Consider the following 112,022-nt stretch of genomic DNA (forward strand, 5'->3'; position numbering starts at 1 on the left):
CGACTCGCTCGCACCCCGGGTCGACGACGAAGGGCAGCGCGCCTACCGGGCCACCGTCACCGAGGTGGAACGGCTGGAGGCACTGCTCGACGGGCTGCTCGCGCTCGGCATGGCGGAGAGCACCGCCACCCGGCTGGCCGCGGGCGGGGCGGCGGGGGAACCGGCCGAGGTGCGGTCCGCGATCGCCGACCGCGTCGACGCCTGGACCGCGGCGGCCGAGCGCGCGGGCGTGACGCTGGTGGCCGAGGACGGACCGCCGCTGCTGGTGCGCTGCCCCGAGCCGGATCTGGCCCAGGTCCTGGATGTGTTGCTGGACAACGCCATCAGCTACGCGGGCGACGGCGCGACCGTCACCGTCGAGTCCACAGCGGACGGATCGATCGTCGTGCGTGACGACGGCCCCGGACTGTCCGATGAGGACCGTGCCCGGGCCACCGAGCGGTTCTGGCGAGCCGGTGGCGACGGCGCGGGCCGGGGCACCGGGCTCGGGCTGGCCATCGCCGACCGGCTGGTGGCCGGCCACGGCGGGCGGCTGGAACTTCACGCCGTCCGGCCACACGGGCTGGCCGTGCATGTCACGCTGCCGGGAGGTGAGCCGTCGTGACACCGTCCCGGCGCGCCGTGCTGCTGGCCGCGGCGGGCTGCCTGCTCACCGCCTGCGGCGGCACCGGCTACGACGGTCCCGTCCGGAGGCTGGCGATCGCCTCCGGCGAGCGCGGCGGGTTCTACCTCGCCTTCGCCGAGCAGCTCGCCGCCGTGCTGAACCGGGTGGAGCCGAACCTGCGGGCCGTCGCCGTGCCGACCCAGGCCAGCGTCGACAACCTGCGCCTGCTCGGCACCGGCGAGGCCGACCTGGCGCTGACGCTCGCCGACTCCGCCGAGTCCGCGACGCGGGGCGAGCCGCCGTTCGCCCAGCCCGCCGGGCTGCGGGCACTGGGGCGGGTGTACGAGAACTACCTCCAGCTCGTCGTCCGGGCCGACGGCCCGGTCCGCGACCTCGCCGGGCTGGCCGGCCGCACCGTGTCGCTGGGCGCGGCCGGTTCGGGCAGCGCGGTGTTCGGCACCCGCATGCTGGCCGCCGCCGGACTGTCGGTGCGGGCCGAGTACCTGACGCTGTCCGCGGCCGTGGACGGCCTGCGGGAGCGGCGGATCGACGCCTTCCTGTGGTCCGGTGGCGTGCCGACCCCTGCCGTCGCCGAGCTGGCGGCGGGCACGGCCGTCCGCCTGGTGCCGCTCGACGGGGTACTGCCCGCGCTGCGAGCCGCGTACGGGCCGGTCTACGAGCAGGTGCGGGTGCCAGCCGGCGCCTACCTCGGTGTCGGCGACCTGCCCACCGTCGGCACGCCGAACCTGCTGGTCAGCGCACCGTCGCTGCCCGACGACGTGGCAGGCGCGATCACCAGGGTGCTGGCCGGGCACGCCACCGAGCTGGTGCCCGAGCAGGCGGTCGGGGCGCAGTTCCTCGACGTGCGCACGCTCATCGGCACCGGCAGGGTGCCGCTGCATCCGGGCGCCGCGGCCGCCTACCGGGAGCTGCACGGATAGGGTTTGCGGCGTGTTCCGTGTGCTGTTCTACCGGCCGGAGATCCCCGGCAACACCGGCAACGCCATCCGGCTGGCCGCCAACACCGGCTGCGAGCTGCACCTGGCCGGGCCGCTCGGGTTCACGCTGAGCGAGCCGCACCTGCGCCGGGCCGGGCTGGACTACCACGACCTCGCCGTCGTCCGCGTGCACGACGACCTCGCCGCCGCCTGGAAGGCACTGCTGCCCGCGAAGGTGTACGCCTTCACCAGCCACGGCACCCGCTCCTACACCGACGTCGCCTACTCCCCCGGCGACGTGCTGCTGTTCGGGCAGGAGTCGGTCGGCCTGCCCGCCGAGGTACTCGGCTCCGCGGAGGTGACCGACCGGGTGCGGCTGCCGATGCGCTCGTCGTCGCGTTCGCTGAACCTGGCCAACACCGCCGCGGTCGCGGTCTACGAGGCGTGGCGGCAGAACGGCTTCGCCTGATGGACTTCGAGCGGTACCGCGCCGAACTGCGACGTCAGGGCCCCGGCAAAGTCCGGTCGCGGGCAGACGAGGTGGCTGGTCTCGAGCGTGGAACTCGCGTGCTTCGAGCCGGACGCTAGGGCAGACGCTGGCCGAGCACGAGGGACGCGGCGGCGGCCAGGAAGAGCACCAGCGTGCCCAGCAGCACCCACGGGCGGCTGGCGTCGGCCTGCTTGGTCTCGTAGCCGATCTGCTCGCCGAGGTCGGCGTAGACCTTGCGCAGCTCGTCGGCGGACGCGGCCTTGTAGAAGTCCCCGCCGGCGATGCGGGCGATCTCCTCCATCGCCTCGTCGTCGGCGGGCACCTCCTGCGCCTCGCCCTCGATGTCGACGACACCGTGCTGCGTGCCGAACGAGATCGTCGAGATCGGCACCTGCTTCTGCTTGGCCGCCTGCGCCGCCGTGTACGCGCCCCGCGGGTCGAACGGGTCCTGCGTCGGCACGGTCTGCTTGCCGTCGGTCATCAGCACGATCCGCGCGGGCGGCGGACCCTCCGCGCCACCGACGACCGCGGAGAAGCCCTCGATCGACTGCAGCGCCGCGAAGATGCCCTCCCCGGTTGCGGTGGACTGGGCCAGCTTCAGGTTGTCGATGGCCCGCACGACGCCGGTGCGCTCGGTGGTCGGCGGCACCAGCACGGTCGCCGTGCCCGCGAACGAGATCAGGCCCAGGTTCACCCCGGGGGTGAGCCCCTCGGCGAACGACTTGGCCGCGCCCTGAGCCGCGGTGATCCGGTTGGGCTGGATGTCGACGGCCTCCATGGACAGCGACACGTCGATCACCAGCATCACCGTGGCCCGGTTGCGCGGCACCTTCTGCTCCGCGGTCGGGCCGGCCAGCGCAACGGTCAGCAGCAGCAGCGACACCACCAGCAGCGCGGCGGGCACGTGCCGCTGCCAGCCCTGCCCCTTCGGCGCGACCTTCTCCAGCAGCTCCAGGTTGGTGAACCGCATCGTGCGCCGCTGCCGCAACCGCTGCGCGATCACGTACCCGGCGATCACCGCGGCGACCGCCAGCAGCAGCAGGAACCACCACGGCGCGGTGAAGCCGCTCATGCTCACGTCGTTCCCCCCGACCAGCCGCGCTTGCGCGACACCACGAACCGCACGGTGTCGGCGATCCAGTCCGAATCGGTGCGCAGCACCAGATGCCCGGCGCCCGCCCGGCGCAGCCCCAGCGCCACCTGCTCCCGGTGCTGCAGCGCCGCCGCACCGAACTCCTTGCGCAGCAACGGCGACGCGTGCACCTCACGCTGCCTGCCGCTCTCCGGGTCCGCCAGCACGACCGTGCCCACCTCGGGCAGGTCGACGTCACGCGGATCCAGCACCTCCACGCCGAGCAGGTCGTGCCGCGCGGACAGCGCCTTCAGCGGCCGCTGCCAGGACATGTCGCCGAGGAAGTCGGACACCACCACGGCCAGCCCCCGCCGACGCGGCGGGCGGCGCAGCTTCTCCACCAGCGACGCCAGGTCCCCGCGGGTGCCCTCGGTCGCCCTCGGCATGGTCGCCACCCTGCGGATCAGCCCGCGCGCGTGCGCGCTGCCGCCCCGCGCGGGTATCCGGACCGTCTCCGCGCCGTTGGTGATGATCGCGCCCAGCCGGTTGCCGCCACCCCCGGTCAGGTGCGCGACGGCCGCGACCGCGCACACCACCAGGTCCCGCTTCTCACACAGCGCGGTGCCGAAGTCCAGGCTGGCCGACAGGTCGGCGACCACCCAGGTCTCCAGCTCGCGGTCGGCGACCGTCTCCCGGATGTGCGCGGTGGTCGTGCGGGCGGTGACCGCCCAGTCCATCCGGCGCACGTCGTCACCGGGCTGGTACGGGCGGGCCTCCCCCGGTTCCGAGCCGGGCCCCGGCACCAGGCCGAGGTGGTTGCCCTGCAGCAGCCCGTCGAGGCGGCGCTTGACGTCGAGTTCCAGCGTGCGCAACCCGGCCTCCAGCCGGTCTCCCCGCAGCACCGGCGGGGCCCACGACGGCCGGTCCGCGGAGTCGTCCTTGGCGGCGAACATGACCCTCGGCCGTTACCTGCCCGGCGCGCCCGCGGGCACCGGGGGCTGCCCGCCCTGCGGCCGCGCCGACACCTGCGGCAGCGGCACGGTCTGCAGCACCCTGGTGATGATGTGGTCGAGCGGCACCCCGTCGGCCAGCGCGTCGTAGGACAGCACCAGGCGGTGCCGCAGCACGTCCGGCACGACGTCGACGACGTCCTGCGGCAGCACGTAGTCACGGCCACGCACCAGCGCCAGTGCCCGCGCGGCGGCGATGATGCCGAGGCTGGCCCGCGGGGACGCCCCGTAGGACACCCAGCCCGCCACGTCGGCCAGGCCGTGCTCGTTGGGGGTACGGGTGGTCAGCACCAGGCGGACGACGTAGTCGACCAGCGCGTGGTGCACGAAGACCTGCGAGGCGACGTTCTGCAGCCGGACCAGCTCGTCCGGGCTGAGCACCTCGTGCGGCTCCGGCGGCGTGACGCCCATCCGGTAGACGATCTCCCGCTCCTCCTCCGCCGAGGGGTACTCGACGACGATCTTGAACAGGAAGCGGTCACGCTGCGCCTCGGGCAGCGGGTAGACACCCTCGTTCTCGATCGGGTTCTGCGTCGCCAGCACCAGGAACGGGTCGGGCATCGGGAACGTCTTGCCGCCGATCGACACGTGCCGCTCGGCCATGACCTCCAGCATCGCCGACTGGACCTTGGCCGGCGCGCGGTTGATCTCGTCGGCGAGGACGAAGTTGGCCACCACCGGACCGAGCTCGACGTCGAACCGCTCGGAGCCCTGGCGGTAGATCCGGGTGCCGAGGATGTCCGCGGGGACGAGGTCGGGGGTGAACTGGACGCGGGAGAACGAGCCGCCGACGACCTTGGCGAACGTCTCCACCGCGAGGGTCTTGGCCACGCCCGGCACGCCCTCCAGCAGCAGGTGCCCCTTGGCCAGCAGGCCGACCAGCATCCGCTCGACGAGGCGGTCCTGCCCCACGATGATCCGCTTCACCTCGAACACGGTCCGCTCCAGCAGCTGGGCGTCCCGCGCGGGCGTTCCCGGTTGCTGTCCGCTCGCGGCCTCGGCGTAGCCGGGATCGGTCACGGGCTCCTCCTCGCTGGGCTGTGCACGGTCAGGACACGACCGTACGGCAGGGTAGCGACAGTCAACCGGTGGCCCGGTATGACGGCTGTGAAGGGGTCGTCACCCCTGGTCGCGCAGGCGGCGCAGGTCGTCCGGCGTGTCGACGTCGGCCGCCTCCCCCGGCAGCGCCACCACCTCCACAATGGACAAATCACCCAGCGTCCGGCGCAGTGACCGCCCGGCCGGGTCCGCGGGCAGCGCCGCTCGCAGGGCCGCGGCACGCCAGACACCGAGCAGCCACTGACGCCTGCCGTCCGCGTCGACCAGCACCGCCCCGTCGGCGGCGGCAGCCGCGGCCCGCAGGCGGTCCACAGTGGATGCCGTGACCCCGGCGAGGTCGCCCGCCAGCACGGCCAGCTCACCGTCGCCGGGCACGGCGGCGAGCCCCGCGGCCAGCGCCGCCACCGGTCCACCGCCGGGCGGGTCCTCCCGCGCCCAGCGCACCCCGGTGACGCCCGGCCGTGGCGGCCCGACGACCACGACGGGGTCCGCTCCGGCCAGCGCCGCGACCGCCCGGGCGAGCAGGCTCGAGCCGCCCACCTCCAGCAGGGGCTTGTCCTGCCCGCCCAGCCGTCGCGCGGCGCCGCCGGCGAGCACGATTCCGGCGAACATCAGTCGAACGGCCCGCGTACCGACTCGATCGTGTACTTGGCGATGTCGCCCGCCTCGATCGGGACGTCCAGCCGGGGCGCGTTCGCCACCGCCCGCCAGGCGGTCAGCGTCTCCTCGGACTCCCAGCGCTCGTACACGTTGACCCGGTCGTCCTCCAGCGGGTCGGCGGTGATGGCGAGGTCGTGGCAGCCCTCGGCAACCCTGGCGCGCCCCACCATCTCCTGGTGCGCGGCCACGTACTCGTCCCGCCGCTCCGCCGGGACGCGTGCCCAGCCCGCGATGATCAGCATGGCGTTCTCCTCGGTGTCGGTGACCATTTCACCCCACCGACGAACGGCGACCGGCGAGACGGACAGGTCAGCCGATCAGGCGCGTGGCGTACGGCATGATGCCGCCGTACCGCACCGGGGACACCTTCACCCGCGAGCCGGAGTGCGGTGCCTCGACCATCTGCCCGTTGCCGAGGTACAGCGCGACGTGGTGGATCCGGCCGCCGCGGCCCCAGAACAGCATGTCCCCGCGCCGCATCTGCGACAGCGGCACCTTGCGGCCGGCGTTGTACTGGTAGCCGCTGTAGTGCGGCAGGCCCTTCACGCCGGCGAACGCGTAGATCATCAGCCCGGAGCAGTCGAACCCGATCTTGCGGTAGTCACCGTGCGCGTCGGCCACGCCGCCGTCACGGATCCCCCTGGTCGGGCCGCTCTGGTTGCCGCCGCCCCAGGCGTAGACCACCCCGAGCTGCGACATCGCCCTGGCGATCACCGCCTCCACCGAGGCCCCGGCGGGCGCCGACGGGCGGTTGGCGGGACGGCCCGAGGGACGGCTCGGCGCGCTGTCCCCGCCGCTGGCCTGCGCCTGCGCGGCGGCGCGGCGTGCCGCCTCCTCTTCCTCGGCGGCCTTCTGCGCCTTCCACTGCTCGTAGCGGGTGCGCTGGCCCTCCAGTCCGCGCACGTGGTTCTGCGCCTCGAACAGGCGCCGTTCGACGGTGGTCTTCTCGGCTTCCAGCCGCGCCGCGGTCCCGGCCTGGTTCTGCTGCGCCGACACGGCCTCGGCCTGCGCGGTGTCCGCTGTGGACTTGGCAGCGACGGCCTCCGCCTGCCGCTGCTGGGCGATCTGCAGGCTGCGCCGCGCGGCGGCGTCGGCGTTGGCCTTCTCGGCCTGCGCCCTGCGCATGCCCTCCAGCGCGTTGATCTGCGTTCCGCTGACCGAGTCCAGCAGCTGCGCCCTGGCCAGCAGGTCCTTGGGGCTGTCGGCACCGATGTAGGCCGACATCGAGCCGATCGTGCTGCCCTGCCGGTAGCTGCCGGCGATGAACCGGTCCACCCGCGCCTGGGCCTCGGTGATCGCGCGGCCCGCCGCCTCGGACTGGGCACGCGCGGCCTCGGCGTCACGCTCGGCCTGCGCGGCCGCGTCCTGTGCGGTCTGGAGGTCGACCAGCGCCTTGTTGGCCTCCTCCATCTTGACCTCGACGTCGGCCTGCAGCTCGGTGAGCCGCGCCTCGGCCTGCGCGAGCTGGTTGGTGAGCGCGCCGACCTCACCGGCTCTGCCGTTGACGGCCGCGCGCCCGGCGTTGATGTCCGCGTCGCTCGGGTTCGGCGGGGGCGGCGGCACGGCCAGCGCGGCCGGCGCGACACCCATCAGCAGGGTGAAGCCCAGCGCGGTGACCGCCACACGGGCCGCGGCCCGGCGCACGGCGGTCTCACCCGTCACCGACCACCGCATGAAACCCACCTCCCACTCCCGTCACTCGCGCAAACTGTGCCACTTTTGTCACACCTTTACCAGTGATCACTCGCGAAACTGTTTGCGCATGAGTCACATTTCCCCGTACCGGGGGACCTTCCGGGCGCGATGACACTGGCAGTAACGTCTGCGCCCGGGGAGACAACAGGAGAGTCCATGTCGAACAGCCGCCCGGTCGTGCCGTACCTGTTCGCCGGCCTGGCCGTGTTCGGCCTGGTGGTGGCGGTGATCGGCACGTTCCTGCCGTGGCTGCGGTCCGGGAACGTCCGGCGGTCCAGCTACGAGACGGCGGGGCTGGCCGACCAGTTCGGCCTGCTCGACGGCACGGTGGGCGCCACCCTGCTGGGCGGCTGGGTCGCGCTTCCCGTTCTCGGTGCCGCGTGTGCCGGGCTGTTCGCATTGCGGCTGCTGCGCACCGCGGCCGTATTCACCGTCATTTTCTCGCTTCTGGTGGGAACCGTCGCGGTGGCGGCGACCGTCAGAGGGGGCGCAGGCAACGGCATCATCGGCGTCGTCTCCACCGGTCCCATGACCAGTACCGTCGGCACCATTCTCGCCTTGGCCGGCGCGATCGGCGTGGCGTGCACCGCGCGGTTCGCCCGGCGGGGGGCAACGGCAGGAGCAGGAGTGCAACCGTGACGTATCCAGGTCCCGAGGGCCAGTGGCAGTCCCAGCAGGGGCAGCCCTACCAGCCCCAGCAGGGTTACCAGCCCCAGCAACCGCAGTACGGCTACGACCCGGCCCAGTCCGGCTACTACCAGCAGCCGTCCGGCGCCTACCCGGTGCAGCAGCCCGAGCCGCCGCGCCGCAGCCGTAAGGGCCTGGTCATCGGCCTGGTCGTCGCGCTGGTCGTGCTGCTCGGCGGTGGTGGCACCTGGTTCGCGCTGTCGCAGAGCGGCGGCGGAGCCGACACACCACGCGAGGCGGCCATGAACCTCGCGACGTCCATCGGCAACGGTGACGTCGTCGGGATGCTGAGCACCCTCGCCCCCGCCGAGGCCGCGTTGTTCACCGACCCGGTCGAGGAGGCGGTCGCCGAGCTCAAGCGGCTGCAGATCCTGCAGCCCAACGCCGACCCGAAGGCACTGTCCGGCGTCCAGATCAAGACCGAGAACCTGACCTTCGACGACGCCGCGGCCCAGCAGGTCAACGACCATCTGACGATCACCAAGCTCACCGGCGGCACGATCACCATCAACGCCGACCTCACCAAGGTCCCGTTCGCCAAGGACTTCCTGGACGCCACCATGCGCGGCAGGCAGGAGCAGAACCAGACCGAGACCATCGACATCGCCGAGCACGTCCGCGAGACCGGCGAGCCCATCCGCATCGCCACCGTGCAGGTGGACGGCAGCTGGTACCCCAGCATGCTCTACACGATCGCCGACTACGGGCTGCTGGAGGAGAAGAAGCCCTGGCCGGCGCAGGGCATCCCGGCCAACGGCGCCGCCTCGTCCAACGACGCGGTCAAAGAGCTGGCGCAGGCCGTGCTCGACGCCGACATCCGCCGCGTGATCGAGCTGCTGCCGCCGGACGAGATGGCCGTGCTGCACGACGTCGGCCCGGCCATCCTGGAGGAGGCCGGCCGTGCCGAGCCGATCGGCGGGAAGATCCTGGACCTGACCACGACGAGCAGCTCGGTCAGCGGCGGCACCCGGGCCACGCTCGCCTCGCTCGAGGTGGAGTCCCCCGACGGCGACCGGTTCTCCATCCGCAAGGACGGCGACTGCTACTCGGCTACGGCCCAGGGCCGCACCGAGCGGATCTGTGCCGACCAGCTGCCCGCTCTGTTCGAGCAGAACGCGGGCCGGCGCGGCATCCTGCCGCCCGAGGTCGTGCAGGTGGTGCAGAGCCTGGCCACCGGCGTGTTCAAGCAGGGCATCGGCGTCATCACCACCGAGGTGGAGGGCAAGCACTACGTCAGCCCGATCCGCAGCCTCACCGAGCAGGGCATGACCGTGCTGCGCAGCCTCAAGCCCGAGGACATCAAGGCACTGATGAACCTGGCGAGGTAAGCCACCCGCCTCCCGCGGGCCGCACGGCACGTGAAGGCCACCTTCGTTACGTGAGACGTGGTGAAGGTGGCCTTCACGTGCTTGTGGGTACCGGCGCCGCCGACACGCCGGAGACGGCCGAGGTTGAAACCTAAAAAGGACAGGCGTACTGTTTGGGGTGCGAGCACTGGCGCTCCCCCGTCCGCAGGGGGCCGGTGCCGGTACGAAAGACTCGGCCGTGGTTGACCCGAACAACCGCACGCCCGAACAACCGAACTGACCGGGACTCACCACACGTCCCATGCCCTTGGAGACTGATGTGCCTGATGTGACCGCACCTGCCAGCAAGGACAGCTTCGGCGCACGCGACACGCTCAACGTCGGTGACGCCTCGTACGAGATCTTCCGACTGGACAAGGTCGAGGGCGCTCAGCGGCTGCCGTACAGCCTCAAGATCCTGCTGGAGAACCTGCTCCGCACCGAGGACGGCGCGAACATCACCGCCGACCACATCCGCGCGCTCGGCGGCTGGGACCCGTCCGCGGACCCGTCGACGGAGATCCAGTTCACCCCGGCCCGGGTGATCATGCAGGACTTCACCGGCGTCCCCTGCGTCGTCGACCTGGCCACGATGCGGGAGGCCGTCGCCGACCTCGGTGGCGACCCCGACCGGGTCAACCCGCTCGCCCCCGCCGAGCTGGTCATCGACCACTCGGTGATCATCGACATCTTCGGCCGCGCCGACGCGTTCGAGCGCAACGTCGAGATCGAGTACGAGCGCAACCGCGAGCGCTACCAGTTCCTGCGCTGGGGCCAGGGCGCCTTCGACGAGTTCAAGGTCGTCCCGCCGGGCACCGGCATCGTGCACCAGGTCAACATCGAGCACCTGGCCCGCACCGTGATGGCCCGCGGCGGCCAGGCCTACCCGGACTCGTGCGTCGGCACCGACTCGCACACCACGATGGTCAACGGCCTGGGCGTGCTGGGCTGGGGCGTCGGCGGCATCGAGGCCGAGGCGGCCATGCTCGGCCAGCCGGTGTCGATGCTCATCCCGCGTGTGGTCGGCTTCAAGCTCAGCGGCGAGATCCCGGCCGGTGTCACCGCGACCGACGTCGTGCTGACGATCACCGAGATGCTGCGCCGCCACGGCGTGGTCGGCAAGTTCGTCGAGTTCTACGGCGAGAGCGTCGGCGCCGTGCCGCTGGCCAACCGCGCCACCATCGGCAACATGAGCCCCGAGTTCGGCTCCACCGCCGCGATCTTCCCGATCGACGACGAGACCGTCCGCTACCTCAAGCTGACCGGCCGCTCCCCCGAGCAGGTGGCGCTGGTCGAGGCCTACGCCAAGGAGCAGGGCCTCTGGCACGACCCGTCGCACGAGGCGGAGTACTCCGAGTACATCGAGCTGGACCTGTCGACGGTCGTCCCGTCCATCGCCGGGCCGAAGCGCCCGCAGGACCGCATCGAGCTGACCGACGCCAAGTCGTCGTTCCGCAAGTCGGTGCACGACTACGTCGAGGAGCAGTACCCGGCGCCGCACACCAACGTCGACGAGGCCGTCGAGGAGACCTTCCCGGCCAGCGACCCGGCCGCCCTCTCGTTCGCCGACGAGGACGCCGTGCCCGTGCAGTCGGCCGCCAACGGCGCGTCCGGCCGGCCGACCAAGCCGGTGCGGGTGCGCTCCGACGAGCGCGGCGAGTTCGTGCTCGACCACGGCGCCGTGGTGATCGCATCGATCACCTCCTGCACCAACACCTCCAACCCGTCGGTCATGCTGGGTGCCGCGCTGCTGGCCCGCAACGCCGTCGACAAGGGCCTATCGGTCAAGCCGTGGGTGAAGACCTCGATGGCCCCGGGCTCGCAGGTGGTCACCGACTACTACGAGAAGGCCGGCCTGTGGCCATACCTGGAGAAGCTCGGCTACCACCTGGTCGGCTACGGCTGCACCACCTGCATCGGCAACTCCGGCCCGCTGCCCGAGGAGGTCTCGGCCGCGGTGCAGGAGAACGACCTGACCGTCGTGTCGGTGCTGTCCGGCAACCGGAACTTCGAGGGCCGGATCAACCCCGACGTCAAGATGAACTACCTGGCCTCGCCGCCGCTGGTCATCGCCTACGCGCTGGCCGGCACGATGGACTTCGACTTCGACGAGCAGCCGCTGGGCCAGGACAAGGACGGCAACGACGTCTTCCTGCGCGACATCTGGCCCTCGCCGCAGGAGATCCAGGAGACCATCGACTCGGCCATCACCCAGGAGATGTTCGCCAAGGACTACGCGGACGTGTTCGACGGCGGTGAGCGCTGGAAGTCGCTGCCCACGCCCGAGGGCAAGACGTTCGAGTGGGACCCGGAGTCGACCTACGTGCGCAAGCCCCCGTACTTCGAGGGCATGGGCGCGCAGCCCGCTCCGGTCCAGGACATCACCGGGGCGCGGGTGCTGGCGAAGCTGGGCGACTCGGTCACCACCGACCACATCTCCCCCGCCGGCGCCATCAAGGCCGACACCCCCGCCGGGCAGTACCTCACCGAGCACGGCATCGACCGCAAGGACTTCAACTCCTACGGTTCCCGCCGTGGCAACCACGAGGTGATGATCCGCGGGACGTTCGCCAACATCCGGCTGCGCAACCAGCTGCTCGACGACGTGCAGGGCGGCTACACGCGGGACTTCACCCAGGAGGGCGGCCCGCAGTCGTTCATCTACGACGCCGCGCAGAACTACGCCGCCGCGGGCATCCCGCTGGTGGTGCTGGGCGGCAAGGAGTACGGCTCCGGTTCGTCGCGGGACTGGGCGGCCAAGGGCACCTCGCTGCTGGGCGTGCGGGCGGTGATCACCGAGTCGTTCGAGCGGATCCACCGGTCCAACCTCATCGGCATGGGCGTCATCCCGCTGCAGTTCCCGGAGGGCGAGTCGGCCAAGTCGCTGGGCCTGGACGGCACGGAGACCTTCGACATCGCCGGGATCACCAAGCTCAACGAGGGTGAGACCCCGCGGACGGTGCACGTCACCGCCACGAAGGAGGACGGCTCGAAGGTGGAGTTCGACGCGACGGTCCGCATCGACACCCCCGGTGAGGCCGACTACTACCGCAACGGCGGCATCCTGCAGTACGTGCTGCGGAAGATGACCGCCTGACGACGGCGCGAAGCACGTGAAGGCCACCTTCAGCACGTCTGACGTGGTGAAGGTGGCCTTCACGTGCCCGGAACGGAGGGCGACGTGACGACGGGGCTGCTCGTCGCGGGGCTGGTGGTGCTGGTCGGCGCACTGGTGCAGGGCGCCGTCGGCTACGGGATGAACCTGATCGCCGCCCCGCTGCTCACCCTGCTCGACCCGGCGCTCGTGCCCACGCCGCTGCTGCTCATCGCCAGCACCCACGCCGTGCTGGCCGTGCTGCGGGAACGGGGTTCGACCGACTGGCCGGGCGTCGGCTGGGTGATGGTCGGGCGGCTGCCCGGCACCGCGCTGGGCGTGCTGGCGGTGGCGACGCTGCCGCACGGGCCGTTCGGCGCGGTGGTCGGGGTCGCGGTGCTGGTCTGCGTGCTGCTGTCGGTCACCAGCTGGCACCCGCGCCCGGTCGCCGGCCCGCTCGTCGTCGCCGGGGTCGCCGCGGGCGCACTGGGCACGGCGGTCTCGATCGGCGGGCCGCCGGTCGCGCTGCTGTACCAGCACTCCGAGGGTGCCCGCATCCGCGCGACGCTGGCCGCGGTGTTCGCGCTCGGGTCCACCATGTCGGTGATCGGACTGGTCATCGCGGGCCAGGTCACCGTGGCGCACCTGATCGCCGCGGCGTGGCTGGTGCCGTTCCTGGTGGCCGGGTTCGCGCTGTCGTCGCGCGCGCGGCGGATCCTCGACGCCGGCCGGATGCGCACGGCGGTACTGACGGTCGCCGTGGCCAGCTCGATCGCGCTCATCGTGCGGTCGGCGCTCGGCTAACCTGGACCGATGCGACGGCGGTCCTGGACGTCCCTGCTGCCCTACCTGATCGCCCTGGTGGTCGTCGGCACGCCGAGTGCGATCCTGATCGCGCGGTACGGTGACTTCTCCTCCTCGGACGCCCCGCCGGACACGCCCTGCCCGCCGCACGGCACCGGCGACGCCGTGCCCGGCTCGGCGCTGGCGGCGACGGCGGCACCGTACGCCGGGCCCGCCCCGCATCCGATCGCCGTCTACACGGTGGACTACCTCGCGACCAGGTCGGCCATACCGCTCCCACCCGGGTGGGAGCCCGCGAGCGGGCGTCCCGCCCAGCTCGTCGCCTGCCAGTACCCAGGGACCACGGGTGGCCCGATCGGCACGAGCTGCTCGTTCACCTCCGGCGACGGACAGGTGACGCTACCCATGCACCACCAGACCTACCGCTTCCGGGTGTACGAGGCGAAGACGGCCGAACCGGTGACCGAGCTGGAGGTGCCCGGCACGAGCACCACCTGCCCGCACCAGCAGTGGGTGACCTACCGCGACGGCAAGCCCGACCCCGGCAGTGTCGTGGCCGGGCTCGACGCCGAGCGGGTCGTGCGGGCGCTGCGCCCGGTCGTGGAGGCCACCTTCAGCACGTGAACCGTGCTGAAGGTGGCCGTACCCGTGACTAGGCCGCGTTTCACAAGTCACGTTCGCGGTCTTCGCGCCCAGGCGGCCCCTGGACGGCACGGGCGGATGCGCCCGAGTACGGCCCAGTACGAGGGCGATCCGCCCGCACCGCCAGGAACCACCTGGATCACGAAGCCCATCGAACAGACTTATGAAACACGGCCTAGGCGGGTGAGCCGAACGGCGCCGCGTCCGGCTTGTACACCTGGCCCGGCGCCGGCGCCGTCAGGTTGATCAGGTACGCGGCGGTCAGGTCGTCGACCGGCTTGGAGTCACCCAGGATGCAGTGACCGTGGGCGTCCACCGACACCAGGCGGGCGTTGCCAAGCTGGCTGGCCATGCGGCGGGAGAACTCGTACTGCGTGGCCGGGTCGTAGTAGTTGCCGATCACGATGACCGGGTTCTCCGTCTCGGCGTTCCACGGGCCGCGGTAGACGTCCTCCTTGCCCGGCCACACCGGGCAGGCGGCGGCGTCGGAGAACGCCTGGCTGCGGCCGAACGTCGGCGACTCCCGCTCCCACTGCGCGGCGATCGCGGGCAGCCGCTCCTGCCGGTGCCGGAACAGCTTGTCCGAGCAGTTCACTGCGAAGTACGAGTCGTCGGAGGTGTACGGCGTGTCCGGCTCGACGTCGTAGCGCTGGAACCGTGTCTGTCCGCTGAGGACGGACACGTCGGCGGCGGCCACCTTCGACTTCGCCGCGGGCGCGGACGACGGGTGCAGGACCTCGTAGAGTTCCTGCAGCTGCTCGGCCAGCGACGGGAAGCCGGCCGGGTTGTACAGCGTCCTGGACACCCCACCGGTGAAGCTGTGGATGGTGACCGATCCGCCGCCGGGCAGGGTGATCGGCTGCTTGCGCAGGTGGTCACGCAGCTCGTCGAACTTCTGCCGCGGCTGCCCGGGGCTGAACGCGCACCGGGGGCCGGCCGCCGTGCACTCGGTGAGGAACCCGGTCAGCGACGTCTCGAAGCCGCGGGCCCGCTCGCGGTCGTACTGCAGGCCGTCCCGCGTGCGCAGTTCGGGGTCGACGTTGCCGTCGAGCACCAGCGCCCGCGCGTTGCGCGGGAACATGTTGGCGTAGGTCGAGCCGATCAGCGTGCCGTAGGAGAAGCCGACGAAGTTCAGCTTCGCGTCACCGGCCGCGGCGCGCAGCACGTCCAGGTCACGCACCACGTCCTTGGTGGACATGTGGTTCAGCAGCGTGCCCGCGTTGCGCTTGCAGAAGTCGCCGTAGTCGCGGAACGCGGTCAGCGAGTCGGAGATCTCGGTGCGCGACAGCGGCACGTTGACCTGCCTGGCGAACACCTCGTCGTAGTCCTCGGCGGTGGTGAAGCAGCGCAGCGGGTTGCTGCGGCCGACCCCGCGCGGGTCGAACCCGATGATGTCGAACCGGTCGAGGACGTCGGCGTTGAAGATGTTGTGCGCGCCGACCGGCATCGTGTAGCCCGAGCCGCCGGGGCCGCCGGGGTTGAGGAACAGCGAGCCGATCTTCGTGTCCGGCTTGGCCGCGGCACGGCGCAGCAGCGCGATGTCGATCGTGCCCAGCGCGGCGTTGTCGTGGTCGATCGGCACCCGGTAGTAGGCGCAGCTGTACTGCTTGGCCTGCTCCGGCGGCAGGCTCGGCGGCAGCGTGCCCTGCGGGCAGGCGTTCCATTTGATCGGCGTCGTGGCCGCCACGTCGGCGGCCCGTACCGCGGGCTCGGCCGCGGCGGTCCCCACCGTGGCTGGCAGCCCCACCACGGCCAGCGCGGCCGTCAGCGCGCCGACCGCCGCCCTACGTTTGGTCTTCAACACAGAGGATCCCCTTTCTGCCTCAGCGTGCCGAAGACTTCCACAGCGTGTCCGGCCGGTGACCCGCCGAAAGGATGGGTTAACACTATTCGGGGTACCGTCCGGTGAGGACAAAGATTGGCAGGCGCCGTCCGGCGAGCCGCCGCTCCATGGCGTAGCCCGGCCAGAACCGCACGAGCCGGGGCCACCACGCGTCGTACTCCTCCCCGGTGACCTCGCGGGCCAGCACCGGGACCGCCCTGCCACGCAGCAGCACCGTCGCCTCCGGGCAGGCCCGCAGGTTGTGCGCCCAGCCCGGGTCGTTCGGTTTGCCCCAGTTCGACGCGACCAGCACGTAGTCCTCGCCGTCGGGGCAGTACAGCAGGTTGCTGGCGCGGCGCAGGCCGCTGCGCCGCCCGGTGGTCTCCAGCCGCAGCGACGGCAGGCCGGCGAGGTCGAGCAGGGCGAGCCTGCCCCGGGTGACGCGGTGCAGCCAGTGGTCGACAGCCGGCACCCAGGGCGCGATCCGCATCAGCCACGGCCGGGTGCCCAGTGCCCTGGCGACCGGGGCCAGCGGGCTACGCACCGCCGTCGGTCAGCCGGCCGAGCGAGAGGCCGAACCGCTCCTGCGAGTCGGTCCACCAGCGGTGCTGCTCGAACCCGGCCCCGGCCAGCTCGGCCGCCACGCCCTCGGCGCGGAACTTCGCCGAGATCTCCGTGCGAACCTCCTCACCGGCGTCGAACGCGACCTCCAGCCCCGCCCCGGGAATCCGCACGGTCATCGCCTCCCTGGCCCGCAGCCGCATCTCGATCCACTCCTCCCGCGCGTCCCACACCGCGACGTGCTCGAAGGCGCCGGGCCGGAAGTCCGCCCCCAGCCGGGCGTTGATCACGTGCAGCACGTTGCGGTTGAACGCCGCCGTGACGCCCTGGTCGTCATCGTAGGCCCGGACCAGCACGCCGGGGTCCTTGACCAGGTCGGTGCCGAGCAGCAGCCACTCCCCCGGCGCCAGCGCCCCGGCGACGTTGCTGAGGAACTTGGCCCGTTCGGCAGGCAGCAGGTTCCCGATCGTGCCGCCGAGGAACACGACCATCCGGGGTGCCGCGCCGGGCAGCACGCCGAGCTGGTCGGTGAAGTCGCCGACCACGCCGCGGACGCGCAGGCCGGGATAGTCGGCCGAGATGGCCGCGGCGGCGGCGTCCAGCGCGGAGGCGGACACGTCCAGCGGCGCGAACTCGGTGAGCGTGCCGTGCGCGGTGAGCGCGTCCAGCAGCAACCGGGTCTTCTCGCTGGACCCCGAACCGAGCTCGACCAGCGTCGCGGTGCCGGTCTCCCTCGCGATCGCGGCGGACTCCCGGTCCAGGATCTCCCGCTCGGCCCTGGTCGGGTAGTACTCGGGCAGCTCGGTGATCCGCTCGAACAGGTCACTGCCGGTGGCGTCGTAAAACCACTTCGACGGCAGCCACTTGCGTTCGGCGGACAGCCCGACCCGGACGTCGGTGCGCAGGGCTTCGGTGAGGGTCACGGGGTCTCCACTTCGATCGGGGCGACGGTCAGGTCGCCGCCTCGGGCATGCACCAGGTGCCGGTCGGGCACCGGCGTCCAGCCGGGATGGTCGTCGAACGGTTCGGACGCGATCAGCACCGCGCCGTCGGCGGTCAGGACGGACAGGGCGTGTGTCCACGCGGTGGCGACCAGCTGCTCGCCGTCGGTCAGCAGCAGGTTCAGGCGCGAACCCGGGGCGGCGGCCTCGACGTCGGCGACCAGCTCGGCCACCGCCTTGACCGCCGGCACCCCGGCGTCCAGCCGGGCCCGCAGCAGCGCCCACAGCAGTGCCGAGTCGGTGGTGGCCTCCAGGGTGAGCAGCTCGGTCACCGGGAGCCTGCCCGCCAGGGCCGCCATCGAGCCGGGCCAGCCGCGGACGAGCCCGTTGTGGCTGAACAGCCAGCGGCCACCCTCGAACGGCGCGCACGCCGACTCGGCCACCGGCATGCCCACCGTCGCCGAGCGCACCGCGGCCAGGAATGCCGTGCTGTGCAACGAAGCCGCCAGCGCGGGCAGGGCGCTGTCGGTCCACAGTGGATTGGGACGGCGGTAGCGGACCGGCTCACCACCGGCGTACCAGCCGAGGCCGAAGCCGTCGGCGTTGACCGAGCCCCCGCCACGCATGTCGGCGGGGGCGTAGGACTGGCGCAGCAACGAGTGCGGCGCCTCCAGCAGTGGTCCCGCGGGTGAGCGGGGCGGGCCCAGGTAGGCCAGGTGCCTGCACACCGGTCAGCCGCTCTCACCGGGTCGCAGGTCCCTGGCGCACCGGAAGCCGGCGAAGATCTGCCGCCGGATCGGGTAGTCCCAGTTGCGGAACGTCCCGCGGATCGCGGCGGCGTCGGTGCCGAACGAGCCGCCCCGCAGAACCTTGTACTCCGGGCCGAAGAACACCTCGGAGTACTCCCGGTACGGAAACGCCGTGAAGCCCGGGTATCCGGCGAAGTCGGTGCTGGTCCACTCCCACACGTCGCCGATGAGCTGGTGCACGCCCAGCGGCGACGCCCCGGCCGGGTAGGCGCCCGCGGGTGCCGGCCGCAGGTGCCGCTGGCCGAGGTTGGCGTGTGCCGCCGTCGGCTCGTCGTCGCCCCACGGGAACCGCCTGGTGACGCCGGTGGCCGGGTCGTGGCGGGCGGCCTTCTCCCACTCCGCCTCGGTGGGCAGCCGCCTGCCCGCCCACGCGGCGTAGGCCCGTGCCTCGTGGTAGGACACGTGCACCACCGGCTCGTCCTCGGGAACCGGCTCGACGACGCCGAAGCGGCGCCGCCACCACTGCCCGTTCTCGCGGCGCCAGAACAGCGGCGCGGTGATGTCGTGCGCGTTGCGGTAGTCCCAGCCGTCCTCGCTCCACCAGCGGCGTTCGTGGTAGCCGCCGGCGTCGATGAAGGCCAGGTAGTCGCCGCAGGTGACCGGCGTGGTGTCGATGGCGAAGCCGGCCACGTCGACCTCGTGGGCAGGCCGTTCGTTGTCCAGCGCCCACGGTTCGGCCGACGTGCCCATGCGGAACGGCCCGCCGGGCACCACGACCTCGCGCGGCAGCCGCCGCGGCGCCGCGGGTGGCGGGGGCGCGTGCAGCACCGGGTCGCCGCGGCGCAGCTGGTGGGTGGCCAGCATGGTCTCGTCGTGCTGCTGCTCGTGCTGGGTGATCATGCCGAACGCGAAGGCGTTCTCGGTGAGCCTGCGCCCATGCAGCGGTGCGGCGTCGAGGACGTCCAGCGCCTTGTCGCGCACCTCCCGCACGTAGGCCCTCGCCTCGGCTGGCCCGAGCAGCGGCAGCGACGGCCGGTCGGCCCTGGGGTGCTGGAAGGCGTCGTAGAGGTCGTCGATGTCCGGTCGCAGCGGCTCGCGGCCGCCAACGTCGCGGACCAGCCAGAGTTCCTCCTGGCTGCCGATGTGGGCGAGGTCCCACACCAGTGGTGACATCAGCTTCGAGTGCTGTTTGGTCAGGTCGTCGTCGTCCACCGCGTCGGTGAGGACGACGCTGCGGTCGCGGGCCCTGGTGAGCGCGCCGGCCACGTGGGCCTTGAGCTGCTCGGGGGACAGGTCACGCAGCGGGTTCGGTTCCGCGGTCGAGGTGGCCACGGCCGGCCTCCTTTCCTGCGCGCAGGCGGCGCCGCACGCTCTCGGTGATGTCGGTGACGGCATCGGCGGACAGGCCGGTGCCGGGAAGGGCCGCGCAGCCGAGGTCGGCCACGGCCCGTGCGGTACGGGCGAGGCCGGGGTCGTCGAGGCCGCGGGTGACGGCGGTGCTCCAGGCGTCCGCCACGGGTGAGCACACGTCCAGCACTGCGTCCACTGTGGACGGGTTGGACAGCAGTGCGGTGAGCAGTGCCACCGGATGTGTCCAGGTGGCACCGGGTTGGGCGTCGAGGTAGCGGATCTCCAGGTATCCCCTGGGCCGCACCGGGGTGAACAGCGTGGTGAGGTGGTAGTCGAGGTCGGCCGTGGTCGGCGGGTCGAGCAGGCCGGCCGCTCCCCTGCCCGCGATCCAGTCGGCGAAGGTGACGCCGGGCGGCGCGTCCCAGTCGCCTGCCCGGTTGGGCATGACCATCAGCGGGGTGTCGAGCACGCGGCCCGCCCAGTCGGCCGCCGGGTCGTCGGACACCGCGCCGGCGACGGTCCGGGCCGGTTCGGTGTCCATCACGGCCCGCCAGCGCGCCGACGCGAGTCCGCGGCGGCGGGAGTTGGCGAACAGGGCGAGCAGTACCGGCCCGAGGGCGTGGGCGGCGGCCCACCGTGCGGCGAACTCGGACCGTTCGCCGACGTCCACGCACACCTGGAGCCCGGCGGTGCTGCACATCATCGTGATGCCGCCGGTGCCCATGGGTGCGAACCGGCGTTCCATGGCGGCGTAACGGGGGGTGGCGAGCAGCCGGGTCGGTGGCCGGTGGGCGTCGAGTGCGGCGTCGCCGAGCCGGAGCCCGGATTCGGCGAGGAGTCCGGCCAGGTGGGCCCGGTCGGCGGAGACGGCGGTGATCAGCTCGGTCAGACTGGACCGGGGAGGCGTGGAGAGCTCAACCTGGCCGCCGGGTTCCAGGGTGACGGTCGAGCCTGCCGGCAGCGGGAGCGCGGGACTGTCGGGTGCGAGGGTACGCGGGGTGTGCGGCCCGAGGGCCGCGGCGAGGTGATCCGGCGCCAGTGCTCTGGCGGGATCACCGACGTGGTGCACGGTGTACTCCAGCTCCACGCCGAGCAGCCGTGGTGGCCCGTGCTTGAAGCACACCGACGCCACGTAGGCCTCGCCTTCGGCGCGGTCCGCGATCGCCCGCGCGGAGACGACGGTTGCCGCGGAATCGTTGCGGGGCGGGGAAAACCCGCCTATTTCGGACACCGGCACCACCTGCCATCCGTGTGTGGCCCTACCGCCTTCGGACGCTACACGCGCCCCCCGACACTTTCATCCCGGCGACGCCGGGGGCCTCACCCGGGCGGCCGCGTCGAAGCTCGTGAAGGCCACCTTCATCACGTGAGACGTCACGGCCTCGGCAAAGTCGGTTGTCAGGCGCGAGCGAGGGAGGGAGCTTTGCTGGCGAAGAAGGGGAGTAAAGCTCCCTCGCTGCCTTACGGGTGTGACTGGTGGGGCTGGTGTGGTGACCGCGATGCCGTGAAGGCCGCACTCACGGCGTCTCATGCCGTGAGTGCCCCCTTCACGGCATGCTGGCATGGACACGTGGGCGGGCAGCGTCGTTGTTCGGTGTGAAGGCCGAGTTTCTGTCGTCTCATGTGCTGAAGGTGGCCTTCACGAGCTTTGGCTCAGCCGGTGACGACGCCGTCGCGGGCGGGGGCCTGGCCGAGGTCGGCGGCGAGCTGCCGCAGCGCGTCCGCCAGCGCCTGCCTGCTGCCGGGCGCCAGGTGCAGCTCGGCCTCCCTGCCGGTGCCGGTGGTGTAGTTGAGGTAGCGGCCCCAGTCGGTGTCGGCGTAGTGCAGCGGCTGCTCGGTACGCAGGTAGCGGCCCACCTCGTCGCGGCTGGCCGCGTACAGCTCGCCACTACCGCGCACCGGCCGCCGGACCACCTCGACGATGTCGGACACGGTCCGGCTCAGCGGCCGGTCGCCGTAGGACCGGCCGGCCGCCTCCAGCTCGTCGACCAGGATCGAGCACGGCCGCCCGCCGCCCGGGCCGACGTCGGGCAGCTCGCTCACCAGCTCCTCGGCCAGGTCGTCCCTGGCCACCTCGCGGATCGCCACCACGTCGCCGACCCGCACCGCGACCAGTGCCTGCAGGCCACGGGCCGCGGCGAGGACGCCGTCGGTGCGCTCGTTGTCGCCGGTCACCCAGCCGTACAGCTCGACGCTCGCGCTGGTCAGCAACGGGAGCAGATCGAGCACGTCGACGGTGGCCCGCCCGCCGCCGTCGACCAGCCCGGCCTCCGCCAGTGCGTACTCGATCTCCCGGTCGGCCTGCTGCCGCTCCTCGTCGGTCAGCCAGACCGGCTCCGGGCGCAACGTCACGTGCAGCGCGCCGACGCGCTCGCGCTCGGCCAGCGCCGCCAGCGCGGTGACCGGGACCTCGAACCGTGCCGCCATCGCGGCTACTCGCCGATGACGGGCGGGATCGCCGTCTGGTCGGTGCCGAAGATGCCGTCGGGGTCGGGCTCGATCAGGTAGTCGGGACGCTGGTGGACGCTGTCCTCCTCGCCCTCGCCGCGCTGTCCGGCGGCATGGCCCATCGGACCACCCATACCGGCGCCCGACCGGGCCGCGGCCGCCGCGCCGACGCCGCCCCGCGCGTCCATCCCGCCCAGGCCGCCGACGCCGGTGCCCTTGCCGCCGGCGAGTGCGCCCGACCCGGCTCCCGGCCCGCCCGGGACGCCACCCGGGCCGCCGCCGAGCAGCCTGCCCGCGGCGCTGCCGCCGCGGCCGCCGGAGGTTCCGCTGGTGCTCGGCACGCCGGGCGTGGTCGTGTTGCGGCCGCCGCCCTGGCCGGGCACGCCGACGACGGTGTCCGGGGTCGGCTGCGGGACGCGGCGGCGCGGGTCGGTGCGGCCGGTGCCGGTGTCGCTGTCACCGGGTTTGGTGCGGGTGGGCGTGGTCGTGTCGGTGTCCTTGCCTCCACGGTCCCCGCGGCCACCACCGGTGTCCCCGGTGGTGCGCGAGCCGCCGGTGGAGTCCCTGTCGCCGGTGGTGTTCGTAGTGTTGCTGGTGGTCGACGACGTGGTCTCGGTGCTGGAACTGGTGGTGCTGTCGTCGATGGTGTTCCTGCCCCTGCCGGGCGGCGGCAGCTGGTTCCACTCGATGATCACCTGCGGCTTCCCGCCGTCCTTCACGGTCAGGCTCGAGTTGTCGGAGGACAGCACGGAGTAGTTCGTCGGCAGCGCGCTGGTGGTGCTCTGGCTGATCGACTTGTACTGCTCCATGACGCGGACGTTGGTCTCGTTCGCCGCGTTGTGCTTCTGCATGCCCTCCTGGTAGTTCTGGATGTCGTTGGCCGCCATGAACGGGCCGGCGATCGGGATGGCGCCCTTCAGCCCGGTGGTCCACGGGTTGGGCTTCTCCGGCGCGGGCGGCACCGGCACCACCGAGCTGCCCGCCGCGTCGAAGCCGGTCGCCTGGGTGGTGACCGACATGGTGGTGGCGTCGAGCGGGCCCGCGCTGTCGGCGAACGCCTGCGCCAGCGGGTTGGCCCCGGCGTTGGCGGCGGCCGCGGAGTCGCCCTTCCAGGAGTTCATCATCCGGTCGCTCAGGCCGGTGATCGACTCCAGCCGCTGGCGGTAGTTGTCGGACAGCGTCCGCACCTGGTCGGCGGCCGTGTGCAGGGCGGACGTGTTGCCCTCGGTGAAGTTCTGGTAGATCGCCTGGCCGTCCATCGCCATGTCCGGGCCCCTCTCAGCTCTGCTTCAACGTGCCCACGACGGCGGCGGCCAGCTTCCCGGCCGCGTCGCAGGACTGCTGCCTGTTTCGATTCACGGATGTCGCGGTGAAGGTGAGGTCGTCGGCGATCCCCACCCACAACGTGCACCGGCCGCTGTCCCTGCCGTCCACGAGACCGGCGTAGACCGACGGGTAGCCGTCGATGTCCGGCCCGGGCTCGGAGAACCGCAGCTGGCCCCGTTCCAGCGCCGCTCGCACACCGGCCAGCCCGCCGGTGCCGCGGTCGCGGTTGGGCGTCTGGACGGCGACCGAGAGACCGATTCCCTCGCGTCCGATCAGCCACTCGCAGCCGGGTCCGCCGAGGACGCTCGCGCTGCCCTCGGTCTTCGGTTTGCCGGGTTCGGTGAACCCCAGCTCGCTCAGCGCCTGCGGCGACACCAGCGTGCACGGATCGCTCAGGAACCGGGACGGATCCAGGGGCCGAGCGATCGACGGCTGGCTCGGCGACTCCGCCGGTGGCGGCGGCGCGGGCTGCGCGGTTCCGGCCGTGCTGCCACCGGAGCACCCGGCCACCACGGCGAGCGCGGCGACGGCCGCGATCGCGGGCGCAGCCCTCATGCGCCGGCGGCCTGGTTCAGTGCGTCGGCGGTGTCGGCGTCCTTCGTTTCCGTCTTCTGCTTGGCCATCTTGAGCTTCGCGACGTACTCGGTGGCGTAGATCCGCATCGAGTCGTTCTGCGTCTGCAGCGCGAACAGCGACTCGATGCCGGTGTCGACGTAGCCCGCGCTCACCGGGTCGGTGCCCGGCGGGACCAGGCCGGCGATGATGCCCTCGATCGTCATCGTGTCCTGGCTGATCTTCTCGAGCTCGTCCTCCCAGAGCCCGATCAGCGCGGTCAGCTCCTCGGGAGTCATCTCGAAACCCCCGCCGCCCGCGGCAGGCGCCGCGCCCTTGCCGACGGTGTCCACACCGGACCACAGCTCGCGTGCGGCCTTACTGGCCGCTCCGTCGACTACCGCGTCCCACATACCCGCTCACCCCATTCGCCCACACACAGCGAGTTCGTAGACGCACGAGCCTAGTCGACGGTTCCCGTCGAGATCGGCATTTCACCCCGGAAACAAAGATACCGTACGTACGGATTGCAATACTGGGCCCGCTGGTGAAGGATTCAGGGATGCCACGCGTCAGCCAGGATCACCTCGACGCCCGCCGACGCCAGATCCTCGACGGCGCCCGCGTGTGTTTCGCGCGGTACGGCTACGAGGGTGCCACCGTTCGCCGCCTCGAGGAAGCCACCGGCCTGTCCCGGGGCGCGATCTTCCACCACTTCCGCGACAAGGAGTCGCTGTTCCTCGCACTGGCGGAGGACGACGCGGTCAGCATGGCCGACGTGGTCGCCCGGCAGGGCCTGGTCCAGGTGATGCGCGACCTGCTGTCGGAGGGCAGCGACCATCCGGCCGACTGGCTCGGCACGCGGCTGGAGGTGTCCAGGCGGCTGCGCACCGACCCGGAGTTCCGGACCCGCTGGGCACAGCGCTCCGAACAGCTCACCGCAGCCACCCGGCAGCGCCTGCTGCGGCAGCGCGACGCCGGCAAGCTGCGTGACGACGTCGACGTCGACGTGCTGACGTCGTTCCTGGAACTGGTGCTGGAGGGGCTGGTCTCGCACCTGGCGATGGGCCTGCCCGCCGGCCACCTGACGCCGGTTCTGGACCTGGTCGAGGAGACGGTGCGCCGTCATCGTGCGCACGCCGCCCCGGCGTGATGGACTCGCCGCATGGCGACGCGTGATGTGATCGAGGTCCACGCCGACGCGATGCGTGCCTGCGACGACGTGGTGCACCGCCTCGGCGGGAACTGGAACGCCCCGACCCCGTGCACCGAGTGGACGGTCCGGGACCTGCTCAACCACCTGACCGGCGAACAGCTGTGGGCGCCGCACCTGCTGCGGGGCGCGACCCTGGACGAGGTCGGCGACCGCTTCGACGGCGACGTGCTGGGCGACGACCCGGTCGCCACCTGGGAGCGGGCCGCCGCCGAGGCCCGGGAGGCGTTCGCCGCCCCCGGCGCGACCGGCGGCACGGTCCACGTGTCGGCGGGAACCATCGACACCGTCGACTACGCCTGGCAGATGACCTGCGACCTGGCGGTGCACGGCTGGGACCTCGCGGTCGCCGTCGGCGCACCGCAGCCCATCCCGGACCGGGTCGCGGCCGAGCTGCTGGAGGTGTTCGAACCGCAGGTACCGCGGTGGCAGGGAATCGGGATCGTGGCACCGCCGGTGCCCGTCGACCCGGGCGCCGACGCGCCCACCAGGCTCGTTGCCCTCCTCGGCAGGCGACCGACCGTATAGAATGCGGACCGTCACGTTTGTTTTCCATATTTTCTTCGAGGAGTGGCACCTTTCGTGCGCGGTGCGCAGTCACCTGGTGACAGTACGGAGCCGGGTGAACAACCCGGCGTCCCCAGTTCGTTCCCGGGCGGTACCCGGTGATCGACGTTCTTCTTGCCATCGGAGGACTGGCGCTCGTCGTCCTCCTCACCGTCGGAACCGGCCTGGCCGTCGCCGCCGAGTTCTCCCTCACCGCGCTGGAACGCAGCACGGTCGAGGCCAACGTCCGCGAGGCCGGTGACAAGCGGTCCCGGACCCTGTTGAAGGCCCACCGGACGCTGTCGTTCCAGCTGTCCGGCGCGCAGGTCGCCATCACGCTGACCACGCTCATCACCGGCTACCTGGCCGAACCGCTGATCGGCGACCTGGTCGAGCCGGGCTTCGCAGCACTGGGCATGCCCCGCGACGTCGCGGTCGGCGCCTCGGTGGTGGCGGCTCTGATCATCGCCACCTCGCTGTCGATGGTCCTCGGCGAGATGATGCCGAAGAACCTCGCCATCGCCCGTCCACTGCAGACCGCCCGCGCGGTCGCCGGCTACCACTCCGGTTTCTCGACGCTGTTCCGCTGGCTGATCAACGGCATGAACAACAGCGCGAACTGGCTGGTGCGCAAGATGGGCGTGGAACCGCAGGAAGAACTGCGGTCGGCCCGTTCGCCGCAGGAGCTGGGCTCGATCGTGCGGTCCAGTGCCGAGCAGGGCACGCTGGACACCGCGACGGCGCGGCTGCTGGACCGTTCGCTGCGCTTCGGTGACCGCACCGCCGACGAGCTGATGACCCCGCGGGTGCAGCTGGAGTCGCTGACGGTCGAGGACACGATCAACGACCTGGTGGAGATCTCGCGGCGCACCGGGTTCTCCCGGTTTCCGGTCTACAGCGAGGATCTCGACGACGTCCAGGGTGCCGTGCACGTGAAGCAGGCGTTCACGGTCCGCGCGGACGAGCGCGCGACCGTGCGGATCGGCTCGGTGATGCGGCCGGTGCCGACGGTGCCGGAGTCGCTGCCCGGCGACACGCTGCTCAACCGCCTGCGCGACTCCCGCTTCCAGCTGGCCATGGTGGTCGACGAGTACGGCGGCACGGCCGGGCTGGTGACCCTGGAGGACGTGGTCGAGGAGATCATCGGCGACGTCCGCGACGAGCACGACGAGCGCGAGGCGCCGTCGTCACGCCGCCTGGACGCCGACAGCTGGCTGGTCTCCGGCCAGCTGCGGGCCGACGAGGTGCGTGAGGCCACCGGCTTCCACATGCCGGAGGGCGACTACGAGACCATCGCCGGGCTGGTCCTGGAACGGCTGGGCAAGATCCCCGCCCCCGGCGAGGCCATCGACGTCGACGGCTGGCGGCTGACGGTCGCCAGCATGGACCGCAGGCGCATCGCCGAGCTGAACGTCCAGGGCCCGGACGGGGTGGCCCGATGAACGACGGAATCGCCATCGCGCTGATCGGCGTGCTGCTGCTGGCCAACGCCTTCTTCGTCGGTGCCGAATTCGCCCTGATCTCCTCCCGCCGCGACCGGCTGGAGGCACTGGTCGAGCAGGGCACGACCCGGGCGCGGATCGTCATCAACGCCAGCCGCAACGTCTCGCTCATGCTGGCCGGTGCTCAGCTCGGCATCACCATCTGCTCGCTGCTGCTGTTGCAGGTCGGCGAGCCAGCCGTCGCCCACCAGCTGGAGCTGGCGTTCTCCGCGATGGGGATCCCGCTGCCGAGCGCGGTCGTGCACGGTATCGCGTTCGCCGTCGCGCTCGCGCTGATGACCGTGCTGCACGTACTGCTGGGCGAGATGGTGCCGAAGAACCTCGCCATCGCCGACCCGGAACGGCTGGCGCTGTGGCTGGTCCCGGTACACGTGGCGTGGGTGAAGCTGGTCAACCCGTTCATCTGGCTGCTCAACACGGTGGCCAACGGTGGCCTGAAGCTGCTGAAGGTGCAGCCGAAGGACGAGCTGGAGACCGCGTACACGTCCGCCGAACTGGCCGAGCTGCTGAGCGAGTCGCGGCGCGAGGGGCTGCTGGAGCAGTCCGAGCACCTGCGGCTGTCGCAGACGCTGTCGTCCACCACGAAGACGGTGGCCGACGTCCTGGTCCCCACCAGGGACGTGACGACGCTGCCCGGTGAGCCGACGGTCGGCGACGTGGAGCGTGCCGTCTCGGAGACCGGCTTCTCCCGGTTCCCGCTGCTGGACGGCGACGACCTCACCGGCTACCTGCACGTCAAGGACATCCTCGACCTGGTCGGCGAGCCGCCGGAGACGCGGGTGCCCGCGGCGAAGAACCGGCGGCTCAGCGAGGTCCCGGCTGCGGCCACGCTGGACCAGGCGCTGTCCGAGCTGCGCCGGGAGAGCAGTCACCTCGCCAGGGTGCTGGACGCCGACGGGCAGGTGGCCGGGGTCGTGACGCTGGAGGATCTCGTCGAGGAGTACGTCGGTACGGTGCGTGACGGCACGCATGTGAACTCGTGACGCGACTATTCCTCACCGTGGTCACCCGATTGCACAGCAATGACCACTGTTGTTCCTGCGCACAGCGCCTGGCAGTCTGTCGGGCAACTCCGAGTCACTATGTTTGCCCACCGAAATACGCCTGTTAGAGTGATAACGTTTTGGTTGCACATACTCAGCGCAGTCAACCCCGGCGCGGAAAGGGACATTGATGGGGCGACACAGCCGGCCCGAGGACCCCACCCCGAGTCAGCGGGTTCCCCGCCACCCCCAGCGTCCCCCGTACCCGCAGCATGACCGGCGCACGACCACCGGAAGCCACCGGCCGGTCGTCCGCCAGCATCCCGCCGGGGACCGGCGTACCCCCACCGGGCAGTTTCCGGCCGCCGACCGGCGGACGGCGACCGGGCAGCACCAGCCGGTCCGCGACCGGCGGACCACCACCGGCAGGCACCAGCCGGTGGACCGGCGCACGAGCACCGGAACGCACCAGGCCGTCACCTCCACCGGCAGCCACCGGGCCATCGGCAGGGCGCCGCGCCGCCGGGTGGCGAAGTGGCCGATCGCGGTCGCGGTCCTCGTTCTGCTGGCCGGCCTCGGCTACTTCGGCTGGAGCTGGGCGGACAGCGTGCTGAACAGCCGCGCCGAAGCCGAGGCGGCCAGTTGCTCCAAGGGCGACACCACGCTGCGCGTCATGGTCGCGCCGAGCGCGGAGGTCCCGCTGGCCAAGGCCGCGGGCAAGTGGAACGGGGCCAAGACCGTGGTGCAGTCCCACTGCGTCACTGTGCAGATCGCGTCCTCGCCGTCGGAACAGGTGCTCAACGCGCTGACCGGCCGCATCCCGCTGGACACCATCGGCGGCCTGCCCGCCGCCTGGCTGCCCGAGGCGTCGCTGTGGACCAGCGAGCTCAAGAACGCCAAGCCGGAGATGATCGGCTCCCCCGCTGCCTCGGTGGCGTCGGCCCGGTCGGCGGACTACCCGTACGTGAGCCTGGCCGGCGCGGGTCTCGACGAGGTGCACCAGCGGGCCGCCCAGCAGTTCCGCGACTTCCTCCTGGAACCCGCTCAGCAGGCCGACTTCACCCAGGCCGGGCTCAAAGCCACCTCATGACCCGCGGCGCAGCACGGCGGCGGTCGCCGCGTCCGCGGGGAAGAACGACTCGATCGACAGCTCGGCCAGCGTGACGTCCAGCGGCGTGCCGAACGTGGCGACCGTGCCGAGGAACGCCAGTTCGGCGCCGCCGTGGCGGATCCGCAACGGCACCAGGATGTGGCTCGGGTCCGGCACCTCGACGTCGGGAACCTCGTCGGCACACGGGTAACCGCGTAGCTCGGTCAGCAGTTCGGCCAGCTCGCCGTCGGCCGACGCCGCGACCTCGCGGCGCAGCCTGCCGAGCAGGTGCGCGCGCCACTGGCCGAGGTTGGCGATCCGCGGGGCCATCCCGCCGGGGTGCAGGGTCAGCCGCAGGACGTTCACGGGAGGTTCGAGCAGTTCGGCGGCCACCCCGTCGAGCAGCAGGTCGGTGCCCGCGTTGCGGTCGACCAGATTCCAGCCCCGGTCCACCACCACCGCGGGCAGCGGCTCGTGCGCGGCCAGCAGGGTGCGGACCGCGTCGCGGGCCGCTGCCATCGCCGGGTCGGTCAGCGCGTTCTCCGGGTAGGCGGGGGCGTAACCGGCCGCCAGCAGCAGCCCGTTGCGTTCGCGCAGCGGCACGTCCAGGTGCTCCCCCAGCCGCAGCACCAGGTCCCGGCTCGGCTTCGCCCGCCCGGTCTCCACGAAGCTGAGGTGCCGGGCGGACACCGACGCGGTGAGCGCCAGGTCGAGCTGGCTGATCCGCCTGCGGTCCCGCCACTGCCGCAGCAGCTCCCCCACCGGGCGCCGCATCGTCGCTGTCGTCACCAGCTGAGCCTAGAAGCCGCCGGGTCGCCACCGCCATTACCCGCGAGGTAATCGACGCGCCCCGCGGCCGTCGCCAGAGTTGTGGCACGACAACGAGAAAGGGCCACCCGATGACCGACTACACCGCACTCGCCCACCGCTACCTCGACGTGTGGAACGAAACCGACCCGGCCAAACGCAGGGAGCTGATCGACGCGCTGTTCACCGAGGCCGCCCGGTACACCGACCCGCTCGGTGAGGTGGCCGGCGGGGACGGGATCGACGGGTTCGTCGCCGCCGCACAGCAGCAGCTGGGCGGGATGCCGCTCCGGCTCGGCGGGCAGGTCGACGGGCACCACGACATCGCCAGGTTCACCTGGCACGCCGGCCCGGAGGGCGCGGAAGCACTGGTGATCGGCTTCGACGTGATCGAGATCCGCGACGGGCGGATCGACCGGGTACAGGGCTTCCTGGACAAGGTGCCGGGCTGATGTCCGACGGCCATCCGTCCCCTGGACGGATGGCCTCCCCACTCTGTCAATACCCGTGAGGGCGCCTGAGAGGTTCACCCGGGTGTTGGTCCGGGTTTGCACCTTCGGCGGAGCCGGCCGGGCGGGTGACCCGTGGCCCACTTTCCAGAGGCGTCTCGTCCGCGCGGTCCGTGTGCCTGAGAGGTTCCGGGGAGGTTTTGCTCCTTCGGCGCCGGCCCGAGGTGTCGGACCGGACTCTCCCGCGCGGGTTCTACGACCGCGTGCCGAAGCTTACCCGGTACGCCTGGCGTTGCGGCGCAGGGTCAGCTCGTCGGGCTGGGCCGACTCGATCTCGCCGCCGTCGGCCCGTTCGGCCGGGAACTCGTGGATCGTCCCGCTGATCTCCTGCATGGCGCCGCTGACCGCGATGCCGAACACGCCCTGGCCGCCCTGCAGCAGATCGACGATCTCCTCCGGCGAGGTGCACTCGTAGACCGTGGTGCCGTCGGAGAAGAGCGTGACCTTGGCCAGGTCACGTACTCCCCTGGCCCGCAGGTGCTCGACGGCGACCCGGATGTTCTGCAGGGAGACGCCGGTGTCCAGCAGCCGCTTGACGACCTTCAGGACGAGGATGTCCTTGAACGAGTACAGCCGCTGCGAGCCCGACCCGTGGGCGGTGCGGATGCTCGGCGCGACCAGTTTGGTGCGTGCCCAGTAGTCCAACTGGCGGTAGGTGATGCCCGCGATCTGGCACGCCGCGGGGCCCCGGTAGCCGACCAGCTCGTCCGGCAGCGACGCGTCGGGGAACAGTTCACCCTGCTCACCGGCGGCGACCTCGAACGGCCTTTCCTCGACCACGCATGCCTCCCCTCGCCCGGCGAACCGGGCTGGCGAACGATCCCGCCGGAATGACGGTAATGGAATCACGAAATGCTTGCCCCGAAAGGCGTAATCACACCTTCGAGATTCCCACTACGGATGACGGTAAGCCGCCGTGTCGACCCGGTCAACGCGACGCGCGGGCACCTCAAGTCGAACTTGAGACTTTGGGGTATTTACTTGCCTGTGTTATCTTTTACTCATGCAGGTAAATCACGACACGCAGCCGGACACTGGACGCACCGTCACCGAGCAGGCCCGGCGGGCCCAGATCATCGGCGCGGCGGTCGAGGTGATCGCCGAACTCGGCTACGCCAGGGCGTCGTTCGCCCGCATCGTCGAGCGGGCGGGGCTGAGCAGCACGCGGATGATCTCGTACCACTTCGCGGACAAGGCCGAGCTGATGAGCGCCATCATCGGCACGGTGTTCCAGGTGAAGGACGAGTTCCTCGGCGAGCGGATCGACGGGACCACCGACCGGGCGGCCCTGCTGCGGGCCTACATCACCTCGGAGGTGGAGTTCCTCGGCAGGCATCCGGACGGGGCACTGGCGGTGGCCGAGATCTGCGCGAACGCACGTGACTCGGCTGGCACGCAGATGTTCAACGAACCGGTGCTGCGGGAGATGCGGGTCGGGCGGATCGAGCGGCAGCTGCGGCAGGGACAGCGGGAAGGCGTGTTCGGCGAGTTCGACGTGCCGCTGATGGCGCTGGCCATCCGGCAGGCCATCGACGGCGTCGCCACCCGCCTGGCCGCCGAGCCGGACCTGGATCTGGCCCACTGCGGCCGTGAACTGGCCAACCTGTTCGACCGCGCCACCCGTGTTTGACTGCCCTCGCTCCGCTCGGGCGCGGTCGGGCCCGGCTCCCTAAAGCACGGGAAGGCCACCTCCATGGCGTACTGAAGGTGGCCTTCCCGTGCTGGAAAGCTCAGGTGTCGGCGCCGCGGAAGTCCTCCGGGGAGACGGAGTCGAGGAACTCGCGGAACTTCTCGACCTCGTCCTCCTGCTCGTCCGGGATGATCAGGCCGGCCTCGTCGAGCACCGACTCCGCGGCGTGGATGGGGACACCCACCCGCAGTGCCAGCGCCACCGAGTCGCTCGGCCGCGCGGAGACCCTGATGTCGCCGTCGAAGACCAGCTCCGCGAAGAAGGTGCCTTCCCGCAGATCGGTGATCACGACCTGCTCCAGCTCCCGGCCCAGCGCGCCGATGACCTCTTTGAGCAGGTCGTGGGTGAGCGGACGGGCGGGTCGGACGCCCTGCTGTTCCAAGGCGATCGCGGTGGCTTCCACCGAGCCGATCCAGATGGGCAGGTAGCGCTCGCCCTCGGTCTCCCGTAGCAACAAGATCGGCTGGTTCGCGGGCAGCTCGACCCGCACGCCGACGACGCGCATCTCGCTCATCGGACTTCGCCTCCCTTCTCCTGCTCACGGGCTCCAGCACCGCCGACGCTACCCGCCGGAACAGTCCTGTGCTCGCTTCACCGGCTACCTCGAGTCCTCGCCGAGGACTCCCACCTCTTCACCGTACGGCATTCGGCAGCGTCAACGAACTACTGGAAACTGGGGTGTTACCGACCTTCCGGGCACTCAGGCGCCGGTGACACCTCGGATACCCGCTTTGACCAGCAACGTATGCAGTGTCACGGACAACGCGGCCAGTTCGCGGACCATCTCGTCGCCCCTGGCCTTCGCGTCGGCGTCGCGGTGCCGGTAGACCGGAGTCACGATCTGCTCCAGCAGGCCGACTTCCCGGTCCGCCGAAGCGCGGAACGCCCGCAGGTGCCTCGGTTCGATACCGAACTCGGTCATCGCCTTGACGGTCTTGGCCACCAGCACCGCGTCCGGGTCGTAGAACCCGGCCGGGCCGGGCCGGACCAGGCCGTACTGCTGCAGCTCGGCCAGCAGCGCGGCGTCCACGCCGGCCTCGGCGAGCAGGTCCTCCTGCGTCAGCCGGGCACTCCTGCCCTGGTCGAAGTCCGCCGCGCAGGGCAGGTCACCGCGCTGGGCCGACTGGGTACCGAGCGCGACCAGCTTCCGCGGCAGCTTGACCGCGGGCGCCACCGGCTCGGCGCCGGCGTCCGCCGCGTCCAGCTGCTCCTTGATGACCTTGAGCGGCAGGTAGTGGTCCCGCTGTGCCGACAGCACGAACCGCAGGCGCTCGACGTCCGCCGCGGCGAACTGCCGGTACCCGGAGGGTGTCCGGCCCGGCTGGACCAATCCCTCCGACTCCAGGAACCGGATCTTGGAGATGGTGACATCGGGAAACTCGCCGCGCAGCTGTGCCAGCACGGCGCCGATGCTCAGCCCATCTCGCTGTGGCCGCGGGGACGCCGCCGTCACCGTGCCCCCTGGCCCCCGTGACCCGGGCCGGTGAGGAAGACCAGCCGGAACTTGCCGATCTGCACCTCGTCGCCGCCGGCCAGGACAGCCTGGTCGACCGGCTCGCGGTTGACGTAGGTGCCGTTCAGGCTGCCCACGTCGATGACGACGAACTCGCCGCCCTCACGCCGGAACTCCGCGTGCCTGCGCGACACGGTGACGTCGTCGAGGAAGATGTCGCTGTCCGGGTGCCGGCCCGCGCTCGTGTTGTCGCGGTCCAGCAGGAACCGCGAGCCCGCGTTGGGGCCGCGCTTGACGACCAGCAGGGCCGAGCCGGCAGGCAGCGCGTCGACACCGGCGACAGGGGGCTCCGGCGCCTGGGCTTCCTGGCCCTCCATGTCGGCGAGAAAGTCGGCCCGGAAGACGGAGGTCCGCTCCGGAGACTGCTCCGGGGGAACACCGGGCCCGTCGTTCGTGCTCACCTGAGCTCTCCTAACGCACTGAAAGGTTTTCGGTACTTCGCGACGGTGTTGTGGTCGTCATGGCCAACGTACCGTGCCTGATCGATGCGGGGAGTGGCGGCTCCCCCAACCGGCCCGCCTATTGGGCGGTGGTCAGCCGCTGGTAGGCCTCGGAATCCAGCAGGCCGTCGACCGCCGCGTCGTCGCTGAGCCGGATCTCGACCAGCCAGCCCTCGCCGTAGGGGTCGCTGTTGATCAACTCGGGTGACTCGGCCACCGCCGCGTTGACCGAGACGATCTCGCCGTCCAGCGGCGCGAACAGCTCCGACACGCTCTTCGTGGACTCGACCTCACCGAACGTCTCACCGGCGGTGACCTCGGTGCCGACCTCGGGCAGGTCGACGAACACCACGTCGCCGAGCTGGTCCTGGGCGTACTCGGTGATCCCGACGCGTACCGAGCCGGCGTCGCGGGTGGCGACCCACTCGTGTTCCTCGGTGTAGCGCAGCTCCTCCGGAGCGGACACCCCGTTCCCCTTTCCTGCCACTGTTGCGTTGCGCGGAAGTCTGCCACCTACGGCACGGTCGCGGCACCCCGAGCCGGTGACAGCGCGCGGACGGTCTGCATCACGTAGAGCGCGCCGGACCACACGTAGAGCACCCCGCCCCAGGTCATGAAGGCGTAGGCGATCGGGCGGGCGACCTCGGCCAGCGTCGAGCCACCCTGCATGAGCAGCAGGAACGGGAAGGCGTACATCAGCACGAAGGTGGCGCCCTTGCCGACGTAGGTCACCTCCGGCGGGGCGAACCCGCCGCGGCGCAGCACCAGCACGCAGACGCCGACGACCAGCTCGCGCAGGACGAGCGCGGCGACCACCCACCACGGAACGATTTCCCTGATCAGGAAGGCGATGAGGGTGGCGACGATGTAGAGCCGGTCGGCGGCCGGGTCGAGCAGTTTGCCCAGCCTGCTGGCCTGGTCGAGCCAGCGGGCGAGCTTGCCGTCCAGCCAGTCGGTGAAGCCGCCGAACACGAGCACCGCGATGGCCCAGCCGTCCTCCCGCGGCCCCAGCAGGAGCCAGAGGAAGACCGGGACGCCGGCCAGCCGCAGGATGGACAGCAGGTTGGGCACGGTCAGTGCCTGACGTGCCAGGGAGGGTTCGGCGGGCTCGCTCACGAGCTCACCTTATCCGCGCACGCGGCGGGACCCGGTCAGTGGACCGGGCGAAAGCTCCAGCCGCGTTTGCGCAGGTCGGCGCCCGTGAGTGCCTGCGGGCGGCCCCGGCCGTCGGTGCCCATCCAGCGGGGCCTGCCGGAGCCGCCCTCCAGGACGTAGGGACGGCCGAGGCTCCACACGACGGTGCACGGTGTGGTCGGGGGTAGGTCGGTGGCGAGTGGGGACTCTGGGGTCGTGCTGTGGTGCGTCATCACTTCTCGCGGTCGGGGTTGCGGGAGATCTTCACCCGGTCTGTCGGCACGCGAGCGGTGATCGTTAACGACTTCGTCTCGATTTCACCCGGATTTTCACCCTGACAACAGAGAGTGAACGAGTCGAGTCCACTGTGGACAGAGGGCGGGCCGGACGCCCCCGCCGGGTCAGTCGTCCTCGCGGAACTCGCCGGGGGGACGCTCGCCGCTCTCGCGGCCGCGCAGCTCGACGCGGCGGATCTTGCCGGAGATCGTCTTGGGCAGCTCGGCGAACTCCAGCCTGCGGATCCGCTTGTACGGCGCCAGGTGCTCCCGGCAGAACGCCAGGATGTCCCGGGCCGTCGCCGCGTCCGGCTCGTGGCCGGCGGCCAGCACGACGTAGGCCTTCGGCACGGCCAGCCGGATCGGGTCCGGCGCGGGCACCACGGCCGCCTCCGCGACCGCCGGATGCTCCAGCAGCACGCTCTCCAGCTCGAACGGCGAGATCCGGTAGTCCGACGCCTTGAACACGTCATCGGTGCGCCCGACGTAGGTGACGTAGCCGTCCTCGTCGACCGAGCCGACGTCGCCGGTGTGGTAGAAGCCGCCGGAGAACGCGCTCGCGGTCCGCTCGTCGTCGTCGGCGTAGCCGACCATCAGCCCGACCGGCCGGTGGTCCAGGTCGAGGCAGATCTCCCCCTCGCTCGCCCGCTCCCCCGTCACCGGGTCGACCAGCGCCACGGTGAACCCGGGCAGCGCGCGGCCCATCGAGCCGGGCTTGACCGGCTGGCCTGGGGTGTTGGCGATCTGGACGCTGCTCTCGGTCTGCCCGAACCCGTCCCGGATGGTGATCCCCCAGGCCTGCTGGACCTGCTCGATGACCTCCGGGTTGAGCGGCTCGCCCGCACCGACCACCTTGCGCGGCGGCGTGCGCAGGACCGTCAGGTCGGCCTGGATGAGCATCCGCCACACCGTCGGCGGCGCGCAGAAGCTGGTGATGCCGCAGCGGTCCATCTGCTCCATCAGCGCGGGCGCCGAGAAGCGGGTGTAGTTGTACAGGAACACCGTGGCCTCGGCGTTCCACGGGGCGAAGACGTTGCTCCAGGCGTGCTTCGCCCAGCCGGGTGACGAGATGTTGAGGTGGACGTCCCCCGGCTCCAGCCCGATCCAGTACATTGTGGACAGATGGCCGACCGGGTAGGACACGTGCGTGTGCTGCACCAGCTTCGGCTTGGCGGTGGTGCCCGAGGTGAAGTACAGCAGCAGCGGGTCCCCGGCCGCGGTCGGCCCGTCCGGCTCGAACGAGTCCGGCTGACCGTAGGCGTCGGCGAAGTCGTGCCAGCCGTCACCGCCGCCGACGGCGATGCGCGTGTAGCCGCCCGGCACACCGGCGAACTTCTCCGTGTCGGCGGCCCGCACGACCACGTGCCGCGCGCCGCCGCGGTCCACCCGGTCGGCCAGGTCGGCGGGCCCGAGCAGGGTCGACGCCGGGATGATGACCGCACCCAGCTTGATCGCGGCCAGGATCGTCTCCCACAGCTCGCCCTGGTTGCCGAGCATCAGGATGATCCGGTCTCCCCTGCCGACGCCGAGCGAGCGCAGCCAGTTGGCGACCTGGTTGGAGCGGCGGGACATCTCGGGGAACGTCCAGCGGTTCTCGCTGCCGTCCTCCTCCACGATCCACAGCGCGTAACGATCGGCGTTGGCGGGATCGGCGGCGACGACGTCGAACCAGTCCAGCGCCCAGTTGAACTCGGTGAGTTCCGGCCACGCGAAGTCGCGGTAGGCGGTGTCGTAGTCCTCCCGGTGCGCGAGCAGGTAGTCGCGTGCCCGCCGGAACCGCTGGTGAGCGTCGTTGCTCATCGATCGCCTCTCTACTCGCCGGTGAACTTCGGCTCGCGCCGCTCCAGGAACGCCTGGGTGGCCTCGGCCAGGTCCTTGCTGGGCAGGAAGGCCGCGTTCCACGACGCGACGTACCGCAGGCCGTCGCCGACCCGCTGCGCGACGTTGACGTCCAGGACGTCCTTGACGCCCTGGACGACCAGCGGCGGGTTCGCGGCGATCTCGGCGGCCAGTTCGCGGGCCGCGGCCAGTACGGCGTCCTGGTCCGGGTGGACGTCGTTGACCAGCCCGATCCGCTCGGCACGGGCGGCGTCGATGTCCTTGCCGGTGAACGCCAGCTCCCGCAGGTGTCCCTCGCCGACGATGCCGGCCAGCCGCTGCAGGCTGCCCAGGTCGGCGACGATCGCCACCCGCACCTCCCGCACGCTGAACTTGGCGTCGGCGCTGGCCAGGCGGATGTCGGCGGCGCTGATGACGTCGACGCCGCCGCCGACGCACCAGCCGGACACCGCCGCGATCACCGGCTTGCGGCACTGTGCGACCGACGACACCGACGCCTGCAGCCTGCGGATCTCGTCGAGGAAGCGGGTGCGCGGGCCTGCCAGCGCCTGCCCGCCGAGCATCTCGCCCCAGCTCGGCATCATCGCGGGCAGGTCGAGGCCGTAGGAGAAGTGCTTGCCGCTGCCGGTCAGCACGACGGCGCGGACCTCGGGGTCGGCGTCGAGGGCGTTGAACACGACGGGCAGTTCGCGCCAGAAGTCGGGGCCCATCGCGTTGCCCTTGCCGGGGCCGAGCAGGGTCACCTCGGCGACGTGGTCGCTGCGGTCCACCTTGAGCGAGACCAGGTTGTCGAGGGTGGCGGCGTCAGTCATGGCTGCCATCTTCACCCAGCCGGGCACGCGGGGCCACCGCCGGGGTGACCCCGCTGGCGGGCTGCCAACCCCCGGGGCGGGATGGTTTCCTTGGACGACAGCGACAACGTCGGGGAAGGGCGGTACGCGCATGAACGTGGCCAACGCCGTGACACTGGACGCCCCGAGGCAGGTCGCGGCCACGCGCCCGGCCCGCCCGATCGAGCTGGCCGGCTCGTTCACGCACGAGGGCCACCGGCTCGCCTACACCGAGTACGGCACCGGCGCCGACGTCGTGGTGCTCAGCCACGGGATCATGTTCACCCGGCGGATGCACGCCCCGCTGGCCCGCAGGCTGGCCGTCGCCGGGTACCGGGTGGTGACGCTGGACCTGCTCGGGCACGGCGAGTCGGACCGGCCGACCGAGTCGTGGCTGTACTCCATGCCCGCCTTCGCCGATCAGACGGTGGCGCTGCTGGACCACCTCGGGATCGACCGGGCGGTCGTCGGCGGGACGTCGCTGGGGGCCAACGTGTCGCTGGAGGTGGCGGTCGCGGCGCCGGAGCGGCTGCACGGGATCGTCGTCGAGATGCCGGTGCTGGACAACGCCATCGTCGCCGGGCTGCTGACGTTCGCGCCGCTGCTGTTCGCCGCCCGGTTCGTCCCGTTCACCGTGCGGGGTGTCGCGGCGCTGGCCGGCCGGGTGCCGCACGGCAACCAGTGGGTCGACGTCGTCACCGACACGCTCGACCAGCAGCCGGCGCCGATGGCCGCGCTGCTGCACGGTGTGTTGTTCGGCCGGATCGCGCCGCCGAAGTCGGTGCGCCGCCGCATCGACGTCCCGGCGCTGGTGATCGGCCATCAGCGGGACCCGATCCATCCCTTCGGCGACGCCGACACCCTGGCCGCGGACCTGCCGGACGCCGAGTTCCTGCAGGCCCGCAGCCCGGTGGAGTTGCGGTTCGACCCCGGCAGGCTGACCGACGCGATCATCGACTTCGTCGACCGCCGCTACGGCCGGGCTACCTGAGTCACTCCTCCCAGCGGTAGTAGTAATAAATCACCACGCCCGCGTTCACTCCCTTGGCGCAGTCCGGTCCCGCCGGGCTGGTGGGTTTTCCGAACGAGTTCGCCTTCGACTGCTTGCAGCCCTCGGGGTCCTCCTCCCACGGGCCGATGTAGACCCAGCGGCCCAGCGGTGAAGCTTGTGCCTGCTCGGTGGCGGACGCGGTCCCACCGGCGACGAAGGCGAGCGACGACGCCGCCGCGGCGATCGCGAGCAGCGAACCGACTTTTCTCATGGGTACCTCCGTAGTTGGAAGAGCCCCTGACCGTAGACAACACCGCTTGCGGATCGGTTGTAAACGATCTGTGGACGGAGTCAGGGCTGGGGCGCCAGCGCCGCGACCGGCCCGATCACCACGATCGCCGGCGGGCGCACGCCGGCCGCCCGGGCCTGCTCGGCGACGGCGTCCAGCGTCGAACGCAGCACGCGCTGGGTGCGCATGGTGCCGTCCTCGACGATCGCCACCGGAGTGTCCGCGGGCCGCCCGCCCGCCAGCAGCACGCCGGCGAACTCGGCCAGCCGTTCCACGCCCATCATCAGCACGATCGTCCCGCGCAGCCGCGCCAGCGCCGCCCAGTCGGTCAGCGAACTCTCGTGGCCCGGCGGCACGTGGCCGGACACGACGACGACCTCGTGCGCGACCCCGCGGTGGGTGACCGGGACGTCGGCGACGGCGGGGACGGCGAACGCGCTGGTCACGCCCGGCACGACGGTGACCGGCACCCCGGCCTCGGCGCAGGCGAGCACCTCCTCGAACCCGCGGCCGAACACGTACGGGTCGCCGCCCTTGAGACGCACCACGAACTTGCCCGCCTTGGCGTGCTCGATGATCGTGGCGTTGATCACGTCCTGGTTGGCGGCCCTGCCGTAGGGGATCTTCGCCGCGTCGATCACCTCGACACCGGCGGGCAGCTCGTCGAGCAGTTCCCTCGGGCCCAGCCGGTCGACCACGACGACGTCGGCGTGCGCGAGCAGCCTGCGCCCGCGCACGGTGATCAGCTCGGCGTCCCCCGGACCGCCGCCGACCAGCGCCACCCCGCGCAGCTCGTCGTCGCGCTGCGTGGTCACCGCGCCGGACCGCAGGCCGTCCAGGATGCCGTCACGCACGGCGGCCGAGCGCCGCGGCTGACCGCCGGAGAGCACGCCGACCAGGACCCCGCCGTGCCGCCCGGTGGCCGGGGTGACGGCGCTGCCGCTGACGCCGGAGTCCGCCCGCACGCAGAACACCCGCTCGGACTCTGCCTCGGCACACACGGCGGCGTTGACCTCGGGACTGTCGGTGCAGGCCAGCGCGTACCAGGCGCCGCCGAGGTCGCCGGCCCGGTAGGGGCGGCGGTGCCAGCGCAGCTCCCCGGCATCGGCCATCGCCTCGACGGCGGGGGTGGCCGACGGCGCGACCACCTCGACGGCGGCCCCGGCGTCGATCAGCCGGGGCAGGCGCCGCTGGGCGACCATCCCGCCGCCGACCACGACGACCCGGCGGCCGGAGAGGTCGAGTCCGGAAAGGTAGTGCAGGTCCTCGGGCATGGCGTAGAGCATGCAACGGACCGCCTGCCCGCGCGCGGGCAGGGCCCGGTGGCGCGTCCCGGCTGTGCGCCTGGCCAGGCTCGTGAAGGCCCCCTTCATTACGTGAGACGTCAGGGCCCCGGCGGAGTCCGGTGGGATGGTGGTCTCGTTGGCGGTGCGGGCGCGGGCCCTGCTGTGGAAGGGGGCGCTTTCACGGACTGGGACGCCATCCACTCCGTGCTCACCGGTCACATCACCACCGAGCACCACACCCGCCCCAGCTGCCACCACGAACGAGACCATCGCGCGTCGGGCACAAGCACGTGAAGGCCACCTTCACCACATGAGACGTAATGAAGGTGGCCTTCACGAGCTTTACCCAGGGCCGGTTGCCTCGCCCTCTGGAACCGGCGTGGCGGACAGTGGGACCAGGCGGGCGGGAACGTACAACTCGCGTGTCAGAACGTACGACTCGCGCCCCGGAACGTACGACTCGCGCGAACGGGCCGCTCGCCACGCCCTACCGGACACCCGACTTTGCCGGGGCCCTGACGTGTTACGTGGTGAAGGTGGCCTTCACGTGCTTTGCACGGCACCGACGCTAGCGGCCCTTGCTCGGGTAGGGCAGCAGCGCCATCTCCCTGGCGTTCTTGATGGCCGTCGCCACCTGCTTCTGCTGGTACGGCGTGAGCCCGGTGACCCGCCGCGCGCGGATCTTGCCTCGGTCGGAGATGAACCGCCGCAGCAGGTCGACGTCCTTCCAGTCCACTTCGGACATGCCCTTCGGCAGCGGGTTGCGCTTGCGGCGCACGGGCCGCGAGTAGTTACGGGACATCGTCACCAGCTCGCCTTCGACACGCCCGGCAGCTGGCCGTCGTGTGCCATCTGCCGCATCCGGACCCGGGAAAGGCCGAACTTGCGCAGGTATCCCCTCGGCCTGCCGTCGGCGACGTCGCGGTTGCGCAGCCGCGTCGGGCTTGCGTCGCGGGGCAGCGCCTGCAGTGCCGACACGGCCGCGGCGCGCTCCTGTGCGCTCGAGCCGGGAGCCGCCACGATCCGCTTCAGCTCCGCCCGGCGTTGCGCGTACCGGGCGACGACCACGCGGCGCTGGGCGTCCTTGGCGATCTTCGACTTCTTCGCCATCAGCGGTCCTCCTTGAACTCGACATGCCTGCGCACGATGGGGTCGTACTTGCGCAGTACCAGCCGGTCCGGGTCGTTGCGGCGGTTCTTGCGCGTCACGTAGGTGAACCCGGTGCCCGCCGTCGACCGCAGCTTCACGATCGGACGAACGTCGTTGCGTGCCATCAGATCCGCTCCCCCCGGGCGCGCAGCCGCGCCACCACGGCCTCGATCCCGTGCCGGTCGATGGTGCGCATGCCCTTCACCGACACCCGCAGCCTGATCCAGCGGCCCTCACTGGCCAGCCAGTACCTGCGGGTCTGCAGGTTCGGCTCCCACCGGCGGGAACTGCGCCGGTGGGAGTGCGACACCTGTTTGCCGTATCCCGGTTTGCGTCCGGTGACCTGGCACACGGCCGACATCCGCCCTCCCAAGTTGGTAATGGAACTCATTTTCATCTACTCTACACAGCCGTGACCGACCTCCGACCACCCCTCACCCTGATCTGCGGTCTCAACGCCGCCGCCAACGCCGAACTGGCCGAGACACTGCGGGCCGGTGATCCGGCGACCGCCGTCGTCCACCACGACCTGCGCCGCATCGGCGAGGGCATCGTGCGCCGGCGCGTGCGGCTCGGCGCCCGTGACCAGCTGACCACCCTCGAACTCGCGCACGGCTGCGTGTCCTGCACCCTGCGGGAGGACCTGCTGCCGCTGCTGCGCACGCTCTCGCAGCGTCCCGAGGTCGGCCGGGTCGTCCTGCACCTGGACGAGGCGATGGAGCCCGAGCGCGTGGTGTGGTCGCTGACCAACGTGCTCGTCGGCGACCGGACGGTGCTGGACTTCCTGCGGATCGACGCCGTCGTCGCCACCGTCGACGTCGCCACCTGGCTCGGCGACGCCACCGGTGACGCCGCGCTGTCCGACCGGGGCCTGCACGGCAGCCCGGACGACGAGCGCACGCTCGCCCAGGTGGCACTGGCCCAGGTCGAGTCGGCCGACGTCCTCGCGCTGCACGGCACCGCGCCGGACGCGTGGACCGCGGCGACGACGGCCGCGGTGCTCGACCGGGTGGCCTCCACCGCACCGCGGCCCGCTCTGTCCACACTGGACCGTGAGAACCTGCTGGCCGCAGTTCCCCGGCACGCCCGGCGCGGCGCCGTCGCGGATCCACACGGGACACTGCTGCACGGCCAGCCGCCACTGGACTCCGACTGCGGAATCGCGCTGCTGCACTACACCGCACGCAGGCCGTTCCACCCGGAGCGCCTGCACGAGGCCATCGACACCCTGCTCGACGGCGTCGTCCGCACCCGCGGCCGGGTCTGGGTGGCCAGCCAGCCCGACGTCGCGCTGTGGGTCGAGTCGGCGGGCGGCGGGCTCGGCATCGGCCACGCCGGACCGTGGCTGGCCGCCGACGACGGCCCGGCGTGGGACGCCGTATCCCCGGAGCGGCGCACCCTCGCGTCGCTGCGCTGGGACCCCGTGTTCGGCGACCGGGCCCAGGAACTGGTCGTCGTCACCCAGCACGCCGCCCCCTCGGAGATCCGGGCGGCACTCGACGAGGCCCTGCTCACCGACGCCGAACTGGCCGACGGAGAGCCGGCCTGGCGGCACTACCCCGACCCGTTCGGCGAGTGGCACGCCGAACCGTGCGAGGACACCGAGACCACCCGCGACGACGTGACGGCGAGCAGCCGGAAGGAGAACGGACAGCAGTGAAACCAGGCATCCACCCCGAGTACGGACCGGTGGTGTTCCAGGACTCGTCGACCGGGGACGCGTTCCTCACCCGGTCCACCATCACCTCGGACCGCACCATCGAGTGGTCCGACGGCAACACCTATCCCCTGGTTCTGGTCGACGTCAGCTCGTGGTCGCACCCGTTCTGGACCGGCACGCGCCGTATCATGGACTCCGCGGGCCAGGTGGAGAAGTTCCACCGCCGCTACGGCAGGAGGGACGCGCGCTGATGGCCGTTCCCAAGCGCAGGACCTCACGCAGCAACACCCGGTCGCGGCGGGCCCAGTGGAAGGCGCAGGCGCCGGACCTGGTGCCGATCGTGGTCGACGGCGAGCGCAGGCTGGTCCCCCGGCGGCTGGTCCGGTACTTCCAGCGGTACGGCCGGTGAAGCCCGACTTCGCCGGAACCGTCTTCGGCGCCGCTGCCGGCGAGTTCGCCCGGTGGTCGGGCAGGCTGTGGCGGCCGCTGGGCGAGATCTCCGTCGCCGCCGTCCGGCCCCGGCCGGGTGATCGGGTCCTCGACGCCTGCTGCGGCGCGGGAGCCTCGGCGCTGCCCGCCGCGGCGGCGGTCGGGCCGGACGGCCGGGTCGACGCCGTTGACGTGGCGGCCGGCCTGCTCGAACAGGGCCGGGCCGAGGCCCGGGTCCGCGGACTGGGCAACGTGCGGTTCGCCGAGCACGACGTGCTGACCTGGGACGGCGAGTACGACCTCGTGCAGTGCGGGTACGGCGTGTTCTTCTTCCCGGACATGGATGCGGGCGCCCGGCGGCTGGTGAGCCTGCTGCGCCCCGGCGGGCGGTTCGCGGTCACCACCTGGCGGCACGACGGGATGGCCCGCGTCGTCCCCATCGGCATGGCCGCGGCGGTCCCCGAACGGCCGGAACTCGCCGCCCACGTCGGCGATCCCGGGCCCGCCGGCCGCATCGACCGGCCCGAGACGCTCGCGGCCTGGATGACCTCGCTGGGCCTGACCGGCGTGACCGTCGCGGAGATCCGGTTCGTGCAGCCGTTCCACTCCGCCGACGCCTGGTCGTTCTACCTGGGCGCCGCCATGCGTGCCTTCGTCGGCGGCCTGGACGAGGCCGCGCTGGCCCGCGTCCGGGACCGGTTCGTCGCCGGCCTCGCCGAGGCCGGTGTCACCGAACTGGACGCGTCCACCCTGGTGGCCGTCGGAGCGACACGCTCTTAGTGCTCGTCGTAGTGGTCGCCGTGCCCGGCGTGGCGGTGCCCGTCGTGCAGGTAGTCGACGTGGTCACCGTGCGGGACGGCGACGTGGCCGCAGCCGTCGCCGTGCACGTGGTCGTGTGCCTCGTGCACGGTGTGGCCGCCCGGCTCGCACTCGTCGTAGTGCCCCTCGTGCGCGCGGTGCAGGTGACCGTCGTGCACGTAGTCCACATGCGACCCGTGCGGAACGGCGACGTGCCCGCAGCCCTCCCCGTGGACGTGGTCGTGTCCGGCGTGTTCGACGTGAGTTGCCGCAGTCATGCCCCCGAGTGTCACCCGATCGCCACGACCCCGCTGGGCGGGTCACTCCATCAGGGAACGGGTGCGTGCGAGCAGGTCGACCTGGCGGCGCCAGTCCGGGCCCGCGACGCCGAGCACGGCGTGGCTCGCACCGGCGGCGGCGTAGGCGGCCAGCCTCTCGGCGGCCGCCTCCGGGGTGCCGGTGAGCGGGATCGTCACCGCCTGGTCGAGCGGCATCCCGTAGGCGCCGGCGATCCCTGCGCCGAGTTCCGCCGCCGACGGGACACCGTCGCCCAGCGCGGCGAGCCCGCCGATGGCGATCGCCGGGGCGGCCCGCCCCGCGGAGCGCTCGGCGAGATCGGCGGCGCCCGCCGCGAGCCGCTCGGCGGTGATCAGCGAGGGGAACCAGGCGTCCCCCGCGGCGACCGCGCGGCGGCGGGCGACGGCCGAGTGGTTGCCCACCCACAGCGGCGGAACGGCGACGGCGGGGGCCAGTTCCACGACCGTCTCCCCCTCCGCTCCGTCGACCAGGGTCGGCTTGCCCGCCAGCAGGTCGGGCAGCAGCCGCAGCGCCCGGTCGGTCCGCGGACCGCGTTCGGCGAACGGAACCTCGGCCGCCGCCCACTGCTCCGCTCCCCCGCCCGACCCGATCCCGAGGATCAGCCTGCCGCCGGACAGGTACTGCAGGCTGGCGATCTGCTTGGCCGCCCACACCACCGGGCGGATGGCGGGGACGAACACACTGATCCCGACGCGGACCCGTTCGGTGACCGCCGCGGCGGTGGCCAGCCCCAGGCCGCTGTCCAGTACCGGGGTACCGGTCGCCAGGTGGTCGCCCAGCCACACGCTGTCCAGGCCGGCCGCCTCGGCGTGCCGGGCGGCGTCACGCAGGTCGAGGCCCTGCTGCCGCTGGGCGTCGACCGACGGCAGGATCACTCCGATGTCCATGGAGCGATCCTGCAACCTCTACGTTGCTGGAGGTCAACCGATGACGACGAGCCCCAGCACCGACGAGGACGTCGACGCGTAGAGCGTGGTCCCCGGGTAGAAGACGCGCAGCGACAGCGACGCGGCGACGTGGAAGCTCAGGCTGAGGCTGTAGCGGCCGTTCGGCCTGCACGAGGTGTCGGCGATGGTCACCCACGCACCGGCTTCCAGCTTCTGCACCAGCAGCGGCTCCAGGCCGGCGGCGTGGTCCCCGGCGACCACCTCGAGGCTGCCCTTGAGCTTGACCTTCTCACCGACCTTGACCTGGCTCTTGTCCAGTTTGGCGTGGACCTTCAGCGGTTTGCCTGCCGTCTCGGCTGCCGACGACACGGGCGCCGCCAGCACGAGGGCGAACGCGGTGGCGAGGGCGAGGAGAATGGCTCGGGTACGCATCACGGAACCCCTTTCCCGCGGGTGATGGCCGTGATCAATTGTGCGACCGGGACGGCCCGGCGGCGCCGGAGTTCACACGGACGTGGATCACCGGTAGACGGTGCCGAGGAACTCCAGCAGCAGCCGTTCCCGCAGCCGGGGCGGCGCCGCGGCCAGCAGGGCGTTGACCGGAGCCATGCGCTCCGGCAGCCCGCCACCCTGCCCCAGTCCGGCCCCGGCGAGCAGGCCCGCGAACTGCTCCGCCGTCAGCGTCTCCGGGTCCAGCGCGGCGATCGCCGCGGCCAGCTCGGGCGCGACCTCGGTGGGCCCGAGCGCGCGGGCCGCTGCCACGGCGGCGGTCAGGTCGGCGACGAACGCGGCCTCGCTGCCGTGATTGGCCGCGGTGATGGTGAGGTGCAGGTTGACCGGCGACGACTGGTAGGCGAACTGCGGCTGCGTGTACCAGCCCCGCGCGGTCATCTCGTCGGCCACGACGAACAGGTCCACCTCGTCGGACGCGACGGCCAGCAGCGTCGAGCCGGGGTCGCCGAGCACCCGCAGGCCCGGTATGCCCTCGATGCCGGCCCGGATGCGGGCCACCGCGTCCCGTACCCGTTGCGCCAGACGCAGGTAACCGTCGTCGCCGAGGTGCCGCAGCACCGCCCAGGCGGCCGCGGGCGGTCCGCCCGAGCGGGTGCTCTGCAGGGTGGAGTTGAGCATCGTGTAGCCGGGCCAGGCCGCGCTGGCGAAGTAGTGCCCGCGCCGCAGGCCGGCGTCGGCATGCAGCAGCACCGAGGTCCCCTTGGGACAGTAGGCGTACTTGTGCAGGTCCACCGACAGGCTGGTGACACCGGGAACCGACAGGTCGAACGGCGGCACGTCCTCGCCGAGGCGGCGCAGGTAGGGCAGCACCCAGCCGCCGATGCAGGCGTCGACGTGCATCCGCACGCCACGGTCGGCCGCGGCGGCGGCGATCTCCGGGATCGAGTCGATCACGCCGTGCGCGTACGACGGCGCGCTGGCGACCACCAGGACCGTGCTGTCGTCGATGGCGGCCGCCGTCGCCGCGGGGTCGGCGCGGAACGTCACCGGGTCCACCGGCACCTGGATCACCCGCAGGCCGAACAGGTGCGCGGCCTTGTGGAACGCCGCGTGCGCCGTGCTGGGCAGCACCAGCGACGGGTCCGGACGCCCGTCCCGCGCGGCGAGCACGGCCAGCAGGCACGACTCGGTGCCGCCCGAGGTCACCGAGCCGGCCGTGTCCGCATTCCCGCCGAGCAGCCGCGACGCCGTGGCGACGATGTCGTTCTCCATACGCGCCACGCTGGGGAACGCCGTCGGGTCGAGTCCGTTGGTCCCGGCGGCCGCCGCGTGTGCGTCCGCGCCGATTTCGTCCACTTCGGACAGACCGCTGTCGTAGACGTAGGCCAGCGTCCGGCCGCCGTGGGTGGGAAGGTCCCCGGCCCGCAGCGCGTGCAGCTCGGCGAGGACGTCGGTCACGCGCGCAGGTCCAGCAGCTTGCGACGGGCCAGCGGCAGGGCGGTGAGCACCAGGATCGCCGGTACCAGTGCGAAACCGACGAAGATCGCGGTGACGGCGCTGTCCGGCTGGATGGCCGACCCGTCCAGACTGGGCACGTAGCCGCCGATCTGGATGATCACGCCGAACAGTCCCGGCCCGAGCGCGAGGCCGAGGGTGTCGGCCGCGGTCCACACCCCGGCGGCGACGCCCGCGGTCGTGTTGCCGGTACGTTCCTCCTCGGCGGCGATCAGGTCGGGCAGGATGGCCAGCGGGAAGACCTGCATGCCCGCGTAGCCGATCCCGGCCAGTGCGACGAAGAAGAACACGACCGCGAGCGGCAGCACCGGCGAGCCCAGCAGCCCGAGCATCGCGATCCCGAACACCACCGTGAAGATGCGCAGGCCCGCGACCTTGCCCAGGCGGTCGCTCAGCACCACGCACAGCGGCATGACCACCAGCGCCGGGCCGACGAATCCCGCGAACAACGGCGTCCGCAGGCCGGAGGCGTCGAGGCCGTCGCGTGCCATGTACGGCACCCCCGCGAGCAGGGTGCTGACGCCGAGCGACTGAACGAAGTAGATCCCGAGCAGCCAGCGGAACGGGCGCCAGCTCTTCAGCACCGCCAGCAGCTCCCGCCAGCGGGGGGTGGGCTGACGCAGGGCGCTCACCGGTGCCCGGCGCAGGATGAAGAACACGGCGATCGCCGCCGACACGATGATCACACCGACGACGACACCCATGATCCGGTAGCCGGCGACCCCCTCGACCGCGTCGGTGATCAGCGGCACCCCGCCGCCCGACGCGAGGATGGCCAGGGCGAGGAACGCGATGCGCCAGCTGGTGAGCCGGGTGCGCTGGGCGTAGTCGTCGGTCAGCTCCGCGGGCAGCGCGTTGTACGGGACCTGGAAGAACGCGAACGCCGTGGCGCACAGGAAGAACACCAGGACCACGTACCCGGCGTCGAGCCAGGTACGACCGCCGAAGTCCGGGTGGGCGAACAACGCCGCGAACGTCACCGCCACACCGATGCCGCCGAGCAGCATGTACGGCAACCTGCTGCCGGTGCGGGCGAAGTGCCCGTCGGACAGCCGGCCCGCCACCGGGTTGAACAGCACGTCCCACGCCTTGGGCACCACGACGATCACCCCGGCGATGGCGGCGGGGATGGCCATCGTGTCGGTCAGGTACTGCAGCAGCACGAGGCCGGGAACGGTGCCGAAGGGGCCGGTGACGAACGACCCCATGGCGAAGCCGATCTGCGTGCGGATCGGCAACCGGGGTCCCACGGCCTTGACCGCGCGCTCAGCCATCGGTGTTCAGCCCTCTCGTCGGCGCGAGTGCACTCTTTCCCGCGAGCGCACCGTCGCGCCAGCGGCTGGGCCGAATCGTGTCACCCCCGTGATCACCCGCGCGCTCGGGGTCAGCAGGCCGGCGCGGGCAGTGCTTCAGCCGAGCACCTTCGCCACCGCGGCCAGCGTGGCGGCGTCGCCGCGCAGCAGCAGCTGCGTCACCACGGTCTCCTCCCAGGCCGCCAGCTCGTCACGTACCTTCTCCGCCGGGCCGATCAGCGACGTGTCCTCCACCAGGCTGGTCGGGATCGCCGCCGTGGCCTCGTCCTTACGGCCGGACAGGTACAGCTCCTGCACCCGCACGCAGACGTCCTCGTACCCGAGCCTGGCGAACACGTCGAAGTGGAAGTTCGTGCCCTTGGCACCCATGCCGCCGATGTAGAGCGCCAGCGACGGCTTGATCCAGCTCGCCGCCTCCTCGACGTCGTCGTGCACGATCACCGGCACCGACGCGGGCACCTCGAAGTCCGCGAAACTCCGCCGGGCGCCGTCGCGGGCGAAGCCCTCCTCCAGTGCCGCCCGGTAGAACGCGTCGCTCTTCGGCGAGAAGAACAGCGGCAACCAGCCGTCGCAGATCTCCGCCGCCAGCGCGACGTTCTTCGGCCCCTCGGCGGCCAGGAAGATCGGGATGTCGGTGCGCAGCGGATGCACGGTGGGCTTGAGCGGCTTGCCCAGGCCCGTCCCGCCGGGCAGCGGGAGCTGGTAGAACTCGCCGTCCAGCGTCACCGGTGCCTCGCGGGCGAACACCTGCCGCACCACGTCGATGTACTCCCGCGTCCGCGCGAGCGGCTTGCGGTACGGCTGGCCGTACCAGCCCTCCACCACCTGCGGCCCGGACACGCCGAGCCCGAGCACGAACCGGCCGCCGGACAGGTGATCCAGCGTCAGCGCGGCCATCGCGGTGGCCGTCGGCGTGCGGGCCGACATCTGGACGATGTTCGTGCCCAGCCGGATCCGGCTGGTCGACGCGCCCCACCAGGCCAGCGGCGTGAACGCGTCGGAGCCGTAGGCCTCGGCCGTCCACACCGAGTCGAACCCCAGCTTCTCGGCCTCGACGATGGCCTCCACCGCGCCGTGCGGCGGCCCCGACGACCAGTACCCGATGTGGAAACCCAGCTTCACCCTGCCTCCTGTGACTCGTACGGTGCATAGTGCGTCGGACTGTCCCGCTCGTCCAGCGGGGGCAGGTTCCTGGCCGGAGTGTGCACCAGCGGCGCGTCGGCGGGCGCCTTGCCCAGTGCGCGGCGCCAGCCGGCCCTGGCCCGGGGATGGTAGCGGCGTTCGAACGGCACGAACCGGAACGCCAGCGCGATGAGCCTGCCGACGGCGCGGTGCCGGAACTCGTCGGACGCCGTCCAGCGCAGGCCCAGCTTCTCCCGGATCACCGGGTCGTACAGCCCGGTGGTCAGCCAGACGAAGTTGCGGGCGGTCAGCGGGCCCAGCACGCGCCAGACCGCGTCGGGCAGCCACGGCAGGCCGTTCGGCTTGGCGATCCCGGCGATGTCGAGCACGTCGAGGGTGGCCTGGTTGACCTCGAGGACGTCGCGGCACATGTGGTCCCAGTACTCCTGGAACTCATCCCAGCTGCCCGGCACCGGCCGCATGCTCATGCCGTACATGCGGTACCAGCGCACGTGCTCGTCGAACAGCTGCCGCTTCTGCGCCTCGGACAGCCCGCCCATGAACCGGTCGCCGATCAGGATCGTGCTGACGAAGAACGTCGCGTGCGCCCAGTAGAACGTGTCCGGGTTCAGCGCGTGGTACCGGCGGCCGTGCTTGTCGACGCCCTTGATCGTGTCGTGGTAACCGCGGACCTCCCGCGCCGTGGCCGCGGCACGCGGGCCGTCGTAGACGACACCGCCGATCGGGTACAGCGACCGGAACAGCCGCTGCCAGCGCTCGGCGAAGAACCGGGAGTGCTCCTCGACGCCAGCACCCAGCTCGGGGTGCATGTTCTGCATGGACCCGGCCCACAGGGCGATCAGCAGGCCACGCCAGTCGCCGAACACCCGCCAGGTCAGCGAGTCCGGGCCGAGCGGGACTGGTTCGTTCATGGCCGACCTCCTCGTGACTACACCCGTTGTCAGGTTAGGATTGACAACAGGCGTAGTCAACTGGCGAGTAGGTAGGACATGACGAGCAGGACCTGGGGCGGCACCACCCTCACCGACCGCAGGGCGGCCCGCCGCGCCCAGCTGCTGGAGACGGGGCTGGACCTGCTCGGCGCCGAGGCCGGCCCGGCGGTGAGCGTGCGTGCGGTGTGCCGGCAGGCGAAGCTGACCGAGCGCTACTTCTACGAGAACTTCGCCGACCGCGAAGAGCTGGTGCACGCCGTCTACACCGAGGTCGGCACCGCCGCGCACGACGTACTGGTCGAGGCGGTGCGCCACGCGGGCCCGACGCCACGCGAGCGGGCGACGGCGGCCGTCAACGCGTTCGTCGAGCTGATCATCGACGACCCGCGCAAGGGCAGGGTGCTGCTGCTCGCGCCGCTGAGCGAGCCAGCACTGTCCACGCGCGGGGTCGAGCTGCTGCCTTCGTTCGCCGCCCTCATCCGCGACCAGCTGCCCGAGGGCACCGGCGCCGCCGAGCGGGAGATGACCGCCGTCGGCCTCGTCGGAGCGCTGGCCAACCTGTTCATCGGCTACCTCGGCGGCACCCTGGACGTCCCCCGCGACCAGCTGGTCGGCCACTGCGTCACCCTGCTGACCCGCGCGGGCTGACCGGCTCCCGCCCGGCCGCCAGCTTCACCGCGATGTCGATGATCATGTCCTCCTGGCCGCCGACGTAACGCCGCTCGCCCACCCGGTAGAGGATCTCGTGGGCCGGCACGCCGTAACGCTCGGCCGCACGCTCGGCGTGCAGCAGGAAACTGGAGTACACCCCCGCGAAACCCTGCACGATCGAGGACCGGTCCAGCACCGGCAGCCGCGTGATGTAGGGCTTCACCACGTTCTCCGCGGCGTCCATCAGCACGTCCTTGTCGACGCCGGTGTCCACGCCCAGCCGCTCGAACACCGCGGCCAGCACCTCCGTCGGCGAGTTGCCCGCGCCGGCACCGAGCGCGACCAGCGACCCGTCGATCTGCCGGGCTCCCGCCCGGTGGGCCAGCACGGAGTTGGCGACGCCGAAGCTGAGGTTCTGGTGACCGTGGTAGCCGACCTGGACCTGCTCGCCCAGTTCCGCCACCAGCGCGGCGACCCGGTCGGCGGCCTCCTCCAGGATCAGCGCGCCTGCCGAGTCGACGACGTAGACGCACTGACAGCCCGCGTCGACCATGATCCGCCCCTGCGCGGCCAGCTGCTCCGGGGTGGACATGTGCGACAGCATCAGGAAGCCGACGGTCTCCAGACCCAGCTCGCGGGCCGCGCCGAAGTGCTGGATGGACACGTCGGCCTCGGTGCAGTGGGTGGCGATACGCACCGCACCGGCGCCGAGATCGGCGGCCGCGCGCAGGTCGTCGACCGTGCCCAGTCCCGGCAGCAGCAGCACGGCGATGCGGGCCTGCCGGGCCTCGTCGACGGCGGCGGCGATCAGCGTGCGCTCGTCGACGGCGGAGAAGCCGTAGTTGAACGTCGACCCGCCCAGGCCGTCGCCGTGGCTCACCTCGATCAGCGACACCCCGGCGGTGTCCAGCGCGCGCACGGTGTCGCGGACCTGCCGCTCGGTGAACTGGTGCGCCATGGCGTGGCTGCCGTCGCGCAGCGTGGTGTCGACCAGCCGTACGGAACTCACGCTGCCTCCAGCCTGCTCGCCAGCAGCTCGCCCACCCTGGCGGCGGCCGCGGTCATGATGTCCAGGTTCCCGGCGTAGCGCGGCAGGTGATCGCCGTTGCCCGCCACCTCCAGGAACACCGCCACCCTGGCGTTGCCGTCCCAGCCGGGCCGGGGGTCGTCGAACTGCGGGTCGGCGGTGAGCGTGTAGCCGGGCACGTACTCGCGCACCGCGTCGACCATCCGGTGCACGGACTCGGCGACGGCGTCACGGTCGGCGTCCGGATCGATGGCGCAGAACACCGTGTCCCGCATGATCATCGGCGGGTCGACGGGGTTGATGATGATGATCGCCTTGCCACGGGCCGCGCCGCCGACCAGCTCGATCCCGCGGGCGGTGGTGCGGGTGAACTCGTCGATGTTGGCGCGGGTGCCGGGCCCGGCCGAGCGGGACGACACCGACGCGACGATCTCGGCGTAGGGCACCGGCGTCACCGACGCCACCGCGTGCACGATCGGGATGGTGGCCTGGCCGCCGCAGGTGATCAGGTTCAGGTTGTCGGCGTCGAGCTGGCTGTCCACGCCGACGACGGGGCAGGTGAACGGGCCGACGGCGGCCGGGGTCAGGTCGACGGCCCGGATGCCGGCCTCGGCGTAGCGGGGAGCGTTGGCCAGGTGCGCCTTCGCCGAGGTCGCCTCGAACACCAGCCGCGGCGGGTCGTCGCGTTCCAGCAGCCAGTCAACGCCGCCGGCCGAGGCCTCGATGCCCAGCTCCGCGGCCTTGGCCAGCCCGGCGGAGTCCGGCTCGACGCCCACCATGTACCGGACGTCGACCAGTTCGCTGCGCCGTAGCTTGATCAGCAGGTCGGTGCCGATGTTGCCGGGTCCCACGATCGCCGCGCCGATCATCGGCCCTCCCCGGTGAAGGTGGCGGTCACCGTACCGAGACCGTCCACAGTGGATTCGAAGGTGTCGCCCGCCTCCACCGGGGCGACCGGGGTGATCGACCCGGGCAGGATCACCTGCCCGGCCTCCAGGGTGATGCCCCGCTCCCCCAGTACGTTGGCCAGCCAGGCCACGCTGTTGACCGGGTTGTCCATCACCGCCGAGCTGACCCCGGTGGCGAACTCGGTGCCGTTGCGGGTGAACACGCAGCGCGCGCCGACGAGGTCCACGGCGCCGACCGGCACGGGCGTGGTGCCCAGCACGACCGCACCGGAGGACGCGTTGTCCGCGATGGTGTCCACAATGGAGATCCGCCAGTCGGCGATGCGGGAGTCGACCAGCTCCAGTGCGGGCAGCAGGTGGTCGACGGCGGCCAGGGCCCGGTCCGGCGTGACCCCGGGGCCGCGCAACGGCTCGCCCAGCACGAACGCGATCTCCGGTTCCAGCCGCGGCTGGAGGAAGTGCCCGACCGGGATCGGCTTGTCCTGCTCGTAGAACATGGTGTCCAGCAGGTGGCCGTAGTCGGGCTGGTCGACGCCGAGCTGGGCGCGGACCGAGGCGTTGGACAGCCCGACCTTGTGCCCGCGCAGCACGGCACCGCCGGCGAGCCACCGGTCGACCTGCGCACGCTGGATGGCGTAGGCGTCGTCGACGGTCAGCTCCGGGTGGCGCTCGATCAGTGGCGGCACCGGCTTCGCGCCGTAGGCCGCGAGGAGTTCCTCGGCGAGTGCTGCGTGCATGGTCTAGAGAGTCGTCCCGGCCTGCGGCACACTCAAGCCATGTGTCCCGCTGAGCGGAACGCCGAGACCGCGACCGCGGGCCGGATCGCGGCCCTGCTCGCCGCCTTCGGCCCCGACGACGGCGCGCTGGGCGTGTCCGAGCTGGCCCGGCGCACCGGGCTGCCCAAGAGCAGCGTCCACCGGCTGAGCACGCACCTGACCGGCCACGGCCTGCTGGAACGCGACGGCACCCGGCTGCGGCTGGGGCTGCGGCTGTTCGAGATCGGGCAGCTGGCCGTGCGGCAGCGCGGGCTGGTCGACGCCGCCCGGCCGTATCTGGCCGACCTGCGCGAGGCCACCCGCAACACCGTCCACCTCGCCGTGCTGGAGGGCACCGAGGTCGTCTACCTGGAGATCCAGCGCGGCCCCGACTCGCCGCGGCTGCCGTCGCGGATCGGCGGGCGCTTCCCGGCGCACGCGACGGCGGTGGGCAAGGCGATACTCGCCCACTCCCCGGCCGGCCTGGTCGATGCCGTGCTGGCCGGCCCGTTGCGGCCGGTGGGGCCGCGCACGGTCACCGCGCCGGGGCTGCTGCGCCGCCAGCTCGCCAGGGTGCGCGAGGAGGGGATCGCCTACGAACGCGAGGAGTCCGCCGCGGGCGTGACCTGCGCGGCCAGCCCGGTACTGGACGCGGACGGCCGGGCGCTGGCCGCCCTGTCCATTTCCGGGTGGCTGAGCCGGATGCGGGTGCGCACAGTCGCGCCCGCGGTGCGGACCGCGGCGCTGGCACTGTCCCGGGCCGTCACACCGTCCGCTGACCGGCTCTCCGTTCACCTGGGACAATCACGTCGTGGCCCCCTACCGGATCCAGTTCGACCACCAGCGCCACGTTGACCGTGGCGTGTTCGACGTCGTGCCGCGCCTCGACGGCACACCGCTCACCGAACTGATCGACAGGTTCGAGACCCGCGCCGGGATGCGGCCGGCGGGCGAGGTCTACGGCGGCCTCAACGTCCGGCGCGTCCACGAACGGTTCCACGGCGCGACAGACCCCAAGGCTGCCGTGCTCGGGTGCTCCTGCGGCGACGAGGGCTGCTGGCCGCTGCTGGCCCGGATCACCGTGACCGGCGACCTCGTTGTCTGGGACGACTTCGAGCAACCCCACCGTCCGGAACGCGACTACACGGGGTTCGGGCCGTTCCGGTTCGACCGCGGTCAGTACGACGAAGCCGTCCGGGAGCTGAGCCCCGACGAGGAAGCCTGATCACGTCACCCGGTCCTGTCGGCCGCCTGTCGACTTCCTGTCGGTCCCCGCCCGGCGGCGCGGTCGTGACCGGCGTGCCGCAAGATGGAGGTGTGAGCAAGAACAGCGTGGTCAAGCTGCTGGTGGTGGACGACGAGCCGCACATCGCCGACCTCGTGGCGACCGTCGCCCGCTACGAGGGCTGGCAGGCGGTGACCGCGCACACCGGCGAGACCGCGGTGCGTGAGGCGGCGGCGTTCGGGCCGGACATCGTCGTGCTGGACCTGATGCTGCCCGACATCGACGGGTTCACCGTGCTGGACCGCCTGCGCGAGTCCGGCACGATGGTCCCGGTGGTGTTCCTGACCGCCAAGGACGCCACCGCCGACCGCATCGCCGGGCTCACCCGCGGCGGCGACGACTACCTGGTCAAGCCGTTCTCCGTGGAGGAGCTGATGGCCAGGCTGCGCGCCGTGCTGCGCCGGTCGAGCGGCCCGGCCCGGCGGCACTCGGTGATCGAGGTCGCCGACCTGACGCTGGACGAGGACACCCGCGAGGTCCGCAGGGACGGCGAGCTGGTCACGCTGACGCCGACCGAGTACGAGCTGCTGCGCTACCTGATGCGCCGCTCCCCCGGCGTGCTCACCAAGGCACAGATCCTCGACCACGTGTGGGAGTACGACTTCGGCGGCAAGTCCAATGTGGTCGAACTGGTCATCTCGCACCTGCGGCGCAAACTGGACCAGGGCAGGGAACCGCTGATCCACACCGTCCGCGGGGTCGGCTACGTCGCCCGCCGGGCCGCCCGGTGAGAACCGTCCGGCGGTGGCTGTCCGCGTGGGGCCGGCTACGGCTGGGCACCCGCCTCGCCCTGGCGCTCGCGGCGCTGGCGCTGGTGGTGTTCGCCGTGGTCGGCACGCTCACCGTCGGCATCATGCGGGACTACCTGGCGCGGCGGCTGGACGAGCAGCTGACCAAGAGCCAGATCGAGCAGAGCAAGCAGCTCAAGTACAGCCACGCGGGCGACCCCAAGTCGCCGTACGCCTGGTACTCGGTGGTCTTCGACGTCTCCGGCCCCACCCCGGTCCCCAAGCCGGGCTCGTCGCGGCCCTCGGACATGGAGGAGCTGACCCAGGCCGCGGACGACGCGCGGCAGAACGATCTGCTGCGCACCGTCTACCTGCGTGACCAGGGGCCGTACCGGCTGCGGGCCTGCCCGGTCGAGGACGGGATCGTGCTGGTCAGCGCCGCGCCGGAGCGGGAGCTGGACAGCACGGTCAACCAGCTGGTCGCCGTCGAGGTGGTGGCGTTCCTGCTCGCGCTGGGCGTGCTGGTGGTGTTCGGGCGGATCGTGCTGCGCAAGGGGCTGCGGCCGCTGTCGGACATGGCGGGCACCGCGCACGACATCAGTTCCCGCGACCTGACCGACTCGGCCGACCTGCCGGTACGCGCGTCCGGCTCCGGCGGTGGTGTCGAGGTCGACGAGCTGCGCACGGCGTTCAACACCATGCTGGACCACATCGACACCTCGCTCGGCGCGCGGGCCGCCGCCGAGCAGCGGCTGCGGCGGTTCATCGCCGACGCCTCGCACGAGCTGCGCACGCCGCTGACATCGATCCGCGGGTACGCCGACTTGTTCCGCTACGCCGCGGCCAACGAGCCTGCCGAACGCGAGGCACACCTGGCGAAGCTGCGCGAGGAGGCGGCGCGGATGAGCCTGCTGCTCGACGACCTGCTCCTGCTGGCCAGGCTCGACGACGCCGAGGCGGAGACGCCGCTGCGGATCGAGGAGGTCGACCTGAGCGAGCTGGCCACCGCGGCGGCCGACGCGTTCCGCGCCGCGCACCCGCGGCGGGAGCTGACGGTCACCGCGCCGGGGCCGGTGCCGGTGCGGGCCGACCGGATGCGACTGCGGCAGGTCCTGGACAACCTGCTCACCAACGCCGCCGTGCACACCCCGCCGGGCACCCCGGCGTCGGTCACCGTACGGGCCGACGGTGAACGGGCGGTGATCGAGGTGACCGACGGCGGGCCCGGTATCGCAGCGGAGGACCAGCCGCGGCTGTTCGACCGGTTCTACCGCGTCGACACCTCGCGGGCCCGTGAGCGCGGCGGCAGCGGGCTGGGGCTGGCCGTGGCCCGGTCGCTGGTCACCGCGCACGGCGGCACGCTCGAACTGACCAGCCGGCCCGGCCGGACGACCTTCACCATCACCCTGCCTAGCCGCCGAACATGAGGCGCCACTCGTCCAGCGAGCGCGGGCGGAACACGAAGTTGCCCTCGCGCACCGCGGACAGCGGCGACGACGGCTCGGCCGAGTACTGGTGGCCCGGGTAGACGACCGGGTCACCGGCCAGGTCCGCCAGCCACCGCAGGCTGCGGTACATGGCGTCGGCGTCCCCGCCGGGGAAGTCGGTGCGCCCGCAGCCCTCCAGGAACAGCGTGTCGCCGGAGACCAGGCGCCCGTCGACGAGGAAGCACTGGCTGCCCGGCGTGTGCCCGGGCGTGTGCAGCAGCCGCACCGGGATGTCACCGACGGTGACGACGTCGTCGTGGTCGTGCCCGGTCAGGTCAGTCGCCGACAGTCCGGTCGTGCGGCGGACCCAGTCCAGCTCGTCGCGGTTGACGTGCACCGGCACCGGGTGGGTGGCCAGGAGTTCGGCCAGGCCGGGCAGGGAGAAGCCCATCATCTCGCCGCCGACGTGGTCGGGGTGGTGGTGGGTGACCAGCACGCCGGTCAGCCGCATGCCGTCGGACTCCAGCGTGGCGGTCAGGTCGCCTGCGGCGTAGGCCGGGTCGACCACCAGTGCCTCGCCGGTCTCCCGGTCGCCGATCAGGTAGGCGAAGTTGACCATCTGGGTGGCTACCGGGTCGCCGACGGCGAAGTCCCTGCCGGAGAGCAGCTGGCGGAAGTAGAGGCGGTCGGACATGCGCCCACCCTATGCGGGTCCGTGGTCGCGCGGCGTGGCAGGATCGCCGCGTGGAGTACCAGGTCATCGCCGAGATCACGCCCCCCGCCACGCTCGCGCAGCTCGATGAGCTGCAGCAACACGGGGTGAGCAGCCTGCTGTCCGACGAGCTCGACTTGCTCGCCGCCGTCGAGGGGCCCGACGGGGTGGAGGTCGAGCCGATCGATCACACCGTCACCGCCGGGCCCACCGGAGTGGCGATCAGCTGGACGCTCGACGCGCCCGCGCTGGAGTTCGCCGAGCACAGCGCCCGGCACGTCCTCGGCGAGGTGCTCTCCCGCACGCCGCTGGCCGACTGGGCGATCACCCGCTGTGAGGTGTCGGCCACCGACGAGCAGCTCGAAGCGGCCCTGGCCGACGAGCCGGAGGAACCGGTGGGCGAGGCCGAGCCGGACGCCGCCACGCGGGAGGAACTGCTGGCCGCGGCCGACCAGCTCGGCGGGCTCGGCCCGGAGGCGTTCGGCCCGGCGACCGAGGAGCAGGCCCGGTTGTTCGCCGGTGCGCTGGTGCTGGGCATCGAGGTGCTGACCGACGAGCTGTTCCAGGACATCCAGGGCCTGGAGGACTCCGAGCTGCCCGCGTCCGAACAGGACACCCTGTGGGTGCTCGACGAACTACCCGAGCGATTCGCCGACGAGTACACCGCGCTGTTCGCGAAGCAGTTCCTGGTGAGCGCGGTGATCGTCGGGCACCGGCTGTGCCGGCCCGGCTGGGACGGTCCGCACTCGACCGCCGAAGCCCTGGTGGTGCACCTGCTGCGCACGGCCGCCGAGACCCAGCTCGAACTCGCCGGCCTGGCCGACGAGCTGCCGCTGGAGGACATCTTCACGGCGTTCGACGAGGCCGTGTTCGCCGACTTCGACCACCTGCTGCTCTACGAGGCCGAGCAGGACGGCGTGAAGGGCCTGGACTTCGCCGACTGGTTCCGCCCGAAGCCGGAGCTGACCGGCTCGCTGCACCCCTACCTCGCCGACCCGGAGGCGTAGCGCCCCAAGCACGTGAAGGCCACCTTCATTACGTCTCACGTCAGGACCCGGCAAAGCCCGGAGCCGTGGTGTGTCGTTGTGCGGAAGGGTGGAGTTCGCGTGCCGGAGCGTAGAACTCGCGTGCACGAAGGTAGGACTCGCGTGTCTCGTGAAGGCCACCTTCACCACGTCTGGACCCGGCAAAGCCGGGTCCAGACGTGGTGAGGCGGTGGTCCCGCGCGCAGAACTCGCGTGCTTGAGCGCAGAACTCACGATGTGGACGCCGGTTCTCACGTCGTGCCGGTCACCCGCATGAACAGTCCGTTCGCGCGAGTCGTACGTTCCCAACCCGCGAGTCGTACGTTCCCAACCCGCGAGTCGTCCGTTCCCGACCCACGAGTTGCACGTTCCCGCCCACCTGCTCCGACTGTCCGGCACGCCGGTTCCAGATCGCGAGCCGCCCGCCTGGGTGAAGCTCGTGAAGGCCACCTTCGTTACGTCTGACGTGGTGAAGGTGGCCTTCACGTGCTTCAGGGGTCGCCCGAACGTACGACTCGCGCGGAAGAACCGGCACCGCACCGGTCGGGCCGTCGGCGTCTGGACTGACGAGCCCAAAGCTCGCGCAGCGAGCGACGGCGAGGAGGGAAGACGCCGACTGAAGGGCCCGACCGCGTCCGAGCGGAGCGAGGACAGACACTATTGCGATTATCGCAACGGCGGCTTACGGTGTCCTGGCATGGACGAGAAGGACGAACTCCGGATGCGAGTCCGCGGGTTGATCCGCTCGATGCCAGGGGCGCAACGGGAGTTCGCCGCGGCCATCGGTCTCGACCAGACGAAACTGTCCAAGGCGCTGAACGGCACCCGCCGGTTCTCGCCACACGAACTGGTCAGGATCGCGGAATACAGCGGCGTCACCGTCAACTGGCTGCTGCACGGCAGCGACGACGCCCGCACCGTCACCGCGATCCCGGCGCCCGCCGCCCGGTCACATCCCGCCGGGTCCGACGATCCCGAACCACGCCGCCGCATCCTGGAAACCGCCTGGCAGCTCATCGCCGAGCGCGGCTACCACCGGGTGCGCATCGCCGACATCGCCGCGGCCTGCGGCACGAGCACCGCCACCATCCACTACCACTTCCCCACCAAGGACGACGTCCTCAACGAAGCCTTGCGCCGCAACGTGAAGCTCGCCTTCGACCGGCAGGTCGCCGAGCTGCACGCGGTCGACGACGCCCTGCACCGGCTCGTCACGCTGATCGAACTGCAACTGCCGACCGACGGCGTCCTGCGCGCGGAATGGTCGGTGTGGCTGCAGGTCTGGAACGAGAGCGCACTCAATCCTGGCCTGCGGTCACTGTACTGGGACTCCTACGACCGGTGGTTCCGCACCATCTCCATGACCATCCGAAGTGGACAGGAGCAGGGCGTGTTCCGCGAGCAGGATCCCGACGAGGCCACCGCGCAGCTCACCGCGCTGATCGACGGGCTCGGCATCCAGGTCCTCACCGGACGGCCGGGCAGCTCCGTGGACACCATGCGCGTGCTGCTGCGCGACTACATCGACCGCAACATCGTCAAAGGGGTGAGCCCGTGAAGCAGAACGTCATACTCACCTGCGCGGTCACCGGCGCCGGTGACACCGTCGGCAAGAGCGAGCACGTGCCGGTCACCCCGGCGCAGATCGCCGCCGCCGCGGTGGAGGCCGCCGAAGCCGGCGCGCCCGTGGTGCACATCCACGTCCGCGATCCGGAGACCGGGCAAGGTTCCCGCGACGTGGCGCTCTACCGCGAGGTCGTCGCCAGGGTGCGCGACAGCGGCGTCGACGTGGTGCTGAACCTGACCGCGGGCATGGGTGGCGACCTGGTGATCGACCAGGAGGACCCGCTCAAGCCGGTCGACGGCACCGACCTGGTCAACGCCATGGACCGGCTCCCGCACGTCGAGGAACTCCTGCCGGACATCTGCACGCTGGACTGCGGCTCGCTCAACTTCGGCGAGGGCAGCCAGCTCTACGTGTCCACACCGGACATGCTGCGTGCCGGTGCCAAACGCATCCAGGAACTGGGCGTCAAGCCGGAGCTGGAGATCTTCGACACCGGTCAGCTCTGGTTCGCCACGAAGATGATCGACGAGGGCCTGATCGATCCGCCACCGTTGTTCCAGCTGTGCATGGGCATCCCCTACGGCGCGCCGGCCAATCCGGAGCTGCTGCAGACGATGGTGAACATGCTGCCCGACGGTGCGCAGTGGGCGTCCTTCGCAATCGGCCGCGACCAGCTGCCCTGGGTGGCGCAGGCGGCGTTGCTCGGCGGGCACGTCCGGGTCGGCCTGGAGGACAACCTGTACCTGGCCAAGGGCGTCAAGGCCACCAACGGTCAGCTCGTCGAACGGGCCGTCCAGATCATCGAGAAGCTCGGCGGCAGCATCGCCACCCCGGACCAGGCCCGCGAGCAGCTGGGACTCAAGCGTGGCTAGGCTCGGGCCTGGCGAGGTACGCACGGTGGCCTGCATCGGCGCGGGCGTGATCGGCGGCGGCTGGGCGGCGCACTTCCTCGCCCGCGGCTACCGCGTGGTCGCCTGGGATCCGGCACCTGACGGCGCCGCCCGGCTGACCCGCCTGGTCGACCGGGCCTGGCCCGCACTGACCGAACTCGGTCTCGCCGACGGCGCCGACCGGGACAACCTCAGTTTCGCCGGGTCCCTCTCCGCCGCAGTCGCGGTGGCCGACTTCGTCCAGGAGAGCGCCCCGGAACAGCTGGAACTCAAGCAGAAACTGCTCGCCGACATCGACGCGGCCACCCCCGCCGGCGTCGTGGTCGCGTCGTCGACGTCCGGCTACGGCATGACCGAGATGCAGACGGCCGCGACCACGCCGGAGCGGCTCGTCGTGGGGCACCCGTTCAACCCGCCCTACCTCATCCCGCTGGTCGAGGTGGTGGGCGGCAAGCTCACCGAGCAGTGGGCGGTGGACTGGGCGTCGGAGTTCTACCGCCTCGCCGGCAAGTCGGTGATCACCATGGACCGCGAACTGCCCGGCTTCATCGCCAACCGGCTGCAGGAGGCACTGTGGCGGGAGGCCCTGCACATGGTCGCCAACGGCGAGGCGACGGTCGAGCAGATCGACCAGGCCATCACCGACGGACCCGGACTGCGCTGGCCCGCGCAGGGCCCGTGCCTGACGTTCCACCTCGCCGGTGGCGAGGGCGGCATGGCCCACATGCTCGACCACTTCGGACCTTCGCTGAAGTCACCGTGGACCCGGCTGGAAGCGCCCGAGCTGACCCCGGAGCTGCATGACGAGATGGTCGACGGCTGCGAGCGGGAAGCCGCCGGGCGGTCCATCGCCGACCTGGTGCGGGAACGCGACCGGGCCATCATCGCCGTCCAGCGCGCACTCGGGCGCGAACATGGCTGAACTGTCCTATCGCGACACCGTGCGCGAGGAGTGGATCGACTACAACGGTCACCTGTCCGAGCCGTACTACGTCCTGGTGTTCGGCGACGCCACCACGAACCTGATGGAACACACCGGGCTGGACGCCGCCTACCGCGAGGCCACCGGCTGCTCGCTGTACACCGCGGAGGCCCACATCCGCTACCTGCGCGAGGTGGCGCGGGGCTCCGAGCTGCTGGTCACCACCGGCGTGGCGGCGCTGGGGGCCCGAAAAGTCCGGCTGTGCCACGAGATGACCGTCGACGGCACCCTCGTCGCCACCGAGGAACTGATCGCCGTCCACGTCGGACCGGACGGCGCCGTACCGTTCCCCGACGAGGTCACCGGACGACTGAGACGCTTCACCATCCCTGTTCCCGACTACGCGGGGCGTGCCATTTCCTGAACCCTCCCTCCCCCACACCGGAAAGCCGACAAGCCATGGCCGACAGAACCACCCGGCGGATCACCCGCCGGCAACTGCTCGCCGGTGCCGCGTTGCTCGGTGCCACACCGATCCTGTCCAGTTGCTCGGGCGGCGCGACCGCCGCGGAGCCCACCGGTCCGCCCCGGCGCGGCGGCACCCTGCGGGTGGGGGTCACCGGCGGTGGCGCCGCCGACACCCTCGACCCGCACATCCCGTCCACCAACCCGGACATCGCGCGCACGGTCAACCTGTTCGAGCCGCTGATCGGCCGCGGTCACGAGTACCAGCTGGAGCCGATGGTCGCCGAGTCGGTGCGCCCCTCGCCGGACGCCCGCGTGTGGACGGCGGTGCTGCGTGACGGCATCCGGTTCAGCGACGGCAGGCCGGTTACGCCAGCCGACGTGGTGGCGACGTTTCGCCGGGTCACCGACCCGGACGACCCGAAGAGCGGCGCGGCCAGCCTGTCCATGCTCGACGAGGTGGTGGCCACCGGTGCGCGGACGGTCGAGTTCCGGCTGAACGAGCCGTCGGCGGTATTCGACGACTTCCTCGGCCAGTACGCGCTGGGCATCGTGCCCGCCGACTTCACCCCGGACCGCCCGGTCGGCACGGGCGCGTTCCGGCTGGAGTCGTTCACCGCGGGCCTGCAGAGCGTGTTCGTCCGCAACGAGCACTACTGGCGGCCGGGCGAGCCGTACCTGGACCGGCTCGTGCTGATCAACTTCACCGAGGACGACGCCCGGATCAACGCCCTGCTGTCCTCCCAGGTGGACGCGATCGACCAGGTCCCGGTCGCGCTGATCGACGTGCTGCGCAGCGATCCCCGCATGCGCATCCTCAACTCCGAGACCGGGACCTGGCTGCCGTTCACCATGCGGGTGGACCGGCCGCCGTTCGACGACGTCCGCGTCCGGCAGGCGATGCGGCTGCTGGTCGACCGGGAGCAGATGATCAACCAGGTGCTCAGTGGCCAGGGCCGGGTCGGCAACGACCTGTACGCACCGTTCGACCCGGCCTACGCAAGCCTGCCGCAGCGCCGCCACGACGTCGAGGGCGCGCGGTGGCTGCTCGCGCAGGCAGGCAAGCCGAACCTGGACGTCGAACTGGTCACCGCACCCATCCAGGCCGGCGCGGTGGAGGCCGCGCAGGTGTTCCAGCGGCAGGCGCAGGAGGCCGGGGTCACCGTGCGGGTGCGCCGGGTCGACACCACGACGTTCTTCGGCGAGAACTACCTGTCCTGGGATTTCGCGCAGTCGTTCTGGTACACCCGCAACTACCTGCCGCAGGTGGCCAACGGCTCGCTGCCGGACTCGCCGTACAACGAGACCCACTGGAACGACCCGGAGTTCCTCGGCCTGGTGACCAGGGCGCGCCGGACCGTCGACAGTGGACAGCGCGCCGAGTTGACGCGGCAGGCACAGCGGATCGAGCACGAGCGCGGCGGCAACATCGTGTGGGGCTTCATGAACCAGGTCGACGCCCACCAGGCCTACGTCGCGGGCCTGGTCCCCGACCGGACCGGGCTCTCGCTGTCGGGCTACCAGTTCCGCCACGTGTGGCTCGGAACGGGAGGTGCGTGATGGGACGGCTCGTCCTGCGCAGGGTCCTGGTCGGCCTCGCGGTGCTGTGGCTGGTGACGCTGCTGGTGTTCCTGGCCACCCTGCTGCTGCCCGGCGACCCGGCCCGCGCCATCCTCGGCCAGCAGGCCACGCCCGAGCGCATCGCCGCGCTGGAGGCACAGCTGGGCCTGAACGACCCGGTGTGGCAGCGCTACCTGGACTGGCTGGGCGGTGTGCTCACCGGAGACCTCGGCACGTCGACCGCCACCCAGGGCTCGGTCAACGCCCTGCTCGGCGACCGCGTGCTGGCGTCGCTGGTACTGCTGGTGGCCGCCGCGGTGATCAGCACGCCGCTCGGGCTGGCGCTGGGCACGTGGAGCGCGCTGCGCCGCGGCCGCGCCGCCGACCATGCCGTGTCCGGCGTCAGTCTCGTCGTGGCGGCGCTGCCGGAGTTCGTCATCGGGGTCGCGCTCGTCATCGGCCTGTCCACCACGGTGTTCCGGCTGCTGCCGTCGGTCACGCTGACCGCGCCCGGTGAGGCGGTCTGGGACCGCCCCGCTCAGCTCGTGCTGCCGGTGCTCACGCTGGTGCTGGTGGTGACGCCGTACATCACCAGGATGATGCGGGCGACCATGATCGACGTGCTGGGCTCCGGCTACGTGGAGATGGCGCGGCTGAAAGGACTTCCCGAGCGCACGGTCGTCGTGCGCCACGCCCTGCCGCACGCCGTCGGCCCGGTGGCGCAGGTGATCGCGCTGCAGCTGGCGTGGCTGGCCGGTGGTGTGGTGGTCGTGGAGTTCCTGTTCCGCTTCCCCGGTGTCGGCCAGGCGCTGATCGACGCGGTCAACAACCGCGACGTCGAGGTGGTCCAGGCGATCACGCTGCTCATCGCCGGGCTCTACATCGTGGTGAACCTGCTCGCCGACGTCGTCGGCATCCTCACCAACGCCAGGCTGCGGACGGGGGTGGCCCGATGACCGCGTTGCTCGCCCGCACGTGGCGGATGCGGCAGGCCCGCATCGGCGCCGCGCTGACCGCGGTGGTCGTGCTGGTCGCCGTGCTCGGGCCGCTGCTCGGCCCGTGGCTGAGCGGCTTCGAGACCGGCGACTTCGCCGCCAAACCGTTCAAGCCGGACGGCGTGGCCGGCACCGACGGGCTCGGCCGCGACGTCCTGACCCGCTTCCTGGCCGGCGGCACGTCCCTGCTGCTCTACGCCGTGCTGGCCACGGCGCTGGGCGTGGTGCTCGGCGCGGCACTGGGCATGCTGGCCGGGTACACCGGCGGCCTGGCCGACTCGGTCATCATGCGCGGCGGGGACGTCCTGCTGTCGTTCCCGCAGCTGGTGTTCGCGTTGCTGGCGATCGCCGTGCTGGGCCCGCAGGGATGGCTGCTGGTGCTGGTCATCGGCATCACGCACGCGCCGAGGGTGGCCAGGGTGGCGCGGCAGGCGACGGTCGCGGTGGCGGGCAGCGACTACATCCGCGCGGCGGAGATGTACGCCGTGCCACGCAGGCAGATCCTGCTGCGCGAAGTGCTGCCCAACATCACCGGTCCGCTGATGGTGGAGCTGGGGCTGCGGCTGACCTACTCGATCGGGTATGTGGCGTCGCTGTCCTTCCTCGGGCTGGGCATCCAGCCGCCCGCCGCGGACTGGGGGCTGATGATCAACGAGAACCGCATCGCCCTGGTCGTCCAGCCGTGGGGCGTGCTGCTGCCGGTGCTGGCCATCGCGTTGCTGACCGTGGGGACCAACCTGATCACCGACGCCCTGGCGTCGGCCTCGGCCGAACGGGAGGACGCACGATGAAGGTGGCCGTTCGGACGCTCGCCGTGGACGACCTCGCCGTCGAGACCGGTACGGGCACGCCGATCCTGCGCGGGGTGTCCTACGACATCGCGGCCGGTGAGGTACTCGCGCTGGTCGGCGAGTCCGGCTCGGGCAAGACCACGGCCGGGCTCGCCGCGCTGGGGCACTTCCGCCGCGGCCTGGTGCCCGCGGGCGGGACGGTGACCGTCGGCGAGACCGAGCTGCTCGGCCTGCCCGAACCGGCGCGGCGGGCACTGCGCGGACGCGACGTGTCGTACGTGCCGCAGGACCCGGCGCTGTCGCTGAACCCCGGCCTGCGGATCGGACGGCAGATCGCCGAGGTGCTGGAGGTCCACGGCTACGACGGCCCGGTGCCCGAGCGCGTCGCCGAGGTGCTGGCCGAGGTCGGGCTGCCGGGCGACCGGGCCTACCAGCGCCGCTACCCGCACCAGCTCTCCGGCGGGCAGCAGCAGCGGGTCGGCATCGCGATGGCGTTCGCCTGCCGGCCGAGCGTGGTCGTGCTCGACGAGCCGACCACCGGGCTGGACGTGATGACACAGGCGATCGTGCTGGACACGGTGCGCCGGATGACCGCCGACCACGGTACGGCGGCGCTCTACATCACGCACGACCTGGCCGTGGTCGCGGCGGTCGCCGACCGGGTGGCCGTGATGTACCGGGGCAAGATCGTCGAGACCGGCACCACCGACGAGGTACTGCGGGCGCCGCGGCACGACTACACCCGGCGGCTGCTCGCCGCCGTGCCCTCGCTGACCCCAGGCAATGCGGATTCCGTGTCGTTGACGTCCCCCAATGCCACATTGGGGGACGGGCTGAGTGTGCGGGAGCTGCGGGTTTCGTACGGCGACACCCCGGTGCTGAAGGCCGTCGACCTGGACGTCGCAGCCGGGGAGTGCCTGATGCTGCTGGGCGAGTCCGGGTCGGGCAAGACCACGCTGTCGCAGTGTGTCGCCGGGCTGATCGGCGGGCACACCGGCACGGTGACGCTGGACGGCGTGCCGTTGCCGCCGTCGACAAGGGGCCGGACGGCGGCGCAGCTGCGGGAGGTGCAGTACATCTTCCAGAGCCCGTTCGCCTCGCTCAACCCGCGCCGGACGATCGCGCAGTCGGTGGAGGTCCCGCTGGCGCGGCTGACCGACCTGGACCGCGCGGCCCGCCGGGAGCGGGTCGCCGAGATGCTGGACCGGGTACGGCTCGGCGCCACGAAGGCAGCGCGGCGGCCCGATCAGCTCTCCGGCGGCGAACGGCAGCGAGCTGCCATCGCGCGGGCGCTGGTGACCACGCCGCGCGTGCTGGTCTGCGACGAGGTGACCTCGGCACTGGACGTGTCGGTGCAGGCGACGATCCTGGAGCTGCTCGCCGAGCTGCGGGCGGAGCTGGGGATGGCGATGCTGTTCGTCACCCACAACATCGCGCTGGCCCAGCACGTCGCCGATCACATCGCGGTGCTGCGGCACGGCGAGATCGTCGAGACCGGACCGGTGGAGCGGGTCCTCGCCGCGCCGGAGCACGAGTACACCCGGCAGCTGCTCGACAGCACCCCGCGCCTGTGACCGGGTGGGTGGCGCCGGGCTTCGAGCCGGTGCGTGCGGTGTTCGACGACGTCCTCGCCGCCACGACCGGCGGCGCGGCGTTCTGCGTGTACCGCCGGGGCAAGCCGGTGGCCGACCTGTGGGGCGGGTTCGCCGAACCGGGCCGGCCGTGGGAGGCCGGCACGCCGGTGGTGCTGTTCTCCGGCACCAAGGGCCTGGTCGCCGCCGTGGTCGCCGCGCTGGGACTCGACCCGGACGCGCCGGTCGCCCGGTTCTGGCCGGGTTTCGCCCCGGACGTCCGGCTGCACCACGTGCTGGCGCACACGGCGGGACTGCCCTACGTCGAGGCCGGCGGGATCGACGTGCTGGACAACGCGGCCAACGCCGCCGCACTGGCCACTCAGAGTCCACTGTGGACGCCCGGTGAGCGGGTGGCCTACCACGCGGTGACCTACGGCTACCTGCTCACCGAGCTGGTCCGCCGTGCGGGTCACGACCTGGGCACGCTGGTGAGCGAGCTGGACCCGGAGGTCTGGCTGGGCACGCCACCGTCGGTGGACAACCGGGTGGCGCGGCTCGTGCGGGCGCCCGGCTACCGGGTCGGGACGTTCGTCACCGACCCGGCCAAGCGCGCGGTGATCGACCGGATGTACGGCGGGCTGCTGGCGGGCGACCTGATCAACACCGTCGCCTACCGGCGGGCCGGCCTGGCCGCGGGCGGCGGGGTCGGCACCGCCAGGGCGATGGCCCGGGTGTACGACCGCCTGCTCGCCGGTGGCCCGGCCGTCGCGCGGGCCACCCGCACGTGGAGCGAGGGTGTCGATGCCATCGCCGACCGGCCGCTGCGGTTCGGCCTCGGCTTCGAGCTGGCCGACCCGATCGGGACCTACGGCCCCGCAGAGGAGGCGTTCGGCCACTCCGGCGCGGGCGGCGGCAGGCACGGCGCGTGGCCGGCCGCCGGGCTGGCGTTCTCGTTCTGCACCAACGAGATGGTGGCCGAGGACGCCGACACCCGGGCGGCCCGCCTGCTCGCCGCCCTGTACGCCTGCGCCTGAGGCTCACCGTCAAGCACGTGAAGGCCACCTTCACCACGTGAGACGTAATGAAGGTGGCCTTCACGTGCTTGGGGGCTCAGCCCAGGCGGGCTCCGGTGACCGGGTGGAAGGCGTGCACCTCACCGGCGTCGCGCAGGGCGACCCGCACCTTCTCCCCCAGCCGGGGCGGGGTGCGGCCGTCGACGCGGACGACCACCCGCTCCGGTGAGTCGCCGACCGTGCCGTGCACCAGCGCGTCGGCGCCCAGCTCCTCCACCAGCTCGACGACCAGGTCCGCCGCGTCCTCGTCCGCACCGGCCAGCCGCAGCGACTCCGGCCGGATGCCGAAGGTCAGCTCCGACAACCCGCTACCGGCGACGTCGTCACGCACCGCCCTGGGCAACGGGACGGTCAGCCCGTCCAGTGCCACCCCGTCACCACCGAGCGGCGCCGTGCGCAGGTTCATCGCCGGCGAGCCGATGAAACCCGCCACGAACGCGTTGGCGGGCTGTTCGTACAGCTCGCGGGGTGTGGCGCACTGCTGGAGCAGGCCGTCCTTGAGCACCGCCACCCGCTGGCCCATCGTCATCGCCTCGACCTGGTCGTGCGTGACGTAGATCGTGGTGGTGCCCAGCCGCCGCTGCAGCGACGCGATGTTCGCCCGCGTCTCCACCCGGAGCTTGGCGTCCAAATTGGACAGTGGCTCGTCCATCAGGAACACGCTCGGCTCACGCACGATCGCCCGGCCCATCGCGACCCGCTGGCGCTGACCGCCGGACAACGCCTTCGGCTTGCGGTCGAGGTACTTGGTCAGGTCCAGCATCTCGGCGGCCTCGACCACCTTCTTCCTGACCTCGGGCTTGGGCAGCTTGCGCAACCGCAGCGCGAAGCCCATGTTCTCGGCGACGGTCATGTGCGGGTACAGGGCGTAGGACTGGAACACCATCGCGATGTCGCGGCCCTTCGGCGGCACGTTGCTGACGTCCTTGCCGCCGATGTGCACCTCGCCCTCGTTGATGTCCTCCAGGCCGGCGACCATCCGCAGCGCGGTGGACTTGCCCGAACCCGACGGGCCGACCAGCACCAGGAACTCGCCGTCGGCGATCTCCAGCTCCAGCCGGTCCACCGCGCGGACCTCCGGCGTGCCCGCGTACACCCGGGACGCCTGGACGTAGGCGACCTCAGCCATTTCGACCTCCTTCCGGCGCGGCCACCGATGAGGCCCGCAACCTCTGCTTCGCGGCGGCATCGGCGCCCACCGCGTCCAAACCGGACAGTGCGGCACCCACGACGGGCGCCACGTCGACCACCCGCACCACCGCGTTCGGCGCCACCTTCCGGCAACGCCGCTCGATCTCGCCGGTCACCGTCTCCCCCACCCCGGTCAGCACGCCGCCGCCGAGGATCACGGCGGGGGCGCCGTCGGTGAGGGCGAGCCGCCGCAGGGTCACCGTGGCCAGCACGACGACCTCCTCGATCAGCCGGTCGACCACACCCTGCGCCACCTCGTCACCGGTGGCGGCCACCCGGAACAGCACCGGCGACAGCTCGTGCAGCCGTGCGTACGGGTACTCGCCGAAGTGCAGCCGCTCCATGACCTCCACGACGGCGTTCACGCCGAAGTGCTCGCACACCGCGTCGCGCAGCCCGGTGCCGGGGCCACGGCCGTCCTCGGCGCGCACCGCCGACCACAGCGCCTCCTCGCCGAGCTGCAGCCCGCCGCCCCAGTCGCCGGAGATCTTGCCCAGCGCCGGGAACCGGTGCACCCGGCCGTCCGCGCTGACCCCGACGCAGTTGATCCCGGCACCGCACACGACCGCGACACCGGCACCGTCCTCGGTACCGGCACGCAGCAGTGCGAACGTGTCGTTGGCGACCGTCGCGCTTGCCGACCACTCGCGTGCGGTCAGCGCGAGGCTGAACGCCTCCTCCTCGGCGGGCAGGTCCATGCCGGCCAGGTACACCGAGCTGTGCCGCCCGAACGGCCGCCGCGCGGGCAGGCCGCCGTCGGCGAGCGCGTCGAGCACCAGCCGTTCCAGCAACGCGACGCTGGCGTCCAGCCCGATGTTCTGCGGTGACGCGCCCGGGCCCCGGGAGCGGCCCAGCACGCGGCCGTCCTCGGCGACCAGCAGCACGTCGGTCTTGCTGTTGCCCCCGTCCACGGCGATCACCGGGGGCGAACCGGGCAGGCTCATGCCTGTGCCCAGGGCAGGAACTGCCGGTTGGCGGCCAGCAGGTCGTCGGCGAGCCGGTCGGCCTGCTCGTACTGACCGACCAGCGGGTGCGCCAGCAACGCGTCGGCCACCCGGTCCCTGCCGCCCTTCAACGCCGCCTCCAGTGCCAGGTACTCGTACGCCGTGGTGTGCGCGATCAGGCCCGCCTGCGCCGGCGCGACCGGGCCGACCGGGATCGGCCTGGCCCCCGAACCGTCCACCGTGGACCGGACCTCGATCACCGCGTCGGAAGGCAGGAACGGGAACGTGTCGCCGTTGCGGACGTTCACCACGTGCTCCTCGGCGGGGCCACCGCTGGTGAGCGCGTGCACCAGCTGGACGGCGGCCTCCGAGTAGTACGCACCGCCGCGCTGGGACAGCTGGTCGGGCTTGGTGACCACCTCGGTGTCCTGGTAGACCTTCAGCAGTTCGTTCTCCACCTCCGTCACCACGTCGGCACGCGGCATCTCCTCGCGCTGCCTGGCGACCTGGGCGTCGTGCGAGTAGAAGTACTTCAGGTAGTAGGACGGCACGGCGCCCATCCGGCGCAGCCACGGCAGCGGCATGTCCAGGTGCTCGGCCAGCTTCTCGCCGTGCTCGGCCACCAGCTCCGGCAGCCGGTCGGTGGTGACCCCGTTCTCGGTGACCAGCGCCTTGCGTTCCCAGCTCAGGTGGTTGAGGCCGATGTGCTCCAGCGTCACGTCGTCGTGCCCGACCCCGAGCAGGTCGGCGAACGTGCGCTGCAGGTGAATGGCCACGTTGCACAGGCCGACCGCGCGGTGGCCGTGCTCCAGCAACGCCCTGGTGACGATCCCGACCGGGTTGGTGAAGTCCACGATCCAGGTGTCGTCACCGGCCGCGCGCCGGACCCGCTCGGCGATGTCGAGCACCACCGGCACCGTGCGCAGGGCCTTGGCCAGCCCGCCCGCACCGGTGGTCTCTTGGCCGACGCAGCCGCAGGCGAGCGGGAACGTCTCGTCCGAACGCCGGGCGGCCTGGCCGCCGATGCGCAGCTGGAGCAGCACCGCTCCGGCGCCGTCCACCCCCTCCTCCAGATTGGACGTCGTCCGCACCTTGGCCGGGTGGCCCGCGTGGTCGAGCAGCCGCTGGCTGAACGGCCCGACGATGTCCAGCCGGTGCGCGTCCGGGTCGACGAGAACGATCTCGTCGACGTCCAGAGTGGACCGGCGGCCGGCGATGCCGTCGATCAGCTCCGGTGTGTAGGTGGACCCGCCACCGACGACTGTCAGTTTCACCCCTTGACTCCCGTGAAGGTAATGCCGCGCACGAAGGACTTCTGCGCGAACGCGAACAGCACGATGACAGGCAGCATCACCACGGCCGTGGCCGCCATCGTCAGGTTCCACTCGACGTGGTGCATCCCCCGGAACGACGCCAGGGCCAGCGACAGCGTCCAGCTGTCCCTGCTCTCGCCGGTGTAGAGCAGCGGGCCGAAGTAGTCGTTCCAGGTGTAGAGGAAGCAGAACATCGCCGTGGCCGCGATGCCGGGCTTGGCCATCGGCACCAGCACCCGCACCATTGCCTGGAACTCGGAGCAGCCGTCGATCTTGGCGGCCTCGATGTAGTCCCGCGGGATGGTGAGGAAGAACTGCCGCAGCAGGAACACACTGAACGCGTCGAACAGGAAGTACGGCACGATCAGCGGAACCAGGGTGCCGGTGAACCCGAGCCGCACCCACAGGTCGTAGAGCGGAACGGTGACCACCTGTGGCGGCAGCATCATCGCCGCCACCGTGAGCATGAAGAAGAACGTCTGGCCGCGCCAGCGCAGCTTGGCCAGCGCGTAGGCCGCGGGGATCGCGGACAGCAGGATGCCCAGTGTCGCCAGCAGCGAGTAGGTGAAGCTGTTGACCAGGTACTGCAGCATCGGTGCCCGCTCGAACACCGCCAGGAAGTTGTCGAAGCGCCACTCGCGTGGCCACAGGCTCGACGACATCGCCTGGTCGGAGTCCATCACCGCGGTGAGGAACACGAACACCACCGGCAGGGTGAAGATCACGCCGAGCGCGATGCCCACGCTGTGCGTGGCGATCCAGTACAGCCGCTTGTCCCAGCTCTGCTTGCGCCGTTGCACCGGGTGCGCCGGGGCCGGCCGAGTGTCGGTCAGGGTGACGGTCATGGCTCAGTTCCCTTCCGCGGCCGAGTGCTTGCGCAGCTGGCGCACCAGCACCGCGGTGAAGGCGAAGGAGACGACGAACAGCAGCACGGCCATGGCCGCGGCGTAGCCCATGTTGAAGTAGCGGAAGCCCTGGACGTAGAGCCAGACCGGGTAGGTCAGCGTCGAGTTCTCCGGCGCGCCGATGTACTTCGTGTTGCCCGCGACGTCGGAACTGCCCGACACCACGCCGCCTGCCACCACCGCCTGGGTGAAGAACTGCAACGCGAAGATCATCGAGTTCACCACGCCGAACAGCAGCACCGGCGAGATCGTCGGCAGCGTGACGTGCCAGAACCGGCGGACCGGGCCGGCGCCGTCGAGTTCGGCGGCCTCGTACTGTTCCTTCGGCACGTCGAGCAGCGCGGCCAGGATGATGATCATCAGCTCGCCGGAGCCCCACAGCACCAGCAGGGTCAGCGACGGTTTCGACATCGCCGGGTCGTTGAACCACAGGCCGCCGTCGATGCCGAACAGGTCGAGGAACCGGTTCACCGGGCCGAATTCGGGGTTGAACACGAAGACGAACGCCAGTGTCGCGGCGGCGGGCGGCGCCAGGGCGGGCAGGTAACACAACGTCCGGACCAGGCCGACACCGCTCTTGAGCCGGGCGATGACCGAGGCCACGCCGAGCGAGAAGAGCACCCTGGTGACGGTCAGCACGACCACCAGCCACAGCGTGTTCCACGCGGCGGTGGCCACCACCGGCTCGGTGGTGAACATCCGGATGTAGTTGTCCAGGCCGATCCACTGTGGAGCGTTCACCAGGTCGTAGCGGGTGAACGAGTAGTACACGGTCGCGATGAGCGGGTAGCCGAAGAAGATCAGGAACCCGATCAGCGCCGGCGCCATGAACCCGAGTACGACGAGGCGGCGGTTGCGGGACCTCGCCCCCGGTGCACGCCGGGGCGCCGGCGTGACCGGGGACGAGGATTCCGCCCGCGGCTGCGTGACGGTGGTCATCAGTGGCGCTACCTGCCGCCGCTCTTCTGGGCCAGTTCGTCGTTGATCTGCGCGTCCACCCTGCGCAGACCGGCCTCCAGGTCGGGCTCGCTGCCCGCCTGCCAGCGTTCGGCGAAGTCGTTGACCGCCTTCAGGTGCGCGTCACCGATCGCGGTGGTCGGGTTGGGCAGCAGCTTGCCGCTCTCGAACATGGTAATGAACGGGCGGAAGGTCTCGTCGACCTCCAGGCGGGGGTCCTTCAGCGCGGTCGTCGTGCTCGGCACGTTCTTCAGGCCGTTGCCCAGCTGGACGAGCGTGTCGGTGTCCAGCGACATCTGCTTGATCAGCTCCCAGGACGCACCGGGGTTCTTCGCGCCCTTGGGGATGGCGATGATCGTGCCGGTGGTGAACGCACCGCCGTAACGCTGCGGCTTGCTGTCGGCCACCGGCGGCGGCGCGGTGCCGAACTTGATCTGCGGCGCCTGGTCCTTGAGGAACGCGGTGCGGTACTCGCCGTCGAACATCATCGCGATCTTGCCGCGGTGGAAGGCGTGGTCGGCCGAGTACTCGTCACCGAGGCCGGCCTTGAACTGGGTCAGCTTGTCGTGACCGTAGAAGTCGATGAGCTGGCGCTGGAAGTTGAACATCTCCTTCCATTCCGGGCTGGCGGCGAGGTTGGACTTGCCGTCCGGCCCGAGCCAGTGCGCGTCCCAGTTGGGTGCCCAGATCTGCGCCTGGTTGTTGTAGAAGGGCATGTTCGGCAGGAAACCGGCGACCTTGATCGAGCCGTCCGGGTTGAACTGGGTCAGCCGCTTGGCCTGCTCCAGCAGCTCGGAGGTGGTCTTCGGCGGGGCGGCGATGCCCGCCGCGGCGAACATGTCCTTGTTGTAGTAGAAGCCGTAGACGTCGGCCAGCATCGGCATGGCGCAGCGCTTGCCCTCGAACTCGGTGTAGCTGCGCACCGCCTCCGGGATGACGTTCAGGTCGATCTTGTCCCGCTCGATGTACGGCTTGAGGTCGAGGAAGCTGCCGCTGTGACACCAGGCGCCGAGGTTGTCGGTGAAGAAGGAGATCGCCACGTCGGGCGGGTTGCCACCGCGGATCGACTGGGTGAGCTTGTCGTCGTCCTGGTTGCCCTCGTGCTTGATCTCGATGTTCGGGAACTTCTTCTTGAGGCTGTTCAGCCCCTCGGTCACCACGCCGTACTCGCGGTTGTTGAACTTGCTGTAGACGGTGAGGGTGAGCTTGTCGTCCTTGCCCGGCGCCGGTGCCGCCTCGCCACCGCCGTCACCGGCGGGCCCGCTCGCGGCCCCCGAGCACGCCGTCAGCAGCGCCGCCGTGGCGGTAGCCAGGAATATCAAGCCGCGCCGGCGGAACCGGCCCTGCCGGGCGGCGGCGGTGGTCGTGGAGCGCATGCGCCCTCCTTGTCGAGGTGGATGTTGTGGGGGGACGAGTCAGGGAACCGCGACGGCCGAGGCCGAGCCCGGTTCTCCCACCGCGGGCCCACGGGACCCGGGGAGCGTTTCGTACATGGCCGGCGGCAGGCCGAACATGTCCTGCCGCACCACGGCGAGCGCGGAGTGCAGCGCGCCCGCGCGTACCGGGTTTCCCGGTACCGACGCCAGCCCGACCGGGGTCCGCGGGACCACCAGCTCGTGCAGGCGCTTGGCGACCAGGTCGGCGAGGACCTGCCCGCCCGCGTGGCTGACCGCGCCGCACAGCAGCACGACCTCCGGGTCGACGACGCTGACGATGTTGGCCACCCCGGCGGCCACCCGGCCGGCCAGTTCGGTGAGAAACAGCCTGCCGTCGTCGCCGGCCTCGAGTGCCGCGGTGACCGCGTCCCAGCCGTTGCCGGCGGTGATGCCGTGCGCGGCGGCCAGTGCGACGATGGCGGGCGACTCGACCAGGTCGCCGAACCGCTCGCTGCCGACGTCCGCGCGGGTGCCCGTGTCCGGGACCCGCATGAAGTCGATCTCGCCCGCGCCACCGCTGGCGCCCTTCAGCAGCTTGCGGCCGACCACGACCGCGCCACCGACACCTTCGCTGAGCCAGACCAGCGCGAAGTCACGAAGATCGGCCGCCTCGCCGGAGATCATCTCCTCCAGCGCGACGAGGTTGACGTCGTTCTCGATCGTGACGCCCATACCGAGGTCGGCCGAGAGGCTGCCGGGCAGGTCGAACCCGGACCAGCCGGGCAGATGCGGTGCGGATTCGAGGAAACCCGTCGCCGGGTTCAGCGCACCCTGTGCGCCGATCACCACGTGCTTGAGGTTGTCCAGGGTGAGCCCGGCCGCCGTCGCCGCGCCGGTCAGCGCGGTCCGGAACGCCGCGACGACGTCCGCCCCGGCGGCCACCGGCAGCGTCGCACTGTGCTCGGCCAGCACCCGCCCGGTCACGTCGGCGATCGCGAACTCCGTGGCGTGCGCCGTCAGGTCGACGGCGGCGACATGCGCCACCGCCCCGTTCACCGACCACAGCTGGGCCCGCGGGCCGCGCCCGCCGCCGCGGACACCGTCCTTCACCACGATGCCGTCCTGCTCCAGCCTGGTGAGCAGCTGCGCGGTGGCCGGTTTGGACAGTCCGATCACGTACTCCAGATCGGACCGGGTCAGCGGACCCTCGCGCAGCAACGTCTCGATGGCGGCGCGATCGTTGATCTCACGCAGCAACCTGGGGCTTCCCGCACGCACTCGCCCACCCCCTCACGCCGTAATTAATCTGTTAACTTTCCAGACGGTTTCGAACGACTCTAGTGAGCGCGACCACAACCGTCAACGGTCAGTTTGGCGCCGGTTCACCCGCGCCCACCGTCCGGCGGGTACCGGCCGGAGTGGCGCGCTGATAGGTATAGACCATGCGTCGCACCGCCCTGCTCGCCGTGTTCGCCCTGGCCCTCTCCCTCGTCCCCGGCGTCGCCGCCGCCACCGGACCGTGGCAGCGCATCGGCTCCGACCGCGCCCGCCCGCTCGACGAGAGCCAGGGGCTGGCCACCGTCGAACGGCCGTCCGGCACCACCATCCGCTACACCGGCATCGGCACCATCCCGGGCTCGCTGTCCTCGCGCGGCTGGAACCACGTCGGCGACCCCGGCTCGGCCCGCGGCTTCTACGTCGAGCCCTACCAGCGCGACGACCGGGGCCCGAAGCTGTTCCGGGTCCAGGCACCCGACGGCAGCTGGGCGGAGTACCAGCACGCACTGGAGTCCTGGGAGGCGAACAACAACTCGTTCTCCGCCGTCTCGCCCGACGGCCGGTGGATGGTCACCGGCGAGTGGGGAACGATGGGCCGCCTGCTGGTCCACCCGATGCCCGGCGTCGCGCACACCGACCCCGCCACCAACCTGCCCTACGCCTTCGCCATCCGGCTGGACCGGCAGGTCCGCGACATCCAGGGCTGCGACTTCGTCACCGACACCCAGCTGCTGTGCTCCTCCAACGATCCCACCAGCACGCTCGGCTTCACCAAGCCGCTGCTCCAGGTCGACCTCGCCGGCCCGCTGTCCGGCGGCGACGTCACCGGCCGGGTGACCGGGCTGGGCCAGCTGCCGCTGGAGAGCGGCTGCTCCGGCGAGTTCGAGAGCCAGGGCATCGACTTCGACGAACGCGACGCCACCCTGCGGGTCGTGGTCATGTCCCCCGGCATCTGCGTCGCGTTCGACAGCAAGACCTGGCGGTTCCGCCGGAGCTGAGCAGGCCCCAGGATGGGGCCATGACCGCGATCGAGTTCGACCCGGCAGACCGGATCTGGCTGCTGTCCACGGCCCGGACCGCCTACGCGGTCCAGCTCACCGGCGACGGCCGCGTGCGCCCGGTGTACTGGGGGCCACGGCTGACGCTGGAACAGGTCCGGACGGCGGTGCCGCCCATCCGCGAGCACTACGACGGGTTCGACAACCCCGAGGACGGCCTGGACGAGTTCCCCGCCGAGGCCGGGGCCCGGTTCGGCCCGCCCGCGCTGGCCGTCCGGTTCGCCGACGGCTCACACACGGCCGAGACCACCTACGCCGGGTCCGAAGTGGACGGACCGGTGCTGCGGATCCGGCTCGCCGACGAGCGGGCCGGACTGCGGCTGACGCTGGGCTACCGGGTCCGCGACGAGGTCGTCGAGCGCTGGGCGGAACTGACCAACGACGGCGACGCCGCGGTCACCGTCACCCGGCTGGACTCCGCCGCGTGGCTGCTGCCGCCGTGGCGCGAGCACCGGATCAGCTCGGTGACCGGCCACTGGGGCCGCGAGTTCCAGCTGCGCAGGGAGTTCCTCGCCGCGGGCGAGTGGACCGGTACCAGCCGTCGCGGCGCGACCGGGCACACCGGCAACCCGTGGGTCATGCTCGACCCCGGCGACACCACCGAGGACCACGGCGCGGTGTGTGCCATGGCGCTGGCGTGGTCCGGCTCGTGGCGCACCACGGTCCGGCGGGGCACCAGCGGCCGGGTGTCGGTGTCGGCGGGTTCCGGCCACGAGGGCGTCGCCTGGTCGCTGGAGCCCGGGGAGACGGTGACGACGCCGGTGTGCGCCGGCCTCTACACCGACGGCGGTTTCGGTGCCGCGAGCCGGAGCTGGCACGACTACGTGCGCGGGCACGTCAGCCCGGCGGCCGCCGAGCCCGCGCCGGTGGTCTACAACTCCTGGGAGGCCACCGGGTTCGCCGTCTCCGAGGCCGGTCAGCGGGAGCTGGCCGGACTGGCCGCGGAGCTGGGCGTGGAGCTGTTCGTCCTCGACGACGGCTGGTTCGGCGCGCGCACGGGCGACAACGCGGGCCTCGGTGACTGGTGGCCGTCGCCGGACCGGTTCCCCGGCGGCCTGAAGCCGCTGGCCGACCACGTGCACGGGCTCGGGATGCGGTTCGGGCTGTGGGTCGAGCCGGAGATGGTCAACCCGGACTCCGGCCTCTACCGCGCCCACCCGGACTGGGTGCTGCACGAGACCGGCAGGCGGCGCACCGAGCTGCGTAACCAGCTCGTCCTCAACTTCGCCCGCGACGACGTCGCCGCCTGGGCGCTGGACTGGCTGGACCGCCTGGTGGGCGAGCACGGCATCGACTTCCTCAAGTGGGACGCCAACCGCCCGTTCACCGAGGCGGGCTGGCCGGAGGCCGCCGACCCGGGCCGGCTGTGGACCGGCCACGTGCGGGCCGTCCACTCGATCCTGGACACGTTGCGGCAGCGGCACCCCGGCCTGCAGATCGAGGCCTGTTCGGGCGGCGGCGGGCGGGCGGATCTCGGCATGCTGGCCCGGACCGACCAGGTCTGGACCTCCGACAACACCGATCCGGTGGACCGGCTCGGGATCCAGGACGGCTACGCCCAGGTCTATCCGGCACGCACGATGGCCGCGTGGGTCACCGACTCGCCCAACTTCCTCACCGGACGCCACACACCGCTGCGCTTCCGCGCCCACGTGGCGATGACCGGCGCGCTCGGCATCGGCGGCGACATCGCCGCCTGGCCGCCGGACGCCCTGGCCGAGGCACGTGAGCTGGTCGCGCTGTACCGGCGGATCCGGCACGTCGTGCACGACGGCGACCGGTACCGGCTCACTCCCCCGGCGGCCGGGGTGGAGGCACTGCAGTACGTGCACGGGGCCGAGACGGTCGTGTTCGCGTTCCGGGTGAGCACGGGTTACGGCGTGCCGCCGTCGCCGGTCCCGCTGCGTGCGCTCGACCCCGGCGCGCGGTACACCGACGCGGCCACCGGGCAGCGGCACCACGGCGCGGTCCTGCACGCCGCCGGGCTCCCGCTCGACCTGCCGCGGGGCGACTACGCGAGCACGGTCGTCCACCTCATCGGCGGTCGATAGATCCGACGTATCGTGGTTACAACCCCAGATTTGATATCTGATCCACCTTGACAGGCGGTCAGACATCGGATCGAATGCCCTAATGAGAAGAGCGCTGGTTCTGTGCGCGGCCTTGCTCCTCGCCGCCTGTTCGGTCCAGGACGGCTCCGGAAGCCAGGACTCCTCCGGCGGCGCCGAGATCACCTTCCTGACGTTCGAGACACCCAACCTCACCCCGGCGTACTGGGACGCGGCCATCAAACGGGTCACCGACGCCAACCCCGGCATGCGGGTGAAGAAGCTGGTGGCCCCCAGCACCGACCGGACGTCGTATGCCAAGCAGCTGCTGCAGTCCGGGCAGTTCCCCGACGTGATGATCGCCGTCGACCCGGCCGGGTTCGCCGAGTCGGGCAACCTCTACGCGTGGAAGCCCGAGGAACTGGGCGCGTTCCAGTTCCCCGGCGCCAACCCGATCGGCGGCGGGCACCACCAGCTGCCCGCCAACACCCAGACCATCCCGCCGGTCTACTACAACAAGACGATGTTCGCCGACGCCGGCGTCACCGCGCCGCCGAGGACGTGGGCCGAACTGCTCGACGCGGCCGGCAAGCTGAAGGCCAAGGGGCACCAGCCGTTCGTCATCGGCGGCGGCAAGGAGGGCTTCCCGTCCTCGATGCTGCTCACCGGGATCGTCAGCACCGACGTCTACGGCAAGCGCCCGGACTGGATGACCCAGCGGCGGGCAGGCAACGTCAAGTTCAGCGATCCGGACTTCGTCGCCGCGGTGGGCAAGTTCGCCGAGCTGTCCACCCGGGGCTACCTCGACAAGGGCACGCTGTCGCGCGACTACGCCGCCACCGAGCAGGCGTTCCTGGACGGCAAGGGCGCGATGTACCCGATGGGCAACTGGTTCGCCGCCAACGCCGACACCAAGAAGCACGACTTCGAGATCGGCGTGTTCAACTTCCCCACCGCCGACGGCAAACTCGTCGTCCCCGCCTACACCGGCGGCGGCATCAGCGTCAACGCCAAGTCGAAGAACCTGGACGCGGCCAAGAAGCTCGCGCTGGGCTTCCAGCTCGACAAGGGCCAGCTCGACGCGTCGGTGAAGGCCGACGGCCTGATCCCGGCGATCAAGGGCTACCAGCCGCCCGCCGACACCGGACCCGTCTACCGGGCGGGCTACCAGCTCTACCAGGAGGCCGTCGCGAGCAACGCGGTGGTCAACGCGTTCGCCTGGGAGACCGCGGACGACGGCGTGCTGCCCGGGTTCAAGGACAAGATCTACCGCGCCGCGCAGGACGTGATCAACGGCAAGTCGCCTGCCGAAGTGTGTGCCTTCCTGGACGCGGAATGGTCCAAAGCGGGGTAGGGCGCCGCCGGAGGCCGGTCCTGCCCCGGCTGTGGCACTTCGTCTCCTTCGGCGCTCCCGGCGTCCTGGTCTATCTCTGTTTCGTGCTGGCGCCGATCGGCATCAGCGTCGCCTACAGCCTCACCGACTACAACCCGTTCAGCCCGCCCGCCGAGTTCACCGGGCTGGAGAACTACCTGCTGCTGCTGGCCGACGACCAGTTCCTCACCGCGCTGTGGGTCACCAGCGTCCTGACGCTGATCGTGGTGATCGTGCCGAACCTCGCCGGCCTGGGCGTCGCGCTGCTGCTGGACAAGCGGGGCGGGCTGTACAACGCCCTGCGCAGCGTGTTCTTCACGCCGGTCATCCTCAGCTCGGTGGTGGTCTCGATCATCTGGACCCGGCTGCTGGACAACGAGGGACCGCTCAACCAGGCGCTGCGTGCGCTGGGCGTCGACGACCCGCCGGGCTGGCTGTCCGATCCGGACCTCGCGCTGTACTCGCTGGCGTCCATCGTGTGCTGGCAGATGCTCGGCTTCTGCGTGGTGGTGTACCTGGCCGGGCTGCAGGGCGTTCCGGCGGAACTGCTGGAGGCGGCGGAGATCGACGGCGCAGGGCCGGTGCGGCGGTTCCGCGCGGTGACCTGGCCGCTGCTGGCGCCGTCGCTGACCATCAACACGGTGGTGCTGCTGATCTCGGCGTTCAAGACCTACGACTACGTCAAGGTGATCACCAACGGTGGCCCCGGATCCGGTGCCACCGCGACGATCGCGTTCAACGTGCTGCAGACCGGGTTCGACGCAAACCACGTCGGCTACGCCTCGGCGATGGCGGTGGTGATGCTGGTGATCGTCGCGAGCGTGACCGCCGTGGTGCTGAAACTGTTACAGCGCAGGGAGGTCGACCTGTGACCGCGCCACCCTGGCTACGGCCGCTGGGCGCGCTGTTCCTCAGCGCGTTGTTCGCCGTCCCGCTGTATCTGGTGCTGGCCAACGTGTTCAAGCCCGGCGAGGACATCGCGCGCGACCCGATCGCCCCGCCGGTGCCGCCGACGCTGGACCACATCGTCGCCGTGCTGACCCGGCCGGACCAGCTGTTCTGGGTGTCGCTGACCAACAGCATCGTGGTGACCGCGCTGTCGGTAGCGGTGCTCACCGTCCTGTCGGCGACACTGGGCCACTACCTGGCCCGGACCCGCAGGCGGTGGACCCGCGTGCTGACGCTGGTGCTGCTGTCCGGGCTGATGATCCCGCCGCAGGTCATCCTCATCCCGATCGCCGACGTGCTCAACCTGCTCGGCCTGATGACCACGCTGCAGGGCCTGGTGCTGTTCAACGTCGGCTACTACGTGCCGTTCGGGGTGTTCGTGTTCACCGGGTTCATCCGCGGGGTGCCGGTCGAGCTGGAGGAGGCGGCGCTGCTCGACGGCGCCGGGCGTGGCCAGGTGTTCTGGCGGATCGTGTTCCCGTTGCTGCGTCCGGCCACGGCCAGCGTGATGATCTTCTTCGGGGTGTGGATCTGGAACGACTTCATCAATCCGTTGGTGATCCTCGGGCCCAGCCAGGGCACCACGGTCACCACCGGCATCTACCGATCGATCGGCCAGTACCAGGCCGACCTGGGCAGCGTGTTCGCGTTGATGCTGCTGGCCACCCTGCCGGTGCTGCTGTTCTACCTGTTCCTGCAGAAGCACTTCGTGAAGGGCCTGACCGGCGGCGCGACGAAGGGCTGACCCGGGCGGCCGGGTAAAGCTCGTGAAGGCCACCTCACGGCATGAGACGCCAGGGCTCCGGCACAGTCCAGAGTCCGGGCGATTGCCGTAAGGGCCCCCTTCACGGCATCAGACGCCACCACATCCGCACTCACCCCGGCACACCCGCCCCACCAGCCTCAAACACCACAACCACCCCACCAGCCACCACGAACGAGACAACCCAGCAAGCACCAGAGCACGTGAAGGCCACCTTCACCACGTCACACGTAATGAAGGTGGCCTTCACGAACTTGACCCCACGCGGGCGACCGGCGCCACCGGAGAACCGGCGTCCACATCGTGAGTTCTGCACTCACGCACGCGAGTTCTGCATTCCGGCCCGCGAGTTCTGCGCTCGGGACCATCACCCACCCCGCCGCACACCGACTTTGCCGGGACCCACGTCTGTGACGTGGTGATGGTGGCCTTCACGTGCATCAGAGCTTCGCGGAGACGAACCGCTTCCCGTCGAAATTCTCCACCTCCACCGCGGCCACCTTGTCCGGCGGCACCAGTGCCGAGCCGTCCAGCGTGGCTCCCTCGGTCGCGCCCTTCTTCGACACCAGCCAGCTGCCTGCCTCGTGCCGTCCGCCGTCGGTGTCGACGACGACGATCCGGCACTTCTGCCCCTCGGGGATGCCGGCGACGTCGATGGTGGTGCGCACCCAGCCGGCGGCGGGCTTCACCGTCGCGGTCATGCGGACGCCGGTGCCCGGGTCGGTCACCGAGCTGACCTTCGTGCCGGCCGGATTCGCCGGCGTGGCGGTGACGACCTGCGGCGGGGTGGTGACCCTGCCGACGACCACACCGCCGCCGACGAACACCACCGCGACCACGGCGGCCACGATCCCGGTTCCGACACGGCGGCGGCGCTCCCGCCCGCCGCGTTCGGCGCGGACCTCCCGCAGCGTCCGCTGCAGCATCAGGTCGCCGCCCTCGGGCGGGCCGTCCAGCAGTGCCTCCGGCGGCACCTCGCCCAGTGCCCGGTCGATGGCCCGCAGCTCGTCCAGTTCGGCGACGCACTGGCGGCACGTCGCCAGGTGTTCCTCCACGGCACGCACCTCCCGCTCGTCGAGCGCACCCAGCACGTAGGCGCCGAGAAGGTGCGCGTGGTGTTGCGTGGTCATCCGGCCACCCCCCGCGTCGCCAACTGCCGTCCCAGCGCCGTCCCCCGCAGGGTCCGCAGCGCGTAGTGGGACCGTGATTTCACCGTTCCGGGCGCCACCCCGAGCGCGGCGGCCGCCTCGGTGACGCTGCGGCCCTGGAAGTAGATCTGCACCAGCACCGCGCGGTGGTCGTCGGACAGCTGGTCCAGCGCCTCCAGCACGACCACGGAGTCGACGACCGAGTCGGCGTGGTCGCGCTGCACCGGCGGGTGCTCGGGGGTCTCGGCGACCTCCGGGGGCCGGGCGGCTCTGGCCCTGGCGCGGTCGGTGACCAGGTTGCGGGCGACGGTCAGCAGCCAGCCGCGGACCGAGCCCTTGCCGTTGACCAGCACGTCCGGGTTACGCCAGGCCCGCACCAGGGTCTCCTGGACCACGTCCTCCGCGGCCGCGCGGTCCCCGGTCAGGCGGGTGGCGTAGGCCAGCAGGGCCCTGCCGTGTTCCTCGTACACCGACCTGACCAGCGCCTCGTCGGCCGCGGGTTCCCGGTTCCGGGACCACCGACCCGCCATCGGCCTACTCCTCCCCGCCCGAAGGGCACAGCATGTCAGGCAACACGGCCCGCGAGCCGGTTCGGTTCACCGCAGTCTGCTCCCCCGTTGTGGCCCGGGACACACCGGATCGGCTGAACCGGCGAAAGCCCACGTCACGAGGCCACGGGCGGGCTGTCCCACCGCCAACGAACCGACCCGAAGGAGGGTGAGCCATGATCACCGATTCCGTGCAGCAGCACCAGCTCGTCACGCTGAACGGCAACGGCACGCCGGTGCTGGCCCGGCTGTCCTACCAGGCAGCCCAGCCCTACGCCGTCTCGCTCGCCTTCCAGGCCGAGCCGGGCCGCTGGGTCGAGTGGACCTTCGCCCGCGACCTGCTCACCGCCGGCCTGGAGGGACCCGTCGGCGAGGGCGACGTGCGGGTGCGCCCGGAGTTCGCCAGCGCCGAGGAGCTCTACGCCGTGGAGATCGAGTCGCCGGACGGCTACGCACTGGTCGAGATCCACCGCGAGGACGTCGAGCGCTTCCTCACCGCCACGGCCGCGGTCGTGCCGTACGGCGAGGAGGAGGACCACTTCGACGTCGACGCGCTGATCCGCGAGCTGACCGGCGTCTAACGGCGCACGAGATGACGTGCCGCGGCCGCACCGCCGACGACGAGCAGCACCGCCACCAGTCCCCACCGGCGTTTGTCCTCGGTGCCGTCGTCGCGTTTCGGCTCGGCGATCGGCCGCACCGGTAACGGCCGGTCCCGTCTGGACGTCGGGATGGCACTCGGCCGGGGCCCGGTGGGCGCGACCGCGTTCGCCCCGGAGGTCGTGGGCGTCGGCGCCGGGGGCGGGACCGGCGGCAGCGGACGGGGCGGGGTCGTCGTCGTTGTTGTTGTCGTAGTGGTCGTCCGCGGGGGTGTCGTGGTCGCGGGCGGCGGCACCGGCGGGGGCGCCGAGCCGAGGCACCCGGTGGCGTCGGAGCTGAGCACCGGCGGCCGGTCGAACAGTTCCCGCGCCGTACCGGCCCGCCGGTCGATCCGGTAGGTCCGCGCCCGTCCCGTGGCGTTGTTGGCCGTGGCGTAGAGCGTTCCGTCCCCCGTGAGCACCACCGAGCCGTAGGCGGTGGCCGGCGGCAGCACCGGCGAGGGCAGCGTCCGGACCGCTCCGGTCCGCGGGTCGACGCTGACCACCCCCGCCCTGCCGGGCCGGTGGCTGGTCACCCCGTAGAACAGGCCGTCGGCCGGGTCGGCGGCGAGGTCGTCGATGTCCAGTGCCGCCCCGGCCGGGCGCAGCGACACCGCGTAGGCCGCCTTCAGATAGGTCGGGCTGCCCGGCCGGATGTCCACTGTGTACAGCCGGGCACCGCGCCGCAGGTACCACCGGTCCCCGCGCACCACCCCCGCGGTGGCCCCGGCGGCCGGCCCGCTCAGCCTGCCGAGGTCGCTCACCCGGCCTGACGGGTCGATCGCCAGCACCCGCCCGCCGGACAACGCGTAGCCGCGCCCGGTGCCCGGCAGGTGTCCCAGCGCGTTGGCAGGCGAGGGCAGCCGGGTCGTCCTGGTGACCCGGCCCGACGGCAGCTCGACCCGTTCCAGCGCCGCGTAGCCCGGCCGGTGGACGGCCTGCAGGATCACACACGTGGCCGGCTGCGCCCTCGCCACCGGCCCGAGCCCGGTGGCGGCGATCGCGACCAGCACCACGGCAGGCAGCCGCATCTCACGCCAGCCGTTCCAGCGCCCAGCGGAACGCGTCCGGTTCCAGCCGGGCGCCCACGCCGTAGGGGTTCTGCAGCTGGTAGATGGCGAACAGCAGCAGGGTGATCGTGCCTGCCAGGGTGGACACGATGATCACGTGGGTGAGCAGCCTGGTCCCGCCGAACATGTTCGGCATCAGGATGGTGATCACGCTGCCCAGCACGAGCACGAACCAGACCACCGCGCCCAGACCGACACCGTGGCTGTCGTTGAGCCGTTCCTGCCGGGCCTGGTAGACCTCCCACAGCTGGTCGATCGCCTCGGTCTTACGGCCCACCTCCCAGTCGTTGTCCTCGATCTGCGCGCCGGTGATCGTCTGCCGCAGCTGTTCGAGCTGCCCGTCGCCACCGCCGGGCACCTGCTCGCCGGACCGCAGCGCAGGCCACTCCCGCTGGACGACCGTCGCCGCGTACTCGCTGGTCAGCTGCCGGATCCGGGAGCGGGCGGGCTCGGGAAGCGAGTCGGCGGCCCATCCGGTCGCGACCAGGCTGTCGGCCTCCCGGTAGGAACTGTCCCGTGCCGCGGTGACCGCGTCGAACAGCGAGATCAGCACGAACGCCACCAGCACCACGTGCAGGCCGGCGACGATCGTGAACACCTGCCCGGCCGCGTCGTTGTTGCCCGGCCTGCCCTCGTCGAGGCCGAACCGCCGCACCAGGTACGCCGTCACCCCGGCCAGCCCCGCCGCCCCGGCGACCCAGAGGAATCCACTGAGGACGATGTTCATGGTTGTCCTTTCCGGACAGCTCGGTCCGCCAGCCGTGGCCGGTGGCGCGGCATACCCGGCCACGGCTGGCCTCAGGCCGGCCAGGCTCGCCTGCCGGCGTGTCGGGTGAATTGTCGAGTCGTCATATTCCCGGGCGACCGGCCGGGAATTACGAGAGTCAAGCTAACCACCGCGTGCTGCCCCCACAAGGGCGCCGAATCGCGTTCATCCGAGTGGCCGCGCGACACCTTCGATATCACCACCCGAAATCCGCCGGAACAGAAATAGGCCCATTCCGGAACCCGATGGTTGCGACACTGGGCCGAACCGGCGAGCCGCGACGTCACCCGCCGTCACCGTTGGTCGCTTCCCCACCCGGCGGCACCAATTCGCGTTATCCGGCAACGAAGATCAGCCGACAAGCACCCGCCTGGAGCAACCGGCACCGCGAACGAACAGAGCACTCTCGTCCGACCGGACCAATACCGACGCGATCCGTTGACGGCCCGCCCGCCCGACACGCCGGAAAACGTGACGGTGTGCTCATCACGGCCACCGAACAGGGTGAGATGCATTAGTACATGACTGCCGCATTTCACCGCCGCCGGGCACGTTCGGGTGACTTACCGGTCCGGGAGGGCGGTGCTAGCCTCGGCCCTGCCGGTACAACGGGAACTAAATTCACCGCCGGTTTATCAGACAATTAACCGAACATGGCCGCGCCTATTTGCCGTCCGGCCACGCCGGATACTGCCCGGAAACGACCGTATCTACTCTGGAGTGGGGTTTCATTGTGACTGTCACCGAGTCGGCGGAACCGGACCTCGGCGGCGAGGCCGCCAAGTCCAGTCTGGACACCGCTGCCGCTCGCAACCTGGCGACGACGACCAAGTCCGTGCCGCAGATGCAGGGCATCTCGTCGCGGTGGCTGCTGCGCACGCTGCCGTGGGTGCAGGCCTCCGGTGGCGCCTACCGGGTGAACCGCCGCCTGAGCTACACCCTCGGCGACAACCGGGTCAGCTTCACCACCACGGGCACCGAGGTGAAGGTCATCCCGCAGGAACTGTGCGAGCTGCCCGCGCTGCGAGGTTTCGACGACGACGAGGTGCTGGTCGCGCTGGCGAACCGGTTCACCCAGCAGGAGTTCGCCGCCGGCGAGGTCATCGTGCAGCGGGGCGCTCCGATGGACCAGGTCTTCCTGCTGGCGCACGGCAAGGTCAACAAGATCGGCACCGGGCAGTACGGCGACCAGACGGTGCTCGGCACGGCGGCAGGCGGCGACTACTTCGGTGACGAGGCGCTCGGCGGCGAGGCAGGCAACTGGGAGTTCACCGTCAAGGCCGTCACGCCGTGCACCGTGCTGGTGCTGCGCCAGCAGCAGGTGGTGGAACTCAACGGCCACTCCGAGGCGCTGCGCGAGCACGTCCGGCAGGCGCTCAGCGGCCGGACACTGCCGCAGAACCCGCACGGTGAGGCCGAGATCGAGGTGGCGTCCGGGCACGCGGGCGAGCACGCGCTGCCGTCGACGTTCGTCGACTACGAACTGGCGCCGCGGGAGTACGAGCTGAGCGTCGCGCAGACCGTGCTGCGGGTGCACACCCGGGTCGCCGACCTCTACAACGAGCCCATGGACCAGGTGGAGCAGCAGTTGCGGCTGACCATCGAGGCACTGCGGGAACGCCAGGAGCACGAGCTGGTCAACAACCGCGAGTTCGGCCTGCTGCACAACGCCGACCTCAAGCAGCGCATCCACACCCGCACCGGCCCGCCGACCCCGGACGACTTCGACGAGCTGCTCGCGCTGGTGTGGAAGGACCCGGCGGTGTTCCTGGCCCACCCGCGCACGATCGCGGCGTTCGGCAGGGAGTGCAGCAAGCGCGGCATCTACCCGAGCAGCGTCGATCTGAACGGCCACCATATGCCTGCCTGGCGCGGCATCCCGCTGCTGCCGTGCAACAAGATCCCGGTCAGCGGCACCCGGACCAGCTCCGTGCTGCTGATGCGCACCGGCGAACAGGCGCAGGGCGTCGTCGGCCTGCACCAGACCGGTATCCCGGACGAGTACCAGCCGGGCCTGTCCGTCCGGTTCATGGGCATCGACGACAAGGCCGTCCTGTCCTACCTGGTCAGTGCCTACTACTCGGCGGCGGTCCTGGTACCCGACGCGCTGGGGATCCTGGAGAACGTCGAGATCGGGCGGGAGGACTGAGGTGACCGTCACCGAGCCCGACCTGGAGGTCGAACTCGATCCGCCGCGGGCGAACAGCCTCGGCACCGCCGCGGCGAGGAACCTGGCGAGCACGACCAAGACCGTTCCGCAGATGCAGGGCATCACGCCCCGCTGGCTGCTGCGCGCCCTGCCGTGGGTGGAGGTCGACGGCGGCGTCTACCGGGTCAACCGCAGGCTGAGCTACGCCGTCGGCGACGGCACGGTCGGCTTCAGCAGCGTGGGCGACGACATCCGGGTCATCCCCCGCGAACTCGGCGAGCTGCCCGCGCTGCGCTCGTTCGACGACGAGGACGTGCTGACCACGCTGGCCGACCGGTTCGAGCAGCGCGAGGTGGCCGCCGGTGAGACGGTCGTCGAGTTCGGGCACCGGGCCGACCAGGTCGTCCTGCTGGCCCACGGCAAGATGACCAAGCTGGGCACCGGACCGTACGGCGACCAGGTGTCACTGGGCACGATCGCCGACGGCGACCACCTCGGCGACCAGGCACTGCGGGAGTCCGACGGCATCTGGGAGTTCACCGCGAGGGCCGACACCCGCTGCACCGTGCTGGTGCTCGGCCGGGACCGGATCGACGAGGTGGCAGGCCAGTCCCCCGAGCTGGCCGAGCACCTGGCGCGGATCGCGGCACCCCCCCGCCCGCCGGCCAACAAGCACGGCGAGGCGGCGATCGACCTGGCCGCCGGGCACGCGGGCGAGCACGCGCTGCCGTCCACGTTCGTCGACTACGAGCAGGCTCCCCGGGAGTACGAACTCGGTGTGGCGCAGACGATCCTGCGTGTCCACACCCGGGTGGCCGACCTGTACAACCAGCCGATGAACCAGCTCGAACAACAGCTGCGGCTCACCGCCGAGGCGCTGCGCGAACGGCAGGAACACGAGCTGCTGAACAACCCGGACTTCGGGCTGCTGCAGAACGTCGACCTCAAGCAGCGCATCCACACCCGCACCGGCCCGCCCACCCCGGACGACCTCGACGAGCTGGTCAGCCGCAGGCGCAAGACGCGGGTGATGCTGGCCCACCCGAAGGCCATCGCGGCGTTCGGCCGCGAGTGCACCCGGCGTGGCCTGTACCCGGCCGTCGTCGAGATGCAGGGCAGGCAGGTCACCTCCTGGCGGGGCGTGCCGCTGCTGCCGTGCGACAAGATCCCGGTCAGCGACGCCGGGGTGACGTCGGTGGTGGCCATGCGCACCGGGGAGGACGACCACGGCGTGATCGGCCTGCACCAGACCGGGCTTCCCGACGAGGTGCAGCCGGGGATGTCGGTCCGCTTCCAGGGCATCGACGACAAGGCCGTACTGTCCTATGTGGTCAGTGCGTACTTCTCGGTCGCCGTACTGGTTCCGGACGCCCTCGGGGTGCTCACCGGCGTCGAGATCGGCCGCTGATGTCCATCGTGGAGGCACGGGAGACCGCCCGCTCCGCGGCGGAGGTGCTCGCCTGGAGCCGGACGGTGGTCGATCCCGCACTGCGGGCGGCCGTCGACACGCTGCCCGGGCCGATGCGCCGGATCGCCGGGTACCACCTCGGCTGGCTCGACGCCGACGGCAGGGCCGCCACCACCAGTGGCGGCAAGGCGCTGCGGCCCGCACTCACCCTGCTCGGCGCCACCGCCGTCGGCGCCGGGCAGGGCGCGGTGCCCGGGGCGGTGGCGGTCGAGCTGGCCCACAACTTCTCGCTGCTGCACGACGACGTGATGGACGGCGACGTCACCCGCAGGCACCGGGCCACGGCCTGGGCGGTGTTCGGCACCGGCCCGGCCATCCTCGCCGGTGACGCGTTGCTGACGCTGGCGCTGGACGTGGTGGCCGGCTGCGGGCACCCGGCGGCGCACACGGCGATGCGGACGCTGGCCGACGCGGTGCAGGCGCTGGTCGAGGGGCAGATCACCGACCTGGCCTTCGAGAAACGCTCCGACGTCACGGTGTCGGAGTGTGTGGGCATGGCCGAGGCGAAGACGGGGGCGCTGCTCGGCGCTGCCTGCGCGGTGGGCGGTCTGCTCGGTGGTGCCTGCGCCGAGCAGACCGACCTGCTGCGGCGGTTCGGCGAGAAGCTCGGCCTGGCGTTCCAGCACGCCGACGACCTGCTCGGCATCTGGGGCGACCCGGCGGCCACCGGCAAGCCCGTGCACTCCGACCTGCGCAGCCGCAAGAAGTCGCTGCCGGTCGTCGCGGCGCTGACGTCCGGCACACCGGCCGGGCGGGCGCTGGACGAGCTGTACCACCGGGCGGATCCACTGTCCGAATCGGACCTGGTGCGGGCCGCCGACCTGGTCGAGATGGCAGGCGGGCGGGAGTGGAGCCGCGCGCAGGCAGGCCGCCTGCTCGCCGGCGCGCTGCGTGACCTGCGGGCGGTCCGGCCGGGTGGGACGGCCACCGTCGAACTGGCCGCGCTGGCCCGCCTGGCGACCGACCGCGACCACTGAGGAGAACCCTGTTGCAGGACTTCACCACACCGGCGTGGCGTGCCGTCGCCGGGGCCCGCACCGTGCTGCTCGCGGCACCCCGCTCGTTCTGCGCGGGTGTGGAGCGGGCCATCGAGATCGTCGAGCAGCTGCTCGCCCGCCGGGGTGGGCCGGTCTACGTCCGCAAGCAGATCGTGCACAACACGCATGTGGTGGCGGGCCTGCGGCAGCGGGGTGCGGTGTTCGTCGACGAACTGGACGAGGTCCCGCCGGGAGCCACCGTCGTGTTCTCCGCGCACGGCGTCTCCCCCGCCGTCCGCGCCGAGGCCGCCGGGCGCGGGCTGGACGTCGTCGACGCGACCTGCCCGCTGGTCACCAAGGTGCACTCCGAGGCACGGCGCTACGCCGGCCGCGGCGACACGGTGGTGCTGATCGGGCACGCCGGGCACGAGGAGGTGGAGGGCACGCTCGGCGAGGCGCCGGAGCACATGGTGCTGGTGCAGACGCCGGAGGACGTGGACACGCTGGACCCGCCCGACCCGCTGCGGATCTCCTACCTGACGCAGACGACGCTGGCCGTCGACGAGACCACGGCGATCGTCGACGCGCTGCGCAGGCGGTTCCCCGCGCTGCGCGGACCGGCCGACGCGGACATCTGCTACGCCACCACCAACCGGCAGGACGCCCTCGCCGTGGTCGCGGACGAGGCGGATCTGGTGCTGGTCGTCGGCTCGGCCAACTCGTCCAACTCGGTGCGGCTGGTGGAACTGGCCCACCGCCGCGGCACGCCGGCGCACCTGGTCGAGGACGCGGGCATGCTGCGGCCGGAGTGGTTCGGCGGCGTCCGGGTGGTCGGGCTGAGTGCGGGGGCGTCGGCACCACCGGGGCTGGTCGGCGACGTGGTGAGCGCGCTGGAGGCGCTCGGGCCGGTGACGGTGCGGGAGCGGGAGACCGTGCGGGAGACCGTCGAGTTCATCCTGCCGCCGGTGGTGCGCCGGTGAGCGCGGTGTCGCTGGGCATGCCGGCGCGGCCCGCCCGGCGGCGCAGGTCCCGTCAGGTGCGGCTCGGGGACCTCGCCGTCGGCGGGGGTGCGCCAGTGTCGGTGCAGTCGATGACGACGACGGTCACCGCCGACGCCGAGGCGACCCTGCGGCAGATCGCCGAGCTGACCGCGGCGGGCTGCGAGGTGGTCAGGGTGGCGGTGCCGTCGGCCGACGACGCCGACGCGCTGCCCGTCGTGGCCCGCAAGTCGCCGATCCCGGTGGTCGCCGACATCCACTTCCAGCCGCGTTACGTGTTCGCCGCCATCGAGGCCGGCTGCGCGGCGGTGCGGGTGAACCCGGGCAACATCAAGCGGTTCGACGACCGGGTCGGCGAGATCGCCCGCGCCGCGGCGGACGCCGGGGTGCCCATCCGGATCGGGGTCAATGCCGGATCGCTGGACCGGCGGCTGCTCGCCAAGTACGGCAGGGCGACGCCGGAGGCGCTGGTGGAGTCGGCGCTGTGGGAGTGCTCGCTGTTCGAGGAACACGGATTCACCGACCTGAAGCTGTCGGTGAAGCACCACGACCCGGTGATCATGGTCGAGGCGTACCGGCAGCTGTCCGCCCGCTGCGACTACCCGCTGCACCTCGGCGTCACCGAGGCGGGCCCGGCGATGCAGGGCACGGTGAAGTCCGCCGTGGCGTTCGGGATCCTGCTCGCCGAGGGCATCGGCGACACGATCCGGGTGTCGCTGTCGGCGCCGCCGGTCGAGGAGGTGAAGGTCGGCAGGCAGATCCTGGAGTCGCTGGGCCTGCGGGAACGGGGGCTGGAGATCGTGTCCTGCCCGTCCTGCGGCCGGGCGCAGGTCGACGTCTACGCGCTGGCCGAGGAGGTGACCGCCGCGTTCGCCGACTTCCCGATCCCGTTGCGGGTGGCGGTGATGGGCTGCGTGGTCAACGGGCCGGGTGAGGCGCGCGAGGCCGACCTCGGGGTGTCGTCGGGCAACGGCAAGGGGCAGATCTTCGTGCGCGGCGAGGTGGTGCGGACGGTGCCGGAGAGCAAGATCGTCGAGACGCTGATCGAGGAGGCGCTGTCGCGCGATTGGACCTGACCGCGCCCGCAGCGAAGCAAGGGCGGATGACTCCGCCATCCCGGCGAAATGTGGGCGTCCGGCTTAACGGGTGGGTAAAGCGGGTCGACTTCCCGGTGAAGGTCTGGAAGAACGGTTGTCCGGACCGGGGAGGGGGCGACCGCACACGTGGATGGCATGGACAGCCTGCGGCACGCCGTCGAGACGGTGCCGATCCCCGGCGCACCGCCCCGGCTGTCCGGCAACGGCGCCGCCGTCGGCCTGGCGCTGCTGGACACCTCGCTGCGGCTCAACCACGTCCGCAGGCTCACCGAGCGGCTGACCGTCCTCGAACACGGCACGGCCCGCCGCACCACCGACGTCGACGTCAGCCTCAAACTGCTCGACGAGGGACAGCGGGAAGCCACCGCCGAACTGCAGACGCTGATCGGCCGCGAGCACGGTGAACGCGCGCCGACCAGGGACGGCAACACGCTCTGGGTCCCACTGGCCCGGCTGCCCCGCCGAGGGGTGTCGCCGGTCGACGTCTAGGACGCGTCCGGCGCGACCCTGCCCCGGCTCACCCAGCACGAGACGTCCCGCCTGCTCGCGGCCGGGCTGTACCACCTGCTGTGCGGCATCCTGTCCAGCAACGAGCACGCGCATTCTCCGGGGCACGACCTGAGCACGTTCCTGTTCGGCTGGCACGAGCCGCGGTGGCTGATCGAGCGGGCGCTGGGCACGCTGCTGACCGAGCCGCACCATCCGGCGGCCGAGTTCACCCACGCTCCCGCCGAGGGCACGGTCACCGGCTACGGCAGGCAGTGCCGCGCGCTCGCGTTGCAGATCCTCGACGACCACCGGCACCTGCTCGCCGGGTACGCCCAGCTGCTCGACCTGGCCGTCCGCGACTACCTGCTGGTCGTGGGCCTGGACGCGTCCGTCGACGAGCACCGGCTGTCCTACGAGACCCCGCTCTACGTCGCCGACGACACGCCGTCGCGGCTGATCGACGCGCTGCGGCGCATCCGGGCCAGCAAGAACGGCTACCGGGTCAGCTACGAGACCACCGTCCCGGCCAACCTGAAGTCGTATCACCTGGTGGTGCGGACGGCACCGGAGGCCGACCTGGCGCGGATGTACCTGTCCACCAACGCCGACGGCCCGCTCGCCGACGGCATCGTCGCGGACCTGCGCTGGCTGGCCGACCGTCACCAGGAACTGCGGGCGAGCGGGGCAGGCAAGTCCAGCCGCAAGGTCGTCGAACTGCAGGCCCAGACCGTGCTGCGCACGCTGGCCGAGCTGCTGCGCAGGCGCAAGTGGGAGGCGAGCCAGTCCGGGCTCGACGTGTCCGAGTCCGCGCTGCCCGCCTGCCACCGGCTGGCCGCCGCGGCCACCACCGGCGACGCCGTCCGCACCGGGCAGGGGGAACTGGACCTGGACAACTCGCTGCTGCGCCACCCCGACGTCACCGCGGACGTGCTGCGCCGCGCCGCCGAGGAGATCTCCGGCCAGCAACTGGGCGAGGACCTGGTGCTGGTCGACGCGGTCACCGACAACCAGGGCCAGGCGTACTGGCGGCGTTCCGGCGACGAGGGCGAGCACGGCGAACTGGTGCGGGTGCGGGCCGGGCTGGTGCTCACCGACGCGGGCGAACTCGGTCCGCGCAGTGTCATGTTCTACGCGCTCGCCGTCGCCGCGACGGCCTACCTGCTGGGCTGGCTGCTCGTCGGCGGGCCGTGGCCGTACGGCGCGCGGGCCACCGAGAAGCTCGGCAACGTCGGCGACGGGCAGTCGGTGATCACCATGCTGCTGCTGGTCCCCGGCTTCCTCTACACCCGGCTCGCGGCGCCGCCCCGCCGGTCGGTCGCCGCCTACCTGCGTACGATGCCCCGCACGCTGGCCCAGCTGTGCATCGTGTCGGCGGCCGGGCTGGCGGCCGCCATCGCGACGAAGAGCCCGGGCGAGATCGTGCAGGTGTTCCTCACCCTCGCCGTGGGACTACCGGTGCTGGCCGCCGTGGCGCTGGCCAGCCAGCGGGCCTGGCACGCCGCGGCGCCGCTGCACCGGGTCGGCGTGCCGCGGTGGGTCGGCGGCGGCAGGGGCAGGCCGCTGCCCGCCAACGTGCGCTTCGACTCGACGGGACGGAGCCGGTGAGCCGGCGGCGCCGCCAGGTCGGTTCGATCGCCGACCTCGCCAGGGCGGGCTTCCAGATCGCCAGGCAGTCACTGACCACTGTGGACTTCGAGGTGCACCACGTCGAGGCCCGGCCGGGTTATCTGCGCGGCTTGGCACCGTTTCTCGGCGACGCCCCGTTCCTGGAGGCGTTGTGCTCGGCCGCCAACGGCGGTGGGGTCGCCATCGGGACCCGCACCGGCGAGGCGTCGGCGGCCATGACCGGTCGGCCCGCCGACGGCCAGCGCCGCTGCGGCAGGGAGGACGTGCCCGGTGGGTGGGTGTTCCAGCACAGTGCCTGGCCCAACCCGACGTTCGTCTACGAGTCGGCGCACACGTTCGAGGGGCTGATCTCGGTCGACCGCACGGCCCGCAAGCTCACCGACCGGCACGGGACCGCCGTGCGTGAACTGCTCGAGGGGATCTCCGAGGTCGCGGCCAATCTGGCCGGCGCGCCGCTGCTCACCCTGCAGTGCCCGGCGCAGCTGCCGACCGTCGTCAAGACCCGCCACCTGGATCTGCGGACCCGCAAGGAGCTGCCGTCGGCCTACTCGTCGCTGGCCGTGCGGTTCTCGGTGGCGCTGACCGACAACTCCGCCGAGCGGCAGTTCCTGCTCGGCAACCACCTGCGGGAACTGTGCGAACGGCGCGGTTACGGCTTCTGGGTGTCCGACACGCGTCCGGGTCACCGGCCCGGGAACTGGTTCCAGGTCTGCCGCAGCAGGCCCGGGTTCGAACCGGCCGCCGACGAGCAGGTGACCACCTGCCTGCCGTTGACCTGTGTCGGGCCGGCACGCGTCGGGTCCACCCACGCCATCGTCACGTTCCTGCGGCGCTATCCGCAGGTCGGGGTCGTCGGCTGCAGCGGGACGTCGCTGGACGACCTGGCGTTCATCCACCTGCAGCTGAGCGTCGACGGTGTGGCCGCCGGAAGGGTCAACCGGATCCTGCGCAAGCTGCTCGACGGCCCCGCCCCGCCACCGACGCGTCCGCACGAGCTGCTCGCGGCGTTGTTCCACCGGCTCGGCCTGCGCGGGTGCGCCGAGACGGCGCCGGCCGACGAGAGCACCCATCCGGCCAGCGACTACCAGGCGCTGCTCGGGCCCGCCTTCGACTACCGGCCGGCCAGCACGTCGGACTCGCTGGCGATCTGGGTGTCCTGGCAGATGGCGCACTCCCCGGCCGGCCTGGCCGGGCCGCTGGAATGCCTGTACCGCGCGATGGCCGAGACCGTGCCGGTCGTCGGCCCGCAGGACCCGGTGCCGCTGAGCGAGGTCGCGACCGTGGAGTACCTGGTCTGCCGGGCGACCGAGCAGTCGGTGGTGCGTGGCAAGGCGAAGCTGGCGGTGCCGAAGGTGATTCTCAGGCAGTTCAGTGCCGACGACGTGCAGCCGCCCGCGTCGCTGCTGTGCGACGTGCTGGAGGACAGCTGGAAGGCCCACGTGGAGCGCATCGGGCTCACCGGGGTCGGGGAGCTGACGGTCGCGTGGCGGGAGTTCTGGCTGGGCTGAGCACCGGCGGGATGCTCAGCCGAGCAGTGCGTGCTCCCATTCCGGGGTGTGCTGCTCGATGTAGTCGGCGTCGGCCTGCCAGGTCCTGCCGTGGCCGTCGTCCCACAGCCGGCTCCAGGGCTGCCGTCCGGCGGCGGCCTGGGTGGCGAGGAAGGTGTACATCGACCGGGTGCGGGGAGCGAGCACGGCCAGCAGTTCCCGCCGCTGGTTCTCGTCCAGGCCGTAGGCGTCGGCGAAGACCCGTACGCGGTGACCGGCGGACCTCCCGCGCCACCGTGGATCGGCCGACAACGGCACGAAGCCGTGGAGTGCGTACGCGACATCCCAGAGTCGGGTCCCCGGCGCGGCCGTGTCCCAGTCGATGAACACCCAGCGTGGATCACCCAGGACGAGGTTCCACGGCGCGAGATCGTGGTGGGCGATGATCTCCGCTCCGTCGGCCGGAATGAGGACCTGCCACTGTGCATCGGGCGGAGGAGTGAACCCGGCGACCGCGTCATGGAAGTCGCGGACGATGCGGGCGACGCGGGCGAGCCGTTCGTCCGGTTCGAGCAGGCCGAAGTGATCCGGCCAGGCCACGGGGCCCGGGACGCAGGTCAGTACTTCCCGGTTCTTCTCGTCGATGCCCAACGGCTTGGGCGCACCGGCGAACCCGGCCGCGTGCAGGTGCGTGAGCAGGGCGTGAACCGCCGGGGTCCAGGGGCCACTGGGGCGGCGTACCGTCTGCCCGACCCGGACCACGCCTGTGTTCGCATTGCCGCCGTGGAGCGGAACTTCGTCGCGTTCCATGACGATCATCGTTGCAGGCTTGGCCCACGCGAGCGGCAGTTTCCGAAACTCCGACTCGCTCGATCGTGTGATTGTTTCGAACATCTGTTCGTAATACGATGGTGACGTGTTCGAGAAACCTGGCACCCGCCTGTGGCGGCACTCCGACGAGGAGGTAGCCGCCATCATTCAGCGTGGCCAGGAAAAGATGGCCGCAGCCGCCGCCGAGATACTGGAAGGCCTGGCGGAGCTGAGCGCCCGCGGGACTGATCTGGGTTTCCGGGATCTGGTGGCGTTTCAGGTGGACAACCTCAACGTCTCCCGCGCGCTGGCCAAAACACGGGTGCAGCTGGCTCAGGAACTGTTCGGCTCCCTGGCCGCCACCGGTGCGGCGCTGGCGGCGGGTGAGGTGTCGCTGGAGCACGCGGTGGAAATCCACCGTGCGATTACGGCGTTGCCGGTGGAGACGCGGGAGGGGTTCGAGGACATCCTGCTGACCCTGGCCCGCACCGCCCCACCCACCGCGGTCCGTAAGGCGGGGGACAACATCCGGGCCCGCGTCGACCAGGACAGTGCCCCACCCGACGAAGACGCATTGGCGCACCCCGTCCGCGAGTTCCGCTCCAAAATCGACCGGCACGGCCGGTACCGCTTCGCAGGAACCCTCGACGCCGAAACCGGCGCCACCCTCGACGGCCTGTTCGACGTACTGGCCAAACCCTGCCCCGCCGAGGAAGGCCAACCCGACCTCCGCAACCAAGCCGAACGCAAAGGCGACGCACTCGCCGAGATGATCGAGCTGGTCGCCCGCACCGAGGACCTGAGCACCCAAGGTGGTGAGCGAGCCGTGGTCACCGTGACCACCACGCTCGACGACCTGCAACGCCGCGCCGGACCCGCGATCCTCGACGGCGCCGGATACCTGAGCGCGTCGGCGCTTTCCCGGCTGTGCTGCGAGGCCAAACTCGTTCCGGCGGTGTTCGGCTCCGACGGCGAAGTCCTGCACCTGGGCCGCGACGTCCGGCTGGCCACCAAAGCCCAACGCCGAGCCCTCGCCCTCCGCGACCGAGGCTGCGCCTTCCCGGGCTGTACGCGGAAACCCCGCTGGTGCGTCGTCCACCACGTCCGCGAATGGCAACACGGCGGACGGACCAATGTGGACGAAATGGTCCTGCTCTGCGGACGCCACCACCGGGTCATCCACCACACCGACTGGACCGTCACCATCAACGACGGAAAGCCGCAGTTCCACCCACCGGCCTGGCTGACCAAGCGCCGAAGACCCAGCAGCAACCCCTACCACCGAATCCCCGCCTGAACCCGGCTACCGTGACCGCCGTGACGCACACCGAGGAGATCACGGCCGACCTGGTCGCGGGGTTGCTCCGCGACCAGCATCCCGACCTGGCCGATCTACCACTCACCTTCGGCGCTTACGGCTGGGACAACCAGTTGTGGCGGCTCGGCGACGAGCTCGCGGTCCGGCTGCCGTGGGCCACCGAGGCGGCGGACGAGCTGATCCTCAAGGAGCACACCTTCGTCCCCGTCACCGCGCCCCGGCTCCCCCTGCGGGTGCCGGTACCGCAGCGGCTCGGCGTGCCGTCCGACCGGTTTCCCCGGCCGTGGATCGTCACCACCTGGGTCGCCGGGGAACCGGCGGACCGCGCCCCCGCGACTCGCGCCGAGGCGGCCGACACGCTGGCCGCCTTCCTCACGGCGCTGCACCAACCCGCGCCCGGCGACGCACCCGCCGGCCGCAACCGCGGCGGCCCGCTGGCGGAGGTCGACGACGGATTCCGGCAGTTCCTGGCGGAGGCCACCGATCGCGGGCTGATCGCCGACCCGGACGCCGTCCGCCAGGTCTGGGCGGACGCCCTCGCCGCGCCCGCCTGGACCGGCCCGGCCCTGTGGCTGCACGGGGACCTGCATCCGGCGAACCTGCTCACCGCTGGCGGCGACTTCTGCGGCGTGATCGACTTCGGCGACATGTGCGGCGGGGACCCGGCCTGCGACCTCGCCGCAGGGTGGTTGCTACTGCCCGACGGGGCCGTCGACCGCTTCCACCGCACCTACGCGGCGGACGAGTCGACTCGGCGCCGGGCCCGCGGCTGGGCGGTGGCGAAGGCGCTCGGCTGCCTGCTCGTCGGCGACAACGGTGTCCACGGCCGCCCCGGCGGTAAGCCGACCTGGGGACCGCCCGCAGCCGCCGCCCTGCGCCGCCTCACCGCCAGCCGCTAGACCAGGCGGCCCAGCACCGTCCGGAAGGCGTGCGGGTCGACCGCGGCGGGCCTGGCCGCCAGCCAGTCGCCGATCTCGGTGACGAACTGCTCCGGCGTCATCGGCGGCGCGAGCTGGTCGCCGACCGGCTCCGCGGTGACCTCGCCCAGCCGGTTCGGGTACACCAGGACGGCGCCCCGGATCTCGACGTCGGGCAGCATTTCCTGGTAGGCGCGGATGCCGTCGGCCAGCCGGCTCTCGCCGCCGCGGAACCGGTTGCCGTTGCGCCACAGCACACCGCCGTCGAGCGCGTAGTGCCCCGGCGGCCACACCTTCGACTCGATCAGCACCAGCCTGCGCCCGGCGAGCACGGCGTGGTCGATGTCGGCGAACACCGAGTCCGGCCAGGCCAGGCTGTGGAACACCCGGATGCCGGGCAGCCTGGTCAGGTACCGCGACAGCATCCCGGCGGTGAGCTGCTCGCCGCGCTGGTCCGCGTCGGTGCCGACCCGGCCGAACTCCACCTCCGCGCCGAACTCGGCGGTCAGCTCCCGCTCGGTCCGCACGTCGGTCAGGTAGCCCCGCGCCAGCCACCAGCCCGCGGCACCGACCGCGACCGCCAGCAGCACCCAGCACACGACCAGCGGAGCCGACAACGGCAACGCCAGCGGCAGCAGCAACGCGAGAACGCCCGCGGCGAGCGCCAGCCAGGGCGCGTGACCGCGGCCCTCCCTCGGCGAGCGCGGCGCCGCCTCGACCAGGTCCCACCAGGGAATGTCGGCCGTGTCGACGACCGGCTCCGGCGGAACGAAGGCCGGATCGGTCCGCAGCGGCCGGGTACGGGGCCGCCGCGGCGCCGGTGCGACCGGCGGCGCCTCATCACGGTCGTACTCGGCACGCCGCCGCGGGTCGGTGAGCGTCTCGTACGCCTGCCGCAGCACCCGGAACGTGCCCGCGGTGCCGCCCGCGTCGGGGTGCAGGGCCTTGGCCAGCGACCGGTACGCCGACTTGATTTCGGCGGGCGACGCGGAGCGGTCCACGCCGAGCAGCTCGTAGAAGTCGATACCGGGCAACGATGTCGTCCACCTCTCGCACTGGCGTGGTCACCATATGCGGTCGGCGGCCGGACTCCGTTGCCAGCCCGGCATTCCAGCCTTTCGAGTGAAGGTGGTAAAGACGGCCTCTCAGGCCGGTTTGAGCGGGTCGTGGCCCACCGACATCAGCCGGTGCCGCCAGTGCGCCTCGCCCGCCGTCGGCTCGAGGTCGTCCCGTCGCTCGGCATGCACGCGGTCGACCACCCGGCGCATCACCTCGATGTCGTCGCCGGTCACGTCCGCCTTGCGCTTGCCGAGAATGTCCAGCACCTTGCGGCCGGTCGGCGTGCCGGAGTGGTCGGGCAGCTCCTCGGTCTCCTCCCCGGCGGACCTGGTCCGCAGCCACTCGCTGAGTTCGCGGGAGGTCATGTTCACCACCCGGTGGAACTCGTCCCACAGTTCGGGGTCGATGTCCGGACGGTCAGCCATCCGCTGTCGCTCCTTTCCCCTTCTCGGTCGCGTCGGCGAGGTGTTCCGACGGCGTCGGCGGCTGCGGTTCCTTCGGCGGAGTCCGGTGGCCCTCCGCCCGCATCCGCTCGACCATGTGCGGGTAGTGCAGTTCGAACGCCGGCCGCTCGGACCGGATCCTGGGCAGCTCGGTGAAGTTGTGCCTCGGCGGCGGGCAGGTGGTGGCCCACTCCAGTGAGTTGCCGTATCCCCACGGGTCGTCGACATCGACCCGCTCGCCGTAGCGGTAGCTGCGCACGACGTTCCAGATGAACGGCAGCACCGACGCGCCGAGCAGGAACGCGCCGATCGTCGAGATCGCGTTGAGCACCGTGAACTGGTCGCTCTGCAGGTAGTCGGCGTAGCGGCGGGGCATCCCCTCGGCGCCGAGCCAGTGCTGCACGAGGAACGTCGTGTGGAAGCCGATCAGCGTCGTCCAGAAGTGCAGCTTCGCCAGCGGCTCGTTCAGCATCCGGCCGGTGATCTTGGGGAACCAGAAGTAGATCCCGGCGAACGTGGCGAACACGATCGTGCCGAACAGCACGTAGTGGAAGTGGGCGACCACGAAGTAGCTGTCGGTGATGTGGAAGTCCAGTGCCGGCGCGGCGAGCAGGATGCCGGTCAGCCCGCCGAGCAGGAACGTCACCATGAACCCGACGGCCCACAGCATCGGCGCCTCGAACGACAACTGGCCCTTCCACATGGTGCCGATCCAGTTGAAGAACTTGATGCCCGTCGGCACCGCGATGAGGAACGTCGCCAGCGCGAAGAACGGCAGCACCACGGCCCCGGTCGCGTACATGTGGTGGGCCCACACGGCGAACGACAACGCGGTGATGCCGACCGTCGCCCACACCATGAGCTTGTAGCCGAACAGCGGTTTCCTGCTGAACACCGGCACGATCTCGGTGATGATGCCGAAGTAGGGCAGCGCGACGATGTACACCTCGGGGTGACCGAAGAACCAGAACAGGTGCTGCCACAGGATCGCCCCGCCGTTGGCCGGGTCGAACACGTGCGCGCCGAGGTGCCGGTCCGCGGCCAGCCCGAACAGCGCGGCGGTGAGGATCGGGAACGCCGCCAGCACCAGGATGCTGGTGAACAGGATGTTCCAGGTGAACAGCGGCATCCGCCACATGGTCATCCCCGGCGCCCGCAGGCACACGATCGTGGTCACCATGTTCACCGCGCCGAGGATCGTCCCCAGACCCGACACGATCAGGCCGAAGATCCACAGGTCGCCGCCGACGCCGGGCGAGTGCACCGCGTTGGACAGCGGCGGGTAGCCGGTCCAGCCGAAGTCCGCTCCCCCGCCGGGCACGATCAGCGACGCCAGCACGGTGGTGCCGCCGAACAGGTAGAGCCAGTAGGCGAACGCGTTGAGCCGGGGGAAGGCCACGTCCGGCGACCCGATCTGCAGCGGCAGTACGAAGTTGGCGAACCCGAACACGTTCGGCGTCGCGTAGAGCAGCAGCATGATCGTGCCGTGCATGGTGAACAGCTGGTTGTACTGCTCCTGGGACAGGAACTGCAGTCCCGGGACGGCCAGCTCACCGCGCATCAGCAGGGCCATCGCGCCGCCGGCGAGGAAGAAGCCGAACGAGGTGACCAGGTAGAGCACCCCGATCTGCTTGTGATCGGTGGTGCGCAGCAGGTTGAGCAGCAGCCTGCCCTTCGCGACGGGCGCGGGCTGGGCGACGGGGACCGGTACCGGCCGCACCGGCTTCGCCGTCTGGGTCATCGCACACCTCCGGGCGTGGTCGCGCCTGCGACTACCCCGTCCCGGAGGTGACTACACCCGTTCCTAGCGGCGCTGCTCCGGGGTGACGGCGTCGGCCACCGTCGAGGCGATATCGAGCACGCCCTGCAGGCCCGCGGCCTCCAGCGCACGGGTCACCACGCGGTTGGCGGCGACGACCCGCAGGGTCACGCCGACCTGGCGGCAACGCTGATCGGCCTGCACCAGTGCGGCGAGTCCGGACGAACCGAGGAAGGTGACCTCGCTCAGGTCCACCACCACGGTCTGGTCCGAACCTGCCTGGCCACAGGCGGCCTCGAGGTACTGCTCGAGGTCGGGCACGGTGAGCATGTCGACGTCGCCGGACGCGGCGACGACGAGGGCGCCGTTCTCCGTCCGGCGGTGCAGTCGCAGAAGGTCGCTGGACATCAAGACTGGGCCTCCACGCGGTTGGCAGAACCGTACGAGCGGCCGGACGGCCGCTCCTCGGCTGTGCGCTCAACCGACGCCCACGATCGTACCGCCGTGATCGACGTGTGACCAGCCGACACGGAGCGTCAGCGACCGCGGCGCCGCAACCGCGACGCGAACCCCATGAGCAGGCCGAGCACGGCGGTCACGCCGTGCAGCCAGTTGTCCGGCCAGTTCAGGTTCAGCATGTTCGCGGTGGTCTGACTGGCCGCGTTGAGAATGCCGTACACCGTCAGCGCGATCATGACGACGAACAGCGCCCAGCCGTAGAACCGCGCGGCCGTGCCGCGCCGGGACGCGACGATGCCGAGCGCGCCGACCACGACGTGCACGACGTTGAGCATGGTGCTGACCCCGAAGCCCAGCACGGTCGTCGTCGGGTCGGGCCCGACGCCGTCCTCGGCGAGGAAGAACCCGGCCAGGCCCAGTGCCAGGTACACCACCCCGATCCCGATCGCCAGCAGCTGTGCCGTCGGGACCCGGTCGGACAGGCTCCCGGTGTTGTTGAGAGGTTCGTGCCGCTGGGCCATCATGCCGGCTGGGTTCCCGCGGAACCGGCCGCGAAAACCAGCGGGTTTCCGTACGGCCGAGCCGGGTAAGCGACTGGGCAAGGGCCGACCGGAGGAGGTTCACCCATGCCTGGAACGCGGATCGTGGTGGTCGGCGGCGGGTTCGCCGGATACCACGCTGCGAAGGAGCTGACGAGGACACTGCCGGCGGGCGCGGCCGAGGTCGTGCTGGTCAATCCGACCGACTACTTCCTGTACCTGCCGCTGCTGCCCGAGGTCGCCGCCGGGATCCTCGACCCGCGCCGGGTGTCGGTGTCACTGCCGGGGACCCTGCCCGGGGTGCGGCTGGTGCTGGGTGAGGTCACCGGCGTCGACCTGGACGGCAGGCAGCTGACCTACACCGACCCGGAGGACCGCACCGCCACCCTCGGGTTCGACCGGCTGGTGCTGGCCGCGGGCAGCGTGCACAAGCTGCTGCCGATTCCCGGGGTGGCCGAGCACGCGCACGGCTTCCGCGGGGTACCGGAGGCGCTCTACCTGCGCGACCACGTCACCCGGCAGATCGAGCTGGCCGCGGCCACCGACGATCCGAAGGAGCGCGACGCGCGCTGCACGTTCGTCGTCGTCGGCGCCGGCTACACCGGTACCGAGGTCGCCGCGCAGGGCCCGGCGTTCACCCGCGCGCTCGCCGCCCGCCACCCCGAGCTGGCAGGCCAGCCGATCCGCTGGATGCTGCTCGACGTCGCACCGAGGGTGCTGCCCGAGCTGGACGAGCGGCTGGGCCGCACGGCCGACCGGGTGCTGCGCGAACGCGGCGTCGACGTGCGGATGGAGACGTCGATCGACGAGGCCGACGCCGAGGGCGTCACGCTGACCACCGGGGAGAGCGTCCCCGCGCGCACGCTGGTCTGGTGCGTCGGCGTGCGGCCCGATCCGCTGGTCGACGCCATGGGCCTGGACACCGAGCAGGGCCGCCTCGTGGTGGACACCCGGCTGGCCGTGCCCGGCCATCCCGACGTCTTCGCCTGCGGTGACGCCGCCGCCGTGCCGGACCTGACCCGGCCGGGAAAGCTGACCGCGATGACCGCCCAGCACGCGGTGCGGCAGGGCAAGCTCGCCGCTCGCAACGTCGCCGCGTCACTCGGCCACGGGCAGGCGAAGGCCTACCGGCACCACGACCTGGGGTTCGTCGTGGACCTCGGTGCCCGGCAGGCCGCGGCCAACCCGCTGCGGATCCCGCTGGCCGGGCTGCCTGCCAAGGCCGTCACCCGCGGCTATCACCTGATGTCCATGCCCGGCAACCGGCTGCGTACCGGCGTGGACTGGCTGCTGGACACCCTGACCCGGCGGCAGACCGTCCAGCTGGGGCTGGTGCGGTCGGCCGCCGTGCCACTGGACACCTCGGCGCCGGAAGTGCCGAAGATCAGGCGTTGAACCGGTCCCGGTTGGCGGCGACCCAGTCGGCGAACGTGCGCGGCGGCCGCCCGGTGATCCGCTCGACAGTGGGCAGCACCCGCTCGGGTTCGGCCGTGACGCGTGCGTCGAGGTCGAGCATCCAGCCCGCCGCCTCGCCCCAGCCCGCCTCGGACATCTCCCGGTAGGCCTGCTCGCGGGACACCTCCTCGAAGCGGGCCGGAATGCCGAGGACCTCGCCGACGATGCGGACCTGGTCGCGCTTGGTCAGCGTCTGCGGGCCGGTCAGGTGGTACCGCTGCCCGTGGTGCCCGTCCGCCAGCAGCGTCGCCGCGGCTGTGGCGGCGATGTCGTCCAGGTCGATCGGCGTGTAGGCGGCATCCGGGTAGGCACCGCGCACGACACCGGCCGAGCGGATCGGCGCGGCCCAGTCCAGTGCGTTGGTGTAGAACTGGCCGGGCCGCAGGAACGTCCACTCGGCACCGGAGTTCTCCACCGCGTGCTCGACGGCGTAGTAGTGCCACTGGCTCTCATCGAGCGCGGCCTCGCTGTCGGCGTCGCTCTGCGACAACGCGACGATCCGGCGCACGCCCGCCTTCCGCGCCAGTGCCACCACATCGGCCACCGTTTCCGGCAGCGGCGCCAGGTACATCCGCTCGACGCCGTCGAGCGCGGCCGGCAGCGTCGCCAGGTCGCCGAGGTAGCCCTCGGCGACCTCGACGTCGTCCGGCAGCGCCGCCCTGCGCGGGTTCTTCGTCAGCGCGCGGACCGGTGCGCCGGCCGCCCGCAGGTGGTCGACGACCAACCGCCCGACGTTGCCGGTCGCACCGGTCACCAGGTAGGTCATGCCCGAGATCCCTTCGTCCGTACACCGTACGGTCGCAGGCTACGAACATCGGGCACCCATACGCATATGGGATTTTTGTGACTCAGCTCACTCAGCGGTAGTTGTAGATGGACGAGGCGTGGTCGTTCTCGTGGTCCGGCAGGTTCACCACGACCTCACCGCCGAAGCGCTCCATGGGGTGCCACTCGTAGGTGCCATGGCTGCCGAAGTACCAGTGCCACACGTAGGGCGAGTTGTTGACCCAGGACGACATGTGGTCGTTGAAGTTCCAGCTGGTGCCGAACCGGCCGGGGCCGTACGGCCGCGTGCCACCCTCCGGAACCGGGATCGTGGTGAAGTCGTCGACCCCGGACCTGGGGTTCGACGTCCGGAAGCCATTGCCGTAACCACCAGCGTTGTGCATCTCGAACAGACAGATCACCTCGGCCGGGCATCTGTCCGCGGCCTTGGCCCGCACCGACGACACGCTCGATCGTGCGTAGTCGGGGCTCGTCAGCACTTCCGCTTTCCCCGAGTCATCGAAAATGGTCAGCGTCACGGTGGGCAGTGACGCCTCATCGGACGCCTGTGCCGGGCTGGCCAAGGCCAGCGTCGCCCCCACCGCGAGCGAGACGGCGGCCAGTTTCCCGAGTGTTTTCATCGTAGCTCCCCAGAATCGAACAACTGATGCGGAGAGGAAGCTACAAAAGCGCGCTTGCAGAACCCTTGTGCTGCCTACTTTCCCAATGCCAGCAGCGCCACCGCCGCACCGGCACCGAGCAGGCCCAGCACCTGCGGCCGGCTCAGCCGCTCCCGCAGCCGCGCGATCCCCCACAGCACCGGGATCGCCGGGTACAGCGACGACAGCACCACCGCGACGACCACCAGCTGCTGCCGGGTCGCCAGCAGGTAACACACCAGCGCGAGCGCGGCGAACGCCCCGGTCGCCGCGGCGGGCGCGACGAGCCTGCCCGGAATGCGCAGCGAGGCCCGCACCATCGGCAGGATGGCGACCGCGGCGGCCAGCCGGCCCACCACCACCGGCCAGATCCCCGCCGCGGGCGCGGCCTGCGCCAGCGCCAGGTACTGCAGTGCCACCCCGGCACTCGCCACGACAGCGTCCACAATGGACGCCGCAGAACCGGCGCCACCGTCGCGCCCGGTGCGCGACACCAGCCACAACGCGGGAACCGCCACCGCGATGCCGGTCCACGCCAGTACCGACGGCCGGTCGCCGAGCAGCAGCACGCCGACCACCACCGGCAGCGCCAGGCCACCGACCGCGCTGACCGGCACCACGACACTCATCGCACCCCGGCCGAGCCCCCGGTACAGGAACACCATCGCCACACCCGTGCCGACGCCGGACAGCGCGCCCCAGCCAAGGTCGGCGGCCGCGGGGTCGGCGGCGGGCAGCACCAGCGCCGCCACCAGCGTCAGCACCAGGCCGCTGAGCTGGCCCAGCAACGCCACCGACACCGGGTTCGCCTTGCGGGACAGCAGCCCGCCGGCGACGTCGGCCACGCCGTAGCTGACCGACGAGGCGAGCGCGAGCAGCGTGCCCACGTCAGCCCGCCCCCTCCGCGCGGGCCGCGGCGCCGACGGGACACTCGGCGCCGGACACGCAGGCCGCCCGGTCGCACAACCGGCACAGCCGGTCGCTGTCGCCGACGCGCTGGTACAGCCGGCAGAGCAGAACGGCCAGCAGGTCGGCCAGCGTCCGCTGCTGCTCCTCGTCCAGCACGCCGACCAGCTCGGTCAGCGGTGAACCACGCTCGGCCAGTACCGCGTCCGCCGTAGCGGTGCCGCGGGCGGTGAGCCGGACGGACACCGCCCGCCCCAGGCCGGCCGTGCGCTCGACCAGACCGGCCGACTCCAGCGAGTCCACCATCCGCGCCGCGGCCGACTGGGTCAGCCCGACCCGCCTGCCCAGCTCGGTCACGCTGATCCCGGGCGACGCCGACAGCACCACCAGCGCGGCGGCGCCGCTGACGCTCACCCCCGACGCGCTGGTCGCCCCGGCCAGCGCGAGATCGGTGACGGCCAGGGCCGTCGCGCCGAGCAGGTTCGCCGTTCGGGTCGCGTCATGCATGACTCATGCATATCAGTCGTAACAGTAGGCCGCAAACTGGCGGGCGCCGGTTGACCCGAATCGGGCAGGTGGCTAGCTTCACACGGAACGCGTTCACATCAGTGACTGACGTCCACATATGTAGAAGGAGTTCGACGTGCGAGCACATCGTCGTCTCGGGACGCTGCTTGTCGCGATCGCCTGTCTCGCGCTGCCCGCCTGTGGCTCCGGCGGAAACTCCCCCGCCGCCGACCCGAACGCCCCGCTGGAGATCTGGATCCGCAAGCCACCCGACCGGGCCGCGGCCAAGACGGCGCAGGCACTGGCCGAGGCGTTCACGAAAGCCAGTGGCATTCAGGCCAAGGTGGTCCCGGTCTTCGAGGACTTCGAGACAAAGCTGCAGCAGCAGGCCGCGCAGAAGGACCTGCCCGACATCGTCATCAACGACACCTCGCAGCTCGGTTCCCTGGTCGAGCAGGGCCTGGTCGGCGAGGTCGACCGTGCCTCCATCGACGGCAGCCAGAACATCAACGACCGCGCCTGGGAAGCGGCCAAGGGCCCCGACGGCAAGACCTACGCCGTGCCGTTCTCCGCGCAGGCGTTCGCGTTGCTGATCCGCTCGGACTGGCGGCAGAAGGTCGGCCTTCCCCAGCCGAAGACCATGCAGGAACTGGACGCCCTGTCCGCGGCGTTCACCAGGAACGACCCCGACGGCAACGGTGCGGCCGACACCTACGGCCTGCTCGTGCCCGGCTCCACCAAGCGCGGCTACATGTCCTGGTTCTTCTCCAGCTTCCTGTGGGCCAGCGGCGGCGACTTCCTCCGCCAGGCGGGCGAGAACAAGTGGGCGCCCGCCATCGACAGCCCGCAGTCGGTGGCCGCGGTCAAGTGGCTGCAGGACCAGTTCTGCGGCGACCCGGTCGTCCAGCCCGACGCCATCACCGCCGACACCGACCAGTCCGCGCACCCGGCGTTCGAGAACGGCAAGGCGGGCATCTACCTCACCGGCCCCTACCTGATGGCCCGGTTCGACAAGAACCTCGGCGCGGGCAAGTACGAGGTCGTGCCGCCACCCGCCGGGCTCGGCGGCGGGCAGGCCAGCCTCGCCGAGGGCGAGAACGTCTACCTGATGGCCGGCTCCCCCAACCCCGAGGGCCAGCGCAAGTTCGCCGCGTTCGCCACCTCCGTCGAGGGGCAGACGATCGGCATGGCCGGTGACACCGACGGCAACATCGTCCGGCTGCCGGTGAACCGGACCGTGGACATGGCCACCGTCCGCAAGGACAAGCGGTGGGCGGTGTTCCAGCAGGTCTACGACAACCACGGCCGCTACGCGCCCGCCGTCCCGAACTGGACGCCGTTCCGGCAGATGTCGGCCGAGACGCTCAACGCGCTGGCCGCCGACTGCTCGGCCCAGCCGCAGCAGCGGCTCACCGAGCTGGCCGGGAAGTTCACCGAGGAACTGCGCAAACAGGAGGTTCTCGCCCAGTGACGCCGCGCTGGCGGTGGCTGGTGCCGTGGCTGTTCCTGGCCCCGGCACTGCTGCTGTTCCTGTACTTCAAGTTCATTCCGATGGGCAAGGCCATCGAGATGAGCTTCCACGAGGTCCGGCCGTTCCTCGGCGACGCCTTCGTCGGCATGGACAACTACGCCGAGGTCGTCTCCAGCGACCGGTTCGTGCAGGCCATCGCCCAGACGGTGACGCTGGCCGCCGGTGTCACCGCCGGGTCGATCCTGCTCGGGCTGGTGCTGGCGCTGCTGGTGGAGGGCCAGGCGCGGCACCTGTGGGTGGTGCGCACGGCCGCGTTCCTGCCGGTGGTCGCCGCGATGGCGGTCGTCGCCGAGGTGTGGCGGATGCTGTACTACCCGGCCGAGAACGGGGCGCTGAACTCGATCCTCGGCTGGGTGGGCCTCGGGCCGTCGCAGTTCCTCGCCAGCGAGGACACCGCACTGTGGTCGGTGATGGCCGTCGGCATCTGGCAGGGCGCGCCGTACAACATGATGATCTTCCTGGCCGGCCTGGCCGGGGTGGACCGCAGCCTGTACGAGGCGGCCACCGTCGACGGGGCCGGGACGATGCGGCGGCTGTGGTCG

118 protein-coding genes and 1 riboswitch (2 of these 119 cut by a window edge) are annotated in these 112,022 nt (G+C 71.5%); of the genes, 54 read left to right on the forward strand and 64 right to left on the reverse strand.

The features are described from left to right. The 3 genes in view from EWH70_RS11065 to EWH70_RS11075 are tightly spaced (at most 10 nt apart) and all read left to right on the forward strand, a layout consistent with a single transcriptional unit that may run on beyond the window. Window positions 1-604: the 3' end of a sensor histidine kinase gene (locus tag EWH70_RS11065; RefSeq protein WP_130475237.1), read on the forward strand. It extends 779 nt beyond the left edge of the window; only the last 604 of its 1,383 coding nucleotides appear in the window; the start codon falls outside the window, past its left edge; it ends in the stop codon at window positions 602-604. Further along, window positions 601-1,545, forward strand: a complete 945-nt coding sequence (locus tag EWH70_RS11070; protein WP_130475238.1) for a TAXI family TRAP transporter solute-binding subunit — start codon at window positions 601-603, stop codon at window positions 1,543-1,545. The genes EWH70_RS11065 and EWH70_RS11070 overlap by 4 nt, the downstream gene beginning before the upstream one ends. Before the next feature lie 10 nt (window positions 1,546-1,555). Beyond that, complete coding sequence (locus tag EWH70_RS11075; protein WP_130475239.1) at window positions 1,556-2,011, forward strand: tRNA (cytidine(34)-2'-O)-methyltransferase; 456 nt, start codon at window positions 1,556-1,558, stop codon at window positions 2,009-2,011. Between the two features lie 115 nt (window positions 2,012-2,126). Here the strand turns inward: EWH70_RS11075 and EWH70_RS11080 are convergent, their stop codons facing one another. The 6 genes from EWH70_RS11080 to EWH70_RS11105 form a co-directional block, all read right to left on the reverse strand. Beyond that, on the reverse strand, window positions 2,127-3,110 hold the full coding sequence (locus EWH70_RS11080; protein ID WP_130475240.1) for a VWA domain-containing protein: 984 nt from the start codon (window positions 3,108-3,110) through the stop codon (window positions 2,127-2,129). After that, entirely contained in the window at window positions 3,107-4,057 is a 951-nt protein-coding gene (locus EWH70_RS11085) for a DUF58 domain-containing protein (RefSeq protein ID WP_130475241.1), read from the reverse strand. The genes EWH70_RS11080 and EWH70_RS11085 overlap by 4 nt, the downstream gene beginning before the upstream one ends. Window positions 4,058-4,069: 12 nt before the next feature. Next, window positions 4,070-5,134, reverse strand: coding sequence for an AAA family ATPase (locus EWH70_RS11090; protein ID WP_130475242.1), 1,065 nt, complete (start codon window positions 5,132-5,134; stop codon window positions 4,070-4,072). A gap of 99 nt (window positions 5,135-5,233) precedes the next feature. Then, on the reverse strand, window positions 5,234-5,785 hold the full coding sequence (gene mobA, locus EWH70_RS11095; protein ID WP_205669086.1) for a molybdenum cofactor guanylyltransferase: 552 nt from the start codon (window positions 5,783-5,785) through the stop codon (window positions 5,234-5,236). Next, window positions 5,785-6,102 (reverse strand): putative quinol monooxygenase, encoded by a 318-nt coding sequence (locus EWH70_RS11100; protein WP_240686927.1) that lies wholly within the window; start codon window positions 6,100-6,102, stop codon window positions 5,785-5,787. The genes mobA and EWH70_RS11100 overlap by 1 nt, the downstream gene beginning before the upstream one ends. A gap of 40 nt (window positions 6,103-6,142) precedes the next feature. Continuing rightward, the gene (locus tag EWH70_RS11105; protein ID WP_130475244.1) at window positions 6,143-7,507 is read right to left on the reverse strand and encodes an NlpC/P60 family protein; all 1,365 of its coding nucleotides are present in this window, start codon (window positions 7,505-7,507) and stop codon (window positions 6,143-6,145) included. Between the two features lie 177 nt (window positions 7,508-7,684). On the opposite strand from EWH70_RS11105, the gene EWH70_RS11110 reads away from it, so the two are divergent. From EWH70_RS11110 to EWH70_RS11130, 5 genes are all read left to right on the forward strand, one after another. Continuing rightward, window positions 7,685-8,167: a hypothetical protein gene (locus tag EWH70_RS11110; protein WP_130475245.1), complete on the forward strand. Its 483-nt coding sequence runs from the start codon at window positions 7,685-7,687 to the stop codon at window positions 8,165-8,167. After that, window positions 8,164-9,543: a flagellar basal body protein FliL gene (locus tag EWH70_RS11115; RefSeq protein ID WP_130475246.1), complete on the forward strand. Its 1,380-nt coding sequence runs from the start codon at window positions 8,164-8,166 to the stop codon at window positions 9,541-9,543. Before EWH70_RS11110 ends, EWH70_RS11115 begins: the two co-directional genes overlap by 4 nt. A 280-nt stretch (window positions 9,544-9,823) precedes the next feature. Continuing rightward, complete coding sequence (gene acnA / locus EWH70_RS11120) at window positions 9,824-12,658, forward strand: aconitate hydratase AcnA (RefSeq protein ID WP_205669087.1); 2,835 nt, start codon at window positions 9,824-9,826, stop codon at window positions 12,656-12,658. A gap of 63 nt (window positions 12,659-12,721) precedes the next feature. Continuing rightward, window positions 12,722-13,459 (forward strand): sulfite exporter TauE/SafE family protein, encoded by a 738-nt coding sequence (locus EWH70_RS11125; RefSeq protein WP_240686928.1) that lies wholly within the window; start codon window positions 12,722-12,724, stop codon window positions 13,457-13,459. Between the two features lie 9 nt (window positions 13,460-13,468). Further along, window positions 13,469-14,083, forward strand: a complete 615-nt coding sequence (locus EWH70_RS11130) for a hypothetical protein (protein ID WP_130475248.1) — start codon at window positions 13,469-13,471, stop codon at window positions 14,081-14,083. A 193-nt stretch (window positions 14,084-14,276) separates the two neighbouring features. On the opposite strand, the gene EWH70_RS11135 is transcribed toward EWH70_RS11130, so the two are convergent. The 10 genes from EWH70_RS11135 to EWH70_RS11180 form a co-directional block, all read right to left on the reverse strand. Then, a complete protein-coding gene (locus EWH70_RS11135; protein ID WP_420809050.1) occupies window positions 14,277-15,905 on the reverse strand; it encodes an alpha/beta hydrolase in 1,629 nt (542 codons plus the stop codon). Window positions 15,906-15,987: 82 nt separating this feature from the next. Beyond that, on the reverse strand, window positions 15,988-16,467 hold the full coding sequence (locus EWH70_RS11140; RefSeq protein ID WP_205669088.1) for a nitroreductase family deazaflavin-dependent oxidoreductase: 480 nt from the start codon (window positions 16,465-16,467) through the stop codon (window positions 15,988-15,990). Beyond that, window positions 16,460-17,407, reverse strand: a complete 948-nt coding sequence (gene egtD, locus EWH70_RS11145) for an L-histidine N(alpha)-methyltransferase (RefSeq protein WP_205669089.1) — start codon at window positions 17,405-17,407, stop codon at window positions 16,460-16,462. Before egtD ends, EWH70_RS11140 begins: the two co-directional genes overlap by 8 nt. Then, window positions 17,404-18,153 (reverse strand): ergothioneine biosynthesis protein EgtC, encoded by a 750-nt coding sequence (gene egtC, locus EWH70_RS11150; RefSeq protein WP_130475249.1) that lies wholly within the window; start codon window positions 18,151-18,153, stop codon window positions 17,404-17,406. Before egtC ends, egtD begins: the two co-directional genes overlap by 4 nt. Window positions 18,154-18,156: 3 nt before the next feature. Then, window positions 18,157-19,506 carry an ergothioneine biosynthesis protein EgtB gene (egtB, locus tag EWH70_RS11155; RefSeq protein ID WP_240686930.1) on the reverse strand — a complete coding sequence of 450 codons (1,350 nt, stop codon included), beginning with the start codon at window positions 19,504-19,506 and terminating at the stop codon, window positions 18,157-18,159. Continuing rightward, window positions 19,469-20,746, reverse strand: a complete 1,278-nt coding sequence (locus EWH70_RS11160; RefSeq protein WP_420809055.1) for a glutamate-cysteine ligase family protein — start codon at window positions 20,744-20,746, stop codon at window positions 19,469-19,471. The genes egtB and EWH70_RS11160 overlap by 38 nt, the downstream gene beginning before the upstream one ends. 431 nt (window positions 20,747-21,177) lie before the next feature. Continuing rightward, window positions 21,178-21,951, reverse strand: a complete 774-nt coding sequence (locus EWH70_RS11165; RefSeq protein ID WP_130475252.1) for an ESX secretion-associated protein EspG — start codon at window positions 21,949-21,951, stop codon at window positions 21,178-21,180. Window positions 21,952-21,956: 5 nt separating this feature from the next. Beyond that, on the reverse strand, window positions 21,957-23,237 hold the full coding sequence (locus EWH70_RS11170) for a hypothetical protein (protein ID WP_338078569.1): 1,281 nt from the start codon (window positions 23,235-23,237) through the stop codon (window positions 21,957-21,959). Between the two features lie 13 nt (window positions 23,238-23,250). Further along, complete coding sequence (locus tag EWH70_RS11175) at window positions 23,251-23,853, reverse strand: DUF3558 domain-containing protein (protein ID WP_240686931.1); 603 nt, start codon at window positions 23,851-23,853, stop codon at window positions 23,251-23,253. Then, window positions 23,850-24,263, reverse strand: a complete 414-nt coding sequence (locus EWH70_RS11180) for a hypothetical protein (protein ID WP_130475253.1) — start codon at window positions 24,261-24,263, stop codon at window positions 23,850-23,852. Before EWH70_RS11180 ends, EWH70_RS11175 begins: the two co-directional genes overlap by 4 nt. Window positions 24,264-24,412: 149 nt before the next feature. Between EWH70_RS11180 and EWH70_RS11185 the strand changes: the two genes are divergently transcribed. The 5 genes from EWH70_RS11185 to EWH70_RS11205 all read left to right on the forward strand — a co-directional run bounded on the left by EWH70_RS11185 (window position 24,413) and on the right by EWH70_RS11205 (window position 29,184). Next, a complete protein-coding gene (locus EWH70_RS11185; protein ID WP_130475254.1) occupies window positions 24,413-25,003 on the forward strand; it encodes a TetR/AcrR family transcriptional regulator in 591 nt (196 codons plus the stop codon). A 12-nt stretch (window positions 25,004-25,015) separates the two neighbouring features. Continuing rightward, window positions 25,016-25,591, forward strand: a complete 576-nt coding sequence (locus EWH70_RS11190; protein WP_130475255.1) for a TIGR03086 family metal-binding protein — start codon at window positions 25,016-25,018, stop codon at window positions 25,589-25,591. 137 nt (window positions 25,592-25,728) lie between these two features. Beyond that, the gene (locus EWH70_RS11195; RefSeq protein WP_130475256.1) at window positions 25,729-27,051 is read left to right on the forward strand and encodes a hemolysin family protein; all 1,323 of its coding nucleotides are present in this window, start codon (window positions 25,729-25,731) and stop codon (window positions 27,049-27,051) included. After that, window positions 27,048-28,094 (forward strand): hemolysin family protein, encoded by a 1,047-nt coding sequence (locus EWH70_RS11200; RefSeq protein ID WP_130475257.1) that lies wholly within the window; start codon window positions 27,048-27,050, stop codon window positions 28,092-28,094. Before EWH70_RS11195 ends, EWH70_RS11200 begins: the two co-directional genes overlap by 4 nt. A gap of 190 nt (window positions 28,095-28,284) precedes the next feature. Next, window positions 28,285-29,184: a hypothetical protein gene (locus EWH70_RS11205; protein WP_240686932.1), complete on the forward strand. Its 900-nt coding sequence runs from the start codon at window positions 28,285-28,287 to the stop codon at window positions 29,182-29,184. On the opposite strand, the gene EWH70_RS11210 is transcribed toward EWH70_RS11205, so the two are convergent. Then, a complete protein-coding gene (locus tag EWH70_RS11210; protein WP_130475517.1) occupies window positions 29,179-29,958 on the reverse strand; it encodes a helix-turn-helix transcriptional regulator in 780 nt (259 codons plus the stop codon). The genes EWH70_RS11205 and EWH70_RS11210 overlap by 6 nt on opposite strands. A 125-nt stretch (window positions 29,959-30,083) precedes the next feature. Between EWH70_RS11210 and EWH70_RS11215 the strand changes: the two genes are divergently transcribed. After that, window positions 30,084-30,443: a nuclear transport factor 2 family protein gene (locus EWH70_RS11215; protein ID WP_130475258.1), complete on the forward strand. Its 360-nt coding sequence runs from the start codon at window positions 30,084-30,086 to the stop codon at window positions 30,441-30,443. Window positions 30,444-30,597: 154 nt separating this feature from the next. Then, window positions 30,598-30,695, reverse strand: a riboswitch (glycine riboswitch). Window positions 30,696-30,713: 18 nt separating this feature from the next. Here EWH70_RS11215 and EWH70_RS11220 read toward each other — a convergent pair. Beyond that, complete coding sequence (locus EWH70_RS11220; RefSeq protein WP_130475259.1) at window positions 30,714-31,280, reverse strand: MerR family transcriptional regulator; 567 nt, start codon at window positions 31,278-31,280, stop codon at window positions 30,714-30,716. Window positions 31,281-31,503: 223 nt separating this feature from the next. Between EWH70_RS11220 and EWH70_RS11225 the strand changes: the two genes are divergently transcribed. Then, the gene (locus tag EWH70_RS11225; protein ID WP_130475260.1) at window positions 31,504-32,130 is read left to right on the forward strand and encodes a TetR/AcrR family transcriptional regulator; all 627 of its coding nucleotides are present in this window, start codon (window positions 31,504-31,506) and stop codon (window positions 32,128-32,130) included. Window positions 32,131-32,230: 100 nt separating this feature from the next. Here EWH70_RS11225 and EWH70_RS11230 read toward each other — a convergent pair whose 3' ends face one another. The 8 genes from EWH70_RS11230 to EWH70_RS11265 form a co-directional block, all read right to left on the reverse strand. After that, entirely contained in the window at window positions 32,231-32,704 is a 474-nt protein-coding gene (locus EWH70_RS11230; protein ID WP_130475261.1) for a bifunctional nuclease family protein, read from the reverse strand. Window positions 32,705-32,890: 186 nt separating this feature from the next. Further along, window positions 32,891-33,607, reverse strand: coding sequence for a transcriptional regulator FtsR (gene ftsR, locus EWH70_RS11235; RefSeq protein ID WP_130475518.1), 717 nt, complete (start codon window positions 33,605-33,607; stop codon window positions 32,891-32,893). Window positions 33,608-33,639: 32 nt separating this feature from the next. After that, window positions 33,640-34,104: a glycogen accumulation regulator GarA gene (gene garA / locus EWH70_RS11240; RefSeq protein ID WP_130475262.1), complete on the reverse strand. Its 465-nt coding sequence runs from the start codon at window positions 34,102-34,104 to the stop codon at window positions 33,640-33,642. Between the two features lie 118 nt (window positions 34,105-34,222). Next, on the reverse strand, window positions 34,223-34,609 hold the full coding sequence (gene gcvH / locus EWH70_RS11245) for a glycine cleavage system protein GcvH (RefSeq protein ID WP_130475263.1): 387 nt from the start codon (window positions 34,607-34,609) through the stop codon (window positions 34,223-34,225). 47 nt (window positions 34,610-34,656) lie between these two features. Beyond that, window positions 34,657-35,259, reverse strand: a complete 603-nt coding sequence (gene clsA, locus EWH70_RS11250) for a cardiolipin synthase ClsA (RefSeq protein ID WP_130475264.1) — start codon at window positions 35,257-35,259, stop codon at window positions 34,657-34,659. Between the two features lie 35 nt (window positions 35,260-35,294). Beyond that, the gene (locus tag EWH70_RS11255) at window positions 35,295-35,510 is read right to left on the reverse strand and encodes a hypothetical protein (RefSeq protein ID WP_130475265.1); all 216 of its coding nucleotides are present in this window, start codon (window positions 35,508-35,510) and stop codon (window positions 35,295-35,297) included. A gap of 168 nt (window positions 35,511-35,678) precedes the next feature. Then, complete coding sequence (locus tag EWH70_RS11260; protein WP_130475266.1) at window positions 35,679-37,352, reverse strand: AMP-binding protein; 1,674 nt, start codon at window positions 37,350-37,352, stop codon at window positions 35,679-35,681. A gap of 11 nt (window positions 37,353-37,363) precedes the next feature. Beyond that, a complete protein-coding gene (locus EWH70_RS11265; protein ID WP_420809051.1) occupies window positions 37,364-38,203 on the reverse strand; it encodes a crotonase/enoyl-CoA hydratase family protein in 840 nt (279 codons plus the stop codon). A 130-nt stretch (window positions 38,204-38,333) separates the two neighbouring features. Between EWH70_RS11265 and EWH70_RS11270 the strand changes: the two genes are divergently transcribed. After that, entirely contained in the window at window positions 38,334-39,212 is an 879-nt protein-coding gene (locus EWH70_RS11270) for an alpha/beta fold hydrolase (RefSeq protein WP_130475268.1), read from the forward strand. A gap of 1 nt (window position 39,213) precedes the next feature. Here EWH70_RS11270 and EWH70_RS11275 read toward each other — a convergent pair whose 3' ends face one another. The 6 genes from EWH70_RS11275 to rpmB all read right to left on the reverse strand — a co-directional run bounded on the left by EWH70_RS11275 (window position 39,214) and on the right by rpmB (window position 42,297). Then, window positions 39,214-39,483, reverse strand: a complete 270-nt coding sequence (locus tag EWH70_RS11275; protein ID WP_130475269.1) for a hypothetical protein — start codon at window positions 39,481-39,483, stop codon at window positions 39,214-39,216. Between the two features lie 80 nt (window positions 39,484-39,563). Further along, window positions 39,564-40,775 carry a uroporphyrinogen-III C-methyltransferase gene (gene cobA / locus EWH70_RS11280; RefSeq protein ID WP_130475270.1) on the reverse strand — a complete coding sequence of 404 codons (1,212 nt, stop codon included), beginning with the start codon at window positions 40,773-40,775 and terminating at the stop codon, window positions 39,564-39,566. Between the two features lie 580 nt (window positions 40,776-41,355). Then, window positions 41,356-41,589 (reverse strand): 30S ribosomal protein S18, encoded by a 234-nt coding sequence (gene rpsR / locus EWH70_RS11285; protein WP_130475519.1) that lies wholly within the window; start codon window positions 41,587-41,589, stop codon window positions 41,356-41,358. Between the two features lie 2 nt (window positions 41,590-41,591). Beyond that, entirely contained in the window at window positions 41,592-41,897 is a 306-nt protein-coding gene (rpsN, locus tag EWH70_RS11290) for a 30S ribosomal protein S14 (RefSeq protein WP_130475271.1), read from the reverse strand. After that, window positions 41,897-42,061 (reverse strand): 50S ribosomal protein L33, encoded by a 165-nt coding sequence (gene rpmG / locus EWH70_RS11295; RefSeq protein ID WP_130475272.1) that lies wholly within the window; start codon window positions 42,059-42,061, stop codon window positions 41,897-41,899. Before rpmG ends, rpsN begins: the two co-directional genes overlap by 1 nt. Beyond that, on the reverse strand, window positions 42,061-42,297 hold the full coding sequence (rpmB, locus tag EWH70_RS11300) for a 50S ribosomal protein L28 (RefSeq protein ID WP_130475273.1): 237 nt from the start codon (window positions 42,295-42,297) through the stop codon (window positions 42,061-42,063). The genes rpmG and rpmB overlap by 1 nt, the downstream gene beginning before the upstream one ends. Before the next feature lie 51 nt (window positions 42,298-42,348). Between rpmB and mrf the strand changes: the two genes are divergently transcribed. Genes mrf through EWH70_RS11320 form a run of 4 tightly spaced genes read left to right on the forward strand, consistent with a single transcriptional unit; the run spans window position 42,349 to window position 44,805 of the window. After that, window positions 42,349-43,596 (forward strand): ribosome hibernation factor-recruiting GTPase MRF, encoded by a 1,248-nt coding sequence (gene mrf / locus EWH70_RS11305; RefSeq protein ID WP_130475274.1) that lies wholly within the window; start codon window positions 42,349-42,351, stop codon window positions 43,594-43,596. Beyond that, entirely contained in the window at window positions 43,593-43,847 is a 255-nt protein-coding gene (locus EWH70_RS11310; protein ID WP_130475275.1) for a type B 50S ribosomal protein L31, read from the forward strand. Before mrf ends, EWH70_RS11310 begins: the two co-directional genes overlap by 4 nt. Beyond that, entirely contained in the window at window positions 43,847-44,005 is a 159-nt protein-coding gene (rpmF, locus tag EWH70_RS11315) for a 50S ribosomal protein L32 (RefSeq protein WP_130475276.1), read from the forward strand. Before EWH70_RS11310 ends, rpmF begins: the two co-directional genes overlap by 1 nt. Further along, a complete protein-coding gene (locus EWH70_RS11320; protein WP_130475277.1) occupies window positions 44,002-44,805 on the forward strand; it encodes a class I SAM-dependent methyltransferase in 804 nt (267 codons plus the stop codon). The genes rpmF and EWH70_RS11320 overlap by 4 nt, the downstream gene beginning before the upstream one ends. Here the strand turns inward: EWH70_RS11320 and EWH70_RS11325 are convergent. From EWH70_RS11325 to EWH70_RS11355, 7 genes are all read right to left on the reverse strand, one after another. After that, window positions 44,802-45,101 (reverse strand): hypothetical protein, encoded by a 300-nt coding sequence (locus tag EWH70_RS11325; protein WP_130475278.1) that lies wholly within the window; start codon window positions 45,099-45,101, stop codon window positions 44,802-44,804. The genes EWH70_RS11320 and EWH70_RS11325 overlap by 4 nt on opposite strands. A 42-nt stretch (window positions 45,102-45,143) precedes the next feature. Beyond that, window positions 45,144-46,028, reverse strand: a complete 885-nt coding sequence (locus tag EWH70_RS11330) for an LLM class flavin-dependent oxidoreductase (RefSeq protein WP_130475279.1) — start codon at window positions 46,026-46,028, stop codon at window positions 45,144-45,146. A 33-nt stretch (window positions 46,029-46,061) separates the two neighbouring features. After that, window positions 46,062-46,460 carry a hypothetical protein gene (locus tag EWH70_RS11335; protein ID WP_130475280.1) on the reverse strand — a complete coding sequence of 133 codons (399 nt, stop codon included), beginning with the start codon at window positions 46,458-46,460 and terminating at the stop codon, window positions 46,062-46,064. An 87-nt stretch (window positions 46,461-46,547) separates the two neighbouring features. Beyond that, complete coding sequence (locus EWH70_RS11340) at window positions 46,548-47,939, reverse strand: pyridoxal phosphate-dependent decarboxylase family protein (RefSeq protein ID WP_130475281.1); 1,392 nt, start codon at window positions 47,937-47,939, stop codon at window positions 46,548-46,550. After that, window positions 47,936-49,270 carry an MFS transporter gene (locus tag EWH70_RS11345; RefSeq protein WP_130475282.1) on the reverse strand — a complete coding sequence of 445 codons (1,335 nt, stop codon included), beginning with the start codon at window positions 49,268-49,270 and terminating at the stop codon, window positions 47,936-47,938. Before EWH70_RS11345 ends, EWH70_RS11340 begins: the two co-directional genes overlap by 4 nt. Before the next feature lie 135 nt (window positions 49,271-49,405). Next, entirely contained in the window at window positions 49,406-50,431 is a 1,026-nt protein-coding gene (locus tag EWH70_RS11350; protein ID WP_130475283.1) for an LLM class F420-dependent oxidoreductase, read from the reverse strand. After that, window positions 50,428-51,363, reverse strand: a complete 936-nt coding sequence (locus tag EWH70_RS11355) for an oxygenase MpaB family protein (protein WP_130475284.1) — start codon at window positions 51,361-51,363, stop codon at window positions 50,428-50,430. The genes EWH70_RS11350 and EWH70_RS11355 overlap by 4 nt, the downstream gene beginning before the upstream one ends. 78 nt (window positions 51,364-51,441) lie before the next feature. Here EWH70_RS11355 and EWH70_RS11360 point away from each other — a divergent pair, with 78 nt between their 5' ends. Then, the gene (locus tag EWH70_RS11360) at window positions 51,442-52,032 is read left to right on the forward strand and encodes a TetR/AcrR family transcriptional regulator (RefSeq protein WP_130475285.1); all 591 of its coding nucleotides are present in this window, start codon (window positions 51,442-51,444) and stop codon (window positions 52,030-52,032) included. Here EWH70_RS11360 and dmpG read toward each other — a convergent pair. The 3 genes from dmpG to EWH70_RS11375 are packed head-to-tail and all read right to left on the reverse strand — an operon-like array spanning window position 52,007 to window position 54,707. After that, the gene (gene dmpG, locus EWH70_RS11365) at window positions 52,007-53,044 is read right to left on the reverse strand and encodes a 4-hydroxy-2-oxovalerate aldolase (RefSeq protein ID WP_130475286.1); all 1,038 of its coding nucleotides are present in this window, start codon (window positions 53,042-53,044) and stop codon (window positions 52,007-52,009) included. The two genes, EWH70_RS11360 and dmpG, sit on opposite strands and share 26 nt — an antisense overlap. After that, on the reverse strand, window positions 53,041-53,931 hold the full coding sequence (locus tag EWH70_RS11370; RefSeq protein WP_130475287.1) for an acetaldehyde dehydrogenase (acetylating): 891 nt from the start codon (window positions 53,929-53,931) through the stop codon (window positions 53,041-53,043). The genes dmpG and EWH70_RS11370 overlap by 4 nt, the downstream gene beginning before the upstream one ends. Beyond that, window positions 53,928-54,707, reverse strand: coding sequence for a 2-keto-4-pentenoate hydratase (locus EWH70_RS11375; protein WP_130475288.1), 780 nt, complete (start codon window positions 54,705-54,707; stop codon window positions 53,928-53,930). The genes EWH70_RS11370 and EWH70_RS11375 overlap by 4 nt, the downstream gene beginning before the upstream one ends. A gap of 39 nt (window positions 54,708-54,746) precedes the next feature. On the opposite strand from EWH70_RS11375, the gene EWH70_RS11380 reads away from it, so the two are divergent. The 4 genes from EWH70_RS11380 (at window position 54,747) to EWH70_RS11395 (ending at window position 58,165) form a co-directional block, all read left to right on the forward strand. Continuing rightward, window positions 54,747-55,580 (forward strand): IclR family transcriptional regulator, encoded by an 834-nt coding sequence (locus EWH70_RS11380; RefSeq protein ID WP_130475289.1) that lies wholly within the window; start codon window positions 54,747-54,749, stop codon window positions 55,578-55,580. Beyond that, window positions 55,537-55,950: a hypothetical protein gene (locus EWH70_RS11385; RefSeq protein WP_130475290.1), complete on the forward strand. Its 414-nt coding sequence runs from the start codon at window positions 55,537-55,539 to the stop codon at window positions 55,948-55,950. Before EWH70_RS11380 ends, EWH70_RS11385 begins: the two co-directional genes overlap by 44 nt. A gap of 92 nt (window positions 55,951-56,042) precedes the next feature. Beyond that, window positions 56,043-56,741, forward strand: a complete 699-nt coding sequence (locus tag EWH70_RS11390; protein ID WP_130475291.1) for a response regulator transcription factor — start codon at window positions 56,043-56,045, stop codon at window positions 56,739-56,741. Beyond that, complete coding sequence (locus tag EWH70_RS11395; protein WP_130475292.1) at window positions 56,738-58,165, forward strand: sensor histidine kinase; 1,428 nt, start codon at window positions 56,738-56,740, stop codon at window positions 58,163-58,165. The genes EWH70_RS11390 and EWH70_RS11395 overlap by 4 nt, the downstream gene beginning before the upstream one ends. On the opposite strand, the gene EWH70_RS11400 is transcribed toward EWH70_RS11395, so the two are convergent. After that, the gene (locus EWH70_RS11400) at window positions 58,149-58,859 is read right to left on the reverse strand and encodes an MBL fold metallo-hydrolase (protein WP_130475293.1); all 711 of its coding nucleotides are present in this window, start codon (window positions 58,857-58,859) and stop codon (window positions 58,149-58,151) included. The genes EWH70_RS11395 and EWH70_RS11400 overlap by 17 nt on opposite strands. Window positions 58,860-58,909: 50 nt before the next feature. Here EWH70_RS11400 and EWH70_RS11405 point away from each other — a divergent pair, with 50 nt between their 5' ends. From EWH70_RS11405 to EWH70_RS11450, 10 genes are all read left to right on the forward strand, one after another. Beyond that, window positions 58,910-59,884, forward strand: a complete 975-nt coding sequence (locus tag EWH70_RS11405) for a hypothetical protein (protein ID WP_130475294.1) — start codon at window positions 58,910-58,912, stop codon at window positions 59,882-59,884. Window positions 59,885-60,599: 715 nt separating this feature from the next. Further along, window positions 60,600-61,460 carry a TetR/AcrR family transcriptional regulator gene (locus EWH70_RS11410; RefSeq protein ID WP_130475295.1) on the forward strand — a complete coding sequence of 287 codons (861 nt, stop codon included), beginning with the start codon at window positions 60,600-60,602 and terminating at the stop codon, window positions 61,458-61,460. Beyond that, entirely contained in the window at window positions 61,457-62,341 is an 885-nt protein-coding gene (locus EWH70_RS11415; RefSeq protein WP_130475296.1) for a beta-keto acid cleavage family enzyme, read from the forward strand. The genes EWH70_RS11410 and EWH70_RS11415 overlap by 4 nt, the downstream gene beginning before the upstream one ends. Then, a complete protein-coding gene (locus EWH70_RS11420) occupies window positions 62,334-63,281 on the forward strand; it encodes a 3-hydroxyacyl-CoA dehydrogenase NAD-binding domain-containing protein (protein ID WP_130475297.1) in 948 nt (315 codons plus the stop codon). The genes EWH70_RS11415 and EWH70_RS11420 overlap by 8 nt, the downstream gene beginning before the upstream one ends. Continuing rightward, window positions 63,274-63,705 carry a thioesterase family protein gene (locus EWH70_RS11425; protein ID WP_130475298.1) on the forward strand — a complete coding sequence of 144 codons (432 nt, stop codon included), beginning with the start codon at window positions 63,274-63,276 and terminating at the stop codon, window positions 63,703-63,705. The genes EWH70_RS11420 and EWH70_RS11425 overlap by 8 nt, the downstream gene beginning before the upstream one ends. Before the next feature lie 35 nt (window positions 63,706-63,740). Next, window positions 63,741-65,306: an ABC transporter substrate-binding protein gene (locus EWH70_RS11430; protein WP_130475299.1), complete on the forward strand. Its 1,566-nt coding sequence runs from the start codon at window positions 63,741-63,743 to the stop codon at window positions 65,304-65,306. Beyond that, window positions 65,306-66,262: an ABC transporter permease gene (locus tag EWH70_RS11435; RefSeq protein WP_130475300.1), complete on the forward strand. Its 957-nt coding sequence runs from the start codon at window positions 65,306-65,308 to the stop codon at window positions 66,260-66,262. The genes EWH70_RS11430 and EWH70_RS11435 overlap by 1 nt, the downstream gene beginning before the upstream one ends. After that, complete coding sequence (locus tag EWH70_RS11440; RefSeq protein WP_130475301.1) at window positions 66,259-67,092, forward strand: ABC transporter permease; 834 nt, start codon at window positions 66,259-66,261, stop codon at window positions 67,090-67,092. The genes EWH70_RS11435 and EWH70_RS11440 overlap by 4 nt, the downstream gene beginning before the upstream one ends. Continuing rightward, entirely contained in the window at window positions 67,089-68,666 is a 1,578-nt protein-coding gene (locus tag EWH70_RS11445) for an ABC transporter ATP-binding protein (RefSeq protein WP_130475302.1), read from the forward strand. The genes EWH70_RS11440 and EWH70_RS11445 overlap by 4 nt, the downstream gene beginning before the upstream one ends. Further along, window positions 68,663-69,700, forward strand: coding sequence for a serine hydrolase domain-containing protein (locus tag EWH70_RS11450; protein WP_130475303.1), 1,038 nt, complete (start codon window positions 68,663-68,665; stop codon window positions 69,698-69,700). The genes EWH70_RS11445 and EWH70_RS11450 overlap by 4 nt, the downstream gene beginning before the upstream one ends. Window positions 69,701-69,776: 76 nt before the next feature. Here the strand turns inward: EWH70_RS11450 and EWH70_RS11455 are convergent, their stop codons facing one another. The 7 genes from EWH70_RS11455 to EWH70_RS11485 are packed head-to-tail and all read right to left on the reverse strand — an operon-like array spanning window position 69,777 to window position 77,682. Beyond that, entirely contained in the window at window positions 69,777-70,868 is a 1,092-nt protein-coding gene (locus EWH70_RS11455; protein ID WP_130475304.1) for an ABC transporter ATP-binding protein, read from the reverse strand. Beyond that, window positions 70,861-71,874 carry an N-acetylglucosamine kinase gene (locus tag EWH70_RS11460; protein ID WP_130475305.1) on the reverse strand — a complete coding sequence of 338 codons (1,014 nt, stop codon included), beginning with the start codon at window positions 71,872-71,874 and terminating at the stop codon, window positions 70,861-70,863. Before EWH70_RS11460 ends, EWH70_RS11455 begins: the two co-directional genes overlap by 8 nt. After that, window positions 71,871-73,148 carry a 6-phospho-beta-glucosidase gene (locus EWH70_RS11465; protein ID WP_130475306.1) on the reverse strand — a complete coding sequence of 426 codons (1,278 nt, stop codon included), beginning with the start codon at window positions 73,146-73,148 and terminating at the stop codon, window positions 71,871-71,873. Before EWH70_RS11465 ends, EWH70_RS11460 begins: the two co-directional genes overlap by 4 nt. Beyond that, window positions 73,145-74,032, reverse strand: coding sequence for a carbohydrate ABC transporter permease (locus tag EWH70_RS11470; RefSeq protein ID WP_130475307.1), 888 nt, complete (start codon window positions 74,030-74,032; stop codon window positions 73,145-73,147). Before EWH70_RS11470 ends, EWH70_RS11465 begins: the two co-directional genes overlap by 4 nt. Before the next feature lie 3 nt (window positions 74,033-74,035). After that, window positions 74,036-75,031, reverse strand: a complete 996-nt coding sequence (locus tag EWH70_RS11475; RefSeq protein ID WP_130475308.1) for a carbohydrate ABC transporter permease — start codon at window positions 75,029-75,031, stop codon at window positions 74,036-74,038. Window positions 75,032-75,039: 8 nt separating this feature from the next. After that, window positions 75,040-76,425, reverse strand: a complete 1,386-nt coding sequence (locus EWH70_RS11480) for an extracellular solute-binding protein (protein ID WP_130475309.1) — start codon at window positions 76,423-76,425, stop codon at window positions 75,040-75,042. Window positions 76,426-76,464: 39 nt separating this feature from the next. Beyond that, complete coding sequence (locus EWH70_RS11485) at window positions 76,465-77,682, reverse strand: ROK family transcriptional regulator (protein ID WP_130475520.1); 1,218 nt, start codon at window positions 77,680-77,682, stop codon at window positions 76,465-76,467. Window positions 77,683-77,867: 185 nt separating this feature from the next. Here EWH70_RS11485 and EWH70_RS11490 point away from each other — a divergent pair, with 185 nt between their 5' ends. The 5 genes from EWH70_RS11490 to EWH70_RS11510 all read left to right on the forward strand — a co-directional run bounded on the left by EWH70_RS11490 (window position 77,868) and on the right by EWH70_RS11510 (window position 83,874). After that, window positions 77,868-78,701, forward strand: coding sequence for a hypothetical protein (locus EWH70_RS11490; protein ID WP_130475310.1), 834 nt, complete (start codon window positions 77,868-77,870; stop codon window positions 78,699-78,701). Window positions 78,702-78,721: 20 nt separating this feature from the next. Beyond that, a complete protein-coding gene (locus tag EWH70_RS11495) occupies window positions 78,722-80,812 on the forward strand; it encodes an alpha-galactosidase (protein WP_130475311.1) in 2,091 nt (696 codons plus the stop codon). Window positions 80,813-80,894: 82 nt separating this feature from the next. Next, window positions 80,895-82,163: an extracellular solute-binding protein gene (locus EWH70_RS11500; RefSeq protein WP_130475312.1), complete on the forward strand. Its 1,269-nt coding sequence runs from the start codon at window positions 80,895-80,897 to the stop codon at window positions 82,161-82,163. Next, window positions 82,145-83,053, forward strand: coding sequence for a carbohydrate ABC transporter permease (locus EWH70_RS11505; RefSeq protein ID WP_130475313.1), 909 nt, complete (start codon window positions 82,145-82,147; stop codon window positions 83,051-83,053). Before EWH70_RS11500 ends, EWH70_RS11505 begins: the two co-directional genes overlap by 19 nt. Further along, a complete protein-coding gene (locus EWH70_RS11510) occupies window positions 83,050-83,874 on the forward strand; it encodes a carbohydrate ABC transporter permease (protein ID WP_130475314.1) in 825 nt (274 codons plus the stop codon). The genes EWH70_RS11505 and EWH70_RS11510 overlap by 4 nt, the downstream gene beginning before the upstream one ends. Before the next feature lie 458 nt (window positions 83,875-84,332). Here EWH70_RS11510 and EWH70_RS11515 read toward each other — a convergent pair whose 3' ends face one another. Further along, a complete protein-coding gene (locus EWH70_RS11515) occupies window positions 84,333-85,022 on the reverse strand; it encodes an anti-sigma factor family protein (protein WP_130475315.1) in 690 nt (229 codons plus the stop codon). Beyond that, window positions 85,019-85,570 carry a sigma-70 family RNA polymerase sigma factor gene (locus EWH70_RS11520; RefSeq protein ID WP_130475316.1) on the reverse strand — a complete coding sequence of 184 codons (552 nt, stop codon included), beginning with the start codon at window positions 85,568-85,570 and terminating at the stop codon, window positions 85,019-85,021. The genes EWH70_RS11515 and EWH70_RS11520 overlap by 4 nt, the downstream gene beginning before the upstream one ends. Window positions 85,571-85,764: 194 nt before the next feature. Here EWH70_RS11520 and EWH70_RS11525 point away from each other — a divergent pair, with 194 nt between their 5' ends. Next, window positions 85,765-86,169, forward strand: coding sequence for an SsgA family sporulation/cell division regulator (locus EWH70_RS11525; protein WP_130475317.1), 405 nt, complete (start codon window positions 85,765-85,767; stop codon window positions 86,167-86,169). On the opposite strand, the gene EWH70_RS11530 is transcribed toward EWH70_RS11525, so the two are convergent. Continuing rightward, on the reverse strand, window positions 86,166-87,257 hold the full coding sequence (locus EWH70_RS11530; RefSeq protein ID WP_130475318.1) for a DUF6923 family protein: 1,092 nt from the start codon (window positions 87,255-87,257) through the stop codon (window positions 86,166-86,168). The genes EWH70_RS11525 and EWH70_RS11530 overlap by 4 nt on opposite strands. 1 nt (window position 87,258) lies before the next feature. Then, window positions 87,259-88,023, reverse strand: a complete 765-nt coding sequence (locus tag EWH70_RS11535; RefSeq protein WP_130475319.1) for a bestrophin-like domain — start codon at window positions 88,021-88,023, stop codon at window positions 87,259-87,261. Window positions 88,024-88,795: 772 nt separating this feature from the next. Between EWH70_RS11535 and EWH70_RS11540 the strand changes: the two genes are divergently transcribed. The 8 genes from EWH70_RS11540 (at window position 88,796) to EWH70_RS11570 (ending at window position 98,374) form a co-directional block, all read left to right on the forward strand. Next, a complete protein-coding gene (locus EWH70_RS11540; RefSeq protein ID WP_165436236.1) occupies window positions 88,796-90,211 on the forward strand; it encodes a family 2B encapsulin nanocompartment shell protein in 1,416 nt (471 codons plus the stop codon). 1 nt (window position 90,212) lies between these two features. Beyond that, a complete protein-coding gene (locus tag EWH70_RS11545) occupies window positions 90,213-91,619 on the forward strand; it encodes a family 2B encapsulin nanocompartment shell protein (protein WP_205669090.1) in 1,407 nt (468 codons plus the stop codon). Further along, entirely contained in the window at window positions 91,619-92,656 is a 1,038-nt protein-coding gene (locus EWH70_RS11550; protein ID WP_130475320.1) for a family 2 encapsulin nanocompartment cargo protein polyprenyl transferase, read from the forward strand. The genes EWH70_RS11545 and EWH70_RS11550 overlap by 1 nt, the downstream gene beginning before the upstream one ends. Before the next feature lie 11 nt (window positions 92,657-92,667). Further along, window positions 92,668-93,636: a 4-hydroxy-3-methylbut-2-enyl diphosphate reductase gene (ispH, locus tag EWH70_RS11555; protein ID WP_205669091.1), complete on the forward strand. Its 969-nt coding sequence runs from the start codon at window positions 92,668-92,670 to the stop codon at window positions 93,634-93,636. Between the two features lie 17 nt (window positions 93,637-93,653). Then, window positions 93,654-94,730 carry a flavodoxin-dependent (E)-4-hydroxy-3-methylbut-2-enyl-diphosphate synthase gene (ispG, locus tag EWH70_RS11560; protein WP_130475523.1) on the forward strand — a complete coding sequence of 359 codons (1,077 nt, stop codon included), beginning with the start codon at window positions 93,654-93,656 and terminating at the stop codon, window positions 94,728-94,730. 156 nt (window positions 94,731-94,886) lie between these two features. Then, window positions 94,887-95,240, forward strand: coding sequence for a hypothetical protein (locus EWH70_RS36140; protein WP_240686933.1), 354 nt, complete (start codon window positions 94,887-94,889; stop codon window positions 95,238-95,240). Window positions 95,241-95,528: 288 nt separating this feature from the next. After that, on the forward strand, window positions 95,529-96,845 hold the full coding sequence (locus EWH70_RS11565) for a hypothetical protein (RefSeq protein WP_240686934.1): 1,317 nt from the start codon (window positions 95,529-95,531) through the stop codon (window positions 96,843-96,845). Then, a complete protein-coding gene (locus EWH70_RS11570) occupies window positions 96,842-98,374 on the forward strand; it encodes a hypothetical protein (protein ID WP_130475322.1) in 1,533 nt (510 codons plus the stop codon). Before EWH70_RS11565 ends, EWH70_RS11570 begins: the two co-directional genes overlap by 4 nt. A 15-nt stretch (window positions 98,375-98,389) precedes the next feature. Here the strand turns inward: EWH70_RS11570 and EWH70_RS11575 are convergent, their stop codons facing one another. Next, window positions 98,390-99,163 carry a phosphotransferase gene (locus EWH70_RS11575; RefSeq protein ID WP_130475323.1) on the reverse strand — a complete coding sequence of 258 codons (774 nt, stop codon included), beginning with the start codon at window positions 99,161-99,163 and terminating at the stop codon, window positions 98,390-98,392. A gap of 106 nt (window positions 99,164-99,269) precedes the next feature. Here EWH70_RS11575 and EWH70_RS11580 point away from each other — a divergent pair, with 106 nt between their 5' ends. Continuing rightward, the gene (locus tag EWH70_RS11580) at window positions 99,270-100,460 is read left to right on the forward strand and encodes an HNH endonuclease signature motif containing protein (RefSeq protein ID WP_130475324.1); all 1,191 of its coding nucleotides are present in this window, start codon (window positions 99,270-99,272) and stop codon (window positions 100,458-100,460) included. 20 nt (window positions 100,461-100,480) lie between these two features. After that, window positions 100,481-101,380 (forward strand): aminoglycoside phosphotransferase family protein, encoded by a 900-nt coding sequence (locus EWH70_RS11585; protein ID WP_130475325.1) that lies wholly within the window; start codon window positions 100,481-100,483, stop codon window positions 101,378-101,380. On the opposite strand, the gene EWH70_RS11590 is transcribed toward EWH70_RS11585, so the two are convergent. The 5 genes from EWH70_RS11590 to EWH70_RS11610 all read right to left on the reverse strand — a co-directional run bounded on the left by EWH70_RS11590 (window position 101,377) and on the right by EWH70_RS11610 (window position 105,642). Beyond that, window positions 101,377-102,432, reverse strand: a complete 1,056-nt coding sequence (locus EWH70_RS11590) for a J domain-containing protein (protein WP_130475326.1) — start codon at window positions 102,430-102,432, stop codon at window positions 101,377-101,379. The two genes, EWH70_RS11585 and EWH70_RS11590, sit on opposite strands and share 4 nt — an antisense overlap. A gap of 111 nt (window positions 102,433-102,543) precedes the next feature. Further along, window positions 102,544-102,882 (reverse strand): DUF3140 domain-containing protein, encoded by a 339-nt coding sequence (locus EWH70_RS11595; RefSeq protein ID WP_130475327.1) that lies wholly within the window; start codon window positions 102,880-102,882, stop codon window positions 102,544-102,546. After that, entirely contained in the window at window positions 102,875-104,641 is a 1,767-nt protein-coding gene (gene ctaD / locus EWH70_RS11600; RefSeq protein ID WP_130475328.1) for an aa3-type cytochrome oxidase subunit I, read from the reverse strand. Before ctaD ends, EWH70_RS11595 begins: the two co-directional genes overlap by 8 nt. Window positions 104,642-104,704: 63 nt before the next feature. Then, window positions 104,705-105,067 (reverse strand): STAS domain-containing protein, encoded by a 363-nt coding sequence (locus EWH70_RS11605; RefSeq protein WP_130475329.1) that lies wholly within the window; start codon window positions 105,065-105,067, stop codon window positions 104,705-104,707. Window positions 105,068-105,195: 128 nt separating this feature from the next. Further along, entirely contained in the window at window positions 105,196-105,642 is a 447-nt protein-coding gene (locus tag EWH70_RS11610) for a DUF4383 domain-containing protein (RefSeq protein WP_130475330.1), read from the reverse strand. A gap of 102 nt (window positions 105,643-105,744) precedes the next feature. Here EWH70_RS11610 and EWH70_RS11615 point away from each other — a divergent pair, with 102 nt between their 5' ends. Then, window positions 105,745-107,052, forward strand: coding sequence for an NAD(P)/FAD-dependent oxidoreductase (locus EWH70_RS11615; RefSeq protein ID WP_130475331.1), 1,308 nt, complete (start codon window positions 105,745-105,747; stop codon window positions 107,050-107,052). Here the strand turns inward: EWH70_RS11615 and EWH70_RS11620 are convergent. The 4 genes from EWH70_RS11620 to EWH70_RS11635 all read right to left on the reverse strand — a co-directional run bounded on the left by EWH70_RS11620 (window position 107,042) and on the right by EWH70_RS11635 (window position 109,949). After that, complete coding sequence (locus tag EWH70_RS11620) at window positions 107,042-107,878, reverse strand: NAD(P)H-binding protein (protein ID WP_130475332.1); 837 nt, start codon at window positions 107,876-107,878, stop codon at window positions 107,042-107,044. The two genes, EWH70_RS11615 and EWH70_RS11620, sit on opposite strands and share 11 nt — an antisense overlap. Window positions 107,879-107,969: 91 nt before the next feature. Further along, window positions 107,970-108,518, reverse strand: a complete 549-nt coding sequence (locus tag EWH70_RS11625) for a peptidase inhibitor family I36 protein (protein ID WP_130475333.1) — start codon at window positions 108,516-108,518, stop codon at window positions 107,970-107,972. Between the two features lie 74 nt (window positions 108,519-108,592). Next, on the reverse strand, window positions 108,593-109,423 hold the full coding sequence (locus EWH70_RS11630) for an EamA family transporter (protein WP_130475334.1): 831 nt from the start codon (window positions 109,421-109,423) through the stop codon (window positions 108,593-108,595). Window position 109,424: 1 nt separating this feature from the next. Next, on the reverse strand, window positions 109,425-109,949 hold the full coding sequence (locus tag EWH70_RS11635; RefSeq protein WP_130475335.1) for a MarR family winged helix-turn-helix transcriptional regulator: 525 nt from the start codon (window positions 109,947-109,949) through the stop codon (window positions 109,425-109,427). A 136-nt stretch (window positions 109,950-110,085) separates the two neighbouring features. Between EWH70_RS11635 and EWH70_RS11640 the strand changes: the two genes are divergently transcribed. Beyond that, window positions 110,086-111,420: a sugar ABC transporter substrate-binding protein gene (locus EWH70_RS11640; RefSeq protein WP_205669093.1), complete on the forward strand. Its 1,335-nt coding sequence runs from the start codon at window positions 110,086-110,088 to the stop codon at window positions 111,418-111,420. Beyond that, a protein-coding gene (locus EWH70_RS11645) for a carbohydrate ABC transporter permease (RefSeq protein ID WP_240686935.1) crosses the window boundary here: on the forward strand, window positions 111,417-112,022 show its 5' portion. It continues 264 nt past the right edge of the window; only the first 606 of its 870 coding nucleotides appear in the window; it begins with the start codon at window positions 111,417-111,419; the stop codon falls past the right edge of the window. Before EWH70_RS11640 ends, EWH70_RS11645 begins: the two co-directional genes overlap by 4 nt.

It is taken from the genome of Amycolatopsis suaedae (assembly GCF_004214935.1).
Taxonomy (GTDB): Bacteria; Actinomycetota; Actinomycetes; order Mycobacteriales; family Pseudonocardiaceae; genus Amycolatopsis; species Amycolatopsis suaedae.

Coding starts and splice junctions, on each gene's coding strand:
- EWH70_RS11085 (WP_130475241.1), bottom strand. CDS start 4,057: ATGTTCGCCGCCAAGGACGACTCCGCGGACCGGCCGTCGTGGGCCCCG.
- mobA (WP_205669086.1), bottom strand. CDS start 5,785: ATGTTCGCCGGAATCGTGCTCGCCGGCGGCGCCGCGCGACGGCTGGGC.
- EWH70_RS11100 (WP_240686927.1), bottom strand. CDS start 6,102: ATGGTCACCGACACCGAGGAGAACGCCATGCTGATCATCGCGGGCTGG.
- EWH70_RS11105 (WP_130475244.1), bottom strand. CDS start 7,507: ATGCGGTGGTCGGTGACGGGTGAGACCGCCGTGCGCCGGGCCGCGGCC.
- EWH70_RS11110 (WP_130475245.1), top strand. CDS start 7,685: ATGTCGAACAGCCGCCCGGTCGTGCCGTACCTGTTCGCCGGCCTGGCC.
- acnA (WP_205669087.1), top strand. CDS start 9,824: ATGCCCTTGGAGACTGATGTGCCTGATGTGACCGCACCTGCCAGCAAG.
- EWH70_RS11130 (WP_130475248.1), top strand. CDS start 13,469: ATGCGACGGCGGTCCTGGACGTCCCTGCTGCCCTACCTGATCGCCCTG.
- EWH70_RS11165 (WP_130475252.1), bottom strand. CDS start 21,951: ATGGCGGCACGGTTCGAGGTCCCGGTCACCGCGCTGGCGGCGCTGGCC.
- EWH70_RS11170 (WP_338078569.1), bottom strand. CDS start 23,237: ATGGCGATGGACGGCCAGGCGATCTACCAGAACTTCACCGAGGGCAAC.
- EWH70_RS11175 (WP_240686931.1), bottom strand. CDS start 23,853: ATGAGGGCTGCGCCCGCGATCGCGGCCGTCGCCGCGCTCGCCGTGGTG.
- EWH70_RS11180 (WP_130475253.1), bottom strand. CDS start 24,263: ATGTGGGACGCGGTAGTCGACGGAGCGGCCAGTAAGGCCGCACGCGAG.
- EWH70_RS11185 (WP_130475254.1), top strand. CDS start 24,413: ATGCCACGCGTCAGCCAGGATCACCTCGACGCCCGCCGACGCCAGATC.
- EWH70_RS11190 (WP_130475255.1), top strand. CDS start 25,016: ATGGCGACGCGTGATGTGATCGAGGTCCACGCCGACGCGATGCGTGCC.
- EWH70_RS11200 (WP_130475257.1), top strand. CDS start 27,048: ATGAACGACGGAATCGCCATCGCGCTGATCGGCGTGCTGCTGCTGGCC.
- EWH70_RS11205 (WP_240686932.1), top strand. CDS start 28,285: ATGGGGCGACACAGCCGGCCCGAGGACCCCACCCCGAGTCAGCGGGTT.
- EWH70_RS11210 (WP_130475517.1), bottom strand. CDS start 29,958: ATGCGGCGCCCGGTGGGGGAGCTGCTGCGGCAGTGGCGGGACCGCAGG.
- EWH70_RS11215 (WP_130475258.1), top strand. CDS start 30,084: ATGACCGACTACACCGCACTCGCCCACCGCTACCTCGACGTGTGGAAC.
- EWH70_RS11225 (WP_130475260.1), top strand. CDS start 31,504: ATGCAGGTAAATCACGACACGCAGCCGGACACTGGACGCACCGTCACC.
- EWH70_RS11230 (WP_130475261.1), bottom strand. CDS start 32,704: ATGAGCGAGATGCGCGTCGTCGGCGTGCGGGTCGAGCTGCCCGCGAAC.
- EWH70_RS11255 (WP_130475265.1), bottom strand. CDS start 35,510: ATGACGCACCACAGCACGACCCCAGAGTCCCCACTCGCCACCGACCTA.
- EWH70_RS11260 (WP_130475266.1), bottom strand. CDS start 37,352: ATGAGCAACGACGCTCACCAGCGGTTCCGGCGGGCACGCGACTACCTG.
- EWH70_RS11265 (WP_420809051.1), bottom strand. CDS start 38,203: ATGACTGACGCCGCCACCCTCGACAACCTGGTCTCGCTCAAGGTGGAC.
- EWH70_RS11270 (WP_130475268.1), top strand. CDS start 38,334: ATGAACGTGGCCAACGCCGTGACACTGGACGCCCCGAGGCAGGTCGCG.
- EWH70_RS11275 (WP_130475269.1), bottom strand. CDS start 39,483: ATGAGAAAAGTCGGTTCGCTGCTCGCGATCGCCGCGGCGGCGTCGTCG.
- cobA (WP_130475270.1), bottom strand. CDS start 40,775: ATGCCCGAGGACCTGCACTACCTTTCCGGACTCGACCTCTCCGGCCGC.
- rpsR (WP_130475519.1), bottom strand. CDS start 41,589: ATGTCCCGTAACTACTCGCGGCCCGTGCGCCGCAAGCGCAACCCGCTG.
- rpsN (WP_130475271.1), bottom strand. CDS start 41,897: ATGGCGAAGAAGTCGAAGATCGCCAAGGACGCCCAGCGCCGCGTGGTC.
- rpmG (WP_130475272.1), bottom strand. CDS start 42,061: ATGGCACGCAACGACGTTCGTCCGATCGTGAAGCTGCGGTCGACGGCG.
- rpmB (WP_130475273.1), bottom strand. CDS start 42,297: ATGTCGGCCGTGTGCCAGGTCACCGGACGCAAACCGGGATACGGCAAA.
- rpmF (WP_130475276.1), top strand. CDS start 43,847: ATGGCCGTTCCCAAGCGCAGGACCTCACGCAGCAACACCCGGTCGCGG.
- EWH70_RS11325 (WP_130475278.1), bottom strand. CDS start 45,101: ATGACTGCGGCAACTCACGTCGAACACGCCGGACACGACCACGTCCAC.
- EWH70_RS11330 (WP_130475279.1), bottom strand. CDS start 46,028: ATGGACATCGGAGTGATCCTGCCGTCGGTCGACGCCCAGCGGCAGCAG.
- EWH70_RS11335 (WP_130475280.1), bottom strand. CDS start 46,460: ATGCGTACCCGAGCCATTCTCCTCGCCCTCGCCACCGCGTTCGCCCTC.
- EWH70_RS11345 (WP_130475282.1), bottom strand. CDS start 49,270: ATGGCTGAGCGCGCGGTCAAGGCCGTGGGACCCCGGTTGCCGATCCGC.
- EWH70_RS11355 (WP_130475284.1), bottom strand. CDS start 51,363: ATGAACGAACCAGTCCCGCTCGGCCCGGACTCGCTGACCTGGCGGGTG.
- EWH70_RS11360 (WP_130475285.1), top strand. CDS start 51,442: ATGACGAGCAGGACCTGGGGCGGCACCACCCTCACCGACCGCAGGGCG.
- EWH70_RS11370 (WP_130475287.1), bottom strand. CDS start 53,931: ATGATCGGCGCGGCGATCGTGGGACCCGGCAACATCGGCACCGACCTG.
- EWH70_RS11375 (WP_130475288.1), bottom strand. CDS start 54,707: ATGCACGCAGCACTCGCCGAGGAACTCCTCGCGGCCTACGGCGCGAAG.
- EWH70_RS11380 (WP_130475289.1), top strand. CDS start 54,747: ATGTGTCCCGCTGAGCGGAACGCCGAGACCGCGACCGCGGGCCGGATC.
- EWH70_RS11400 (WP_130475293.1), bottom strand. CDS start 58,859: ATGTCCGACCGCCTCTACTTCCGCCAGCTGCTCTCCGGCAGGGACTTC.
- EWH70_RS11410 (WP_130475295.1), top strand. CDS start 60,600: ATGGACGAGAAGGACGAACTCCGGATGCGAGTCCGCGGGTTGATCCGC.
- EWH70_RS11425 (WP_130475298.1), top strand. CDS start 63,274: ATGGCTGAACTGTCCTATCGCGACACCGTGCGCGAGGAGTGGATCGAC.
- EWH70_RS11430 (WP_130475299.1), top strand. CDS start 63,741: ATGGCCGACAGAACCACCCGGCGGATCACCCGCCGGCAACTGCTCGCC.
- EWH70_RS11435 (WP_130475300.1), top strand. CDS start 65,306: ATGGGACGGCTCGTCCTGCGCAGGGTCCTGGTCGGCCTCGCGGTGCTG.
- EWH70_RS11440 (WP_130475301.1), top strand. CDS start 66,259: ATGACCGCGTTGCTCGCCCGCACGTGGCGGATGCGGCAGGCCCGCATC.
- EWH70_RS11445 (WP_130475302.1), top strand. CDS start 67,089: ATGAAGGTGGCCGTTCGGACGCTCGCCGTGGACGACCTCGCCGTCGAG.
- EWH70_RS11455 (WP_130475304.1), bottom strand. CDS start 70,868: ATGGCTGAGGTCGCCTACGTCCAGGCGTCCCGGGTGTACGCGGGCACG.
- EWH70_RS11460 (WP_130475305.1), bottom strand. CDS start 71,874: ATGAGCCTGCCCGGTTCGCCCCCGGTGATCGCCGTGGACGGGGGCAAC.
- EWH70_RS11470 (WP_130475307.1), bottom strand. CDS start 74,032: ATGACCGTCACCCTGACCGACACTCGGCCGGCCCCGGCGCACCCGGTG.
- EWH70_RS11475 (WP_130475308.1), bottom strand. CDS start 75,031: ATGACCACCGTCACGCAGCCGCGGGCGGAATCCTCGTCCCCGGTCACG.
- EWH70_RS11480 (WP_130475309.1), bottom strand. CDS start 76,425: ATGCGCTCCACGACCACCGCCGCCGCCCGGCAGGGCCGGTTCCGCCGG.
- EWH70_RS11490 (WP_130475310.1), top strand. CDS start 77,868: ATGCGTCGCACCGCCCTGCTCGCCGTGTTCGCCCTGGCCCTCTCCCTC.
- EWH70_RS11495 (WP_130475311.1), top strand. CDS start 78,722: ATGACCGCGATCGAGTTCGACCCGGCAGACCGGATCTGGCTGCTGTCC.
- EWH70_RS11500 (WP_130475312.1), top strand. CDS start 80,895: ATGAGAAGAGCGCTGGTTCTGTGCGCGGCCTTGCTCCTCGCCGCCTGT.
- EWH70_RS11505 (WP_130475313.1), top strand. CDS start 82,145: ATGGTCCAAAGCGGGGTAGGGCGCCGCCGGAGGCCGGTCCTGCCCCGG.
- EWH70_RS11515 (WP_130475315.1), bottom strand. CDS start 85,022: ATGACCACGCAACACCACGCGCACCTTCTCGGCGCCTACGTGCTGGGT.
- EWH70_RS11520 (WP_130475316.1), bottom strand. CDS start 85,570: ATGGCGGGTCGGTGGTCCCGGAACCGGGAACCCGCGGCCGACGAGGCG.
- EWH70_RS11525 (WP_130475317.1), top strand. CDS start 85,765: ATGATCACCGATTCCGTGCAGCAGCACCAGCTCGTCACGCTGAACGGC.
- EWH70_RS11530 (WP_130475318.1), bottom strand. CDS start 87,257: ATGCGGCTGCCTGCCGTGGTGCTGGTCGCGATCGCCGCCACCGGGCTC.
- EWH70_RS11535 (WP_130475319.1), bottom strand. CDS start 88,023: ATGAACATCGTCCTCAGTGGATTCCTCTGGGTCGCCGGGGCGGCGGGG.
- EWH70_RS11550 (WP_130475320.1), top strand. CDS start 91,619: ATGTCCATCGTGGAGGCACGGGAGACCGCCCGCTCCGCGGCGGAGGTG.
- ispG (WP_130475523.1), top strand. CDS start 93,654: ATGCCGGCGCGGCCCGCCCGGCGGCGCAGGTCCCGTCAGGTGCGGCTC.
- EWH70_RS36140 (WP_240686933.1), top strand. CDS start 94,887: ATGGACAGCCTGCGGCACGCCGTCGAGACGGTGCCGATCCCCGGCGCA.
- EWH70_RS11575 (WP_130475323.1), bottom strand. CDS start 99,163: ATGGAACGCGACGAAGTTCCGCTCCACGGCGGCAATGCGAACACAGGC.
- EWH70_RS11595 (WP_130475327.1), bottom strand. CDS start 102,882: ATGGCTGACCGTCCGGACATCGACCCCGAACTGTGGGACGAGTTCCAC.
- ctaD (WP_130475328.1), bottom strand. CDS start 104,641: ATGACCCAGACGGCGAAGCCGGTGCGGCCGGTACCGGTCCCCGTCGCC.
- EWH70_RS11605 (WP_130475329.1), bottom strand. CDS start 105,067: ATGTCCAGCGACCTTCTGCGACTGCACCGCCGGACGGAGAACGGCGCC.
- EWH70_RS11610 (WP_130475330.1), bottom strand. CDS start 105,642: ATGATGGCCCAGCGGCACGAACCTCTCAACAACACCGGGAGCCTGTCC.
- EWH70_RS11615 (WP_130475331.1), top strand. CDS start 105,745: ATGCCTGGAACGCGGATCGTGGTGGTCGGCGGCGGGTTCGCCGGATAC.
- EWH70_RS11620 (WP_130475332.1), bottom strand. CDS start 107,878: ATGACCTACCTGGTGACCGGTGCGACCGGCAACGTCGGGCGGTTGGTC.
- EWH70_RS11625 (WP_130475333.1), bottom strand. CDS start 108,518: ATGAAAACACTCGGGAAACTGGCCGCCGTCTCGCTCGCGGTGGGGGCG.
- EWH70_RS11635 (WP_130475335.1), bottom strand. CDS start 109,949: ATGCATGACGCGACCCGAACGGCGAACCTGCTCGGCGCGACGGCCCTG.